This window comes from Vibrio sonorensis, from assembly GCF_001854765.1.
In the GTDB taxonomy this organism is placed as follows: Bacteria; Pseudomonadota; Gammaproteobacteria; order Enterobacterales; family Vibrionaceae; genus Vibrio; species Vibrio sonorensis.
Map to the genome: position 1 here is coordinate 57,672 of NZ_LJJE01000035.1, position 85,909 is coordinate 143,580.

The 85,909-nt window shown below is 44.6% G+C and carries 75 protein-coding genes, 1 other RNA gene and 11 pseudogenes (1 of these 87 running past the window's edge); 44 read left to right on the forward strand and 43 right to left on the reverse strand.

Translation table 11 applies throughout. The features are described 5' to 3' along the window. From BLO31_RS06260 to BLO31_RS06290, 7 genes are all read right to left on the reverse strand, one after another. Positions 1-741, reverse strand: the 5' portion of a protein-coding gene (locus BLO31_RS06260; protein WP_070963607.1) for a S41 family peptidase. Its footprint begins 564 nt before the window's first position; only the first 741 of its 1,305 coding nucleotides appear in the window; the start codon lies at positions 739-741; its stop codon lies off the left edge, out of view. 88 nt (positions 742-829) lie between these two features. Beyond that, a complete protein-coding gene (locus tag BLO31_RS06265; RefSeq protein ID WP_070963609.1) occupies positions 830-1,822 on the reverse strand; it encodes a DUF2860 domain-containing protein in 993 nt (330 codons plus the stop codon). 111 nt (positions 1,823-1,933) lie between these two features. Further along, positions 1,934-3,553, reverse strand: coding sequence for an ATP-binding protein (locus BLO31_RS06270; RefSeq protein WP_070963612.1), 1,620 nt, complete (start codon positions 3,551-3,553; stop codon positions 1,934-1,936). Positions 3,554-3,562: 9 nt separating this feature from the next. Further along, on the reverse strand, positions 3,563-4,282 hold the full coding sequence (locus tag BLO31_RS06275; RefSeq protein ID WP_070963614.1) for a winged helix-turn-helix domain-containing protein: 720 nt from the start codon (positions 4,280-4,282) through the stop codon (positions 3,563-3,565). Between the two features lie 256 nt (positions 4,283-4,538). Beyond that, positions 4,539-6,497, reverse strand: coding sequence for a TonB-dependent receptor domain-containing protein (locus tag BLO31_RS06280; RefSeq protein WP_070963616.1), 1,959 nt, complete (start codon positions 6,495-6,497; stop codon positions 4,539-4,541). Between the two features lie 20 nt (positions 6,498-6,517). Beyond that, the gene (locus tag BLO31_RS06285) at positions 6,518-7,111 is read right to left on the reverse strand and encodes an alpha/beta hydrolase (protein WP_070963619.1); all 594 of its coding nucleotides are present in this window, start codon (positions 7,109-7,111) and stop codon (positions 6,518-6,520) included. Beyond that, positions 7,081-8,109, reverse strand: coding sequence for an enterochelin esterase domain-containing protein (locus tag BLO31_RS06290; RefSeq protein WP_070963621.1), 1,029 nt, complete (start codon positions 8,107-8,109; stop codon positions 7,081-7,083). Before BLO31_RS06290 ends, BLO31_RS06285 begins: the two co-directional genes overlap by 31 nt. A gap of 119 nt (positions 8,110-8,228) precedes the next feature. Here BLO31_RS06290 and BLO31_RS24270 point away from each other — a divergent pair, with 119 nt between their 5' ends. Then, positions 8,229-8,690, forward strand: a complete 462-nt coding sequence (locus tag BLO31_RS24270; protein WP_245688400.1) for a hypothetical protein — start codon at positions 8,229-8,231, stop codon at positions 8,688-8,690. Then, positions 8,690-9,217: a helix-turn-helix transcriptional regulator gene (locus BLO31_RS24275; RefSeq protein WP_245688401.1), complete on the forward strand. Its 528-nt coding sequence runs from the start codon at positions 8,690-8,692 to the stop codon at positions 9,215-9,217. Before BLO31_RS24270 ends, BLO31_RS24275 begins: the two co-directional genes overlap by 1 nt. Positions 9,218-9,239: 22 nt before the next feature. Here the strand turns inward: BLO31_RS24275 and BLO31_RS23005 are convergent, their stop codons facing one another. Then, complete coding sequence (locus tag BLO31_RS23005) at positions 9,240-9,488, reverse strand: YkgJ family cysteine cluster protein (RefSeq protein WP_084659621.1); 249 nt, start codon at positions 9,486-9,488, stop codon at positions 9,240-9,242. A 130-nt stretch (positions 9,489-9,618) separates the two neighbouring features. On the opposite strand from BLO31_RS23005, the gene BLO31_RS06305 reads away from it, so the two are divergent. Beyond that, positions 9,619-10,059: a YcgN family cysteine cluster protein gene (locus BLO31_RS06305; RefSeq protein WP_070963626.1), complete on the forward strand. Its 441-nt coding sequence runs from the start codon at positions 9,619-9,621 to the stop codon at positions 10,057-10,059. A 119-nt stretch (positions 10,060-10,178) separates the two neighbouring features. Here BLO31_RS06305 and BLO31_RS06310 read toward each other — a convergent pair whose 3' ends face one another. After that, on the reverse strand, positions 10,179-10,928 hold the full coding sequence (locus BLO31_RS06310; RefSeq protein WP_425425272.1) for a phage integrase: 750 nt from the start codon (positions 10,926-10,928) through the stop codon (positions 10,179-10,181). A 111-nt stretch (positions 10,929-11,039) separates the two neighbouring features. Here BLO31_RS06310 and BLO31_RS25135 point away from each other — a divergent pair, with 111 nt between their 5' ends. Next, a complete protein-coding gene (locus BLO31_RS25135) occupies positions 11,040-12,167 on the forward strand; it encodes an acyltransferase family protein (protein ID WP_425425273.1) in 1,128 nt (375 codons plus the stop codon). A gap of 285 nt (positions 12,168-12,452) precedes the next feature. On the opposite strand, the gene BLO31_RS06320 is transcribed toward BLO31_RS25135, so the two are convergent. The 3 genes and pseudogenes from BLO31_RS06320 to rlmA all read right to left on the reverse strand — a co-directional run bounded on the left by BLO31_RS06320 (position 12,453) and on the right by rlmA (position 14,772). Further along, positions 12,453-12,809: a hypothetical protein gene (locus BLO31_RS06320; protein WP_070963630.1), complete on the reverse strand. Its 357-nt coding sequence runs from the start codon at positions 12,807-12,809 to the stop codon at positions 12,453-12,455. Between the two features lie 126 nt (positions 12,810-12,935). After that, positions 12,936-13,867: pseudogene (locus BLO31_RS06325) on the reverse strand (ChaN family lipoprotein). Between the two features lie 83 nt (positions 13,868-13,950). Beyond that, entirely contained in the window at positions 13,951-14,772 is an 822-nt protein-coding gene (gene rlmA / locus BLO31_RS06330; protein WP_070963633.1) for a 23S rRNA (guanine(745)-N(1))-methyltransferase, read from the reverse strand. 192 nt (positions 14,773-14,964) lie between these two features. Between rlmA and BLO31_RS06335 the strand changes: the two genes are divergently transcribed. Then, positions 14,965-16,425 carry a sensor domain-containing diguanylate cyclase gene (locus BLO31_RS06335; protein ID WP_070963635.1) on the forward strand — a complete coding sequence of 487 codons (1,461 nt, stop codon included), beginning with the start codon at positions 14,965-14,967 and terminating at the stop codon, positions 16,423-16,425. Positions 16,426-16,449: 24 nt separating this feature from the next. Here BLO31_RS06335 and dusC read toward each other — a convergent pair whose 3' ends face one another. Further along, positions 16,450-17,415: a tRNA dihydrouridine(16) synthase DusC gene (gene dusC / locus BLO31_RS06340; protein WP_070963638.1), complete on the reverse strand. Its 966-nt coding sequence runs from the start codon at positions 17,413-17,415 to the stop codon at positions 16,450-16,452. Between the two features lie 153 nt (positions 17,416-17,568). On the opposite strand from dusC, the gene BLO31_RS06345 reads away from it, so the two are divergent. From BLO31_RS06345 to serS, 4 genes and pseudogenes are all read left to right on the forward strand, one after another. Continuing rightward, the gene (locus BLO31_RS06345) at positions 17,569-18,183 is read left to right on the forward strand and encodes a YecA family protein (protein WP_070963640.1); all 615 of its coding nucleotides are present in this window, start codon (positions 17,569-17,571) and stop codon (positions 18,181-18,183) included. 92 nt (positions 18,184-18,275) lie between these two features. Next, positions 18,276-18,872, forward strand: coding sequence for an outer membrane lipoprotein periplasmic chaperone LolA (lolA, locus tag BLO31_RS06350; RefSeq protein WP_070963642.1), 597 nt, complete (start codon positions 18,276-18,278; stop codon positions 18,870-18,872). A 3-nt stretch (positions 18,873-18,875) separates the two neighbouring features. Then, a pseudogene (locus BLO31_RS06355) lies at positions 18,876-20,224 on the forward strand (replication-associated recombination protein A). 136 nt (positions 20,225-20,360) lie between these two features. Then, entirely contained in the window at positions 20,361-21,668 is a 1,308-nt protein-coding gene (gene serS, locus BLO31_RS06360) for a serine--tRNA ligase (protein WP_070963645.1), read from the forward strand. A 43-nt stretch (positions 21,669-21,711) separates the two neighbouring features. Here the strand turns inward: serS and BLO31_RS06365 are convergent, their stop codons facing one another. The 4 genes from BLO31_RS06365 to BLO31_RS06380 all read right to left on the reverse strand — a co-directional run bounded on the left by BLO31_RS06365 (position 21,712) and on the right by BLO31_RS06380 (position 24,847). Beyond that, positions 21,712-22,224 carry a YchJ family protein gene (locus BLO31_RS06365; RefSeq protein WP_070963647.1) on the reverse strand — a complete coding sequence of 171 codons (513 nt, stop codon included), beginning with the start codon at positions 22,222-22,224 and terminating at the stop codon, positions 21,712-21,714. Between the two features lie 64 nt (positions 22,225-22,288). Then, positions 22,289-23,503, reverse strand: coding sequence for an EAL and HDOD domain-containing protein (locus BLO31_RS06370; RefSeq protein ID WP_070963649.1), 1,215 nt, complete (start codon positions 23,501-23,503; stop codon positions 22,289-22,291). A gap of 83 nt (positions 23,504-23,586) precedes the next feature. Continuing rightward, the gene (lpxH, locus tag BLO31_RS06375; protein WP_070963651.1) at positions 23,587-24,315 is read right to left on the reverse strand and encodes a UDP-2,3-diacylglucosamine diphosphatase; all 729 of its coding nucleotides are present in this window, start codon (positions 24,313-24,315) and stop codon (positions 23,587-23,589) included. A gap of 37 nt (positions 24,316-24,352) precedes the next feature. Then, positions 24,353-24,847, reverse strand: a complete 495-nt coding sequence (locus BLO31_RS06380) for a peptidylprolyl isomerase (RefSeq protein WP_070963653.1) — start codon at positions 24,845-24,847, stop codon at positions 24,353-24,355. Positions 24,848-25,095: 248 nt separating this feature from the next. Here BLO31_RS06380 and cysS point away from each other — a divergent pair, with 248 nt between their 5' ends. Together cysS and BLO31_RS06390 are read left to right on the forward strand one after the other, a co-directional pair. Next, positions 25,096-26,478 carry a cysteine--tRNA ligase gene (cysS, locus tag BLO31_RS06385; protein WP_070963656.1) on the forward strand — a complete coding sequence of 461 codons (1,383 nt, stop codon included), beginning with the start codon at positions 25,096-25,098 and terminating at the stop codon, positions 26,476-26,478. A 59-nt stretch (positions 26,479-26,537) separates the two neighbouring features. Continuing rightward, complete coding sequence (locus BLO31_RS06390) at positions 26,538-27,116, forward strand: thymidine kinase (RefSeq protein WP_070963658.1); 579 nt, start codon at positions 26,538-26,540, stop codon at positions 27,114-27,116. 75 nt (positions 27,117-27,191) lie between these two features. On the opposite strand, the gene infA is transcribed toward BLO31_RS06390, so the two are convergent. The 3 genes and pseudogenes from infA to aat form a co-directional block, all read right to left on the reverse strand. Beyond that, complete coding sequence (gene infA, locus BLO31_RS06395; RefSeq protein ID WP_001040192.1) at positions 27,192-27,410, reverse strand: translation initiation factor IF-1; 219 nt, start codon at positions 27,408-27,410, stop codon at positions 27,192-27,194. 79 nt (positions 27,411-27,489) lie between these two features. After that, positions 27,490-28,187, reverse strand: a pseudogene (locus tag BLO31_RS06400) (arginyltransferase). Continuing rightward, the gene (gene aat, locus BLO31_RS06405; RefSeq protein WP_070963661.1) at positions 28,187-28,906 is read right to left on the reverse strand and encodes a leucyl/phenylalanyl-tRNA--protein transferase; all 720 of its coding nucleotides are present in this window, start codon (positions 28,904-28,906) and stop codon (positions 28,187-28,189) included. The pseudogene BLO31_RS06400 and the gene aat overlap by 1 nt, the downstream one beginning before the upstream one ends. A gap of 17 nt (positions 28,907-28,923) precedes the next feature. Here aat and BLO31_RS06410 point away from each other — a divergent pair, with 17 nt between their 5' ends. Next, the gene (locus tag BLO31_RS06410) at positions 28,924-29,385 is read left to right on the forward strand and encodes an outer membrane lipoprotein (protein ID WP_070963663.1); all 462 of its coding nucleotides are present in this window, start codon (positions 28,924-28,926) and stop codon (positions 29,383-29,385) included. Positions 29,386-29,496: 111 nt separating this feature from the next. After that, on the forward strand, positions 29,497-30,777 hold the full coding sequence (aroA, locus tag BLO31_RS06415) for a 3-phosphoshikimate 1-carboxyvinyltransferase (RefSeq protein WP_070963666.1): 1,281 nt from the start codon (positions 29,497-29,499) through the stop codon (positions 30,775-30,777). A gap of 117 nt (positions 30,778-30,894) precedes the next feature. Here aroA and BLO31_RS06420 read toward each other — a convergent pair whose 3' ends face one another. Then, positions 30,895-31,146 carry a YciN family protein gene (locus tag BLO31_RS06420; RefSeq protein WP_070963668.1) on the reverse strand — a complete coding sequence of 84 codons (252 nt, stop codon included), beginning with the start codon at positions 31,144-31,146 and terminating at the stop codon, positions 30,895-30,897. Positions 31,147-31,519: 373 nt separating this feature from the next. On the opposite strand from BLO31_RS06420, the gene topA reads away from it, so the two are divergent. Then, positions 31,520-34,150, forward strand: a complete 2,631-nt coding sequence (topA, locus tag BLO31_RS06425) for a type I DNA topoisomerase (protein ID WP_070963671.1) — start codon at positions 31,520-31,522, stop codon at positions 34,148-34,150. A 47-nt stretch (positions 34,151-34,197) separates the two neighbouring features. On the opposite strand, the gene pyk is transcribed toward topA, so the two are convergent. After that, positions 34,198-35,640 carry a pyruvate kinase gene (gene pyk, locus BLO31_RS06430; RefSeq protein ID WP_070963674.1) on the reverse strand — a complete coding sequence of 481 codons (1,443 nt, stop codon included), beginning with the start codon at positions 35,638-35,640 and terminating at the stop codon, positions 34,198-34,200. A gap of 277 nt (positions 35,641-35,917) precedes the next feature. Between pyk and mlc the strand changes: the two are divergent. The 4 genes and pseudogenes from mlc to BLO31_RS06450 all read left to right on the forward strand — a co-directional run bounded on the left by mlc (position 35,918) and on the right by BLO31_RS06450 (position 40,026). Beyond that, positions 35,918-37,134: pseudogene (mlc, locus tag BLO31_RS06435) on the forward strand (sugar metabolism global transcriptional regulator Mlc). A 359-nt stretch (positions 37,135-37,493) separates the two neighbouring features. Next, entirely contained in the window at positions 37,494-38,441 is a 948-nt protein-coding gene (locus BLO31_RS06440; RefSeq protein ID WP_070963676.1) for a chemotaxis protein CheV, read from the forward strand. 554 nt (positions 38,442-38,995) lie between these two features. Next, positions 38,996-39,652 (forward strand): GGDEF domain-containing protein, encoded by a 657-nt coding sequence (locus tag BLO31_RS06445; protein WP_070963679.1) that lies wholly within the window; start codon positions 38,996-38,998, stop codon positions 39,650-39,652. Then, complete coding sequence (locus BLO31_RS06450; protein WP_070963682.1) at positions 39,646-40,026, forward strand: BLUF domain-containing protein; 381 nt, start codon at positions 39,646-39,648, stop codon at positions 40,024-40,026. Before BLO31_RS06445 ends, BLO31_RS06450 begins: the two co-directional genes overlap by 7 nt. Before the next feature lie 240 nt (positions 40,027-40,266). Here BLO31_RS06450 and BLO31_RS06455 read toward each other — a convergent pair whose 3' ends face one another. The 5 genes and pseudogenes from BLO31_RS06455 to BLO31_RS06475 all read right to left on the reverse strand — a co-directional run bounded on the left by BLO31_RS06455 (position 40,267) and on the right by BLO31_RS06475 (position 47,500). After that, the gene (locus tag BLO31_RS06455) at positions 40,267-41,418 is read right to left on the reverse strand and encodes a winged helix-turn-helix domain-containing protein (RefSeq protein ID WP_070963684.1); all 1,152 of its coding nucleotides are present in this window, start codon (positions 41,416-41,418) and stop codon (positions 40,267-40,269) included. Between the two features lie 17 nt (positions 41,419-41,435). After that, positions 41,436-44,506: pseudogene (locus BLO31_RS06460) on the reverse strand (error-prone DNA polymerase). 11 nt (positions 44,507-44,517) lie between these two features. Continuing rightward, positions 44,518-45,918, reverse strand: coding sequence for a Y-family DNA polymerase (locus BLO31_RS06465; RefSeq protein WP_070963687.1), 1,401 nt, complete (start codon positions 45,916-45,918; stop codon positions 44,518-44,520). 3 nt (positions 45,919-45,921) lie between these two features. Further along, positions 45,922-46,599, reverse strand: a complete 678-nt coding sequence (imuA, locus tag BLO31_RS06470; protein WP_070963689.1) for a translesion DNA synthesis-associated protein ImuA — start codon at positions 46,597-46,599, stop codon at positions 45,922-45,924. A 157-nt stretch (positions 46,600-46,756) separates the two neighbouring features. Then, positions 46,757-47,500: a YciK family oxidoreductase gene (locus BLO31_RS06475; protein ID WP_070963692.1), complete on the reverse strand. Its 744-nt coding sequence runs from the start codon at positions 47,498-47,500 to the stop codon at positions 46,757-46,759. An 88-nt stretch (positions 47,501-47,588) separates the two neighbouring features. Here BLO31_RS06475 and sohB point away from each other — a divergent pair, with 88 nt between their 5' ends. Continuing rightward, the gene (sohB, locus tag BLO31_RS06480; RefSeq protein WP_070963694.1) at positions 47,589-48,650 is read left to right on the forward strand and encodes a protease SohB; all 1,062 of its coding nucleotides are present in this window, start codon (positions 47,589-47,591) and stop codon (positions 48,648-48,650) included. 71 nt (positions 48,651-48,721) lie between these two features. On the opposite strand, the gene BLO31_RS06485 is transcribed toward sohB, so the two are convergent. Then, positions 48,722-49,189, reverse strand: coding sequence for an SAM-dependent methyltransferase (locus BLO31_RS06485; protein ID WP_070963696.1), 468 nt, complete (start codon positions 49,187-49,189; stop codon positions 48,722-48,724). A 74-nt stretch (positions 49,190-49,263) separates the two neighbouring features. Continuing rightward, positions 49,264-50,130 carry an AraC family transcriptional regulator gene (locus tag BLO31_RS06490; protein ID WP_070963698.1) on the reverse strand — a complete coding sequence of 289 codons (867 nt, stop codon included), beginning with the start codon at positions 50,128-50,130 and terminating at the stop codon, positions 49,264-49,266. Between the two features lie 139 nt (positions 50,131-50,269). Here BLO31_RS06490 and BLO31_RS23010 point away from each other — a divergent pair, with 139 nt between their 5' ends. Next, positions 50,270-50,509, forward strand: a complete 240-nt coding sequence (locus BLO31_RS23010; protein ID WP_084659623.1) for a LysR substrate-binding domain-containing protein — start codon at positions 50,270-50,272, stop codon at positions 50,507-50,509. A 29-nt stretch (positions 50,510-50,538) separates the two neighbouring features. On the opposite strand, the gene BLO31_RS06495 is transcribed toward BLO31_RS23010, so the two are convergent. Both BLO31_RS06495 and rrtA read right to left on the reverse strand, forming a co-directional pair. After that, positions 50,539-50,898 carry a GNAT family N-acetyltransferase gene (locus tag BLO31_RS06495; protein ID WP_070963767.1) on the reverse strand — a complete coding sequence of 120 codons (360 nt, stop codon included), beginning with the start codon at positions 50,896-50,898 and terminating at the stop codon, positions 50,539-50,541. A 54-nt stretch (positions 50,899-50,952) separates the two neighbouring features. After that, complete coding sequence (gene rrtA / locus BLO31_RS06500; protein WP_070963700.1) at positions 50,953-51,498, reverse strand: rhombosortase; 546 nt, start codon at positions 51,496-51,498, stop codon at positions 50,953-50,955. On the opposite strand from rrtA, the gene BLO31_RS06505 reads away from it, so the two are divergent. Then, positions 51,499-52,119 (forward strand): tRNA-uridine aminocarboxypropyltransferase, encoded by a 621-nt coding sequence (locus BLO31_RS06505; RefSeq protein WP_070963702.1) that lies wholly within the window; start codon positions 51,499-51,501, stop codon positions 52,117-52,119. Here the strand turns inward: BLO31_RS06505 and BLO31_RS06510 are convergent. The 3 genes from BLO31_RS06510 to BLO31_RS06520 all read right to left on the reverse strand — a co-directional run bounded on the left by BLO31_RS06510 (position 52,116) and on the right by BLO31_RS06520 (position 55,413). Beyond that, on the reverse strand, positions 52,116-53,435 hold the full coding sequence (locus BLO31_RS06510; RefSeq protein WP_070963704.1) for an anti-phage deoxyguanosine triphosphatase: 1,320 nt from the start codon (positions 53,433-53,435) through the stop codon (positions 52,116-52,118). The two genes, BLO31_RS06505 and BLO31_RS06510, sit on opposite strands and share 4 nt — an antisense overlap. Positions 53,436-53,493: 58 nt before the next feature. Continuing rightward, positions 53,494-54,078, reverse strand: a complete 585-nt coding sequence (yfbR, locus tag BLO31_RS06515) for a 5'-deoxynucleotidase (RefSeq protein ID WP_070963707.1) — start codon at positions 54,076-54,078, stop codon at positions 53,494-53,496. A 120-nt stretch (positions 54,079-54,198) separates the two neighbouring features. Continuing rightward, the gene (locus tag BLO31_RS06520) at positions 54,199-55,413 is read right to left on the reverse strand and encodes a pyridoxal phosphate-dependent aminotransferase (protein ID WP_070963710.1); all 1,215 of its coding nucleotides are present in this window, start codon (positions 55,411-55,413) and stop codon (positions 54,199-54,201) included. Positions 55,414-55,661: 248 nt separating this feature from the next. Between BLO31_RS06520 and BLO31_RS06525 the strand changes: the two are divergent. The 7 genes and pseudogenes from BLO31_RS06525 (at position 55,662) to BLO31_RS24280 (ending at position 63,031) form a co-directional block, all read left to right on the forward strand. Then, positions 55,662-56,968 (forward strand): annotated as a pseudogene (locus tag BLO31_RS06525) (isochorismate synthase). Then, a complete protein-coding gene (menD, locus tag BLO31_RS06530) occupies positions 56,965-58,671 on the forward strand; it encodes a 2-succinyl-5-enolpyruvyl-6-hydroxy-3-cyclohexene-1-carboxylic-acid synthase (RefSeq protein WP_070963712.1) in 1,707 nt (568 codons plus the stop codon). Before BLO31_RS06525 ends, menD begins: the two are co-directional and overlap by 4 nt. Then, positions 58,658-59,452, forward strand: coding sequence for a 2-succinyl-6-hydroxy-2,4-cyclohexadiene-1-carboxylate synthase (menH, locus tag BLO31_RS06535; RefSeq protein ID WP_281182209.1), 795 nt, complete (start codon positions 58,658-58,660; stop codon positions 59,450-59,452). Before menD ends, menH begins: the two co-directional genes overlap by 14 nt. Before the next feature lie 20 nt (positions 59,453-59,472). Next, entirely contained in the window at positions 59,473-60,339 is an 867-nt protein-coding gene (menB, locus tag BLO31_RS06540; protein WP_070963770.1) for a 1,4-dihydroxy-2-naphthoyl-CoA synthase, read from the forward strand. Positions 60,340-60,408: 69 nt separating this feature from the next. Then, positions 60,409-61,398: an o-succinylbenzoate synthase gene (menC, locus tag BLO31_RS06545; RefSeq protein WP_070963716.1), complete on the forward strand. Its 990-nt coding sequence runs from the start codon at positions 60,409-60,411 to the stop codon at positions 61,396-61,398. After that, complete coding sequence (menE, locus tag BLO31_RS06550; RefSeq protein WP_070963719.1) at positions 61,398-62,753, forward strand: o-succinylbenzoate--CoA ligase; 1,356 nt, start codon at positions 61,398-61,400, stop codon at positions 62,751-62,753. The genes menC and menE overlap by 1 nt, the downstream gene beginning before the upstream one ends. 95 nt (positions 62,754-62,848) lie before the next feature. Beyond that, on the forward strand, positions 62,849-63,031 hold the full coding sequence (locus BLO31_RS24280) for a hypothetical protein (protein ID WP_070963721.1): 183 nt from the start codon (positions 62,849-62,851) through the stop codon (positions 63,029-63,031). Here BLO31_RS24280 and BLO31_RS06560 read toward each other — a convergent pair. The 3 genes and pseudogenes from BLO31_RS06560 to BLO31_RS06570 form a co-directional block, all read right to left on the reverse strand. Further along, positions 62,990-63,918, reverse strand: a pseudogene (locus BLO31_RS06560) (YeiH family protein). The gene BLO31_RS24280 and the pseudogene BLO31_RS06560 sit on opposite strands and share 42 nt — an antisense overlap. Positions 63,919-64,025: 107 nt before the next feature. Further along, entirely contained in the window at positions 64,026-65,900 is a 1,875-nt protein-coding gene (locus BLO31_RS06565; RefSeq protein ID WP_070963723.1) for an MFS transporter, read from the reverse strand. Positions 65,901-65,915: 15 nt separating this feature from the next. Then, positions 65,916-66,506: a TetR/AcrR family transcriptional regulator gene (locus BLO31_RS06570; protein ID WP_070963725.1), complete on the reverse strand. Its 591-nt coding sequence runs from the start codon at positions 66,504-66,506 to the stop codon at positions 65,916-65,918. Between the two features lie 241 nt (positions 66,507-66,747). Here BLO31_RS06570 and BLO31_RS06575 point away from each other — a divergent pair, with 241 nt between their 5' ends. Both BLO31_RS06575 and BLO31_RS06580 read left to right on the forward strand, forming a co-directional pair. Continuing rightward, positions 66,748-67,620 (forward strand): Tim44 domain-containing protein, encoded by an 873-nt coding sequence (locus BLO31_RS06575; RefSeq protein WP_070963727.1) that lies wholly within the window; start codon positions 66,748-66,750, stop codon positions 67,618-67,620. Positions 67,621-67,730: 110 nt separating this feature from the next. Then, entirely contained in the window at positions 67,731-68,051 is a 321-nt protein-coding gene (locus BLO31_RS06580) for a DUF1244 domain-containing protein (RefSeq protein WP_070963729.1), read from the forward strand. A gap of 50 nt (positions 68,052-68,101) precedes the next feature. Here BLO31_RS06580 and BLO31_RS06585 read toward each other — a convergent pair whose 3' ends face one another. Both BLO31_RS06585 and BLO31_RS06590 read right to left on the reverse strand, forming a co-directional pair. Further along, the gene (locus tag BLO31_RS06585; protein ID WP_070963731.1) at positions 68,102-68,554 is read right to left on the reverse strand and encodes a copper resistance protein NlpE; all 453 of its coding nucleotides are present in this window, start codon (positions 68,552-68,554) and stop codon (positions 68,102-68,104) included. 146 nt (positions 68,555-68,700) lie between these two features. Next, positions 68,701-69,183 carry a DUF2938 domain-containing protein gene (locus BLO31_RS06590; protein ID WP_070963733.1) on the reverse strand — a complete coding sequence of 161 codons (483 nt, stop codon included), beginning with the start codon at positions 69,181-69,183 and terminating at the stop codon, positions 68,701-68,703. Between the two features lie 76 nt (positions 69,184-69,259). Between BLO31_RS06590 and BLO31_RS06595 the strand changes: the two genes are divergently transcribed. Continuing rightward, complete coding sequence (locus BLO31_RS06595) at positions 69,260-69,664, forward strand: helix-turn-helix domain-containing protein (protein WP_070963736.1); 405 nt, start codon at positions 69,260-69,262, stop codon at positions 69,662-69,664. Positions 69,665-69,696: 32 nt separating this feature from the next. On the opposite strand, the gene BLO31_RS06600 is transcribed toward BLO31_RS06595, so the two are convergent. Next, positions 69,697-70,761, reverse strand: coding sequence for a PLP-dependent cysteine synthase family protein (locus BLO31_RS06600; RefSeq protein ID WP_070963738.1), 1,065 nt, complete (start codon positions 70,759-70,761; stop codon positions 69,697-69,699). Between the two features lie 124 nt (positions 70,762-70,885). Between BLO31_RS06600 and BLO31_RS06605 the strand changes: the two genes are divergently transcribed. Together BLO31_RS06605 and BLO31_RS06610 are read left to right on the forward strand one after the other, a co-directional pair. Continuing rightward, on the forward strand, positions 70,886-71,353 hold the full coding sequence (locus BLO31_RS06605; RefSeq protein ID WP_070963740.1) for an Lrp/AsnC family transcriptional regulator: 468 nt from the start codon (positions 70,886-70,888) through the stop codon (positions 71,351-71,353). A 111-nt stretch (positions 71,354-71,464) separates the two neighbouring features. Beyond that, positions 71,465-72,523, forward strand: a complete 1,059-nt coding sequence (locus BLO31_RS06610) for a YHYH protein (protein ID WP_070963742.1) — start codon at positions 71,465-71,467, stop codon at positions 72,521-72,523. 18 nt (positions 72,524-72,541) lie between these two features. Here BLO31_RS06610 and tesB read toward each other — a convergent pair. Next, positions 72,542-73,401 (reverse strand): annotated as a pseudogene (tesB, locus tag BLO31_RS06615) (acyl-CoA thioesterase II). A 196-nt stretch (positions 73,402-73,597) separates the two neighbouring features. Here tesB and BLO31_RS06620 point away from each other — a divergent pair. Then, entirely contained in the window at positions 73,598-74,026 is a 429-nt protein-coding gene (locus BLO31_RS06620; protein ID WP_070963745.1) for a YbaY family lipoprotein, read from the forward strand. 32 nt (positions 74,027-74,058) lie between these two features. Here BLO31_RS06620 and BLO31_RS06625 read toward each other — a convergent pair. Further along, positions 74,059-74,360: pseudogene (locus BLO31_RS06625) on the reverse strand (DNA base-flipping protein). An 80-nt stretch (positions 74,361-74,440) separates the two neighbouring features. Between BLO31_RS06625 and BLO31_RS06630 the strand changes: the two are divergent. From BLO31_RS06630 to BLO31_RS06655, 6 genes and pseudogenes are all read left to right on the forward strand, one after another. Further along, a pseudogene (locus tag BLO31_RS06630) lies at positions 74,441-75,180 on the forward strand (VP0952 family biofilm-associated protein). 271 nt (positions 75,181-75,451) lie between these two features. Continuing rightward, positions 75,452-77,476: a GGDEF domain-containing protein gene (locus BLO31_RS06635; RefSeq protein WP_084659627.1), complete on the forward strand. Its 2,025-nt coding sequence runs from the start codon at positions 75,452-75,454 to the stop codon at positions 77,474-77,476. 143 nt (positions 77,477-77,619) lie between these two features. Further along, positions 77,620-77,716: signal recognition particle sRNA small type (ffs, locus tag BLO31_RS06640), an RNA gene on the forward strand. A gap of 120 nt (positions 77,717-77,836) precedes the next feature. Then, positions 77,837-78,459, forward strand: a pseudogene (locus BLO31_RS06645) (TnsA endonuclease N-terminal domain-containing protein). A gap of 2 nt (positions 78,460-78,461) precedes the next feature. Beyond that, entirely contained in the window at positions 78,462-80,339 is a 1,878-nt protein-coding gene (locus BLO31_RS06650) for a Mu transposase C-terminal domain-containing protein (RefSeq protein ID WP_070963747.1), read from the forward strand. Between the two features lie 2 nt (positions 80,340-80,341). Continuing rightward, positions 80,342-81,406 carry a TniB family NTP-binding protein gene (locus BLO31_RS06655; RefSeq protein WP_070963749.1) on the forward strand — a complete coding sequence of 355 codons (1,065 nt, stop codon included), beginning with the start codon at positions 80,342-80,344 and terminating at the stop codon, positions 81,404-81,406. A gap of 22 nt (positions 81,407-81,428) precedes the next feature. Here the strand turns inward: BLO31_RS06655 and BLO31_RS06660 are convergent, their stop codons facing one another. After that, entirely contained in the window at positions 81,429-81,731 is a 303-nt protein-coding gene (locus BLO31_RS06660) for a helix-turn-helix domain-containing protein (protein ID WP_070963751.1), read from the reverse strand. 101 nt (positions 81,732-81,832) lie between these two features. Between BLO31_RS06660 and BLO31_RS06665 the strand changes: the two genes are divergently transcribed. The 4 genes from BLO31_RS06665 to BLO31_RS24020 all read left to right on the forward strand — a co-directional run. Then, positions 81,833-82,378, forward strand: coding sequence for a hypothetical protein (locus BLO31_RS06665; RefSeq protein WP_070963753.1), 546 nt, complete (start codon positions 81,833-81,835; stop codon positions 82,376-82,378). Beyond that, entirely contained in the window at positions 82,372-83,754 is a 1,383-nt protein-coding gene (locus BLO31_RS06670) for a DEAD/DEAH box helicase (RefSeq protein WP_070963756.1), read from the forward strand. The genes BLO31_RS06665 and BLO31_RS06670 overlap by 7 nt, the downstream gene beginning before the upstream one ends. 305 nt (positions 83,755-84,059) lie before the next feature. Then, on the forward strand, positions 84,060-85,730 hold the full coding sequence (locus BLO31_RS06675; RefSeq protein WP_070963758.1) for an ATP-dependent nuclease: 1,671 nt from the start codon (positions 84,060-84,062) through the stop codon (positions 85,728-85,730). Beyond that, on the forward strand, positions 85,730-85,909 hold a 180-nt coding region (locus BLO31_RS24020; protein ID WP_217495103.1), incomplete at its 3' end, for a hypothetical protein. The genes BLO31_RS06675 and BLO31_RS24020, both read left to right, overlap by 1 nt.

The following is an 85,909-nucleotide window of genomic DNA, read 5'->3' on the forward strand; positions in this document are numbered from 1 at the left end:
TTTATTGATACACCAAGTCAGAAACTGTTCAGGCTTATCTTGGTTTTGCGGTGAGAGCACATCGCAGTGCGAAGCGAGCTTTTCAAGTGATTGTTGGTGCGTTAGTGCGATTTCAGCGGGTTCTGCGAGCACTTGCGCAGTAGGGATCACTTGTAAACTTTGGTCTTCTATCGAATGGAGCATTTTGGAAACTTGCGCTGACCATGCAGGATTAAATTCGGCATTGTTAGTACGAGCTTGGTAGGAGAGATAAAGATCTTCCCAGCGTTGATGATCTTGATCGACAAAAGCGTGGTTGGCGTGCACCAACTGCCAAAAGCGCTCAAAGAGTTGTTGATCGTTGAGCTTAGGTGAAGTTGCTGGTTTTTGTCGCGCTTTAAAAACATAAGTGACGTTGTCGAAATAGGTGTTGCCAACAGCATCGGTCACTGAAAGCTTAAATCGATAGTTTCCAGCCATAGCTGGTGCGGTAAACTGAGTGGCGAGACGGGTGGGGTCTTTAATCTTTACAGCCTGTTTGCCTTCGACTTGACTCCATTGAAACTCAAGATCACCTAAGGAGTTTAACGACGAAAGTAGAGTTCCTTTAAGCGTGATAAGGCCCTGAGAAGAAGTAAATACTTTATCCCCTCCTGCGTGGATCTTTATCGCTTTGAAACTGGGTTTATCTGCTGAAGTTATCTCGTAGTTACACGCGGACAAAAGGAATAAAACAGCGACAACAAAACCTTTTTTAATCATCCTCGTCTCTTTGATAAATTGGTGATGCTTTGGCGATATCTCATTGATTTACTATGATAACTGAGTTATCGCCAATTAGCATGCTTTGTTAGAAATTGAAGCTCATACCAGTGGAGAAGAAAATACTTTCGGTATCGTAGAAATTAATATCCGAGTCGACCTCTTCGTACCCAGCCATGATATGGAAAGCACTTGAACTCAATCTGAACGGTTCTTCATAGCTATAGACCGAGAAGAAGCCCACATTGTTAGAATCCTGCTTCTTATCAAACACCGGGTTAACGGCATCATAGGAGCTTGCCCCAGCGCGCAAGGTTGTCATAAGGCTATGTCTGCCACTTGCGTAAGCCACACCTAGCTGAAAGGATAGATTGTCGTTGCTATGTGCGTTGCCATCGGCATCACGGGTAGTGTACTGAACTCCAGGGGCGACAAACAGAGAGTTACTCAGCGGCAGAGTAGTTTCTAATGTGTATCTATGGAATGTACTGTCGCGTTTTAACGAAGCTCTCTCGGCAGTGGTGAGTGTTCTACTTAAACCAATATCTTCACGGTCTACTTCGCTCTCGGCGTAGGCATACCTTAGAGTAAGTGGAAGCGGAGCCAAGAAATCTACGGCTAGACGACCACCACCAGTATCAAGATCAGTCACTTCACGCTTTTGTCCTGTTAAGTATGGGTCGCGCCATGTTTCGTCAACTCCTGGAATAGAAGAGAATAGTGCACCCGTGATAACAATGTCTTTAGTAAGCAAGTGCATGATGCCAAGCTCGGCTTGAAATTGCGCTTCGGCAATCTGATCTTCACTGTTACCTAGAAAAATAGCGGTGTCATTGAACGTGTATTGAAGACGCCCCAACGGAAAAACACCTGCGCTAGATTCTTTTTTGCCATTGTTGTTTAAATCATTGGTGACGGCATTGTCGTCACTTGTGTTCATTTGAGAAGTGCCAGATGAAACGGAAGCATTGATAGCAATGGTGCCGCTTAATCCGGGTTTAAACATGGGTTCTTCACCCATGGCGGCAGCGCCTGTCGATATCAGGGCTAAAGTGAATAGTCCTAGGCGGCAATGATTCATTTTTTACTCCTTTAATTCCTTTGAATTATCATTCTCACTGTAGATATTAACAATGCTAATTAAATGAATCTGTTGCCTTTTATGGACAGAAGTTGTCACATACTGTCACACTTACGAAATCACTTTTTCCGCTTCGCCTTCGTCAGGGTTCGCGTGGCGATACACTGGCCAGCGGATCTCAAAAGCGGCACCTTGGTAAGCGGACTCGGTGACTTGAGCGTAACCTTTGTGCCAGATTGCGATTTGCTTAACAATCGCTAGCCCCAAACCATGCCCTTTGTTAGTTTGCCTTTCTTGATTGTCAATTTGGGCAAAGGGCTCAAATATGCGCTCTTTTAACTCATCTGGAATGCCCGGACCGTCGTCTTCAACGCGAAGTACATACTGACTTCCTTGCCGATCAAAACTCACCACGACTTGTGACTGAGTAAATCGAGCAGCGTTGGAAAGTAAGTTCTTTAAAGCTCGAAGCATACTTTTTCCATCGATAAACAGCTCTTGTTCTTGAAGTTGAGGGTGGCAAATGAATCTCGCTTCAAGGTCGGGGTGCTCCAATTGATAATGTTCTATTTCGGTATGGATTTGCGCCGCTAGATTCTCTTTTGAAAACTGGTTGATGTCTGCCACACGGCTGTAGCGAGATAGCTGAAGAGTTTGATTGATAAGGTTGTCTAAGTCATCGATACTGGTATCGATAATATTGCTGTACTTCTCTTTCTGTTCGTTAGATATCTCATTGCTGTTTAACATCTCAAATGCGAATCTCAGCCGATAAAGTGGTGTGCGCAGATCGTGAGCAATAGCATTGGTAAGTTCACGGTGGCCAGCGATCAACTTTTCAATGTTGTCGGCCATTTGGTTGAACGAGTTGGCGAGTTGGGCGACGATGGAGCGTTTTGACACCTTCGCACGTTCAGTCAACAACCCGTGACCAAACTGATTTGCAGTTTTAGTTAACTGTTTAAGACCTCGCCACAAGGGGTAGAACCAGAACAAGTGAGTAAAGGCAATGAGTAGGATAAACAGGCCCATTACGTAAGACAACAAGGTGATGTTGGCTCGGTAGGAACTCGTGTCAGTAACGACCATCCAGTGGTTATCATCTAATTTGGCAAAGACTTGGATTTCACCCTCTTCGGTTTCAAGCGAGTAAATATCGTCACCCGCGGTTATGGCTTCCTCTAAGTTTGGAAGCTCATCGCTTGTTACCATTGCAAGTGTAAAGGTTCCTTTCTCAGAAATAGCGGCAACTTGATCCGCCCACTGCTCTTGAGGGAGTTTACGGATCTCCCTCACGCCTAAATAAACCGGGCCTTTTATTTGTCGTAGCTCGTCCGCTCTTACCGACGAATACAAGGCAAAGTAAAGGGCATCATCACTATTACCAATTCGTTGCATAAGGGCTATAGGGTCGCCAAAATCGAGTGCTATTTCGCCGGAGAGTAAAGTTTCATGAATACTTGCATCGTCTTTGTAGCTATCGATTGGAATGATTTTTAAAGGGTGTTCAAAATGGGGAGCGAGATCGGCGAGGTATTCTAGGCGTTCTTCGTGAGTAATGGGAGCCAGATCGTTTTGAAACTGCTCCATTGTCGGTTGGTAAACGCCTTTAAAAAATTGGTGCGATACCCTCTCATTCATATATTGCAAAGGGCTAAAGTCGTAAGGTGCAAAGATAGCGATAAAGGGCACCAAAACAGCAAACAGCAAAATAAAGATAGTGCGGATCATTGATTAACCTCAGGCCTTAATTGCGCAAAGTTGATAGCCTTGACCACGTATGGTTTTGATAAGCTTAGGTTCATGGGGGTCGTCTAACAATGAACGTCTAAGGCGAGAGATTCGACGGTCTATAGACCGATCAAGCCCATCGTATTCATAGCCGCGTATCTGTTGAGCAATATCGTCTCTTGATACAACGGTACCCACGTGCTGAGCGAGTAAATGCAACAGCTCAAACTCAGCGGTAGTGAGTTTAATCGGCAGGTTGTCCAAAAAGACTTGTCGGTGCTGTAAATCCACCTTGATAGGGCCAATAATGAGCTGTTGTTCACTGACGTTCATCTCTTGTGTTGGGAGTCTGGATTGACGTCTGAGAAGTGCTCGCAATCGCGAAAGCAGTAGTCTGGGCTGGACTTGTTTTACTACGTAATCATCCGCGCCAAGTTCGAGTCCCATAACTTGGTCTATGTCATCATCAAGCGCTGTTTGCATCAGTATCATGCCTGAATAGTCAGCCCGAATTTGACGGCACACATCCATACCACTTTGACCGGGAAGCATAACATCGAGGATCACGAGGTCGGGTTGCTTAGTTAAGATAACCTCTACCGCTTTGATACCGTCGCCGACGACTTCTACTTCAAACTCGTAGTTTTGCAGAAAATCTCTAATCAACTCCGCTAAATTGGTGTCATCTTCAACAAGAACAATCTGCTTTGGTAACGATTCACTATTCAATGTTCCATACTCCCTGAACAAATTTACAGCTATGGTATGTGACAATATACCGGAGTAATAAGCAAGTTATTGTGACCAATTGTGACTGGTTGATATGGCATTAATATCGTGAATGAGACAGTCGGTAATACGATAAACCGTTTGAACGGTAGACGGTGATTTTAGGGTCGCAGATCTTAGTCTTAGTGGCGCTTTAAAATGTTTAGATTGAGCGCTGCAATTTCAGTGGAGGCTGAAATTGCAGCGAGTTAGAGGGTTAGAACTCAAAGTCGAATTTAAGGTAGAAAGATCGTCCTATTTCCGTTGCTTGGTAATCGAAAGTGGATTGGTCTAGCCTTTTATCGGTTAGGTTAGTCACACCGGTTCTAACGATAAAGTTGTCGTTGAACTGATAAGAGCCACCCAATGACACAATAGAGTATGGGTCTAGGTTATTGTCTTTACCGTCTTCTTGTTTTCCGGTGTAGTTTACGCTGGCAAATAAAGATAACTCCTCACTAGCCAACCAGTTCAGGTTGGCATTGGCTAACCACTCTGGAGTTAACGGAATCGCTTTGTTGGTTTCTTTATTGTTAGAGTTGGTGTAAGTGGCATTCATAGAAAGCAGCCATGATTTGGTAATATCCAGCTCGCTTTCTAGTTCAATACCTTTGGTTTCCACTCTATCAACATTTTCGTATTGAATGATTTTGCCACCATTGAAGAAGGGGTCCAAATCTCTATCGATTAAGTCTTTCACATCGTTAAAGAACCAAGTTGCCTGAACGTAGCCTCGTGAAGCGTAGTACATAGCTGAAAGCTCATAGGTTTTAGACGATTGCGCTTTGAGATCTGGGTTACCTATAAGCGTGCAGCGACCTCCGCAACTTGGCAGAGAGAAATCTTTGGAAGATTGGAAAATGGTTGGCGCCTTAAATCCTTCACCGTAACCCCCTTTAAAAGTGAAGTTATCCAAGCCGTTGTAGACCATGTACACCCTTGGGCTAAAGTCGTTGCCAAATTGGTTGTTATGAGTCAATCGACCACTGAGTGATGCCGTTAAGTCATCGCTTAAACCGATTTCATCTTGCAGATACAAAGCACTTTGTGTGACTGAGCGAGTATCTGAATAGTCGCGATCGTTTTCAATATTGGTGTAGGAGATTTGCCCACCCAATGAGATAACTTGGCTTTCGAGTTGGCTGAGAACAAACTTGCCATCCAAAGTGTGGTTGTTTTGCTTGGCGTCATTGATGCCAGTGCGGAAGTTATCTTCGTCAATATTTGTGGTTTCATAGAAATAGCTAACATCAGATTCACCCCAATCCCAGTCTCTAAGATAACCTAAAGTGCTGGTGAACTTTTGACTTTGGTACTCGCTGACAAATGTTTTGCCAGAGAAAGTCGGGTACTCGGTTCTATCGTCGTTGGCAAACGAAAGGTCGAGATAAAACTCATCTTGATCGCTGGCTAGCCAGTTGAACCCCGCTCGAAATGCTTGCCTTTGTTGTTTGGTTAGAGGCGAAAAATGCGTACCTGCGTTATCGGGATACCATGCACTACGGTCACTGATATCTGCGGTAAAGTTGTAGAGCAAAACGTCTGGAATTATCGAACCGCTGATATAGATGTTACCCGTCTTTAGGTCGCCGTCGGCATCGCTGATAACACTACTTGGACTGTTGTCTTGCGGAATTGTGTAAGAAACGCTACCCGCGACGTGAGTGTCATTGGTTGGCTCTTTTAAGATTACATTGACCACACCGCCAATAGCTTCACTGCCATATAGAGAAGACATAGGGCCGCGAACGACTTCAATTTGCTTAACCGCACTCATTGGAATACTTGATAAGTCAAAGGTCGCACCTCGAACAACGGCTTCGCTAGAGCTAACACGACGTCCATTAATCAGAAACAGGGTATAGTTGCCGTTTGAAGAATTTTGGTTTTGTAGGCCGCGAATAATGATTCTCGGCTCTGATCCTGAACTCTTCGCGATATGAACACCGGGCACGCTTTCCAGCGCAGTAGTAACATCAGTCGCGGGCAGTTTTTCGATCTCTTCACTGGTCACTACCGAAATAGAAGCGGGCGCTTCTTTAATCGAGGTTTCGTACTGGTTAGCCGTAACGACAGTGGTTTTCATGTAGCTGTAATCTTCCTCTGCATAGGCAGTCAATGAGAGACTGGCAGAGCAGGCTGTAACCACGGCAAGGCTTAATAGATTTAATTTCATTTTCTTTACTTTTCCATTTTTTATCTTTGGGTATTACTGCTAAAAAGTGTGACTAAGCCTTCAGCCAGCATCACGCGCCAGCTAAAGTAATCATGACCGCTGGAAACCTCTTGAAACGAGACCGTGTATCCTTTGCTATTCAATGCGTTATAGAGCTGTCGGTTGGTGTTGAGAATGCTGTTGGATTGAGGCTCAGTTTCGAATCGCCCTGCATTGAGGTAGATATCAATCGGTTTTTTCTCTTGGGCTAACACCAAGTCTGTTACCCAGTTTGTCGTACTCTTAGTTTGGCGAGGTGCCCACCAAAAAGAGCCGGATTGACTTAGGACTTTTCCAAACTGTTGTGGGTGCTGAAATGCGATATACATGGAAGCCAAACCACCAAAACTCGAACCGGAAAGAATGGTATCTCGTGGGTTGGGACAGATTGACCAAGTATCGCAAAGCCAAGGTTTAAACTCGTAAGCTAAAAAATCGGCATAGTCTTTATTTGGCGTTAACTCCTTGCTTCGCATACTGGGAAGTGGCGGGTTGATAAAGACAGCTCTCATTGGTGGGATGCGCTTGGCAGCAATGAGGTTGTCTAAAATTGTCGGGGTAGGAACTTTGTCCAAGTAGCATCGCCATCAAACAGGAACAGCAGTGGGGCGTCACTATCAAGGACGTAAACCCCGTTAGGCTGGTAGAGGCTGTAACGTCTTGCCAACTCACTATTGGGACTCTGGTAAACATGGTGAGAAACTTGCCCTTTTGGACTGCCACTGTCGGTCGTAACTGAATCCGATGGCGCATCGGCTAAAGTTAATGTTGATGCAGCACTAAATAGATTATCCCCTTGACCAAACAAAGGGTTTGGATTCAAAGGATCTGGCTGAGCAGTTGCTAGCACCGCTTTTCTCTGCTCGCGATTTTTATCCTGTTCAAGCTGAGGGACATTTGGCGCAATTCGATAGGAAAGGCGAGAGTCACTCGGAATTTGAAAAGAACGAAACCAGATAGAACTTTCGTTTAGCTGGCTTAGGTGAGAATGACCACCGTAGGGGGAACCTAATACGCGAACATTATTGGCTTTGCCATTAAACAAAAAAGTGACGATAGCTTTGTTGTCTTTTTCGTATTCCACCAAAGGCGTACCAGCCAACGCTATCTTACTCCAAAACTCAGACTCTGCGTTTAAATTACCACGGCTCAGTTGAGAGGCCGTTTCTTTGATCAGTGGGCTAATAATGGCAGCTTCGGGTGAGAGGTATTGATTTTTCTTAAGCGCGAGAGGTTTTAGGAAAAACTCGATAGCAAGTTTTGGGTGCTGAACACCGTCGAACTTAACAACATAAGTGTCGGCACTTTCCACTAGCCAAAAGATCTCTGTTTCTTTGGTTGTCGAGCGTATTAAATGCTTAACTTGCACGCCTTGGGAGTTGTATATCGCAACGTTATCTAAATCGGTTTTGCTGCGAAGATAGCCCCGATAATAGCCCGGTTTAGATATAGGTAAGGCAACGTCTTGTGAGGGGTTGACCTCTAGGCTTATCGGCTTGTTAGTGTGCAATGTAGCAGCACTTACATTCACTGTTTTCACAAGCAATAGAAGAGTGAGAATCGTCCATTTCATTAATAACTTCTCTGGTTAATGATATTAATTCTCATTTATGCTAGGTTTATTTTGCAATCCAATACAGCAAAAACAGTTATTCAAAATGACTATATTGTTATTTAATTTGGCAACCTAACATGAAAAATCGACACGCCTCTTCCTTTAAAACAAGTACCCGTGTTCGCTGGGTGGAAGACGAGAAGCAGCAAAAAATGGTGACGGAAAGTGCGACGACTTCAGAGACTTTACTCGAAGGGGAGTTAGCCCATTACCGAGTCAAAGATAGCTACTCCCTGCACTGGGGAACGTCTACTGAGCTCATGGATTTCCAAGTGATATCAGCGGCCAAAAAAGCGATGATTTTTATTGTACTTCTAGAAGGAAAGCTGGATTTTAGTTACGACGATTTAAGGTTTGAAATTAACGCTTGTGACGAACCAGTTGGGGTGGCAGTAAACCTGACTAAGCCGGCAACGTTTAGGAGAGTGGTGAAAAAAGATAACCGAGTTACTAAGCTGAAAATTGTACTGCCGATTGATTGGGTAACAGAAAGGATGGGGCGGAACGTCATGTCGAAGCGTTTATCAGCCAGCATTTGATGAATTTTAAGTTAGAGCCCAATAAAGAGATGTTGAGCTTGGTGGAAGAGGTACTTAAGTACGATAGCGAACTCGACTTGATGCAAAAGATGCAGCTAGAACTACTAACGCAGAAGGTATTGGTAGAAATATTTCAGCAGTTGCCGCCGTTCGAAGCCCTAGATGTGATGAATGGTAAAGTAGAACGAGCTAATCTCACTACCAATATCGAGAAATCGTTAAATGGTTTAGTGAACTATATCGAAGCCAATTTAGATAAAGATTTGTCGAATAAAGAGTTGGCCGAATACGTGACGACCAGCGAGTCGAACTTAAGGCGAGTGTTTAGAAATGCATTGGGTTGCAGCATCAAAACTTACATCAGACATCGAAGATTGGAAGTCGCCCGCCAACACCTTGAAAGAGGCGTCGCCTCGGTGACAGAGGTGGCTTATAACGCGGGTTACAAACACCCGTCGAATTTTACCAATGCATTTAAAAAAGCATTTGGCTATCCGCCCGCAATTTCAGTGAACAAGAAGGGATAAAGATAACCCATGTAAAAGGCGACTAGGTGAGAAGTTCAAGCTCGGTTATGTTGTCTATCGCTTGTTGGTTGGTACTGCCGCATACGACAGGGCAAGGCTTAAACTCGTGGCACACCTTTGGTCTTTCCGGTTTGCCAAATAACTTGCAAAGGTTATCTTTATTGAGCTGTATACAACGCGTCCCCGCTGGTTTGCCGTTTGGCATACCGGGTATTGGCGAAGAAATGCTAGGCGCGATACAGCAAGCCCCACACCCTAAACGACAGTCCATAGATACCTCCAAAAAATGAGGCGCGATGGTATCAGAAAAAAAGCCTTGTAGCAGCTTAAAGTTTGCACTTGAACTTTTTGAGCGAGACAGGTATAAAACGCAACCTCCCTAGCAGTAAAGTACAGAGCAGATGACGATTCCTTTTTGGCAAGCGAAAACCCTAGAACAAATGACCGAGCAAGAGTGGGAGTCTCTGTGCGACGGTTGCGGTAAATGCTGCTTGCACAAGTTAATGGACGAAGATACTGATGAAATTTATTACACCAATGTGGCGTGTAGTTGGTTGAACAGCAAAACTTGCTCGTGTAAAGATTACCCCAATCGATTTACTTCTGGTGAAGAGTGCACCAAGTTAACACGAGACGACGTGGACGACTTCGACTGGTTACCTCATACCTGTTCTTACCGATTGCTGGCCAGCGGCGATACCCTACCAGAATGGCACCCACTGATCACCGGATCAAAATCTGCCATGCACACCGCAGGTGAAAGCGTTCGCAATAAAGTGGTTTACGAAATTGACGTAGTGGACTGGGAAGACCACATTTTAAACCATCCTAGCAGGGGCTAGGCGTAGCAAGGTGTATCAAGGCTTTGCTTGTGGTCACTTCATCAATAATCATCAATATCTATCTATATTCTGAAAATTTGTGGACATAATGTGGACGTTTTATTGTCCACATTAGCCACTTATTTGAGGTTCGCTAACGGGTTTTTCGTGACCACATCTTCTAGGTGATCGGGGGCTAGGTGAGCGTATCGCATGGTTTGTTTTATGTCACTGTGACCAAGGATTCGCTGCAGGGCGATAATGTTACCGCCGTTCATCATGTAGTAAGACGCAAAAGTATGGCGCCGAACGTGGGCAGCTTGTTGCTTTAATCTTGGAATGTTCTTGGTAATAAAGCGATAGATTGTAGTGTAACCGATGTTAAATAGTGGCCCTGAACCCTCTTTGTAAATCACATCATAAAGTTCTGGGCTGATCGGTACCGAGCGATTCTTTTTGCCTTTCGTTTGAGTAAACGTCACTTTGTACTTGGTTAGTTGTGCGCCAGTGAGTCGAGACGCTTCACGGAAACGGACGCCAGTCGCCAAGCAAAGTTTGATGATCTTGTGTATGTCGTCGTGAAATTCGTGCGCTTCGGCTTTGACTATCAAGTTCTGCATTTCCTCTACGGTCAAAAACTCCATTTCCGTTTCATGCAGCTTGAACTGACGAACAGACTGCAGAGGGTTTTCACCTTTCCATTCGCCCATTCGTTGCAGTTCAACAATCACTGTATTTAGCAAGTCTTGTTCGTTGTTGCAGGTGCGAAACGTTACCGCCACTTTTCGCCCGTTCAGGTCTGCAACTTCTCCGGCAATGCGTCGAGTTCGATAATCGGTGAACATAGCTGGCGTGACTTTTTGATAAAGCGGGTTTTGGTTTCTTCTTATTTTCGTCTCATAATCTCTGAGTTAAACTCTAGTGGTAAAGCCGTATTTAGTGTCGACAAACCTCTTTGAGATCTATAGTATCTTGAAGATTTTAATCAATTTATAATGGCTATGACACACAATTCACTTACTTCCTCGGAACATATAAAACAGCTTGATGGCCTTCGTGGAATCAGTGCATTGATGATCATTGTGTTCCACTTCTCAATTCAGTTCGCATCAGTTCACATATTCAAATCTTTTTACCTTTTCGTGGATGTGTTTTTTATATTAAGTGGGTTCCTCATTGAGCATTGTTACGGTAGAAAAAATAGGGAAGCTCTCGAACCAAGGGAATTTATAGTACGGCGATTCGCGCGCCTTTGGCCTCTGCACGTTTTCATGCTTAGTGTTTTCACAATTGCATTTTTCTTTTCACTACAAGGGATAGTAGATAATAATAGCAACACAGTATTGTCATTTATTACGACCGTCTTTCTTGTCCAAAACTGGGGCGTTATAGAACTAAAAGGTTTGCCTTGGAACGGAGTTTCTTGGTCAGTTTCCTGTGAGTTATTCGTATATATTCTGTGGCTTGCAGTCAATAAATTTTTTTCGCAATATCGTGTTTTAGTATACGGCTGCTTAGTCATTGTTAGTTTGCTTGCATTACTTTCTACAAGTCCATATACCGTTGATGGTCATATCGCTACACACTATATTTTAAGCCACGGTGTGTTCCGAGCAGCAACAAGTTTCTTCTTAGGCTCAATAATATGTGTCCTAATAACACATAACCCAAACATTCTAGGCCAACTTGGCAATAAGTTATTAATAGTAACTATGCTTGTAATGGGATTAATACATTATAAGATGTCAGCCTCTGACTATTTGCTATTAGACAAGTACTCATTGGGTTATGTGCTATTGTTAGTCGTACATCCATTATTAATGATATCTTTAGTTTCAAGTAAAAACGGGGGTAGTCGACTACTTTCATCAAAGTTACTTAGAGAAACTGGCCGCTTATCATATGGCATCTACTTAGTACACCCTATTTTAATGTATGGATTAACCTATTACATTACATCTCACTCCCTAGCATGGATGAGCTGGTTCCTGCTCTTACTTACATTTCTTCTGATAGTCTGTTTTGTCAGTGAACTGACATACCGTTTGGTTGAACTACCGGGCAAAAAATGTTTAATTCGATGGTTAAATTATCCAAGACGATCAGTAACGAGGCAAACGCACTACTAGTGATTTATATATTGTTCACTTTCAGTGATACAAAATCAGTGGTCAAATTTAGGAGTGGTCATCTTTTGGACGCGAATCAACACGATTAACTCTAATTTATTGTTTCATAGCGATTCTTTTTCAACTCACTGAGAAGACCACATTTTAAACCATCCTAGCAGGGGCTAACCAAAAAAGGTCACTGGTTGGGTGAATGAGTTACTGCCGTCTAAGTGCTAAATACGCGAAAGGGGTGGTTGCTCAGTCCGTCTGGACTGAGTTAAAAAATGACAAGCGTTAGCTTACTTAAAGTATGGCGAGTAGGATTCCGCCAACAGTTGCTGCCGCAGAAAGGAATTGTCCTGCTGAGTATGAACTGTCGTCTTCTTCCTTAATCTTTTCTGGGTGATCCATGCCCAACGCTCCGTGAGCGAAAGAGCTGACTTTGTCACCTACGGTTTTATCCGCATTCTCCACTTCTTTGCTGTCTTTTTCGATTTCTTTAAGTGCAGCTAGCAAGGCTTTGCCTTCTTCAGACAAAGTGACCTTGTTATGCTCTATCTTTAAAGGTGCACCTGCATCATCAGCCGTCTGATTAGGGGATTGAGGCTTGACTTGTTGGGCCGGTGTCAGCTTTGCTGGCTCCATTCCTACTGGGGTCATGGTTTTCTCCTTACTACATCCTCACACTCTGTATCGACAGGGGTGTGAAAAACTTGTGCAAATTATTCCTAATTTGAATAAAAATCTACAAAGCAAAAATCGCGCCGACTTTTAAGAATGAAAAAACTAGTTACATTCTAAGCCGTTATTGCGCTTACCCATGCCGTGGTAGCCTTTTATGCGGTTTTCAGCCTTCACGTATCGAGCTGGTGTCGGCAAGACCCACAGCAGATAGTCGCTTCCTTTGTTTTCTGCATCTATTGTGCCAATAGGAGTGATAATGACCACCGACAGTTGTGGATTTCTTTTTAGATGGATGCCTTAATTCCAAGTCCTTCTTGCGTATGAAACTTTCCGGCAATATGAATCACTTGCTTGTTGGGATTTACGTCGAGGTAATTGACGATTGATTCTGCCATGGTCTCGTCCCAAGTGGCTTGGGCAGCGTATTGCCGCTCTGTTTGCGCGAGGTTGCCGTGGTGCATGGATGCCATAAATCTTTGTTTGTACGCCGAATCTGTCGTGTCGATATGGGCGGCAACGAATTTCCGCTCTTTTTTGTCTAGGGTGTCGAGGTACTCCAATCCTAGCTTTCCAATGCAGCGCACGATGGGCTTTGGTGCATTGGCGGCAATAACTTCTACATTCTGTTTTTTGGCATACTCGATAAGTGGGCGATAATCACTGGCGTAATTGGGCCAAGCGTTGCCATCTAAAATCAAGGTCTGCTCTCCAATTTCACCCGCTAAATAGGCGTCGATAGTAGGCTGGCTGTCTCGTGTAAATTGCTCCATGGACAAGGCGAAAGAGGGCTTTTGTTTGGTTAGCGCTTTTAACAAGTCAGTTTGAAATCGGTGTATGCCGGAATGGGTATGCCATTCACCGATCAGTAGTACGTCCGCTTGAATCAAATCTTTGGGAAGAGCATGGATGGAAAGGGCATGGTGATTGGGAGAGAGCAGTTGGTAGTCGTAAAACGATTCCGGCTTTTCCCGAGATGTGGCTAGGCAGCCTGTTAAGGCAATAACGGCAACCATAACCGCAATTGTCGTACGCATAAATTGCCTCCCTTTAACCTCATGTAAGGACAAATAGGTAAGGCACTGTTATCAACGCGAACTGCTCTTTTGTTTAAAGTGCGTTAACTGTTTTTTTGGAAAACCCGAATAACAAAATCTGCCTCACATTCAAATAGCGTAGCAGATTGAAGCTCTGTTCTTAGTTCATCATTTGCTTTCCATGCGAATGGGGTCATTTGCAATAGTTGAAGTGCGCCGCCATCCGAGAGTGACATGGTGTAATTAAGAGACTCTTCCTTTACTAGCTCAAAACCGTCCAGTTGTTCTACTTGTTCATTGTGTAAGCGAACATCTTGATAGATCTTCTCTCTTAATTGATAGAGATGTCGTGCGCCAGGAGTCACCGTAATCACATACCCTTTTGATTTGATAACTCGCGATAACTCATCGGCTTTGCAGGGGGCGTAAATTCTCAATACTGCATCTAGGGAGTGATCGATAAAGGGTAAACGGTGGCTGGATGCCACACTAAAATGACACGACTTGTATCGCTTTGCCGCATATCGAATGGCAACTTTGGAGATATCCAGTCCGTATACTTGAGCTAAAGGGTGCTCTTGCGTGACACGGCGGTTTACTTCTTCGGTGTAATAGCCTTCGCCACAACCGATATCCAGTAGGTGGGCGGTGTCAGAGGAAAGTAACTCAGAGCATAAAGTAGCGACTCTATCACGCATCGGCTGATAGTGATTTTGCGACAAAAACTCACGGCGTGCTTGCATCATTTCTTTATTGTCACCGGGATCTTTTGAACGTTTGTGGTGCGCAGGCATCAAGTTGACATAGCCTTCTTTTGCCATATCAAATTGGTGATTGCTTTCACATTGCAAAGAGCGCTCTCGCAGTGAAAGGGGTTGTTGACACAATGGGCATTGGTACGCCATAAAAAAACTCTCGATATCAGCCGGGCGGCAAGTCTAACAGGAAGTGATTTGCGATACTAGAACGGGCAATAAGTTGCTCTTTATAGACAAAGTGGGAGTCAGTTAATCTATTCTCGCTATTGTGTTTTCAACGTTTGAACATTAGTTTAATCTTCAATCTGATGCTTATTGTAAAGGGACTGACATTAGCTCATGAAGACCGAACGCCATTTTAGCTTGGCTGCTGTATTTTTTATTCCTGGAGTGGTCACGGTTATTTTACTCGGGCTTATAGTTAAAAATTACTTTGATTCTGTCGCCAGAGATGTGAGCGAAGAGTATCAAAGGATCGAAACATCCATAGAGCGAGCGACTAAAATACTGACTGCTTTGGATTATAGTTTTAGCAATTACTACAAATCCGGTACGGCACTACTGCTCGAACACAACCGAACGGCGGAAGATGGCCTCTGCCGAATGTGGCCCATTGACGCTCTGTTGCTATCTGAAGGAAAAAACCAAGCTATTCCCGCCGTGGATATTAGCTATATGTTAGTGGGAGACAAAAGCCTGTGCGACCCTAACTCTCCATTGTATAAAAGGGTGTCTTCTAAGGTTTCTTTAGCGCCTATTTTGTCATTTCTTCACGACCTCGATGATTACGTTTTGGGTATGCATTACATCGATAAATCGGGGTATGTAATGTCTTCCCCTGAAACCTTGGCAAAGAATATCAATAAAAGCCTTTTGGAAACCGTTAAAGCGCGGCCGGTGTGGCACATAACGATAAACAATCGAGAAACCATTACTATTGCAGGGCCTGCCAATGTTTACTCACTCAGTGACCGAGTAGTGACCATGACAGTGCCTATTTACTTTCAGGACGAACTGCAAGGTATTGTATCCTTGGATCTTGATATCGATGCGTTGCTTTCTACTAATGGTAAGTTGGCCAGCCCCATTCATTTTTCGAGTGATGAACCTCAACTGACGCCAGCTACCGCTCGATGGATTTATCCGTTAAAAATGGAGGGGGTGAAATTTCATCACCACCTCTATTATCAGTTTGAGTGGCAGCCGCAAGTTCAACACTTTTTCGCATTGGAATCGGATAGCTTAGCAGTCATTGCTTCGCTCTATGTGATGTCTGTATTTGTGCTTTTTTATATTAATACCCATGTGGAAAAATCCTACTTTAGAGAACTGTCGGCCAAGGACCCTATGACAGGCCTGCTTAACCGCAGAGGACTCGAAGCTTTTCTCGGTAACGCGCAACACGGCAATTACCTTGCTATCGCTATCTTTGATATCGATAACTTTAAATCCATCAATGACACATGGGGGCATGATGTCGGGGACGACGTTATCCGCCATATCGGCAAAGAACTAGAGAAAAACCTTCGCAGCAACGACAGCGTGGCTAGATTTGGTGGAGAAGAGTTCGTCATCTATATGACAGGAGATGCAAAGGACGGGTTAGTTGCCAGTATGCAACGGGTGAGAAGTGCGATAGGAGAAAGCTCGTTTAAGGTATTGGAAAAAGGTTTTACTCTTTCCGGTGGCATTGAAGTGGCGAAAAGCGAAGCAGGTTGGGACTTTGAAACTATGTTTAAAGCGGCAGACGAAAAACTCTACCTAGCGAAAAATCAAGGCAAAGACCAATTAGTGAGCTAATGATGCTTTGCCTATCTCGCGGGGTTACACCTGTTCGGCGTGCTTAATCAACTGGTCGCGGTAGCGAGTGATATGCTCGACAATTGGTGTGGCTTTATTATAAGTGCGAATTTCTCGAAAAAGCTCCGCGGCTTCTGGGTACTGCTGGCGCAAGTAGCTAAACCACTGCTTGACGCGGTTAGGATAATAAAGCCCTTTGTCGCCCTTAATTTCATAAGTGGAATAGGTTAGCAGCAGTTCGACCACCTGTGACCACGGCATTGGTTGATGGTTGTATTTGACCACATTGCCAAGGTTGGGCACGTTGAATGCACCCCGACAAACCATTAGAGAGTCGATACCCGTGGTTTCAATGCACGCTTGTCCATCTTGATAATTCCAGATTTCACCATTAGCAATCAAAGGTACCGATGTGCGCTGGCGAATCATGTCGATGTATGGCCACTTTATCTCGCTGGCTTTGTAACCGCCTTGTTTGGTTCTCGCATGGACGGTAATTTGGTTAGCTCCGGCACTTTCAATCGCGTCGACAATCTCAAAGCAGTCATTGGGGTTTTCCCATCCCAAGCGGATTTTGGCCGTCACTGGAATATCATCGCTAACTGCTTCGCGACAAGACTTCACTACCTGATAGATGATTTCAGGGTGTTGCAGTAAGGCGGCTCCACCTTTGCTTTTGTTAACCAATTTTGCAGGGCAACCAAAGTTGATATCGATCCCCTTGGCACCAAGCTCTGCGGCTCGCAGTGCGTTTTCAGCCATCCATTGCGGGTGTTGCCCCAACAGTTGGATGTAAACTGGAACTCCAGAGCGAGTCTGCGAACCTTGGTCTAGTTCTGGACAGAGTTTTTTAAACACGTGTTCTGGCAACAACTGATCAACGACGCGAACGAATTCGGTGACACACAAATCGTAATCGTTGATATCAGTGAGAATTTCTCTCATCAGGTGGTCTAATACGCCCTCCATAGGGCCCAGAATAACTCGCATTGCTTACTGCCTAACTGTTTTGGAGGGCGAATTTTAGAGTGAATTGGGTTGATTGTCACCTTTTGTAATCGGTGACAAGAGTGTACAGAGAGTTCTCCATCTATCGGCGCTTGGGGTATACTAAGGCCTGTTTTATTCTATGTGTGTATAACTATGACTTATCAACTGGTTTCTTCTGAACATTTACCAGAAACCATATCGCCTTATTTTGTCGAAGGCGCAGTGCTTGCGGCCAACTTTACGACTAAGCCCCTCGAACCACTGACTTGGCTCATTCCGCTGTTTCAAGAAGTGAGTGCAGAACTAGAGTCTGTCATTCGCATGCAGGTTAATGAGCAATATCATTGGCTTAAAAGGAACGAATACTCATTACTTGCGGTCATAGAAAAAGAGGGCAAAGATGAGAATCTTGCAGACTTAGCCGAAGGATTTATGTCGGTATGGCCATTGATTGAAAGCAATTGGCAAGACGTTCCCGTGTCTGACGGTACTAGCCGCATGTTACAAGCCTTGCTAACCACGTTTATGTTGGCGATCGATAGTGAGCAGACACATCAACAGATGCAGGCGGCTGGCATCGATGACCTGCCGACGCTTGATGATTTTTTACCGCAGCTAGATTTAATGATCAACGAAGTCGCACTCGCTGCTGACGAAGCCTTGGCCGGGGCCAAAGCCCAAAGTGTGAACCCTTTTAAAGGAACAGGGCGAAATGACATTTGCCCATGTGGCAGTGGCAATAAGTTTAAGCAGTGCTGCGGCCGCTGAGAAAATACTGACGACAAGTTGACCAGACCGCGGGCAACCCATTGTATCTTTGCATCGAATCTAAGGTGTGAAGGCAGGAAAGGATACGATAGATGAAAAAAATATTCGCTTTACTGATGCTCAGTGGTTCAGCGTTTGCTGGTTCACAAGAAGTGCTCAATGAACGCCTACAATTGACAGAAGGGTTTAGCGCTGAGTTTACACAGAAGGTAATCAGCCCTGAAGGTGAGCTAGTGATGGAAGGGGAAGGGACAGTGGAAATCGCTCGCCCTAGCTTGTTTCGCTGGACGACAACCTTCCCCGATGAAAATGTACTGGTCTCAGATGGCGAAACTCTATGGTTTTACAATCCTTTCATAGAGCAAGTGAGCATCTACTGGCAAGAACAAGCGACGGAGCAAACCCCATTTGTCCTGCTCACCAGAAATCGCGCTAGCGACTGGGATAATTACCACGTTACCCAGAATGAGGATACTTTTACGCTAGTGCCAATAGCACAAGACTCGAATCAAGGTCAGTTTGAAGTGCAAATTGATGCCAAAGGGCAGGTGCAAGGCTTTAAAGTGATTGAACAAGACGGTCAGCAGAGCGATTTTGATTTCTCTAATTTTCAATCAGTCAAGCCCGCTTCAACGCGCTTTACCTTTGCTATTCCAGAAGGTGTGATTGTCGACGACCAAAGGAACTAAATTGTGAGTAATTACTCGCTCGATTTTTCGTCAGATGAAGATTTTCGCCCTCTCGCGGCGAGGATGCGTCCGCAAAACTTAGAACAGTATATCGGTCAGCAACACGTCGTTGGAGAAGGAAAGCCGTTAAGAAAAGCCTTAATGGAAGGACATCTGCACTCGATGATCCTTTGGGGGCCACCGGGTACGGGGAAAACGACCTTGGCGGAAGTGGCGGCCAATTACGCCAATGCTGAGGTTGAACGAGTATCTGCCGTGACTTCTGGGGTGAAAGAGATCCGAGCCGCCATTGAAAGAGCCAAAGAGAATCAGATGGCGGGTCATCGGACGATTTTGTTTGTGGATGAAGTCCATCGATTTAACAAATCGCAGCAAGACGCGTTTTTGCCCCATATCGAAGATGGTACGGTGACGTTTATTGGTGCGACTACGGAAAACCCTTCGTTCGAGCTGAACAACGCATTGTTGTCTAGAGCCAGAGTATACAAGCTCACGTCATTGACGAGTGACGATATCTTACTGACTTTAAAGCAAGCGTCAGACGACAAAGAGCGGGGACTTGGCAATCAAGCGGTGTGCCTCGATGGCCCGGTATTAGAGCGCTTAGCTGAGTTAGTAAACGGTGATGCGAGAATGTCGCTAAACTATCTTGAACTGCTCTACGATATGGCGAGTGAAAATGAGCAGGGTGAGAAGGTTCTCACTCTTCCTCTACTGGCGGAAGTGGCGGGAGAAAAAGTATCGCGTTTTGATAACAAAGGTGATATTTGGTACGACCTTATTTCCGCGGTGCACAAATCTATCCGAGGTTCTGACCCTGACGGAGCTCTGTATTGGACAGCGCGAATGATATCTGCGGGTTGTGACCCTCTTTATGTCGCTCGTCGACTGCTAGCGATTGCCTCTGAAGACATTGGCAATGCAGATCCAAGAGCGATGCAGGTAGCATTATCCGCGTGGGATTGCTTTCATCGTGTCGGCCCAGCGAGGGTGAAAGGGCCATTGCTCAAGCTGTGGTCTACTTGGCTTGTGCTCCAAAGAGCAATGCGGTTTACACCGCGTGGAAACAAGCGCTTCGCGATGCCCATAATTTGCCTGAGTACGAAGTGCCTCCCCACCTTCGAAACGCGCCTACTAATCTGATGAAAGATCTCGGCTACGGGGCCGAATATCGCTATGCCCACGACGAACCCGGAGCTTATGCCGCGGGGGAGTGCTATTTACCACCAGAAATGTCAGATACCCGTTACTATTTTCCAACAAATCGGGGCTTAGAAGGGAAAATTGGCGAAAAGTTAGATTACTTGGCGGAATTAGATACAAAAAGCCCACAAAAGCGCTATGAAAAGTAGGCGTTTTTGGATACATTTGTCGTTGTAGATCCAAGTCGTCGATTAAACGCGATTTAACTTGGGTTCAATCTATTTTTGGCGTCTGCTCAAACTCAGGGCAGACGCCTTTTCATCACTAAAAAGCATAGGGTTAACAATGCTGGATTCTAAATTACTTCGTACAGAGCTGGATGAAACAGCTGAAAAACTGGCGCGTCGCGGCTTTAAGCTAGACGTAGAGACTATCCGTACACTTGAAGAGCAACGCAAGTCCATTCAGGTCGAAGTTGAAAATTTACAATCCTCCCGCAACTCCATCTCTAAGCAAATTGGCCAGAAAATGGCTGCTGGTGATAAAGAGGGTGCCGAAGCAATTAAGAAGCAAATCGGTACACTTGGTAGCGACCTTGAAGCAAAGAAAGTTGAGCTAGCAGAAATTCAAGCTAAGTTGGAAGACGTAACGCTATCGGTTCCTAACTTGCCAGACGACTCTGTTCCTCAAGGTAAAGATGAGAGCGAAAACGTTGAAATCTCTCGTTGGGGTGAGCCTAAGACTTACGATTTCGAGCTTAAAGATCACGTTGACTTAGGCGAGATGGGTGACGGTCTAGATTTCGGTAGTGCAGTTAAGCTATCTGGTGCGCGCTTTATCGTGATGAAAGGCCAGTTTGCTCGTCTGCACCGCGCTATCGCTCAGTTTATGTTGGATCTTCACACTGAGGAACACGGTTACACTGAAATGTACGTGCCTTACCTAGTTAATCAAGACAGTTTGTTTGGTACAGGTCAGTTACCTAAGTTTGGCGAAGACTTGTTCCACACTGAGCCGCTAACAGAAAAAGTGAACGATGAAGAACCTCGTAAGCTATCTCTGATCCCAACGGCGGAAGTGCCATTGACTAACATGGTTCGCGATACCATTTCGGAAGAAGCGGATCTACCGCTGAAAATGACGGCTCACACACCGTGTTTTCGTTCAGAAGCGGGTTCATATGGTCGAGATACGCGCGGCTTGATCCGTATGCACCAGTTCGACAAAGTTGAGCTAGTGCAGATCACTAAGCCAGAAGACTCAATGCAAGCACTAGAAGATCTAACCGGCCATGCTGAGAAAGTTCTTCAGCTTTTAGAGCTCCCTTACCGCAAAGTAGTGTTGTGTACCGGTGATATGGGATTCGGTGCTCGTAAAACTTACGATTTAGAAGTGTGGGTTCCTGCGCAAGAGACTTACCGCGAGATCTCTTCTTGCTCAAACATGTGGGATTTCCAAGCTCGTCGCATGCAAGCGCGTTTCCGTCGCAAAGGCGAGAAGAAACCTGAGTTAGTACACACGTTGAACGGTTCTGGTCTTGCGGTTGGTCGTACTATGGTCGCTATTCTTGAAAACAACCAAGAAGCAGATGGCCGTATTGCTATTCCAACTGCGCTGCAAAAGTACATGAATGGCGCCACGCACATCGGTTAATTACCGACTGAATAGATAAGCCCCGACTTGATCGGGGCTTTTTTTATCCGCAGCATTTTTTGTATTTCTTGCCACTTCCACAAAGGCATGGGTCATTTCGACCAATTTTTAACGATGAAACCGGTTCAGATAAACGCGGGTCGATTTCAAGCTTTTCAGGTTCCTGCTCAGGAAACGTACCGTCTATGTAGTACCAAAGCCCTGATTCTCGTACAAACCTCGACTTTTCAGTCATGCAATACTCGGTGCTATCTTCCTCAAAATAGGCACTGAATGTGACGAAACCTTCGTCTGCGTGACTACCACTTTCTGCTTTTAGGACATCGAGCTTTATCCAATGACTATCAATGGACTGAGCGATCCCTTCGCGCTGGCTTTCTGCATCGCAACTCGGGTGGTAAGTGTCTACGACAAAGTCCACTAAACCTAATACATGAGCGGCATATCTGGCACGCATAAGCTGCTCTGGCTTGGTTGCTTTTGCGTGGTTAAGGTGAATAGGTTCACAGCAAACTTGATAGGGTTGCGGCAGTCCGCATGGGCAAACAGACATAATGGCTCTCGAAATTAAAAAACGCGCTCAGTGTAAGCGCGTTTTCTTTAAAGCTCAACTCGATGACTCAAGCAGTTGCACCAAGTAAGTCTGCCGTCCACTTTATCGCTTCGTCGTAGCTGTTGCGCGATAGTTCGCTGTCGATGCTCAGTGTTCGCTCGAAGGTGTTGACGGCATCCCAATCGGCTTGTTCGTAAGCTTTGGCCAGAGCAAGAATTTGGCCTAGCGTCCCTTTTTCTTCCATCAGTGCTAGTTTGACTTCTTCGTCGACGGGCATCGCCTCGACTAAAGCATCTAAAGGTTGATCTAATAAGCAGTCTAACAAAGAAAACATGCCAGTGAGAAAAGCAGCACTTGGGTCGGCCTTTTTATCGATCTCGCTGAGGATTAACTCGCAGTAACGCGCTCTTTGAATCGACAGGCTATACAAATAATCTGGTTTGGAATCTTGGGTCGATGCCAAAGCGACTAAAGAGACAAATTTGCGTAGCTTCTCATCGCCAAGGTAAACCAACGCCTGTTTAAAGGAACGAATCTTGGTCGAGACCATAGCTGAAGAGTTGACGAAGTTGAGAAGCTTGTATGAAAGAGTGACATCCGTGCTGATCAGGTGCTCAATTTCTTCGTAATTGATTTCAGAACGCGAGATCTCTTTGCAGAGCTGAACTAAGGTCAGAAATGAAGGTTCTAGTTCTTTTCTCTCAATGATTTCTGGTTTTGAGAAAAAGTAACCTTGGAAGTATTTAAAACCGACCGACTTAGCATGTTCAAACTCTTCAATGGTTTCTACTTTTTCTGCTAGGAAATGAATTTTTGTGCCGCGAAGCTTGCGGATCAGGATCGCCGCTTTTGCAATAGGGACGATGCGAATATCAAACTTAATGATCGCAATGTAGGGTAAAAAAGGTTTCCATTCGGCATTGGGAACAAAATCGTCTAGGGCGACCGTGTACCCAGCGGCAGTCATCTCTTTAACCGCTTCAAGTAGCTCGGGAGTTGGTGCACAATCTTCGAGTATCTCTACCACTAGATTGTCTTTCGGGAACATCATAGGCACCCGATTAATCAAGCTTTGGTAAGGGAAATTAACAAAGCCAGACAAGTTGCCTAGGGTCGAATAGTAAGTCGACAGGAAATGGTCATATAGCAGACGGCTGGTGGCCAGCTCCGGATCAATATCTGGAAACGTGTTGTTTGGACCATCGCGGAACAGCAGTTCGTAGCCGATGGTCTTTTTATTCGCATCTAGAATGGGTTGTCGCGCTATATAGGAATATTTCAAGGCTTTACTTCTGTTCCGTTATTATTGACAAAAATGATAATAACAAATTACAGATTTTAAAAGGAAATTATCATTTCGTCTGACTATTTAAGCAGGGGTTTATTCTGTAATTGAAACCCTGTTTTATCATAGACTAAAACTGAACCTTGAGTGTACCAATCCCCTAAAACTATACGGGTATAATGTTTGTTTTTGTGATTAGTGCGATGAATATCAGGTCGGTGGGTATGACCGTGTATCATATGTGCAACATCATTCTTATCCATTACATCGTGAACTTCTTGTTGTGTCACGTCCATAATGTCCAACGACTTGGTTCGCTTTTCTTGACGGATGTCGCCTTGAACCTTACTGACAATGCGGCGTTTAACAAACATAGGCAGTCGGTTAAACAACCATTGCAGCCAAGGTTGGTTAACTTTTTCTCTATAAGCCAGATACTTAGTATCTTGGGTGCACAAAGTGTCACCATGGAGGATGACGGTTTTTGTACCGTAGAGGTCAATAACGGTTTCATCGCCGAGAAGTGTCATGCCCGTTTCTCTAGCGAAGCGTTTTCCGACCAAAAAGTCTCTGTTGCCTTTGACAAAGTAGCAAGGGATACCGAGATCGGTGAGCGTTTTAAATTCTGCTCTCACTTGTTTTGCAAAGGTACTTTTGTCGTCGTCGCCAATCCAAAAGTCAAACAAGTCACCGAGAACGTATAAAGCATCGGCGTGAATGGCTTCTTCGCGCATAAAACGAATAAAACAGTCGTTTATATCGGGTGTGAAAGGGCTTAGGTGAAGATCAGATATAAATAGTGTGCTCATATAAAAATAGAGCGCGCTTTCGCACGCTCTTCATATCTTACTCTTCGATGGTAGTGCCAGTGATGACGACTTCATCAAGAGGTACGTCTTGGTGCATGCCGTAAGAACCAGTACTTACCCCTTTGATTTGGTTTACAACGTCCATGCCTTCAACAACTTCAGCAAAAACGCAGTAACCCCAACCGTCTAGACTTTCAGAACGGAAATCTAGGAATGTGTTGTCATTGACGTTGATAAAGAACTGAGAGCTTGCAGAGTGCGGCTCCATTGTACGAGCCATTGCTAGCGTACCAGTTTTGTTGCTAAGGCCATTGTTAGCTTCATTTTTGATAGATGCACGAGTAGCTTTTTCACGTAGACCTGACTCCATGCCACCACCTTGAATCATGAAACCATCGATAACACGGTGGAAGAGTGTGTTGTCGTAGAAACCGTCGCGGCAGTATTGTAGGAAGTTTGCGCTAGTTTCTGGTGCTTTCTCTTCATTCAGTTGAATCTTGATGTCACCAAAGTTTGTGTGAAGGGTGATCATGATTGTTTCCTTTACAGTATTTGTGGTTTTGGATTTGTCATTGTCGCGTTTAACGAACTTTGTCTTTCAAACGCAACACTCACTAGATTCTAACGTAACTTTTTATACTTTTATATCCGAAAAGTTGATTAAGCTGGTATGCAAACGGGTTTGTTGAACATTTAATGCCCACTTCGGGGATTACTTAGCTCTTGCATCTTGATATACTCAATCCCCATTTCGTTTCACCTGATATTTAGATAGAGATCATGTTAAAAATATACAACTCGCTCACCAAACAGAAAGAGGAATTCAAACCAATCGAAGCCAACAAAGTTGGTATGTATGTTTGTGGGGTGACCATTTACGATCTCTGTCATATCGGTCATGGCAGAACGTTTGTTTCTTTTGATGTAGTTTCGCGCTACTTGCGCTACTTGGGTTATGACTTGACCTTTGTTCGCAACATTACTGATATTGATGACAAGATCATCAAGCGCGCAGCGGAAAATAACGAGTCTTGTGACGCGTTGACAGAGCGATTGATTGGCGAAATGCACGCCGATTTCGACGCGCTAAATATGAAGCGCCCAGATGTTGAGCCAAGAGCGACAGAATACATCACCGAGATTATTGAACTGGTTGAACGCCTAATTAAAAAGGGCTATGCATATGTTGCCGACAATGGTGACGTAATGTTTGAAGTGTCAGAGTTTGACGATTACGGAAAGCTGTCTAAGCAAGACCTCGACCAACTTCAAGCGGGTGCGAGAGTCGACATTGAAACGGCAAAACGCAGTCCTTTGGATTTTGTGCTTTGGAAAATGTCTAAACCAGGAGAGCCGACGTGGGAATCGCCTTGGGGACCAGGTCGTCCGGGTTGGCACATCGAATGTTCAGCGATGAACTCGTCAATTCTTGGCAATCACTTTGACATTCACGGTGGCGGTTCAGATCTTCAGTTCCCTCACCACGAAAATGAAATTGCTCAGTCTTGCTGTGCTCATGACACCCAGTACGTCAATACTTGGATGCACAGTGGCATGGTGATGGTGGACAGAGAGAAGATGTCTAAATCCTTGGGCAACTTCTTTACTATTCGCGACGTGTTAGGACACTATGACGCAGAGACGGTACGTTACTTCCTTATGTCTGGTCACTACCGCAGCCAGCTAAACTACAGCGAAGAAAACTTGAATCAAGCACGCGCTTCGCTAGAGCGTCTATACACCTCACTGCGAGGTCTTGACTTAACGATTCCCGCTGCTGGTGGAGAAGAGTATATTTCTCGCTTTACGGCTGCAATGAACGACGACTTCAATACACCTGAAGCCTACTCAGTGCTGTTTGACCTTGCCCGTGAAGTAAACCGAATCAAAGGCGAAGACCTTGAAAAGGCGAGTGCACTAGGTTCGGTAATGCGCGAGCTAGCAGACGTTATCGGTATTCTCTACCAAGAACCAGAAGCTTTCCTAAAAGGCGACAGTGGAAACGATGACGAAGTTGCGGAAATCGAAGCTTTGATTAAATTGCGCAATGACAGCCGTGCGGCAAAAGATTGGGCTAACGCTGATATGGCGCGCGATAAGCTTAATGAAATGGGTATAGTGTTAGAAGATGGTCCAGAAGGGACCACTTGGCGTCGTAAGTAATATTTGTTTAAAGGGCTGCTTGCAGCCCTTTCTCTTTTTCTCTTTTTAAGGCAATTTCAGTGGCACAGATGTACTTCTATTACTCTGCGATGAACGCGGGTAAATCCACCACACTTTTACAATCATCCTTTAATTACCAAGAACGAGGTATGAACCCACTTATCTTTACCGCAGCGCTAGATAATCGCTATGGAGTGGGTAAGGTAAGTTCGCGAATTGGCCTTCAATCTGAGGCTCAATTGTTTGGGTCTGATACTGATTTGTTCAAAGAGATAACGGCCCTAAACGACGTTGAGAAGCGTCACTGCATCTTAGTGGATGAGTGCCAGTTTCTCTCTAAGCAACAGGTTTATCAACTGACTGAGGTCGTAGATAAGTTAAACATCCCAGTGCTTTGCTACGGCTTGCGCTCCGACTTTCAAGGTGAACTGTTTGAAGGAAGTCAGTACTTATTGGCGTGGGCAGACAAGCTGATTGAGCTAAAGACGATTTGCCATTGCGGTCGTAAGGCGAACATGGTGATTCGAACCGATGAGCACGGCAACGCAATCAAGGAAGGGGATCAGGTTGCTATTGGTGGTAACGAGCGTTACGTTTCGGTTTGCCGACAGCACTATAAAGAGGCTCTGGGTAAATAGAGGTTTACCTGCGCTTCAATAGACGCAAAAAACGGAGCATGTGCTCCGTTTTTTGTTGTATTCGAAAATCAGAGATTAACGAGCACGGAAGACGATGCGGCCTTTTGATAGGTCGTATGGAGTCATCTCTACAGTTACTTTGTCACCAGTAAGAATACGGATGTAGTTCTTACGCATTTTGCCTGAGATGTGAGCTGTTACTACGTGACCGTTTTCTAGCTCAACACGAAACATGGTGTTTGGTAGAGTATCAAGGACCGTTCCTTGCATCTCAATTACGTCTTCTTTAGCCATTTAATCCTCTTTCTAAAATGGATGTTTCAACGGTCGAACAGTGCCGTCAAAACCGAATTGTGTAAAGTTGGGGCGTATTCTACCCTTGCCAAGTTTGATTTACTAGCCTTTGATAACGCTGAAAGCGCACTTTGTAGTTCATGGCTGGGCATTCATCAATTTGATAACCAAGGTAAAGCCATTGTTTTCCTTGGGTTTTGCACAATTCTATTTGGTATAAAATCCCCAGCGTACCCAGTGAAATTGGTACATGGGGTCAAAAAAAGTGTAGAAGGCGCTCGCACTATTGGACATGATGTCTGTCACGGCAATGGCGATGAGTTTGTCGCCATCGTAAACGTGTAAATATTGGGTATTTAACCAGCCACATTGAGAAAATTGGTAAAATTCTTTTTTTCTGGGAGGGTACATAGTCCCCGTTGAATGCCTTTCTTCAATGTATCTCGAATAGAGATCAAACCATGTCGAGTCCAATTGTTCTCTTAATTCCCATCTCAGACCTTGAGACTTACCCAGCAGCCTTTTCTGACTTTTGCTGGGAAGAAAGTCGGGGATAGATATGCGAATGGCTTGGCAAGCACTACAAGAGTCGCAGTGGGGCTTATAGATGGTGTCTCCGCTTCGACGAAACCCATTGGCGAGTAATACTTCATAGCTGGAACCGCAGTGCATGGTTGCATCAAGCGCAACGGCAACGCGTTCCTTTCGCTCTGGCAAATAGCTACAGCTATGGCTGTCAGTAAGGCCAATTCTAATCTGTTGTAAATCGGAGCTCATCATATTTCTTTAACTGGGCTGCTTAACCATTGAGATATAAAGCACTTTTCATTTATCGTTTTGTTCTTTAAGGATAGCAGGGATTTGAGAAAGTCTTCTCTTTCCATAGAAAAAGCCCCGAGAGAGGCAAGGTGATCATTCATGATCTGGCAGTCAATTAACTGACCGCCACATTGGGAGAAGTGATGGCTGAAATACCATAGAGCAATTTTAGAGGCGTTGGTTTTTAGGCTGAACATGGATTCACCGCAAAACAAGCCTCCAACGTTTATGCCGTACAATCCCCCAACAAGCTCATTCTCTTGCCATACTTCCACTGAGTGACAATGTCCCATACGAGCAAGCTTCTGATAAGCGTCAATCATGCTGGGAAGGATCCACGTCTCTTCAGCGCTTCGCGTTGAAGCACAAAGTTCTATCACTTGGTTTGTCGCGCGATTGATTGAGACTCGGTACTGGGCTTTTCGCTGAAATTTTTTCACACTTTTAGCGGGTTTGAATGTCTTAGGATCAAAGACAGCGCGGGGAGCAGGGCTCCACCAAAGAATAGGTTCATTGGCGCTAAACCACGGAAAGATGCCTCGATGATAGGCGGCGAGAACTCTTTCTGGGCTTAAATCACCGCCAAAGGCGAGAAGACCGTTTGGATCGTCCAGTGCTTCGAAAGGTGAGGGGAACCAGTCTTTATCTTGAGTTAACTCGGTCAAATAAATAGCCATATACAGGAGAGCACAGTATGCAAAAGAAATTATGGGTAGTGATCTTATTGATTTTTCCTCTCTTTGCCAATGCCGCGTATCAACGCAATCAGGCACGTCCAGTGAACCAGGTCGTATTTGGCCAAGTAGAAGCGGTGCGCTACATCACCCAGGAAGAAGTGATCCGTTCAGAACACAATGGTTGGCACACTTTTCTAGGGGCCGTGGTTGGCGGATTAATAGGCCATCAGTTTGGCGGAGGAAGTGGTAAGCAAGTAGCAACGGCTTCGGGAGCGATCATAGGAGCGGGGATAGCAAAGTCGAGTTCAGAAAGGGATTACCGCGTTGAATATCAGTTAGTTGAGCTGCTAATTCGAACAGAAAAAGACGAACTGATCAATGTCATACAAGATATGGATAACACTATGCTATTTAAAAGACAAGATTCGGTGCGAATCCTCTATTTTGATGATGGGGTGCGCGTGGACAAAACTTTGTGATAAAGCTCAATTTAGGGTGGTGTTGAAGAGCGAATTTCGATAGTCTGCTGGTACGAAGAATTATTGACGCTGCCCGTAGTGACGGCAGTGGATCAAGGACTATCAACTTTAATGGAAAGCCTTACGTTACAACCTATTTCTAAAGTCTCTGGTCAGGTAAATTTACCTGGCTCAAAAAGTGTATCTAACCGTGCATTGCTCCTAGCGGCACTGGCAAAGGGCACGACTCGTCTAACTAATCTTCTCGACAGTGATGACATTCGTCATATGTTGAATGCATTGACCAAACTCGGCGTAAACTATCGCCTTTCCGACGATAAAACTGTTTGCGAAGTGGAAGGTTTAGGCCGTCCATTCTCTGTGCAAGAATCGGCAGAGTTATTTTTGGGCAATGCGGGTACTGCAATGCGACCTTTGGCTGCGGCTCTGTGCCTTGGTGAAGGTCAGTACGTACTGACTGGCGAACCCCGAATGAAGGAACGCCCAATTGGTCATTTGGTTGAAGCTCTGCGCCAAGCGGGAGCTGAAGTGAGTTATTTAGAAAATGAAAACTACCCGCCACTTAAAATTCAGGGCACTGGCCTTAAAGGCGGTGAGGTTTCCATTGATGGTTCAATTTCCAGTCAGTTTTTAACTGCATTTTTGATGTCTGCGCCTTTGGCCGAAAGTGACGTCACGATTAATATCGTTGGTGATTTGGTTTCTAAACCTTATATCGATATTACGTTGCACATCATGCAGCAGTTTGGTGTGGAAGTAGAGAACCAAAACTATCAACGCTTTGTTATTCAAGCGGGACAATCTTACCAGTCTCCGGGTGACTTTTTGGTTGAAGGTGATGCTTCATCGGCATCGTACTTTTTAGCCGCCGCAGCGATCAAAGGCGGAGAAATTAAAGTGACGGGAATTGGTAAAAAGAGCATCCAAGGCGATGTTCAGTTTGCGGATGCACTGGAAAAAATGGGTGCGGAAATCGAGTGGGGTGATGACTATGTAACGGCAAGAGCGGGTGAGCTTACCGCTGTTGATATGGACTTCAACCACATTCCTGATGCTGCGATGACAATTGCGACCACCGCACTTTTTGCCAAGGGTACTACTGCGATCAGAAACGTGTACAACTGGCGAGTAAAAGAGACCGACAGGCTGTCAGCGATGGCGACTGAGCTACGCAAAGTTGGGGCTGAGGTAGAAGAGGGTGAAGACTATATTATTGTTACCCCACCAGAGACGTTAACCCATGCTGCAATCGACACTTACGACGATCACCGTATGGCTATGTGTTTCTCTTTGGTTGCACTGAGCGATACGCCGGTTACTATCAATGATCCAGGCTGTACTTCAAAGACCTTCCCTGACTATTTTGACAAGCTTAAGTCACTGAGTCAGTAGGTATTCGCTCAAAAATAAAAGCTTGCCATCGGCAAGCTTTTTTAATGGGAAAACGTAAGATAGATAAACCCCTAAACTAGAGTGGGGTTTGTCGTGACGGATGCGAAGGCGCCAGGGTTACTCACCTTGCAGGGTAAATTCTTTTGATAGGTGATGGGCCAGATACTTAAACATGTTAAAAACCGCGGTTGTGTTGGTAGTAGGCAATCCATTGTCGTCTAGAAAGTAGTTGCCTTTAAAAACTAATACGCCTTCTTTTTCCTCGACTGAATCAGCGCGCATGCCTTCAATGTAGTCATCGTGCTCTTGGATAATCTGATTGGCAATTAGCAGCAGATCGAAAGTTGAGATGGTTTTTTTGTCGCTCATAACGGTTCTCTTTTCTTTAAACTGCATCGATTGTATTTGTGAAATGAGAAATTTCAATCACATATTCTGCTCGTGTTTTGTGATCCGCGGCTTAAATTTGTTCTATGCTCTTTTGGTCGAAGAAAGGTCACATATAGTATGTGGCCTCTTTGGCAGTCCCAAGTTTTCACGAGAGCAAAAAACGAAAAAATCCTATTCCTTGAGAATGTTTGGGCAATCACTGGCAGGCGATGATTTGTCGACCAGTCAGATTTTATTTTAAAAAAAGATATTGATCTTCTTCGATTCTCGCTCAATAGTAAAAAAAGAAGCAATATTTGAAGTATGTTGTTCGATAAAATCGCAACAATGATAAAGGGCATTTGAGTCAACTATGGGTAAGTCACTCGTTATTGTCGAGTCTCCAGCGAAAGCGAAGACCATCAATAAATATCTGGGCAAAGACTTTATTGTTAAGTCCAGCGTAGGCCATGTGCGTGATCTGCCTACTGCAGGTCAAAGTACAGGGCAAAAAGCCGCCGCCGTATCCACTAAGGGATTAAGTGCAGAAGAAAAAGCGCGAATTAAAAAAGAGAAAGACCGCAAAGCACTGATCAAAAAGATGGGCATTGACCCTTACGACGGTTGGGAAGCAAATTATCAAGTTCTGCCCGGCAAAGAAAAAGTCGTGGCGGAGCTACAAAAGCTCGCAAAAGACGCGGATAGCGTCTACCTAGCAACCGATTTGGATCGCGAGGGAGAGGCTATCGCTTGGCACCTTCGTGAGATCATCGGTGGCGATGAGGAGCGATATAAACGCGTTGTATTTAACGAGATCACCAAAAATGCGATTCAGCAGGCTTTCGAAAAACCGGGCGAGCTGAGCATGGATGGCGTAAACGCCCAGCAAGCACGTCGCTTTATGGACCGTGTTGTTGGCTTTATGGTGTCCCCACTGCTTTGGAAAAAGGTGGCTCGTGGGCTTTCAGCAGGTCGTGTTCAATCGGTTGCGGTCAAACTACTGGTAGAGCGCGAGCGTCAAATCAAGGCGTTTATTCCTGAAGAGTTTTGGGATATCCATGCGGATACAAAAACTCAGGACAAAAATGATTTTCGCCTGCTAGTTGCGCAGAAAGATGGCGTAGCGTTTAAGCCTACTAATCAGACAGAAGCAGAAGCGGCGGTATCTGTGCTCAATGCGGCGCGCTATGAAGTGTGTAAGCGCGAAGACCGCCCAACGAGCAGTAAGCCTTCGGCACCATTTATAACTTCGACGCTTCAGCAAGCGGCGAGTACGCGACTGGGCTACGGCGTTAAGAAAACCATGATGCTAGCTCAACGCCTATACGAGGCGGGCTATATCACTTATATGCGTACTGACTCAACGAACTTGAGTGCGGAGGCCGTTGACGCTGTTCGCGACATGATCGTTAGTGATTTTGGCGATGCGTATCTCCCAGCAAAACCAAACAAATACGGCAGCAAAGAGGGAGCTCAAGAGGCGCACGAAGCGATTCGCCCTTCTGACGTGAGTGTCAAAGCAGACGACCTACAAGGTATGGAAGCTGATGCTCATAAGCTGTATGCACTTATTTGGAATCAGTTTGTTGCTTGTCAAATGACACCAGCAAAATACGATTCGACCACCGTCAGTGTTAAAGCCGATGAATATACGCTAAAAGCGAAAGGTCGCATCCTTAAGTTTGATGGTTGGACTCGTGTTCAACGTCCACTGGGTAAAAACGAAGATCAAATTCTCCCAGCCGTGCAGGTAGGAGATACGGTCGAGCTTGTAGCCCTAGACCCTAAGCAGCACTTTACTAAGCCACCTGCGCGCTTTACCGAAGCCGCGTTGGTTAAAGAACTGGAAAAACGTGGTATTGGTCGTCCTTCAACCTACGCTTCTATCATTTCAACGATTCAAGATCGCGGTTATGTAAAAGTCGATCAGCGTCGATTCTATGCAGAAAAAATGGGTGAAATCGTTACCGACCGATTGGATGAAAGTTTTATCGATCTGATGAACTTTGATTTCACCGCGCGTATGGAAGAGAAGCTTGACCAGATCGCTGATGGCGAAGCGAATTGGAAGAAAGTACTCGATAACTTCTTCTCTGACTTTACTGGTGATCTAGAAAAAGCGGAGCAAGATGAAGAGCACGGCGGTATGAAGCCAAATCATATCGTAGTGACTGATATCGAGTGTCCAACTTGTGGTCGTCCGATGGGGATTAGAACCGCTTCTACCGGTGTTTTCTTAGGTTGTACGGGTTACGCTTTACCACCAAAAGAGCGTTGTAAAACCACTATTAACCTCGGCGATGAAGAGGGCATCATCAACGTTCTTGAAGAAGATGTTGAAACTGCTGCTCTTCGTGCTAAAAAGCGTTGTCCGATTTGTGAAACGGCAATGGACGCTTATCTAATTGACGAAAAGCGCAAACTTCACGTATGTGGTAACAACCCTAATTGTGAAGGCTATATCGTTGAAAAAGGCGAGTTTAAGTTAAAAGGCTATGATGGCCCTGTTGTTGAGTGTGACAAGTGCGGCTCTGACATGGTGTTGAAAAACGGTCGTTTTGGTAAATACATGGCATGTACAGATGAGAGCTGTACCAATACTCGCAAGATCCTCAAAAATGGCGAGGTTGCGCCACCAAAAGAAGATCCGGTTCACCTTCCAGAGCTTGCTTGTGAAAACTCAGAAGCCTACTTCGTATTGCGCGATGGTGCATCAGGACTGTTCTTGGCGGCTAGCACGTTCCCGAAATCTCGTGAAACGCGCGCTCCACTTGTAGAAGAGTTAGCTCGATTCAAAGATCGCATATCGCCTAAGTTCCATTATTTGGCAGATGCGCCAACCCACGACCCAGATGGAAGACCAACGGTTGTTCGCTTTAGTCGCAAATCGAAAGAGAACTACGTACGTTCAGAAATTGATGGCAAGCCTTCTGGTTGGACTGGTCTGTACATTGACGGTAAATGGGAAATTACCGACAAACGCAAAAAGCCAAAAGCAAAATAGCAAAAAGCCAGTCGCGAGACTGGCTTTTCTCTTTTCTATAGACTGATCTACGCAGATAGAATACGCATGCAGTTGGTTGAACCAACGACATCCATTACGTCGCCTTGGGTCGTTATGACCAGATCGCCACTGTCGAGCAAACCTTTCTGTTTTAGCGCTTCAACTGCAGCTTTGGCAGTGGATAACCCCGCATCGCCATTAGAATCGAAGTAGACGGGAAATACGCCGCGATACAGAGCGATTCGATTCAAGGTTGATTCATTTCTCGATAACGCAAAGATGGGAAGACCAGAACTCAAGCGAGACATCATAAGAGCGGTGCGGCCCGATTCTGTTAAAGTGATGATACCTTTCACTCCGCGCATGTGGTTAGCCGCAAACATGGTCGACATGGCTATGGTCTCTTCTGCGGTTTCAAACACGTGGTCCATTCGATAGCTTGAACGGTTGATCGATGCCATCTTTTCCGCGCCCACACACACATCGGCCATTGAACGAACGGTCTCCAGAGGGTATTTCCCAGCCGCCGTTTCACCAGATAGCATAACGGCATCAGTGCCGTCTAATACCGCATTGGCAACGTCCATGACTTCTGCCCGTGTCGGCATCGGGTTTTCCATCATTGACTCCATCATTTGTGTTGCGGTGATAACGGTTCGGTTTAAGCTTCTAGCGCGGCGAATAAGCTGCTTTTGTACACCGACGAGTTCGGGGTCTCCAATTTCGACTCCTAGGTCACCACGAGCGACCATAACCGCGTCAGAGGCATAGATGATATCGTCGATGTTCTCTTCTGTCGCAACGGTCTCTGCGCGCTCTACCTTGGCGACTAGCTTAGCCTCTAGCCCAGCATCGCGAGCTAAACGTCTCGCGTACTTCATATCTTCGCCATTGCGCGGGAAAGAAACCGCGAGATAGTCAACCTTAAGTTCTGCGGCCAATAAAATATCGCGCTTGTCTTTTTCAGTAAGTGCGTCTGCCGACAAGCCGCCACCCTTTTTGTTTATCCCTTTGTTGTTTGACAGGGCACCGCCAATCGTAACAGTCGTGTGAACTTGGCTACCACTCACGCCTGTTACTCTTAGTTGAACGCGTCCATCGTCGAGAAGAAGAGTATCACCGGCTGAGACATCTTGAGGGAGTTCTTTGTAGTCCAAACCCACGGCTTTGTTGTCCCCTTGGCCTGCGGGAAGTTCGCTATCTAAAGTAAAAGCATCCCCTTCGTTAAGGGTGACTTTACCTTCTTTGAAGGTGGAAACTCGAATTTTGGGGCCCTGTAAATCCCCAAGTATCGCAATATGTGTTCCTAGGGTCGCTGCAATGTTGCGAACTCGATTGGCTCTTTGCTTGTGATCTTCAGGTGTGCCGTGAGAAAAGTTCATACGAACGACATTCGCGCCGGCCTTAATGATCGATTCTAATATTCCCTCTGGGTCGGTCGAAGGCCCGAGTGTAGTAACAATTTTTGTTCTTCTCTGAATAGAGGTCATGCTGCTCTCCTTGGTATCGCATTGAGTAAAGTATACGCGAGTTAAACGAGAATGCAGTGGTTGGAACGTTTTAATAACGAAAGAAAAAACCGAGTAGCAGAAGATATTTGATTGCGCAAAAAAACAACGTTATAGATGGAGGAAATCCTTCGTAATATGACTACAAACACAAACATCTATGTTTAACCGTGATTCTTGTCACGGCGATTTATCAAAGGCCTTCACAATTACTTCGCAAAGTAAAAAAATTAGTCGTCGTTGAATTTCGGAGCACTCTATGTACATGGCGCAACCAGGTCATATTGATCATATTAAGCAGGTCAATGCTGGCCGTGTATATAAATTGATAGACCAAAAAGGCCCTATTTCACGTATCGATCTCTCTAAACAAAGTGAGCTGCGCCCGCCAGTATTACTAAAATCACCCGAGAGTTAATCGAGGCCCACCTCATTCACGAAACGACAGTACAAGAAGCGACAAGTCGTGGTAGACCGGCAGTTGGCCTACAAGTAAATAACGAAGGTTGGCAGTTTTTGTCTATGCGTTTAGGCCGTGGGTACTTGACCATCGCCCTACATGAGTTGGGTGGCGATGTGCTTATCGATACCAAAATCGATATTCACGAAATCGACCAAGATGATGTGTTGGCAAGGCTACTGCACGAAATCGACGAGTTCTTTCAAACTTATTCCGACCAACTCGACAGGGTTACTAGTATTGCGATTACCTTGCCGGGTTTAGTCAACTCAGAGCAAGGTGTGGTGCTACAAATGCCCCATTACAACGTTGAGAATCTTGCTCTTGGCCCAGAAATTTACAAAGCGACTGGCTTGCCTGTATTTATCGCTAATGACACTCGTGCTTGGGCTTTGGCCGAAAAATTGTTTGGTCACTCTCAAGAAAACGAAAACTCAGTACTGATCTCGATCCACCACGGTTTGGGGGCTGGTATTGTTGTGGATGGTCGTGTTCTGCAAGGTCGTCACGGCAACATTGGTGAACTTGGCCATATTCAGATTGATACAACAGGTGACCCTTGCCACTGTGGGAATAGGGGATGTTTAGAAACCGTTGCTAGTTCCCAAGCCATTCGCGAGCAAGTTAGAAAGCGTATTCAATCGGGAGAAGCATCAAGCCTGTCCGAGAAAGAAGAGATTTCAATCGAAGACATCTGTGAAGCGGCGGCCAATGGCGATCCGTTGGCGGTAGATGTGATTGAGAGATTAGGAAAATATTTAGGTTCCGCAATTGCGATTGTGATCAACTTGTTTAACCCAGAAAAGGTGTTGATTGGCGGCGTGATTAACCAAGCTAAGAATGTGCTTTATCCAGCGGTACAAAAATGTATCGAAGAGCAGAGCTTACCCGTCTACCACAAAGATTTAGAGTTGGTTGAATCGCGGTTTTATAAGCAAGCAACAATGCCGGGTGCTGCCCTTGTTAAACAAGCCTTATACGATGGGTTATTATTAATGAAAGTGATTGAAGGTTAACATTTATTCAATTCGCTTAACTGTTTGTTTTTACAAGTGGCCCGTATAACCTTATGGTTGTACGGGTTTTTCATTTTTTGTGCTGTGAATTTGAAATAGGTTGGATAGATCCTATTTACTGAATGACGTTTGCATAACCTGCTGGTATGTTAGGTTATTGATCATGTGAGCAATCTGTTGTTTTTTTTGTGGTGAATGGTAGGTCAATTAATATCTTGATGCTGTTAGGCTAACTAACTGAATTCTTGATGATGTATTGATACGGTTGAGATTCACTAAGACGAAGTCAATGGTTGCCGCTTGTCGCCAATCGTTAAAATAGACTATTTTTGTATAAACATATGTGATCGGGAAATCTTATGTCCGGAGTTTTGAATACGGTAGACCAGCGTACAAATCTGGTAGGTGAAAACCGTCTGGAGCTGTTACTGTTTAGCCTAAACAGTCGTCAGGTGTTTGCCATAAACGTATTTAAAGTGCGCGAAGTGATCAAAGTGCCGCCGCTGACCAAAATGCCGGGAGCTCACCATCATATTACTGGTGTTGCATCTTTGCGTGGTGCTTCGGTTCCAGTTATTGATTTGAGAGCGGCAATCGGCTTTCCTCCCTCTCGCCAAGAAGACATTGAAGAAAACCTAATCATCACCGAATACAATCGCACGGTTCAAGGTTTTCTCGTCGGTCAAGTGAGAAACATCGTCAATACGGCTTGGACCGAAATTCAGCCACCGCCAAAGACAGCGGGTAGAGCCAATTTCCTTACTGCTATCACTCAGATTAAAGAAGGCGACCAAACTGAAATTGTTGAGATCATCGATGTCGAAAAAGTGCTGGCAGGTATCATCGACTACGACGTGTCTATCTCTGATGGCGTATTGGACGAAGAGCTTATGGCTCAGATGGTCGGCCGCAATGTGTTAATCGTCGATGACTCTTCAACGGCGCGCGCTCAGGTTCGCGGTACGCTGTCTCAGCTCGGTTTGAATATCATAGAGTGCCGCGATGGCTTAGAAGCCTATACGCTCCTCAAGAAGTGGTGTGACGAGGGTAAAGTCGTGACAGAAGAACTACTGATGATGATCACCGACGCAGAAATGCCAGAAATGGATGGCTACAAGCTCACTTATGAGGTGCGCAATGACGATAGAATGAAAGATCTCTATGTCACGTTAAACACTTCTCTTAGCGGAAGCTTTAACGATGCGATGGTGAAAAAAGTCGGCTGTGACCGCTTTATTTCTAAGTTCCAGCCAGATTTATTGGTCGAAGTGGCACAAGACCGTTTGAGGCAGGTGCTAAGTCAATAATATCGCCTAATAATTAAGGGACAGCTCGCTGGTTGGCTGATAGTATGTTCACCTTCAACAAAGGTCACCATTTAATGATATGGCTTAGCTCGAAAGTCGTGATGACTCTGGGGTTGATCGTTTATAAGAAATGGAAAGCGAAATAAGCGCAGGACGAGCAAGACATTCGTTAACTCACGCATAAAAGGAGCTTAGGCTCCTTTTCTAGTTTTTAAATCCGCCTTTAATTAATGTTAAGTTATTAATTAACTTAGTATTGTCGGTGGTTTTTACTTCAGTTTCCTTTCTAATTTTTCTGCCTTAATTGCAAAATTAACAGTGTTTAATATTTACAATAACGCAGATATCCTTTCTGTTTGCTATGTTGATAAGACCGCGTTAACCATTTTTAATGGGTAAGTTGTTTTTTCCAAACAAAAAAACAGTCAAATTAAAGCTAAATAAACATATATTACAAAGAGAAATATACACAAATCTATTATTAATAGCGGTTGGTTTTTTTATTAATATCTTAAACCTATAATGTATAGATGGCGCAGCTAGAGTGTTGAAATATGGAAGTCATTAAAGAAGCTTTTTTATTGGAACTTGAGTCTTATATTAAAGTGGGTGACTCGTCCAATTTAAATAGGCTTGTAGAAGTCTCATGCATCGAATCTGAAGAAGATGCAGAAAGGGTACTTGGAATCATATCGCCGAGTAGCACAAAAGAACAATTATCCCGTGGCTCAATGTTTTTGTATCTTCTGTCAAGAGATCAGTATGCACAGAAGTATATTGACACGCTGACTGGTTTCCATACTTTCAATTATCTTAAGTATATTGCAGATAAAATAAGACTGACTCAGTTTCAGCTGTTTTTCTTTGATTTGGATAATATGAAAAGTATTAATGATAATTTAGGTCATGATCAAGGAAATAGGCTGATCCAGTACTTTTCTATTGCACTTAAAAATAGCTTTAGGAACACAGATTCGCTTATACGCTATGGAGGAGATGAGTTTGTGGTTATTGCCCATCGCGGCAATCTTAAAGACTCCGAAGTAGAACGTCGCATTCATCAAGCAATCAGTGAGTTAAAGTGTCCTTTCCCTATCTCTTTCTCGTTCGGTTCTGCTCACAACACCGACAAGTGTTTGATGAAAGCCTTAAAAAAAGCAGACGAATCTATGTATCAAATGAAAAATTTAAAAAGGTTATCTTTATGTTGAAAGTCATACTTTATACAAGTGATGCCAAATTGGAAAATGTTGAAATTGACATACTTATCGATAAGGCTAGGGTGAAAAATAAAAGGCTGGGCATCACTGGGTTTCTTGTTTGCCACCTCAATGGATTTATACAGTTAATTGAAGGTGAAGAAGAAGCGATAGATGGCTTAATGAACGAAATCAGTGCCGATGACAGACACTCTAATGTGCGCATAAAAGAATCGTCGTTTGCTGAACAAAGAAAATTCCCTGATTGGGAGATGGGGTTGATGACAATCTCCGATACCGAGCCTTATTACAATCAAAGTGAAGGTGAATCTTTAGTCGAAATCTTTTGCAAAAATGTCAATGGAACTTTGGCTGAAATCGCCTAAATACATTGACTAAGTAACTCATATTTATGATTTTTATTAGGCCTATTATCTCCCGGCTTGCTCTGTTAAGTTTCACTTGGCTAATTGAGAAAGCAAAGGTGGAGTCATAGGCCTGATTGTATTTAATCTGACCTTTTTCCCTAAATTAACACGGTTTTTATCTAACAAGATTATGGTGACAAGTTTGGTCATTATAGTGGTAAGTACTTTTGTTTTGCTGAATGGTTAGTTCGGCGATGATCATTTCCAGCTTACACTTTCAATCGCGTAACTTAGGCATTGATTGAAATTGGCAAAGTTCTCTAACTCCTTGCCCAAAGCTTCCATAAAGGCATCTCTGTCTTTCACACTGGTTTCAACAAATAAACGCATCACGTTAAGGCACGACGCCTTGTTGTCCACTTTGCAGTCTGCTCTGGCTACAAGAGTGCCCTCCCATAATATCGGCAGGCAAAAATAACCGTACTGTCTTTTGGCTTCGGGCACGTAACACTCCAGCAAATATTCGAAGTTAAAGATGTTCTGAGCGCGTTTTCGCTGGATTAATAAGTTATCAAATGGCGACAGTACTTTGGCTTGTTTGCGGTTTAAGCGCTTATCTAGTAATTCTAAGGACTGGGTACAGGCAAAAAACTCACTTCCAGCCACGTTTATCCGCTCAACTTTGTTATCTTCAATCAGCGTGTTTAAAGCATTAGAGGCGAGTAGTTTGACGTGTTTTAGTAAATAGGTCATTTCCGCTAGGTTGCCAAAACCGTGGGAGCGAAGATAACGCATGACCAAAAATTGCCCATACTCTTCTGCTGTGGGCTGCGATGTATCAAGTTGATCAGGCAGTACTTTCTCTGTTAACTGATACACTTTGTGAAAATTTTTGCGCTCAGAGATCATCAGTTCTCCTTGCATAAAGAGGCACTCCAACGCTTGCTTGGTCGGTTTACTCCCCCAGCCTTGTTTGTGAGTACGCTTCGAATCGAAGTCTTTAGCCATTAAAGGCCCTTCGTTATCAATCCTACGCAGTATCTCGTCCATCAAAGTCTGATCTTTGTTGTACCAGTGCTTTTGTTGACCAGTCTTAAGTGCTTGTTTTCTTGGTAAAGTGTAGCGATATTCGCTCATAGGCAGGTATGCTGCTGCGTGTGACCAATACTCGAACACCTCTTTATTGGCGACAAGTGCGTCGAGGTGTGCAGGCTGGTACCTTGGGTTTCGACTCCACAGTGTATGGTGATGAGCCCGTTGTACTACCGAGATGGTATCGATTTGCACATATCCTAACTGTTTAAAGACGTTAAGGGTTTGGCAATAGGCGGTACCTTGTTTTTTTGTGGTTGGCAATCCCTGACAGTGTAACGCCAGCTTTCTCGCTTGTGGTATCGATAGTGTGGTCATAACATTCCGTTGATGAATTAGTGAAAATCTCGAGACTTGCTTTGCAGTCCTTCAAGTTGATGAGTGAGGTCAATTAAGCGACCTGCAATCACATGGATGACTTCGCCTTCTCTCTCTAACACCCCTTTTATCATGAGTACTTTAGCCGTCAGGTAGGCGTTCTTCTGGGCGCGTGATGTTGCTCGCCAGACCACGACGTTTATGTTGCCTGTATCATCTTCTAAAGTAAAAAAAGTCACACCAGCGGCGGTTCCGGGGGACTGCTTACCAGTGACGATACCAACTACCGTGACTAAACTCCGGTGGGAGTGGTTTATTAAATCTTTCATTCGAGTAAATCGGCCCAATTTACCCGCTTGCTCTAACAGAGTGATGGGGTGGGTATGCAAAGAAAGCCCTGTAGAAGCGTAATCCTCAATCAGCGTTTGCACATCCGTGGGAGCTTGAGGGGCAAAATCAGAATCGGCTTGTTGATTTTGAAACAAGGGCAAGTCGGTGACCGAATCCATCATTGCCCAACGAGTTTGAAAGCGGTTATTAGCAATTTTGTGCATGGCATTGGCCGAGGCTAAGCTTTCCAGCTCTTTTTGGTTTAGGCCTATATGCTTAAGCTGAGCAGGGTGCCGATAGCCTTCTTTAGGGCGCGCTTGTAATAGCTGGTTGACGCCATCTTGCGATAACCCTTTTACCTGTCGAAAGCCAAGCTGGATCGCTAATTTGTGCTGATAATGGATGACTTGATGGTCATAGACAGAAGCATTGATGCACACGGGTAAAACGACAACTTGATGTCTACGCGCATCCTGTATCAGTTGTGAAGGACTGTAAAAGCCCATGGGAAGACTGTTGAGGAGTGCGGTGTAAAAAGCTTCAGGGTAATAATGTTTGAGCCAAGCGGAACAATAGGCCAGTACGGCAAAAGAGGCAGAGTGGCTTTCGGGGAACCCGTACTCACCAAAGCCACATATTTGGTCGAAGAGCCTTTGGGCGAACTCTTGTTCATAGCCACGCTCTTTCATACCGTTGATCAGCTTGTCTTTGAATTTTGCTAAATCGCCACTCTTTTTCCATGCCGCCATCGCGCGTCGAAGCTGGTCGGCTTCCCCTCCGCTAAAGCCCGCCGCTACCATTGCCAGTTTGATCACTTGTTCCTGAAAAATGGGAACACCCATAGTGCGGCTTAGCACTTGTTTTACCTCTTCTGATGGATAGGTAACGGGCTCGTCGCCATTGCGCCTTTTTAAAAACGGGTGGACCATGTCACCTTGAATAGGGCCGGGGCGAACAATCGCAATTTGGATAACCAGATCGTAATAGCAAACAGGGCGAAGACGAGGCAACATGCTCATTTGTGCGCGTGACTCAATTTGGAATACTCCCACGGTATCGGCTTTTTGTATCATGCCGTAAACATTAGGGTCATCTTGCCTGCGTGTGATCTCGGCAATGGAGAGCTTTGGACCGTGAAACCGTTCTACTAATGCAAAGCATTTTCGTATTGCCGTCAGCATTCCTAGCGCCAGTACATCGACTTTTAACAATCCCAGACTTTCTAAATCGTCTTTATCCCATTGGATCACGGTACGGTCAGCCATTGCGGCATTTTCAACGGGCACGAGTTCGTAGAGTGGGCCTGAAGAGATAATAAAGCCTCCAACGTGCTGGGATAGGTGGCGAGGAAAGCCTAAAATTTCGTTAACCAGTTGGATAAACTGCTGACCTTTTAAAGAGTCGGGGGCAAGGCCGAGTTCGACAATCTGAGCTTGCCAGCCTAACCCTCGATCTCGGCGATTGACGTTTTTAATAAAGAAATCGAGCTGACTCTCTTCGATGCCCAAGGCTTTACCCACATCTCGTACAGCGCTCTTAAAGCGGTAAGAGATAACAGTGGCAGCAAGAGCAGCCCTTTCACGGCCGTATTTCTGATAGATATACTGAATGACCTCTTCACGCCGCTCGTGTTCAAAGTCCACATCGATATCGGGCGGCTCATCCCTCTCTTTACTGATAAAACGTTCAAACAAAACCGAGATTTGTCTCGGATCAACGGAAGTGATTTCCAGACAGTAACAGACCACTGAGTTAGCCGCAGAGCCACGACCTTGATAAAGAATGTTCTGCCTTTTGGCAAACATGACAATATCGTGGATGGTCAGAAAATAGAAAGGGTAGTTAAGCTCTTCTATCAGAGTGAGCTCTTTTTCTATGGTGGCGTGAATCTCAGCAGGGACACCTTCGGGAAACCGAATTCGCTTTCCCTTTTCAACTAAGTCCCTCAGATAAGACATAGGCGTGTAGCGTCGGGGATAAGTTCACTGGGGTATTCATATTGCAGCATACCTAAGTCAAACTCGCAGCGTTTGGCAATGCTGACGCTTTCAGCCAGCCACTCAGGTTTAAACAGATGACTGAGTTTTTGTATGTTGCGCAGGGCCCGCTCAGTATTCGACAGACGCTCCAAACCGAGTTTAGTGATAGCAGTACCAAAGCGAATTGCGGTTAATGTGTGTTGCAAGGGAAGGCGAGTCGCATTGTGCATGAGCACACCACCACAAGCGGTAATCGGGATAGAAAGCTCTCTGGCGAGGTACTGGCAATGCTCTAGGTACTCTTGGTCCTTGTCGCCAAGGTGCCTTTGTACTCCTAGCCAGAGTCGGTGCTTGTGGTGTTGGCCCAGCCAACTTCCCCACTGATGGTCACTCTCTTTGTGACAGGGTAGCCAGAGAACAAAGCAGTGACGCAGTGACATCAAGTCCCATTCTGATAATTGATATTGCCCTTTTTCACAGCGGCGTCTCGCGTTAGTGATGATTCGACATAGTTCGGCATAAGCTTCGCGATTGGGACAGAGCAGTACCACCTGACATTCATTGTTGAGCCAAAACATACTGCCGACCACCAGTTTTGTCGCTAGCTGGTGGTCTTTAATGGCGGTGTAGGCACGAACCACTCCGGCAACAGAGCATTCATCGGTGATTGCGAGCGCACTGTAACGAAGAAAATCCGCCTGTAAAATCAGTTCTTCCGCGTGGGAAGCGCCAGTAAGGAAAGAGAAATTACTCTGACAAAAGAGTTCAGCATATTTCATTACTTCACACCCTAGCTAAATTGCCCATGGATAAACCAATGTTTCTGTTGATTGCGGAATACCCATAACCAGCGTCCCTGCGAACTGCGAGCGATAAAGTAATCACGGGTGACATCATGGCCGTCCCACCATCCAGTAACAATACGTTCAGGCCCAGAGGTGAGAGAGACCTTCTCCTCTAAGGGAATGGGAGTTGGGAGTAATAGGCTTGGGCGCAGACGAGAATGCTCTTTTGAACAAGAGACGGGTTTAGTTGGATCTTGGAGTAAGCTTGCTAACTCAGGCCTTGGATCGTGATTGTACTGTATCTTTGCCACCTGAGTTTCTCCAAGCTTAGCTTGTAGCATGGCGACGAGCTCCAGTTCGCTCTGCTGGCCTTGATGCCCAGAAAACATATCTTTGCCAGTGGCTTCTAACTCCCCACAACGCAGAACATTGAGTGTTATACCTTGAACGGCTTCATCTAACTGTACGGACTCCATAGTAAGCTGAGTCAATGTGGACCACCTCTGTTGACGATATTCTCCAGCGGCAGACGTGACACGAATTTTGGTTGGATCTGCCTCTCTATGATGCAGGCTAATCTCCAGTTCATAGCCGACAAAATTACGCATGATCAGGTAGTTTTCTAACTTGTTAAGTAAGGTTTGAATGGGTTTTTCTAGCCATTGTAAGTTATCTATCTCATAAAGCAGTTCTAGATAAGAAGAGAAGGCTTGAGGCGGGTGATAAAACTGCACGGGATGTTTGAATTGTCCCAACAGTCGGCCAGTGTAGTTAACTAACTCAATATCAAAGCGTCTGGCAATATCTTGTAGCGGTAAGTCGAGCAATTCAGCAAAAGTTTGGATACCGATACGACTGAGAGCATCGACCTGTTTGTCAGTGAGCTCACTGGCGGTGATAGGATGACGTCGTAAATCGGTAAGCATCTTTTCTTTGTTGTCGGTAATGGTGTTATACGACGATTTGGCCAACAAAATAGCGGATAGCGGAGAAAAGCCAGTGGCAAATTGATAGCGCACGGGTAGGGCAGAGAGCTGCTGTTTTATCTGCTGCCAGTATGAGGGTAAATCACCGTATAGCGTTAGCATATTACTGGCTTTTAGCAACAAACCTTGCGGAGGAGAGAGCACAATATCGGATGTCACCAGATAGAGCCATTGCGCAAGTTCCAGCAGGGTGTTGTGCTCAGCCTTGGGTTCATAGACGTGCACTTGAAGATCAGGGCACAGCGCCGCGGCGCTGCCCAGCCCGATACTATTTTTGATGCCCTGAGCACTGGCGGCTTGATTGTGCTGCACAATGCGATGGGTATACTCGGCGACTAGAACTAATGGACTCTCTTTCGCTTCAGCATACAGGGAGTCCAGTTGCAGCATAGGAAAATGTAAATAGAGCCACAAAGTCATCGCTTAACCTTGCTGAGCAACCGGAAAAGGCACAACGACAGAAGATTGAGGTGCAATCGCCAATTTTGGCCAGTACGGCTTCATATTGAGTACAAATTTACCGTGAGGCCAACCACCTCGACGCTTGGTAATGGTGATTTCCAGCCCTTGTTCATGGGGAAGTAGAGTCATGCTCAGACTCACAGGTAGAGAAAATAGATGTGCTTGCTGTGATTTAAATAAAAACTGTAAGCAGTTGCCTTGCTCGCCAGCAACCTGAAGACGGCGGACCTGATGCACTTCCAGCGCCTGATGCCAAAGCAACACATTACTGCAAGCACCACTCTTCAAGCATTGCTCCGCAACCCAAAGAGCCTGTTGTTCATCTTTAGGGTTAACAAGCAATACGCGATCGGGGTTTAACCCTTCAGCCATAAGGTATTCTGCACATAAATGTCCCGGCGGCTGCACAAATACGGTTAACCGATCGGTATGATTATGTCGCAAATGAGGCATCAGTAACCTGAGTTCGCCAATGCCCATTGGACTTTGAATTTCAACCACACCATGTAAGGGAAATCCCCCACTGAGTTTTTGATCGAGAAGATCAAAACCAGTAGATTGATATTCACCAGAGCTTTGAGTGTGGTTAGCCTGCCAAAGCCATTGTTTTTGTTTCAGATTTTCGATTAATTCATGCATAACTAAATACCTGTATGTATATACAGTATATTTAATTATCGAGAAGCTGCAAGAGGGAGCGAGGTAAAATGATCCAGAGTGAAGAGAAATTAAACACAAATAAAAACGCTTGCTCTAAAGTTGTTTTTAGAAGCAAGGCGTTACGTCTTAGACAGAATTATCGTTTAGGCTGGGCGTCGATGCACTGGCCGTTTACTTCTTTGCTTTCTGGTGCCATTAGGTACAGATAAAGCGGGATGATCTCTTCAGGAGTCTTTAACAAGTTAGTGTCTTCTGCTGGGTACGCTTTGGCACGCATACCCGTGCGAGTAGCGCCAGGATTGATGGCATTAACACGGATGGTCGTGTCACTTAACTCATCGGCTAGGATTTGCATCATACCTTCAGTCGCAAATTTAGACATAGCATAGGCACCCCAGTAAGCGCGGCCACTATGACCAACAGTGGAAGAGGTGAATACAATACGTGCGTCATCCGATTTGTTTAGCAGTGGTAAAATTGCCTGAGTCATTAAAAACTGCGCTTTGACGTTTACCTGCATCACATCATCAAAGGTGTCTTCACCAATTTGATCAAAAGGGCTGATCACACCAAGGATACTGGCATTGTGCAGCACGCCATCAAGACGACCAAACTGCTCGCCTATGGTCTCTGCCATATCAATATAGTTCTGCTTGCTCGCCCCTTTCATATCTAAAGGGATGATCGCTGGCTGAGGGTAGCCGGCTGCTTCGATTTCATCGTACGTTTGTTCAAGTTTTTTCACCGTACGACCCAATAGAATCACGGTAGCACCATGTTGTGCGTAGCTAAGTGCCGCTTGTTTACCAATGCCGTCACCCGCGCCCGTAACCAGAATAACTTTACCTTCTAGGGCCTTTGCAGAAACTGAATATTCCACGGTTTTTGTCCTTATAGCTATGTTCTACTTTAAGAATCCATGACAAGGCGGTTACAATACACTAATTCGCACATGAGGAGTGATAACATTGGAATTTTTGTTGGACTACGGCCTGTTTTTGGCCAAGATTGTGACCCTAGTGGCGGCCCTAATTGCTATTCTGGTTGTCGCCAAAGCAGTAGGCGGAAAAAGTGGCAGCGCAAAGGGTGAACTGGAAGTTACTAACCTCACCGAACAACACAAAGATCGCGTAGAGCAGATGGAACACCACCTTCACGATGAGTCGTTTTTAAAAGCGCGTGACAAGGCAGAGAAGAAAAGCGAGAAAGAGAAAAACAAAGCTCGCGAAAAAGCCGTAAAACAGGCAGCAAAAGATGGCGACTTAGACAGTAAGCGAGAGCCCCATCTGTTTGTTCTGGATTTTAAAGGCAGTATCGATGCTAAAGAAGTTAGCGCATTACGTGAAGAAGTGACTGCGATTTTAGCGGTTGCCCGCGAGGGTGATGAGGTACTGCTGCGCTTAGAAACTGGCGGTGGTATGGTCCATGGGTATGGATTGGCTTCTTCTCAGCTTGATCGTCTAAAAGCGGCGGGTTTACCTCTTACTATCTCGGTAGATAAGGTTGCGGCAAGTGGTGGTTATATGATGGCGTGTATTGCGGACAAAATTGTCTCGGCACCCTTTGCGATCGTCGGTTCTATCGGTGTGATTGCTCAACTGCCAAACTTTAATAAGTTGCTTAAGAAAAACGACATTGAGTTTGAACAGCTCACCGCAGGCGAGTACAAGCGCACGCTTACCATGTTTGGTGAGAATACCGATAAAGCGCGAGAGAAGTTCAAACAGGAATTGGAAGAGACCCATGACCTATTTAAAGACTTTATTCGCGAGCACCGTCCAGAGCTTGACCTAGACAAAGTCGCAACAGGTGAACACTGGTTTGGCACTCAAGCTAAAGCACTTGGACTGGTGGATGAAATCTCTACCTCTGACGATTTAGTTGTGAAAGCGTGCAAAGATAAAACCGTACTTGCCATTCACTACGTAGAGAAGAAAAAGTTGGCTAGTAAACTTGCAGGTGTAGCAGGTGAAGCCGCAGATAATGTATTAATGAAGCTTATTGACCGCGGTCAGCGACCAATCGTATAAGTCGATTTATTGGATTGAAAAGACCCGCCAACTGAACTGGCGGGTCTTTTTTGATCAAGAGGTAAGATATTCTAAAAGTTAAAGACCTTACTCCAGTCAAACGAGCCGGATTTTTCATAAGAGTTTGGCCAATCACTGCACCAGTCGGGCACCTGACATTGCGATACGCGATCCGTACAAGGGTGATAAGGCTTGATATCCAGCAATGGTGTATCAGGCTCCATATCAAGCCAGTATAAGTCTATGATGCCTTGTTCAATATCTAGGTTTTGAACTTGAGCAATAGAGAGAAGAATAGGATTGGGGCGCACCGGAGCACGACTAGCAAAAACGCCGACTTTTTCAGGGCCATTCTTATAGGGCTTGTCTAAGCTAACAATACTGCGATATTCGTGGGTATCGGCTAAGTGACCCCAAAAGATAAGTTGTAAGTGACTAAATCCGGTCAGCGATTCCAAGCCTTCGCGGTATGCTTGGTTTAGCTCTAGCTGGAATTTTCCATCGGTGTTTCTCACGTATCCGATAGGTTCAATGTTCATAGCAATATCCTCTGTGTTTTGCGATATGGCTATTGTGACCAGTTACTTTTTAAATCACTTGTCCATTCGTGCGCTTATTTAGCAACCTTAACGGGGACACATATCTCTACTTGGTAAAACTGATGGCCTTGGTGACAGGTTTCCCCTAAACAGCGTTCCATGCTTTCCCGTTCTGCATCCATAACAAAACCAGACTGAGGTAACCAGACACCAATCATCCAGTCCCATGCCTCGGAAAATTCATCATCTCGTAAGTAATACTGCCTTACGGCATATTTACCGCCGCTTAGCTTAAATGTACCAATGCCACCTTGCGGTTGAATATGGTCGGGAACTTCTAATCCAACCATCACCCTGAGGTTCTGCTCATCGGTGATAAAGCGGTTATCGTGATAAAGGTTGTAACCGGGTGAAAGAGCAATGCCATTGGGTTCTGCCCACTCGATTAACTGATTGTATAGGTTGGTAAAGAGCTGGCTGTCGGCAACGTAATTGCCTATGTTGCGCACATAAGCGATGTTAATTGGCGGACAGTTTTCAATATCAACAGGAGAGTCAAGGGGCTCTGGGCTTAGTTTTGCCAACAGTTTGCTGAGTTTTTCTTGTTGTTGTGAATAGTTTTCCACCCACTGAGAGGCGCTACAGCCAAAATATTGCTTAAAACCTTTCGCAAAAGAGGCCGAGTTAGAAAAACCACAGTCGAGTGCCACATCGGTAATACTGGTATTGTCACTAGAGAGCAAAAACGCGGCTTTTTCTAATCTCAAGCGACGAATAAAGTGATAGAGGCTTTCACCAGTGCGCTCTCTGAACACTCGGTTAAAGTGGAACTCTGAGAAATACGCGAGGCTGGCAATTTGCGATACATTTAAAGGCTCCGAGATATGAGACTGTATATAGTCAATTACGCGATCGACACGGGCTTGATAAAATCTTTCCATAATAAATAGGCAGTGGTTACTTTGCTTATTGATTCGGTAATAACCAGTAAGCCCGTTATTAAGATTAAGAAAAGTGAGTTAAATCCCGATTTAGAATTAATACAAAAACACTTCCGTCAATAGAGAAAAAGAGTGCGCTATTTCAGCTAAAGACAGAAGTGTGCAAGGTAGGTTTCGCTCTTCAAGTGTGGAAGGTGTGCGAACAATGTGTGTTGAAGGGCTTGGTATAGCACAACTCAGCTACTGGGATATAAGAGAAGAGATAGCCGCGGGTCACTTGGTCGAGCTGCATCTCGATGATGTAACAGCGGTGAACGTAGATGTATGGGCACTGTTGCTTCAAGGCAGCAAACACCAAAGAGAGTCGATGTATTTGTAGAAGCGCTTAAGCGTTCTCTTCGCTGGTGATTACATTTCCATTGTGGTGCAGTAGTCTTTAAAGCCAACGGACTGCCAAAAAAGTTTGGCTCGGTGATTGGTAACTAAAACGTCAAGCCGGAGCCTTTTATTATTCCAGTATGTGGACTTAACGGTGTTAAAAGCCGTTTTGCCAATGCCAGTTTGACGATATGAACGACAAATAAAAAACTGGCGAATATAGATATGCTGAACTTCTTCTTTCCACAAGCAATAACCCGCAATGTTCTTTTTGTCATAAAACACCGCTGCTTGATAGTCAGTGGCTAACCAGCCGGACATTCTATGCTCAAGTTCTGTCGAGGACATAGTATTGCGATGGCCTTCATCGATGATAAGTTGCTGGTTCATGTGCGCTATAACCTTGATATGAGAATCAGTGGCGCTTGTGACGTCGACCAAGTGTTATCTCCTCTTAAGGACTCTCTCTATCAGTGCCATCAGCAAACCTCCCACTGCGCCATATAGATGGGCCTCAACGGCAACTCTAGCACCTATCATTGCTGCGGTAGATTCTGATGCACCAACAAAATGTTCCCAAGCCAATTTTCCTATCAGGCCGAACACAAGGAGTAGGCTGCTCTTACGACCGTGAAAAACTTCCTTTAGGGCGCAATAACCAAAAATACCGTGCAAAATCCCTGATAAACCAGCATAGCTGGTGGCGGGCGTAAATAGGTTGCCCATGCCGACAAAAAGGGCCGCCAGCAGTATGACTTTAATTAGATCGTTGCGGTGAGGCTTAAACAACCAAGTAATAACCCAAAGCCCCGCCATATTCATGCCTAGATGGGCAAAGTTGGTATGCGTTAAGTTTCCTGTTAGTATCCGCCACCATTGACCTTGTTCTATTTCCGGTCGATACCAAATGGAAAAAGATGCTAATGGCTCGAACTGGAGTCCAAGGCAAACTAAGCTGATAAAGATAAGTAACGGAGATAAACGTCCCATATGTCTCGATATTGCTCTCAATGTGGTAAAGCGATAAAGGCTTGTATTTGTCAATGGATACAAAGCCTAACATCGAATGTAGAGTTAATCATCCTCCAACATCCCACCGAGCAAAAGCGGCCTTTGGGAACCGCTCGTATTTTGAACCTGAGTCTCGCCAATAGTTACTGCTTTATCGGAGAAAACTTTACCGATGACTCAGCGCTGAACGAGCTACTGCAAGAGGAAGATACGCGCCATTATGTACTTTTCCCTAGTGAAGAATCGCTCAATGCTCAAATGATTGCGCAGAACTTGGATGTGCGCAAAAGCAAAGTCAGAGTGATACTGATTGATGGGACGTGGAAAAAAGCGTACAAAATATGGCAGCTTTCTAACAATCTACACTCTTTGCCACGCCTAGCGCTCCCAGAAGAGCTTCAAGGTAACTACAAAATACGCCAAGCGCCTTCCGATAATAGCCTTTCGACGGTTGAGGCGGGCTTTCACATCTTGTCTTTGCTAGAGCCGAACAAAGATTTTTCACCACTTACGACCGCGTTTGAGAAAATGATTGAGTTTCAAATCGCGCAAATGCCACCGGGTGTATACGAAAAAAACTACCTCAAACCAAAAGGCTAATGGGCAGAGAAGAGCTGCTGGTGCAGACGTTTTGCATGGCCATCGGTCATAGAAGAGATATAGTCTGCTATCACTCGGTGCCCTTCACCTTTTTGCTCACTCTTTTGCCATTGATTTCTCGTCTGCACTGGTAGTAAGCGTTCAGGATCGGCACTAAAGGCTTCAAAGATATCCATTATGATCTGTTGGCCTTTGTACTCGACGACTTGCACCTCAGGTACTTGAATGACGTACTGGCTGACAAAGCGCTTGAGAATATCTAAACCTTTCGCCATGCTCGGTTCTAAATAAGCGTTAAAGGCAAGCAGTTCGGAATCAAAAGCCACGTCGACCGGTTTTACTGAAATACTAGTAAGCAGAGCATTCACAATACCGCCAATGGCGTCTTTGCGTCGGTGGTGTTGTCCGGAGAACAGCATATCACTGACATCGAGGATATGTTTTTCAAACCAAGGGTCACCACACTCTGCTAATTGGCTAGCGGCGGCTTCATGCCATTGGTTTCGAGTCACCATGCCCAGTTCGATGGCGTCTTCTAAATCGTGCACGCCATAAGCGATATCATCAGCGAGTTCCATAATGGAGCAGTCTAACGATTTAAAACGAGTTTTTCGGTGTACGTTGGCTGGCGGCAGGGGTTCACGCATAGCGGCAAACTGCGTTTTATCTGCATCGCTCAAGGGTTTTAGTACCCATGTGAACAGTGCTTGGTCGCAGTCGTAAATACCTTTGGCAGGTGACCAATCGCTGGCTTTGATCTGTCTAGGCTGGTGGTGACCAGTTTCCCCTCTTTGCGGGGCATGAGTCTGGCTGAGCAAAGCAGGGTACTTGATTAATCCAAGTAGGGTTCGCCGGGCTAAGTTCATGCCAAATTGCTCGGTGTAGGGTTCGAGCTGAGTGACAATTCGAAAGGTTTGCGCGTTGCCTTCAAATCCACCGTGTTCACGCATCATATAATTAAGTGCAATTTCACCACCGTGACCATAAGGAGGATGACCGATATCGTGAGCCAGACAGAGAGAGTCTATTAAACTGTCGGTCGGCAGTAGGTCTCGAAACTCAGGCTGCTTTTTTTTGAGTTGAGCGACGATACCCGTGCCCAACTGAGCGGCTTCAAGAGAGTGGGTCAATCTGGTGCGGTGGAAGTCGTCAGTGCTGGTTCCATGGACTTGAGTTTTGGCCTGAAGTCTGCGAAATGCAGCAGAGTGAAGTATGCGAGCTCTATCGCGTTGATAGGGGCTGCGGTGATCATCTCGACGAATTTTGTGTTCGTCGTCATGCCGTTGTTGCCACAAAGGGCTAAGCTCAAATGTCACGTTAGGTACACCCCTATAGTTGGTCTTTTTCTAAGCGATGGTTATACAGTACAGCGACTTAACTGATTTCGTCCAGTGATAACTCAAAACTCGGCGCAAAGGTATTTAAAAAGTACTCCATCTCTTCTGTCCAGCGTTCTTTTAGCGTGACATCGAGACGTTTTTTCGCCAGCGCGTACTCGTGATTGCCGGCACTGAGTTCCTCAAGGCATTTGAGATAAGCACAGATAGTGTCCGCTTGCTTTACGATCAAGGCGTCTTCTGGATGTGCGGCTTCAGAAAGTAGGTAAGGAGCAAAGTCGTCTTTAAACTCTTCCGGCAACATGCCAAGCAGTTTTTTCTCTGCGGCTGCTTCAATCTTTTTATACTCTTTTGCGATTTCGGGGCTGTAGTACTTCACCGGAGTGGGAAGATCACCCGTTAACACTTCGCTGGTGTCGTGATACATGCCCAATAAAGCTATGCGTTCTGGGTTGAGCTGTCCGCCAAACTTACGATTTTTAATTAAGGCTAAGGCGTGAGCCACAAAGGCGACTTGTAAGCTGTGTTCAGACACGTTTTCAACGGACACTGATCGCATTAAAGGCCAACGCTGGATCAGTTTCATTCGAGCAAGGTGGGCAAAAAAGTGACTTTCTTTCATTCTGTTTACTATCCCTGAAAAACAAAGGACACACTTTCAGTTTAGGAAAGCATGTCCTTAAAGCCTAACACGATTTTATCAGTGACATTCAAGTCGCTAGATTAAAACGTTGCCTGTGTCTTATTGACGGTAAGTGGATAAGAAGCGTTCAAATCGACCAATAGCCATTTCCAGATCTTCGACGTGTGGCAGAGTAACAATGCGGAAGTGATCCGGTTTCGGCCAGTTAAAGCCCGTTCCTTGAACCAGAAGGACTTTTTCTTGGATTAGGAAATCCAGCACCATCTTTTGATCGTCTTTGATGTTGTACATCTTAGTGTCTATTTTCGGGAACAGGTACATTGCACCTTTGGGCTTGACGCAAGAGATACCGGGGATAGAGGTGATCAAATCGTAGGCTTTGTCGCGCTGCTCAAGCAAACGACCACCGGGTAGGAGTAGCTCGTTAATACTTTGATAGCCGCCGAGTGCAGTTTGAATCGCGTGTTGCATGGGAACATTGGCACACAAACGCATAGAAGCCAGCATTTCCAATCCTGCCACATAGCCTTGAGCTTGATGTTTAGGCCCAGTTAGGAACATCCAACCGCCGCGAAAACCGCATACGCGGTAAGCTTTTGACAAACCGTTAAAGGTAACGACCAATACGTCCTCGGTCAGAGTGGCGACAGAAGTATGTGTTGCTCCGTCATACAGTACTTTATCGTAGATTTCGTCAGCAAAAATGATGAGCTTGTGTTGGCGAGCCAGCTCAATGACCTCTAACAAGAAGTCTCTACTGTAGACCGCTCCGGTTGGGTTGTTAGGGTTAATCAGAACAATACCGCGAGTTTTCTTGGTGATCTTGCTCTTAATATCGTCCAAATCAGGATACCAATCGGCTTGCTCATCACACATATAATGAACGGCCTTACCACCTGATAGGGCGACAGATGCGGTCCATAGCGGGTAGTCTGGTGCAGGAACTAGCATTTCGTCCCCGTTGTCTAGCAAGGCTTGCATCGCCATAACAATCAACTCAGAGGCGCCGTTACCAATATAGACATCTTCTACGTCTAAAGAGTGAATGCCTTTTTTCTGATAATACTGAACCACAGCTTTGCGGGCAGAATAAATGCCCTTTGAATCACAGTAACCTTGAGAAGTAGGCAGGTTGCGAATTACATCAACCAGAATTTCATCTGGGGCGTCGAAACCAAACGGGGCAGGGTTGCCGATGTTCAGTTTCAGTATTTTATGCCCCTCTTCCTCCATGCGCTTAGCATGTTTTAGTACAGGACCTCTAATGTCATAGCATACATTGTCGAGTTTTGACGACATCCCGATATTTTGCATTGATAAAATCCTATGAATTGTGTGATGTAAGTTATTAAATTACATCATATAAGCTTTTGGTAGAATAAAAAACTGAAAATCGCGTTTTTTTTGTTTTTGGATTGTTCGCTTGTTATCACAGGATTCTGTAAAACATGCAAGACAACCTTGATCTCTACATGGTCTAACCATAGAGTAGCCTTCTAAAGAATCCAAATACTGTATGTTAAGATTATTTGGGTAAGGTTCACTCAGCTAACGAGGTTGATTTGTCACACTTTCATCAAGCCGTTAAAGCTTTGATCGAACGCGTTAAACAAGCAGAGGATGGCGTTACGCGCATTGAAGAAGTTCTGGATCTCTCACCAGAGTTCTCTGCGATCGATTGGCTAGATGCCCAGCCTATTTATCCTAAATTTTATTGGCAGTCCCGCGACACACGAGAAGAAGTGGTCGCTTTGGGGCAGTTGTTTACATTTTCCGACCCCGCTCCTGCGTACACCGTTCTCAACGAAGGCCAAAGAGTGTGGGGGGGCAAAGCCTTTGATGGTGAGAGCGATAAAAGCCGTCGTTGCATGCCGTCATTTTTCTTTTTACCCCAAATAGAATTGATTCGATCCGAGCGTCAATGGTCGCTTGCCGTGAATCTCAATACAGATATCAGCCGTACACTTAGCAACTTGCGTAAGCTTTCGTTAGATGTGCGTCCGCTTGCGCCAATTAGCACTCATATTACGGCTATGACGCATACCCCAGCACTTCCCCAATGGGAAAAGAAAGTGGAACAAGCCTTGTGTGGTATCGACCAAAACCAATTTAAAAAAGTGGTTTTAGCGAGAAAAACCGAACTGGATCTATCGAGTGAAGTCAAGCCGACTCAGTTACTCAAGGCGAGTTACCAGCAAAATCATCACAGCTTCCACTTTATGTTGGCATTAGATAGCAAGCACGGTTTTATTGGTTCGACGCCAGAAAGGCTCTACTATCGACATGAACGGGAACTGCACACCGAAGCACTAGCGGGCACAATAGGGCGCGGCAACAATGCGACCCACGATATGGAGTTAGCCAACTGGTTAAGTCGAGATAGCAAAAACCTCAATGAAAATCAGTATGTCGTTGATGACATTATTGAGCGTTTAGAGCCTCACTCGCAAAGTATTGAAGTGGAAGATGAAGCTCGTCTTGTTAGGCTTAGAAAGGTGCAACACCTCAAGCGCACCATTCAAGTTAAACTCAATGAAGGGATCAATGGCATTCAGTTGCTAGGCGCGCTGCAGCCTACGGCAGCAGTTGCGGGCTTACCGCGTAAAGAAGCTTGATATTTATTCGTGAAAATGAAGACTTTGCCAGAGGTTGGTATGCGGGATCTATCGGATATATCAGCCATCAGCAAGCAGAGTTTTGCGTGGCAATTCGAAGTGCTCTGATTGTGGATAAGCAAATTCAGTTATTTGCCGGAGCGGGTATTGTGCCGGGTTCGATAGCGGAAAGTGAGTGGCAGGAACTCGACAAAAAAATGTCTACGCTTTTGTCACTGATCAGTGATCACCCACCACTCGGTGTTGCTTCATGAATCAAGAACAAGCGGTCGTTAACCGCATTTGGAGCGAAACTCTACTAGAAGAGATCCACCGATTTGGCGCGGAGCATGTGTGCATCGCACCGGGCTCGCGCTCTACGCCATTAACTTTGCAAGCGGCCGAACACCCCCAGTTGAAAATACACACCCACTATGACGAAAGAGGGATAGGCTTTTATGCGTTAGGCCTTGCCAAGGCCACCCAAAAGCCAGTCGTTGTCGTGGTGACATCAGGCACGGCGGTTGCCAATCTTCTGCCTGCTATCGCAGAAGCGAACCTCACTGGCGAAAAGCTGGTTGTACTGACCGCCGATAGGCCAATTGAGCTTATTGATTGCGGAGCAAATCAGGCGATCGAACAGACGGGAATTTTTTCTCATCATGTAACAGGTGCGATAAATTTGCCTTCACCAAGTACATCTACACCACTGGCTTGGTTATTGACCTCTGTCGATCAATTATTAGATAAGCAAGCTAAACAAGGCGGTGCAATTCATATTAATTGTGCGTATCCAGAGCCCTTGTATACCGACTTACCATTAGAGCATCACGCTCAATATAGAGATGCGGTGATAGATTGGCGCGAGAATGGAAAAACTTACATTGAGCAAGTTCACCCCCAGCTTTCGCCTTGTGTCCCTTTGCAATCTATCGAAAGAGCTAAGGGCGTCATCGTTCTAGGCTCGGTTGACAGAGAAGAGGCTAAGGCAGTAAAAGCGTTAGCGGAGAGACTTCAATGGCCTTTGTTAGCCGATCCTCAGTCGGGAGTAAGCAGTGCTTGGGCTCATTTCGATATCTGGCTACAAAACGAGGTGTGGGCTGATAAACTCGCCAGTTGCGATCTGATTGTTCAGTTTGGTGCGCGTCTGGTCTCCAAACGACTTAATCAGTGGATAGAGCAGCAAGTTGCGCTAAAGAAAAGTCAGTACTGGTTAGTTACTCCACAAGACAAAAGGTTGAACCCCGCTCATGTGCCACAAACGCAGTATATTGCGCCAGTGTCTAATTGGGTAAGTTGGGTTAATGACAACCTGTTAGTAGACAAACTTGAACACGGCGGATGGGAAAGAGAACTGTCACCAATGGTTGTGCAGTTAAAACAACTTATCGCATCTGAAAGCCCTGTTAAAGCGAGTGAACTGGGTTTGGCCTTAGCGCTTTCGAACTTTGACAATGTTGACCTGTTTATAGGAAACAGTCTTTTTGTTCGTCTCGTCGATATGTTTTCTGATTTAGACGGCAACAGAGTCTATACCAATCGAGGCGCGTCTGGTATCGATGGCCTAATCGCTACCGCTTCGGGTGTTTTTCAAGGGAATCAACGGGCAGGAGTGGCCGTTCTTGGCGATACGTCATTGCTCTACGATTTGAACTCTCTTGCGCTATTAAAACACGCGATAGAGCCAGTTGTCGTGTTTGTGACCAACAATGACGGTGGGTCGATTTTCGAACTTTTACCTGTTCCCGATAAGCAAAAAATAGCACTCTACCAAATGCCTCACGGCATGGATTTTAAGTACGCGGCTAAACAGTTTGGTCTGACTTATCTCTTGGCGAGTGAAATGAAACAAACCGTACAAGCGGCGAAAGATCATCTGAAGTCAGGGCAGGGGACCTTGTTAGTCGAAATTCAAACGCCGCCAGATGAGGCCAGTAAAACGATTAAAAAAGTGGTGAGTGATAGTGCCCGTTTGTAGTCGCAGCACCGTTAAAACTCAGCATGGGGAAATGCCAGTCTTGGTATTTGTTCACGGCTTACTCGGCGATGTTTCAGATTGGCAGTCCACCCTTAAATATTTACCGCACTTCCCTTCACTATGCCTTGACCTCCCCGGTCATGGACAGTTATCGCATTACAATATTGATGATTTCACCGATAGCGATAGTTGGCTCAAACGCGCTTTAAAAGAGGCCTTACCGCCTAAGCAGCCTTATGTGCTGATTGGCTATTCACTTGGAGCAAGGATCATCATGCACGCATTAATGAGTGATTGTCTAAGCAAAGAGACAATGGTGGCTGCGATAATAGAGGGCGGTAATTTTGGTTTGCAGTCTAATGAGGAAAAACACCTTAGATGGCAATCAGACCAACAATGGTCCATGCGATTTTGCAATGAACCCATTGAACAGGTGTTGAACGATTGGTACCAACAAGCGGTGTTTTCCGACTTAAACCATGAGCAAAGACAAGAATTAATAGACCTTCGCAGTGATAATCTAGGCGCGGCGATTGGTCATATGTTGCTGGCAACTTCACTCTCTAAACAACCCTACTTGTTAGAGCAGTTAAAGCAGGTTGAAATACCAGTACATTATATCGTTGGCGAAAAAGACAAAAAATTTCGTTCTATTGCAGAACAAAGTGGCCTGTCTTTTAGTCAAATAACAAAAGCGGGACACAATACACATAAGATGAACCCAAAAGCTTTTGCGGCAGTAATAGAAAAAACCGTTTTAACTCATATGGGTAACGGATAGAAGAATAGATGGGATACAGCATGGCTAAAACAGTAGGCATTACCGAAGAAGAACTTTACGCACCCGTAAACTGGCAGGATGTGACCGGCGAATATGAGGACATTTATTATCACAAGTCCGATGATGGCATCGCTAAGATTACTATTGCACGCCCACAAGTGCGTAATGCCTTTCGACCTCAGACCGTCAAAGAGATGATTGATGCGTTAGCAAAAGCGCGTTATGACGAAGAAGTAGGCGTCATCATACTCACTGGCCTAGGCGAAAAAGCCTTCTGTTCAGGCGGCGACCAAAAGATCCGCGGTGACTACGGCGGCTACAAAGACGATTCTGGTGTGCACCACCTCAACGTTCTTGATTTTCAACGTCAGATCCGTACTTGTCCAAAACCCGTGATTGCATCGGTGGCTGGATGGGCAGTGGGTGGCGGACACGTTCTTCACATGATGTGTGACTTAACTATCGCAGCCGAAAACGCTCAGTTTGGTCAAACTGGCCCGAAAGTTGGATCCTTTGATGGCGGCTGGGGCGCATCGTATATGGCTCGTATCGTGGGTCAAAAGAAAGCGCGTGAAATATGGTTCTTATGTCGCTTTTACGATGCACAGGAAGCGCTGGATATGGGACTGGTTAACACGGTTGTTCCTTTGGAAGAACTTGAGCGCGAAACGGTGCGTTGGTGTCGTGAAACACTGCAACACAGCCCAATGGCACTGCGTTGCTTGAAAGCGGCACTCAATGCAGACTGTGATGGACAAGCGGGACTGCAAGAGTTAGCCGGTAATGCGACTATGATGTTCTACATGACTGATGAAGGGCAAGAGGGGCGCAACGCATTTAATGAAAAGCGTCGTCCAGACTTTAATAAATTTCCACGTAATCCTTAATGCGCGACTTTTTCTAGAACGTACAAGTAGAAAAGCGGCACTTAATGAAATGGATGTGAAGGGTTAACGATGAGAACGGCGAAAATTTACCGTTACGCACTGCCTATGGATAGTGGTGTGATACTGCGAGAGCAGCGCCTAACTGAGCGAGTTGGATTTATTGTTGAACTCAGTGAAGGCGACAAATTCGGCCGAGGGGAGATCGCTCCTTTGCCGGGTTTCAGTAGTGAAACCGAAGAAGAAGCTTATGCTCAGTTAGTTGAACAGGCTTCTCTATGGGTGAAAGGTGAACAGGTGGATGATACTTCTTGGTATCCTTCCGTCGCCTTTGGCTTATCAATGGCGAAGCTAGAACTAGAAAATGGTCTACCACAAGCGGGTAATTACCAAGCTGCTCCGCTTTGCTCTGGGGATCCCGATGAGTTGCTACCTAAGCTTGCCAATATGAGTGGCGAGAAAGTCGCTAAGGTTAAAGTTGGACTGTACGAAGCGATTCGCGACGGTTTGACGGTGAGCTTGTTTTTGGAATCCATTCCAGATCTAACACTGAGATTGGATGCCAATCGAGTGTGGTCAGCGGAAAAAGCACAAGAGTTTGCCAAGCATGTTGCTCCTTCTCTAAGACAGAGAATTTCGTTTATTGAAGAGCCTTGTCAGGTTCCCGGAGATAGCTTTTCATTTGCGATAGATACAGGCATTGCGATTGCTTGGGATGAAACGCTGCAACACGCGGTGCGAAATCCAGACTTTAGATTAGAAGATTTAACTGGCGCAAAGGCCATCATTATTAAACCTACCCTGATAGGTTCGGTTCAACGCTGTCAGGAACTAGTGAAAAGTGCCGCAAATCTAGGTATCAAAGTGGTGATTAGCTCTGCGATAGAAAGTTCTCTCGGCTTAACGCAGTTGGCGAGAATGGCTCAGTGGTTAACACCTGAAACCGTGCCCGGATTAGATACTATTTCACTGTTTGCGGAGCAGCTAGAAGTACCTTGGCCGACAAGTGATCTTCCTATTCGCTCTTTAAGTGAGCAGTCACTTATCTGGCAGGAGCTGTAATGCAATGGGATAGTCATCCCGTCAGGGTGTGGGCACAATCACACCCTGATAAACTTGCCTTAATCACTCCGCAAAAAAACTACACATGGCAAACCTTAGATAACGCCATTGATCAACTCGCCCAGTCACTTGAACAAAAGGGAATTGGTAACGGCAGCCTGATCACTGCGATAGGGAAAAATAGTGTTGATCTTCTGCTTTTGATTTTGGCTTGTCATAGGATATCGGCGATGACGGCGGTGACAATGCCACGTCCCGACAGCGAGTTAGAGACCTGTTTAAATACCCTTTATTCTCCCCAACAGCCTAGGTGGATATGGTCTTCTCAAGCCGATGTTTGTCGTTGGCGTCAACGGGTGAAGAGTTCTAACCCTCAATCGAGTTACAAAGTATCGTCTCCTGCCACGATTACATTTACTTCGGGAAGCAGCGGCACGCCTAAAGCCGTATTACACACTCATCAACAGCACTTTGCTTCTGCGTCAGGTTTACTTGAGCCGTTCTCCTTTAATAAAGGTGATACGTGGTTGCTAAGTCTGCCACTCTACCACGTATCTGGCTTGGCAATTGTGTATCGATGGCTTCTCGCTGGCGCTTGTTTGAAAATAGGCGAAGGGGATCTAAGCATTGATATTCAAGGGGTTAGCCATGCTTCACTTGTTCCCACTCAGCTTTCAAGGCTGATGACAACCAATGCCACTGACAGGCTAAAGCGGGTACTTCTCGGTGGTGCCAATATTCCTCTTGAACTGTGTGAGCAAGCCAGTGCGAGAAACATTGATACTTGGCTTGGATATGGGATGACAGAGATGGCATCAACCATCACTGCAAAACGCTACGATGGCCTAAAAGGTGTTGGCGGTTGCTTACCTAAGCGCGAACTCACTATCAAAGACTCTCAAATATACGTGCGTGGAGATACGCTGGCAGAGGGGTATTATCACCAAGGTAAAATCAACCCGTTGATTGATAAGGAGGGGTGGTTTTGCACTGGAGATTTAGGGGAATGGCTCAATGACCAACTTGTCATCAAAGGCCGCACTGATAATCAATTTATCTCTGGTGGAGAAAACATTCACTGCGAGGAAATTGAGGGGGCATTGATGTCGATACCAGAGATCGGCAATGCTTTGGTACTCCCTCAACCAGATGCTGATTATGGTTATCGCCCCGTTGCTTATGTTGATTGGGTCGAACAGCCCCTATCTAAGTCGAAAATAGAGTCTATTTTGGCCAAGTATTTGGTGAAGTTTAAGTGGCCAGTAGAATACTATTTGATACCAGAAACTCTGCTGGCTTCAGGTATTAAAGTCTCGCGTAAAGCACTTATTGAGCACCATGAATCTCAAGGTTAGTTGAAATAGAAATTTCATAGTCCAAAACTGAATTTCCACTCTTATATCTATGTTTCATAATAACTGTGGATTTGATAGTTATCGGATATATGGAAATGCGTGCCGTCTTGATCTTTCTTGTTTTACTACAAATAGTGATTGCGATGCAAAGCAGTGGATTACACCGTGCCCTTGCGGAGCTTACTGCTTTTTTACTGGTGGTTGTTATAGTCGTTCAACACAAAAAGAGCCGCCGACTAATGGTTGGTCAAAAGAAGCCAAGCCAAGGAAGTCATTGAAATAATTGCCCACAGAGCGACACCAAACACCAGAGGCTGATGACCAGCCGCTTTGAGTTTGTCTACCGATACACTGCAACCAATTAAGAACAGGCACAACACCAAAGTCTGTTTTGCCAGCCCAAAAATCACGTCGTAAATCGCCTCAAATTGCACAAAACTATCGCTGATGCCAATTGCTGCGCAATAGAAAAAGATAAAGTAGGGCAGTGCAATTTACGCGAGTCACTGCGAAAGATAACAGCGCTTAATAACGCGAGAGGAATGATCCATAGCGCTCTAGCCAATTTTAAGGTTGTGGCAGTTGTCAGTGCTTCTTCACCATAAGCAGAAGCGGCCCCAACAACCGAGGAGGTATCGTGGATGGCAATGGCCGCCCATGTTCCAAAAGTGTGCTGATCTAGCGAAAGGGCATGACCGATAACGGGAAAGATAAACAGGGCAAAAGCGTTGAGTACAAATACGGTCGCTAAAGAAAGGGCTATGGTGTCGTCTTTTGCTTTGATCGCCGGCGCAACGGCAGCGATAGCACTACCACCACATATAGCCGTACCACAAGAGATCAAATAGCCAGTGCTTTTATCTAAGCCCATCTTTCTAGCGATGACCCAGCCAAAACCTAAGGTGCCAATGATTGTCGCTAAGATCAGACCAATACCATCGCCTGTTACCTCTAGTGCCTGATCAAACTGAATACCAAACCCAAGTCCGACGATCGATAGTGCTAGCAGTTGCTTAGTCATTTTAGACAAAGGAAGTTGCTTAGGAACCCAGCCCAAGGAGGCGAGGAGAAAACCCACAACTAAAGCGGTCGGTGAGTTTACCCAAGGAGTAAAGCAAGCAGCGGCAGCAATAAAGAACAGGATCGTTTGGTGTTTATCGTTCATTGACATCAGAATCAGCGGCAAAAATACATTTTAGCGGAACGCTTGATTCAAGTAAGTATGTATGTTTTGAACATGCGTTCAGAAAAACTGAACGCACATAAAAGTCGCTATTGCCAATCTCCGCGCAGAGTGGAGACTTTTTCGAACATGACGCTGGTAGTGGCATCTTTAGGGGGAACGGGTTCGCCCGCCTCGATTTCGATTCGCGACCAAAAGCGAGAAGGTAACCCCTTACATGCTGAACCTTTAAAGCGACTGAAATAACTGCCCCACATGCCTTTTAGCGCAAGTGGGATAACAGGGACAGGACTGCGCTTAAGAATTAAATCCATACCGCGCATAAAGGGACCCATTTCACCATCTGAAGTTAAGTGGCCTTCTGGGAAAATGCACACAATATGTCCATCTTTTAACGCTTGTTCGACTTGGTTGAACGCTCTTCTAATCGAGCTGCGGTTACTCGCCGAAATGGGGATTACCCCAGCTCGATTGAGGAAACGTCTCAACGGGGGCAAGTTGGCGTACTCTTCTTCCATGACAAATCGAATAAGTCGAGGACAAACGGCACTAAGAAGCAGCGCATCCATATAACTGACGTGGTTACACACAATAAGCGCGCCGCCATTTTCAGGAAGGTGATGCAGGTTTTTATGATTAACACGATACATGGTATGAGTCAGGATCCAAACCAAGAATCGAGTAACAAAAATAGGGACTTGCAAGAAGAGATATAAAGTGACTAACAAGTTCAGTATGGCTAGCAAAGTGAACAACTGAACAATGCTCATCTCCAATATGCTAAGGCAGACAATACCAAGAATCGCGCTACCGACCATAAGGAGAGAGTTGTATATATTTAGCGCAGCGATGGTTTGAGCGCGTTCGGTTGGTTTTGCTCTTTGTTGCAGTAATGCGTAAAGCGGGACGATAAACACACCGCCCGATGCGCCTAACATCAATAGGTAAAAGAACAGCGGCCAAAGCGCTTGGTAACCAACAAAGCCTGTAAACGAATCAAAGCTAGGTAGACTTTCGGGGATTGAAGTCGCCATCAGATACCCAAAAATTGTAATACCAAAACTGCCGATAGGGACAATCCCCACTTCAATACGGTGGTTAGAAAGTTTGTCACAAGCCAGTGAACCAACCGCAATACCAACTGAGAAAAGCGCTAAAAGGAAAGAGACAGCACTCTCATTGCCGTTTAAATGGATCTTAGTGAAGTTAGGGAACTGAGTAAGGTAAGCAGCCCCAAGGAACCAAAACCAGCTAATGGCCATGATTGAGAGAAAGATAACTCGATCTGACTTGGCAACCCTTAACGTCTGTTTAGTGTGTTTTATCGGTTGCCAGCGAAAAGATAAATCGGGAGCACTAGCCGAAGCTTTTGGAATAAAACGGCTAGAAAAGTAACCACACAAGGCAAATAGAACGACGCAAAAGGCCGCAACATATTTGGCACTTTCAGCGGAAGCGATCATACCCGCGCCAAGGGTTCCTATTAAAATGGCGAGAAACGTGCCCGTTTCAACCAATGCGTTTCCCGGTACGAGCTCTTGTGGCTTTAGTTGCTGGGGTAAAAGGGCGTACTTTACTGGTCCAAAAAACGCTGACTGAGTACCCATCAAAAAGAGTAGCAGTAATAGAATGAGGTAACTTTCAGTGATAAAACCGATAGCCCCTAAAGTCATAATGCCAATTTCTGCCAGTTTAACTTTGCGAATAAACCATGATTTTTCGTACTTGTCGGCCAATACACCCGCTGAGGCAGAAAAAAGGAAAAAAGGCAGTATAAATAGGCCTGCGGCTAAGTTAATAAATAAGTTGCTCGATACTGGTAGGACACCTGCACCGGCGAAAGCGACGAATAACAGCAAGACGTTTTTAAAGATATTGTCGTTAAAAGCGCCGAAAAACTGAGTGACGAAATAAGGTAGGAAGCGTCGCTGTCTTAACAGAGAGGCTTGGCTGTTATGTGGCATTGCATTTCCTTATGCTTACCAATTGCGTAGGTAATTAGAAAGTAGATTCTCAATTAAAACCTTACCGTCAACAGGCTCGGCTGCAAAGAACTTATCATCAACACTTAACAAGGTGATTCCGTGAACACCCGACCACAATACTCGGCTGGCTTGCAAAACTTCAGCTTCGCTTCGGCTTGGCGCAAGCACTTTAAGAAGACCTTCCAGCATGCCCGTCATACTATCGATGCGGTTTTTTTGCCATTCGGGAAGCACTTCACCGTTCATTTTATGTTCGAAAATCAGTTGCCAGCGGTATCTATTTACTGTAGCAAAGTCGTGATAGCAATAGGCGAGTTGATAAAGCGCTTCGTTGGGATCTTGGCTTTGGCTGACAACTTCTTGGGCTTGTTCACTAAGCTCGTCCAGCGTTTCAGCGACGGCGTGAAGAAGCAAGAGATTGTAGTTGCCAAATACATTGACAAGTGTGCTTGGTACATAACCAATCATAGTAGCCACTTTCCTAAGGCTTAACTCGTGATACGAGTGATCGTTTAGGAATTCTTTGACAGTTTTAAGGGTGAGGGCAATCAACTCTTCCCGCGTGTGATCGTTTCTTCGTGCCATAACTAACTAATTAAAATGAACAACGTTCAATATTCTAATTAGGCATACCGAGTATCGTCAACTAAAGAGAGTTAAGTTTGCAATATTCTGATACATGAAAAACATTAATCGCTACTTTATTAATTTTAGAAGAGGGTTATGATAAAAATGACAGGGTATTTTATCGGGCTACAGTCGCAGATTGATAGATTGGTTCAATATCTTATTGAAATAGCATCAAATTTAACCTTGAAGGATATTCATGAAACGTCTTTTTTCACTGGTCGCTCTGCTGATGGTTTCTGTCGCAGTCGCACCCATTGCAGAAGCGAAAAAATTTGGCGGTGGTAAAAAGTCATTTGGCAAAAGCCATAAGACGGCACCGGCACCTAAGCAAGAGCAGAAAAACACCAACACAATAAGCAAAGATCAAACAGGTAAAACTCAGTCATCGAGCAAAAAAGGTTTGATGGGCGGATTGCTTGGCGGTCTACTCGCTGGTGGCCTTTTAGCGGCATTTTTTGGTGGAGCATTTGACGGTATTCAGTTTATGGATATCTTGATCCTTGGCCTGATTGCTTTTGTTATCTTCAAACTGCTGAAAAACGTACTTGGTGCTAAGCAGGGTAGTATTAACCAGCATCGCCAGCAGGCGGCGTACGGGGGCAATGCTCCTAGGTTTGAACAACCTAACGTGCACAACTTTGAGCAGCCTCAATCTGGTCTAAATGGCGGTTTTGGTTCGCGTACAGATGTGCCTCACAACTACCCACCGGGCTTTGACAAAGTTGCTTTTGTAGAAGGTGCCCGTGAACACTATCGCATCCTTCAAGGCGCGTGGAACCACAATCAGCTAGACAAAATCGAAGAGTACGTATCTGCAAGCTTGTTTGAAGATTTAAAGTCAGAGCGTGCCAAGCTAGATGGTGATCAACATACCGATGTGATGTATGTGGACGCAGAGATTGTCAGAGCAGACTATGACGCTCAAACGGCGCAGTTAAGCATACAATTCTCAGGACGCTATCGCGATCCGGTAGAAGGTATCGAAGAAGATATCAGCGATATCTGGCATTTAGAAAGAGATCTTTCAACACAAAATTCGCCTTGGCTAATTGTCGGTATTCAAGGCTAATCTCTGATATTTGACTGATTTTAAAAACAAGCCCAGACAGATGTCTGGGCTTTTTCTTTATGGATGGAGTACTCTATTAAAATCAGTCTAATAATTAAAGAGGAAGCAAAGTGGCCGATTTCAAATATAAACAGTTACCACAAGCGGAGCAGGATGCACTTGATGCGGCTGTATTTCGTCGACTACTCGCCCATTTGGATAGCAACAAAGACGTGCAAAATATTGACCTAATGATATTGGCTGGGTTTTGTCGAAACTGCTTTAGCAAGTGGTATACCGCAGAGGCTAAAGAAAGGAATTTAGAGCTTGATATCGATGATGCGAGAGAGCGCGTTTACGGAATGACTTATCAAGAGTGGAAAGAAAACCATCAGCTTCCAGCGACGCCAGAACAGCTTGCGGCTTTCGAAGCCAAACAAGCGAAAAAGTAAACAATGAAGGGAAGCGAGTGCTTCCCTTTTTAGTGCAACAAAGGTGTAGCTTACTGTTTTATCAAGCGATACTTATCGGCAAGTGGGCCCTGAACTTTCTGTCCGTGAATGTCGAGCTTCCATAGCTGGTTTTCAGCCACAAAGTAGTGATTGATTGCTCCAACGCTGTTGTCGAGAATTATCACGTTGCCGTCTCTGTTCCATTCAAAACGCCCGCTCGATGAAAACACCGCTTCGTCTTGACCTAGGTAACTCTCTTCCAGCGTGTAAGTTTGGTCGGAGTGTAGAGTGAGGCTGGTATCAATTCCAGTGCAATCGGCGCAGGGGAGTTGTCCGGTGTATACGCCATTCCAATCTAAGCTGTTGCGAGCAGAATGTGCCGGAAAATTCTGAGCTTGGGAAGGCTGCGCCTGTTGCTCAAATGGTGTCGCATCTTTGTTTGCTCCTCCACATCCCACAAGGAAGATACTCAACACAATCGCGATTACATAGGATGGTTTCATCTATTTTCCTTCTTATCTCTGACGGTGGCGTAGCTAGAAGCCACGTTTTATAAACAGTGGTTATTTATGGGTGATAGCTATTGAAACAACATACGTGTCTAGCACGCCGCTTATGTCAGAGTTTGTCAAAGAGAGCGTTAGTTTCTTTAAAACCCCCATGCCGTTGCAGTGAGATACAAGCCCCAGCCATAAATGCCATGGGTGATCAATGTATGAATCCTGTTCATGGTTGGGTTAGGCGTCTTTGCCGCAGCGAAGCCAAGGCCAAAGGCGGGTTGCATAATGAAAAACGGTACAACGCAGGTGAAAAGTCCGAACAGAGTAGGGGAAAGTGCGGTGGGTGACGTTAGCCAACTTGCTTCTACAGCAAGCAAGAATACAAACGCGAACAGGATACCAGTGAAGTAGTGTAGTACCCAGCCAAATGCCATTTCGCCTTTAACTTTCTGCGCATTAACTATAGAAGGGTGAACAAACTGTCCTTTGGCAAACAAAGCTACCCAACGTCCGACAAGAGCATAGTTGAGCGCGGGGAGAGAAAGCAGTTTAAAACGCAGTATTCCCCAAATATCCATCACAATTGTCGCGCCTGCCCCTACGATGACGCTTTCAATAAGCAAATTAAACATGGCTCTTCTCCTATTTGATTAGTGACTGCCTTTTGTTAAGGTGAGGTTACTACTTAAAGTTAACTTGAGGTCAAGTGTGGAAGAACTCGATATAGGAGAAGTGGCGAAAGTCAGTGGCCTTACTCCTGCCACGTTGAGATATTACGAGTCGATAAATCTGATACGTTCTATAGGCAGAAAGGGACTGAGACGGCAATATTCAAAAAATGTCATCGAAAAGCTAACACTGATAGCGCTCGGTCAAAGTGGCGGTCTCTCTTTGACAGAAATTGCCAGTATGTTTGGGGCAAAAGGAGAGTTGAATATTGATCGTCCTAGCTTGATAGAAAAAGCGGACAGCTTAGATATAGAAATTGAACGTTTGACACTGGTGCGTGACAGTCTTCGCCACGTCGCTGATTGCCCGCACAAGAACCACTTAGAGTGTGCCTCTTTTCAAAAACTATTGAAAACAATGAGGCTGCTGGCTAACAAGAAATAGCAGCGCCCGTTGGGCACTGCTCAACACTTATTTTAAAGACTACCAGTCACTTCGAAGGTCTCAAGTTGATGCAGATAAGATGACAAGTCGCCAATGTTGGCTTTTATCCATTCTCGGTTGTAATAGGTGTCTAGGTAGCGTTCGCCGCTATCACAAAGAAGAGTCACAATAGAGCCTGTTTCTCCGCGTGCTTTCATTTCACTTGCCAACTGAAGAACGCCGTACAAGTTCGTCCCGGTGGAAGCGCCCGCTTTTCTTCCTAGAATCTTTTCTAACCAATGAATGGTAGCGATGCTCGCTGCATCATCGATTGTCCGCATCTCGTCAATCACACCGGGAATAAAACTCGGCTCGACACGAGGTCGACCAATACCTTCAATTTTACTACCGCAATCACCGGTAATTTCGGCATTTCCTGTTCGAAAGTATTCGTGGAATACTGAGTTTTCAGGGTCGACGACACAGAGCTTGGTCGAGTGTTGTTGATAGCGTATAAAGCGACCTATAGTCGCCGACGTCCCCCCTGTACCTGGACTCATCACTACCCAGCTAGGAATTGGGTAACGTTCCTTTTGCATCTGGCCGAAGATTGAGTTTGCGATATTGTTGTTGCCTCGCCAGTCTGTAGCTCTTTCTGCGTAGGTAAACTGATCCATATAGTGACCGTTTAACTCTTTCGCCAAGCGTCGTGATTGCGCATAGATTTCATCAGAACGTTCCACCAAGTGTGCTTGGCCGCCATAGAACTCAATCTGCTCTATCTTCTTTTTCGCGGTGCATTTAGGCATAACGGCGATAAAAGGCAGACCCAATAACCTTGCAAAATAGGCTTCTGAAACCGCAGTACTACCGGAAGACGATTCGATGATTGTAGTTTCGGGACCAACCCAACCGTTGCATATCGCGTATAGGAATAGAGAACGAGCAAGGCGGTGCTTTAGCGAGCCAGTAGGGTGCGTACTTTCATCTTTTAAATAGATATCAATACCCTGAAAACTCGGTAATTCTAGCTTAATTAAATGAGTATCTGCAGATCGTTGGAAATCGGCTTCAATCTTAGCGATCGCTTGATTAATCCAGTTATGGTCAGTACACATAGAGCTTCTCCTCAACTTCTTATAAGGTAACTTTACCCACTGTTCAGGAGAAAAACTTTGCAAGTTTTTCCTTGTGTTGGCTATATTGTAGAAAAATTTTCTAATTTGATTGTGGATTGTACAAATGAATTTGGATGCAACGGATAAAAAACTACTTATCTTGTTACAAGAAGACGCGACACTGTCACTTAATGAACTAGCCGATGCGGTAAATTTGACAACAACTCCGTGTTGGAAGCGTTTAAAAAGGCTAGAGGAGTCTGGGGTTATAGGCAAAAAAGTAGCACTATTGGATCCTGAGCAATTGGACCTGTCGTTTACCGCCTTTGTGTTAGTAAAAACCAGTGACCACTCCCATGAGTGGTATAAAGAGTTTGTGTCTACAGTGACAGATTACAAAGAGGTGATGGAGTTCTACCGTATGGCTGGTGAATACGACTACATGATGAAGGTTCAGGTGAAAGATATGAAAAGCTTTGATCTGTTTTACAAGAAGATGGTCAACTCAGTAAAAGGTATTTCTAACGTCACTTCCACGTTTGCCATGGAACCGCTTAAATACACTACATCTTTGCCGTTATCTTCTGCGTAATTCACCAAGTGTAAAGATACGTAAGGGGGTGCAAAGCAGGGTAAACCTACTTTCGCCTTTTACATGCATCTTCTAGCCTTAGCTTTATCAAAGATTGATAAGGTGAATAGAATGAACAAGGACAAGCAGCTAGTCGCAAACCATCAAATTTTGTTGGGCTTGATAGCAGTGGTTCTTCTAGTAGGCTGCAATGCCTCTGGTGGAGATGGAGAAAGCACGGGGAATGCTAGTTCGACCAATAGCACTAATTTGACCAATGTTCTTTTGTCGAACACCAATGCGGATTGCAGGCAGTATGTCGGGGATTTTTTCTCTTCGGTTACCGATGTTAAGCGAAGCCTCCCCTTTACAGGACAAGTAAATTTTTCTTCCAGCGGGACAAAATGCATTATTCAGTCGAATGCCATCCCCAACCACGACTTTAACGATGGCAGCGCTAATTTTGCCACTGACGTTTCAGAGCAGTCTCTTGATTATCAAATGACAGCTACCCCGGTATTATCGGGTTTCACGGATTTAAGCCTAGGGACATCAGAAGCAATACTGTTAAACGGAGTTAAAGTCGACCTCTTGGCTGCGGCTTGTTATGGAGTTGGCAGCGAGCCATTAGGACAAGAGAAAATTGGCTGTGGGCAAAATCAGATCGGAAATCCTTGGCGGTATGATCCAATGTCGCCACTAAACAACTTTGGAACGGACACACATAATGCCCATGTTCAACCGACGGGAGAGTACCACTATCACGGCAATCCCGTGGCGTTGTTTGAACAAGAGTGTGTGGGTAAATCGGCATCGCCAGTGATTGGTTTTGCTGCGGATGGTTATCCAGTATATGGCAGTTGTTTTTTTGATTCATCAACAGGTAATGTGAGAAAGGCTGTCTCTAGCTACCGTTTAAAATCTGGAACTAGACAAGCAGAAGCGGGATATACGACACCGGTCGCGGGCAATGGCGTGGTTGCTAGCAATAGTTACGATGGCCAGTTTCGAGGGGATTGGGAATACGTAGTGGCACTTGGTGACTTAGATCAGTGCAATGGTATGACGGTAAACGGGCAATACGGTTACTACGTGACGGATAGTTTTCCTTGGATGATCAACTGTTTTAGAGGATCCGCAGATGCGAGCTTTAGTGGGGCAATATCAGTGAGGTCGCACAGCCATGACTAACATGACTGTGCCCGTTGACTACTTGATGTGACGCATGACCCCTTCTTGAACAGCGGTTGCCACCAAGTCACCTTGACGGTTGTAAATTTCACCGCGAACTAGGCCACGAGTGTTGCTTGCGGTTGGACTTTCAATGGCAAACAGCAGCCATTCGTCCATTTTAAATGGGCGGTGGAACCAGATGGAGTGGTCAATAGTGGCGACTTGAAAATTGGGTGTCATCAACGACACTTCATGAGGGTGAAGGGCGGTGACTAAGAAGCCCCAGTCAGACGCATAACCAAGTAAGTATTGATGTATTAACTGGTCGTTGGGCACTTCGCCATTCGCCCTAATCCACAGGTACTGTTTGGGCTCGGTTTTTTTAGGTTTAAGTGGATTAACTACGGTAACGGGCCGCATTTCAATCGGTTTTTCACCGCAGAAGGTTTGCTTGAGCTTTTCTGGCAAAAAGTCTGCAATTCGGGCGGCTAGTCTGATTCAGAGGCAAAGTTTTCCGGCCCATCGATCTGAGGCATAGTGTTTTGATGCTCGTAACCGGGAGCATCTCCGTGATAGGACGCAGTAAGGTAAAAAATAGGGCGGCCGTTTTGAATGGCTTTTACCCGACGAGTACTAAAGCTTTTGCCGTCTCTGAGGTTTTCTACATCATAAATAATAGGCTTTTCAGGATCGCCAGGGTAAAGGAAGTAACTGTGGAATGAGTGCACAGTCCTTGACTCGTCTACGGTGTATCTTGCTGCGGACAACGCTTGGCCAATAACCTGACCACCATAGACTTGAGGAAGCCCTAGGTTTTCGCTTTGACCGCGAAATAGTCCTTCTTCCAAACGCTCAAGTTTTAACAGCTCAAGCAACTCAGTAAGAGGTTTACTCATGATTCGCCTTTAATAATCTTGTGATGTTAGAAACAGTGAGCATAACAAAAATTCACTGAGCTTGCCGACTAACGCCTTCTAACGGTTAGAAAAACTGACATGGTAAAGTGTTTGTCAATTCATCGCATATGCCAATGACAGGGGTGTTTGCGGCTCTTATAATTCCGATGAATTTTAAAACTAATTGTGAGGCGTTATGAAAAAATTTGGAATATTGGTGGTTTCACTGCTTATGACGACAGGCTTGATAGGCTGCCAGCATGCTGAAGAAACCTCTAATGACACTCACATGCAGTCGGTGAGCGGCGTTGTCACATATCGAGAGCGAGTTGCTTTGCCAGCCAACGCATTGATAACTGTTTCGCTGCAAGATATCTCCTTGGCTGACGCGCCAGCTATCGTTTTGGCCAAGCAAAGTATTGAAGCCGATGGCAAGCAAGTCCCTTTTGCATTCGATTTGCCCTATGACAGCAACAATCTAAAGCAAGGTCACACCTACAGTGTCAGCGCGAGAATAGAGCTGGAAGGGAAGCTTCTGTTTATTACTGACACCGTCTATCCGGTGATAAGCGATGCCAATCAGACCCACCTTGTAGAACTGACCTTAATAAAAGCCGGTGGATAAACAGAAAACCGTACTTTAGCCAATAGCAATCCTTAGGGTTGCCATTGGTATTTCTTCAGCGAAATCTTGCCAAACTCCGTCACTTCTATCCCTTCGGCAAGCAACTTATTTCGTTGCCTATCGAGATCCGCACCTTTGAGTGAAATCATCCCTTTGCTGTTGATCACTCTATACCATGCAATTTACTACCTTCCGGTAGATTGCCCAAAGCTTTGCCTACATGTCGGGCATAACCCGGATAACCTGACAGTTTTGCGATCTGTCCGTAAGTACACACATTTCCTTTGGGAATTTGGTGAATGACCGCAAAGATTTGCATCAAAAACTGATCCATACTGAGTTTGTCCTGATTCGTAGTTACCACGGATATTACCCCAATTCAATCGTTGGAGAGGAAGGTAGAAGGAGAGGACTATGGTATTTTCTACATTACAATTCTTCATCACCATCGTATTAGCCATTATATGCGCTAAGACGTTTAGCCTAAGCTCTGGTGATATTCACGTACTGGCCATGATTATTCCTGCGCTGTGGATTTTGCCACAAGCGAAATTTTCTGGAGTAGTAATGGTCGCCGCCCTTGCCTGTTACGGTCTTACCTTACCACATCAACCGGTCACTTTGTCGGTGAGTGTTTGGACTTTAACCCCTCTTTTGATGGTGATTTTTTCCAAACGCAGTAGCACAGGTGTCGTGGTTATGGCTGCTTTGATAGTGACCACGCTGCAAGTGGGAATAATGGTGACACAAGCGGGTGGAAAGCTGGCAGGCAGTGCTTGGATTACCGCCGTTCAAACCCTTTCCGTAGTTATGGTTTGGTGGTCTGCGTATCGCTGGAGGCCGAGCAACAAACACAGTTGGTGGGCCCTAATGCTCATTGCACCGCTATGGCTCGCTGGGCTTTCTTACGCCGCCCTTATAACGCTTTGTATCACTGGCATTATCGCCTCAATGGAGAGTTTATCCAACTTCGCACTTTTAGATGGAATAAGCTGCTCTGTTGGACGCTACCTACGGTTGGCTTTGCCGCACTGGTTGTCACCCCAGGTATTGAAGTACCCAATCCTGTATTTGTTGTGTGGTTGTGCCTACTCGCCACTGCTTGGATGACAGATTACATTCTGCGCGCGGTAGAAGAAAACCAAGAGCTGTAAGCTCATATCTCAACTAACCAGAGTAATGAGAAGACCATTTTACTCTGGTTTTTCACCATCCTAGATAAGTTATCAACTACTAAATACAAGCCTCTGAACCTACTATTGATTTAGTAAAAGTGTGAGCGTGCATATATTGATGGGCTTTGGTCGTTGTTTGTAATGTAGCCAATTTGTTAAAGTTAATTTCCAGAGCATAGAAAGCTCATACGGTTTAGAAATGCCTATTTGTATCAAGGGCTAAAGTTTTCACTACGAAGAAGAAGTGAATATGGCTAGGTTAATGCAAGGTTTAATACGGATATATTGTCTAATAGGACTATTGGCGTTATCACCGATAACGTCATATGCCAAAGACAAGTACGTCGTGGCGCTTGAAGCCGATGACGTCGTATCTCGCGTGTTATTTGATGCCATAGAATCTCACTTTGGCGTTTCGATTGAATACGCTAATTATCAAAGTTTTAGTGCCATTTTAACCGCTGTTGAAATGGGACAAGCAGACTTTGCTGCGAACGTAACCTATACCGACGATAGAGCGACGCGCTTTGATTTTTCTGGCCCAACAAATATTGAATACACTTACCTGTACAGCCGAGAAAACCTGACACTTGAGCAAGTTGAAAACATAGGTGTACCCGAGGGAACCATCTATGGAGATTTGGTTGCACTCAACTTTCCCGATATTGAACAGATTACCTATAACGGACACGAAGAAGCGCGGATTATATTGGAGTCTGGCCGGGTTGAAGGGGTTATTGATGCCATTAACCAACTAAAACCAATGCTACTTGCAGGTTTTGACGCCCAGCTTCTTAATCATCAAATATCGATCAAACCCGTCTCCTTAGTGGTTCCGAAAGGACGCCATAGCGAACGCTTAGCTGAGTTTGAGGATTATCTTCACAGTGGTGAGGTGCAAAAGCTTCTCAGAGAATCAATACGACAGTACCAGTTCGATATTCGCCAACAGGCGTTGCGACAATTGGTATTTGACAGTGGAATTAATTACAACCGTCCCCTTAGAGTCAAACTTGAGTATGTGGGCCAGTATGCCCAAATCGATGACAACGGCGGCGTTAGTGGTATATCTGCCGATATAGTCATGCAGTCGTGTGATCTATTGATGCTCAACTGCCAAATCATGAACCATAAAGATGAAACATGGGAAGAGATGTACCATGACCTAATCAATCAAGAGATTGATATCTTGTCACCGATGGTGATCTCAGAATCGCGTAAGAACATCGCTTACTTTAGCTCACCTTACTATTTGCCAAAAGGGATCATGGTCAAAAGAGAAGGGTACAAAAACGGCGTTTACAGCAATGTATCCGAGCTTATTGCTGAGCGAATCGGTGTTGTGCAAGACGACTTCTTTCAAGAACTGCTTTCTGGCATGTTGCCACAGAAAACGTTAAACGCGTACACCAATGTTGATGAGCAAGTTAAAGCCTTGCTAGACGGAGAAGTTGATTACATTGCTCTTAGCAAATCAAGTTACAACAAAGTGCTAAGAGAATCCGATACTTTACTGCCGATAGTGGACGACACCCTTATCGGTGATTATTACACGACACAAGTGGCGATAGGGTTCCCAAAAAACCGAACAGGAGAAGCGCTCGCGCCGCTGTTTACCCGTGCTATCAAAATGTTAGACACCGAGAAAATCATAAAAAACTATGACTTTCAGCCGGACTGGAAAGCCACACTGCAAACTGAGAAAAAGTTTTTACGCCAAACACAGATTCTGTTTGTTCTGGTATTGGGGTTGTTAGCCATTGTGGCCATGTATCTTCACGTTCAATCTAATACCGATAACCTGACAAGAATGAAAAACCGGCGAGCGCTACATCGCAAGTATCGCAATGGTGTTGCAGCGAATCTTACCTTGATCTATCTAGATGTGAATGACTTTAAAGAGATAAATGATAGCTATGGGCATGAAGTTGGCGATCAAGTATTGATACTGATCGCGAGTAAAATCAGCCATTGCTGGAAAGGGCACAGCTATCGGATTGGAGGTGACGAGTTTATTTTGGTGGGCGACGTGACCGAACAAGACTTAGTTCATACCACCAATACCCTATCATCGATTGAGTATGTGGCACCTGAGGGAGATTTGAGCTTTGACGTGTCGATCGCAATAGGTATTTCTTACCCTAGGTCCATGAATGAAAGCTTACAGCAAGTTCTGAACGAAGCGGACTTGGCGATGTATCGCAACAAATCTAACAAGAAACGTTCAAATACGTTAGACATAGACAACCCAGATAATGTCATTCGACTAGCCTAAAAACCAAGGTAAAGGTTGAGATTGCTTAATTGCTAAGCATTTGAATTCAATTGTTCGCTTTTATTGATGTGAAGACTTGCAAAGCCCATTCTTATGCCGGATAATCCTCGCACTCTTCGAGATATCGAAGTGAACTATGGAGGCTCTGGTCCTCTCGCAACAATAGCTCGTGAACTCGGTCAGGTCCGGAAGGAAGCAGCCGCAGCGTGTGACTTGTGTGCCGGGATGTGGCTGGAGTCTCCACCCAATTGATGTTTGCAAAATAACTTAGCATAAATTGCAAAGAAGTTAGCAAATTTGCACTATAAGTCAGCATAGTCTATTTTTTGTTGTAGGTTTACAACAAATGTGATGCGCACTATGTTCGACCAAACCAAGAAGTCATCTCACGTACACAACATCTGCAAGTTTATGAGCTTGAAAAATGATGCTGTAGTTCGCACCCTATCTATTTTAGAGTTCGACTTTTGTTTTCATCTCGAATATAACCCTGATGTTAAAGGTACATATCTCAACCACACGGTTTCTTTTACTACTTTAATGGTCGCAAGTGTCGTTATACGCCTGACTTCTTAGCCGATGATCATAAAAACCAATCTACCCTTGTTGAAATTAAGCACTCAAGCCAAATCTTAAAACCTGATTTTAGACAGCGATTCGCTGAAAAACAGCGGGTAGCACTGGAAGAGCAAGGAAAGCGTCTTGTTTTGGTGACAGAAAAGCAAATTCGCATTGATCCTATTTTTAGTAATCTCAAACTATTACATCGTTATTCTGGTTTACATACCGTCACAAAAGTTCAAAAGTCTGTTCTTGGGTTTATACAACGTAAGCAAAAAGTTCAGTTACGCGAAGTATGTGAATACCTAGGTTTATCTGAACATGAAACGCTTGTATCGACGCTCTGCTGGCTATCGTCAGGGAGAGTTAAAACTGATATTAGAAGTTCTGATTTTGGTTTGAATAGCTATGTTTGGTGTTAGATATGACGTCAGATTTCGAAGACGTTTTTGGTTTCATCGACGAAATGGAAGCTTCTGCCAAAGAAGCGGAATTAGCAACAAAAATACCGAGTGATTTATTTCAAGAAAATGAATCGTATCCTTCTTCCTTTGATACATACCCTGAAAAAACTCGAGAGGAAGCGTTACGACGCCTTAAAGTCATTCAGTTTACTGAAAGGCGTCTAATAGGTGGCTGGACAGAAAAAAATCTTGTACCAATTTTAGATGACGTTAAACAGCAGTTAGGGTTAGCTCCGCCTAGTTGGCGAGTCCTTGCTAGCTGGAAAAAAATGTATTTTGAGTCAGGAAGGTCCGTTCTTTCGCTTATTCCTAAACATGCAAAAAAAGGGAATAGAACTGGTCATATTGATTCACGGTCGCTTATTGATGAAGCGATTGAAGTGAAATATCTGACTAAAGAGCGTTTAAGCGTCGCAGAGACTTACCGCTACTATAAAAGCCGAGTAATTAAAGCCAATCAAGAAATTGTCGAAGGTAAAATCAAGCAAATTAGCCAAAGAGCATTTTATGACAGAGTGAATAGCTTACCACCCTATGATGTTGCCGTGGCTAGGTATGGAAAGCGATATGCAGATAGAGAGTTTCGTTCTGTAGGTCAGCAAATAGAGGCGACAAAGCCGATGGAGTATGTCGAAATTGACCATACTCCAGTTCCAGTGATTTTGATTGATGATGAGTTAGATGTCCCATTGGGTCGCCCATACCTAACCATGCTTTATGATAGGTTTAGCAAATGCATTGTTGGCTTTAGTGTTAACTTTAGGGAGCCTAGTTTTGATTCTGTTAGAAAAGCGTTATTGAGTACTTTATTAGAAAAACATTGGATAAAAGATAAGTTTCCTTCAATAACGAATGATTGGCCATGTCATGGAAAAATAGACTATTTGGTCGTCGATAATGGTGCAGAGTTTTGGAGTGACAGCCTAGAAGACTCTTTACGGCCTTTGGTGTCTGACATTCTATACAGTCAAGCTGCGAAGCCGTGGAGAAAGACAGGCATAGAAAAGTTATTTGACCAACTAAATAAGGGGTTGGTTAACGCTCTGCCTGGAAAAACATTCACAAATCCCACTCAGCTTAAAGATTATGACCCTAAAAAAGAGTCTGCTGTTAGAGTTTCCGTATTTATGGAATTAATACATAAATGGGTTATCGATCGATATCATATGGACTCTGATAGTAGAGAAAGGAATGTTCCCTATCATAAGTGGCATGAATCAAAATGGCTTCCAAACTTCTACCAAGGACAAGCTGCCGCAGAGTTACGCATTGAGTTGGGGTTGCTGCGGCATCGGACGATAGGGATCGCTGGGATCAGGTTGCACAATTTACGCTACCAATCTGACGAACTTATACAGTATCGAAAATATAATTCGCTCAATTCACAAGGGAAACTCTTTGTAAGGACAAAAACTGACCCTTCGGATATAAGCGCTATTTACGTTTTTCTTGAATCAGAAAGGAGATACATAAAAGTGCCTGCGGTTGATAACAGTGGCTATACCAAAGGACTCTCGTTGTTCGAACACGAGCGAATTCAAAGAGTGCGAAGATTAAATACCCGAAGCCTCGTCAATGAGGAGTCTTTAGCAGATACATATCTCTATATGGAAGCTCTTATCGAAGGAGAAGCGGAACGAATACGTGACTCTAAAAACAGAAAGCTGGCTCATCCCAAAACAGGGAATACTTCGAAAATTGCAAAATATAGGGATGTTGGCACTGAAGGGCCAGGTTCAATTGTTAAAGAAAATGAAAACAGTAATTTAGCTTTGAGCGTTGTTACTACTCAAATATCATTGGACGATGATGACTTGGAAGACATTGAGGGTTACTAGTGATGAATCTTACTTCCATGCAGTACGAACAATTGAAGGCTTACGATAATTGTTTTATAGAGTATCCAGAAATTACAGAGATCTATTCGATATTTGACCAACTTCGCTTTAATCAATCACTAGGAGGTGAACCCGAGTCATTCCTATTAACGGGTGAGTCTGGAAGTGGAAAAACGGCATTAATCAATAATTACCTTTCACGCTTTGAGGCTGGATCTAGCTGGTCGAAGCAAACTATTCTCAGTACCCGAATTCCTAACCGAGTAAGCGAACAAAACACTCTGATCCAATTTCTCGTTGATTTGGACTCAAAATCTGGCGGGCGCTCAACACGAAAAAGAAACGAAATTGCGCTTGTAGAAGGACTTGTGAAGCAATTAAAGCGTAAATCTGTCGAGCTAATTATTGTCAATGAGATTCAAGAGCTTGTCGAGTTTTCTACAGCGGATGAACGACAAACCATTGCGAACACATTCAAATATATTAGTGAGGAAGCAGGAGTATCATTTGTATTGGTGGGAATGCCCTATGCTAATGTTATCGCTAAGGAATCACAGTGGAACTCTCGGTTGAGTTGGCGCAGAGAAATCAATTACTTTAAACTGCTTCGGGTTGATAACTCCTCGAAAGATACCAACACTCAATACAGTATTGATGTTAAGCAGAAGAAACATTTTGCTAAATTTGTGGCTGGACTAGCTTCTAGAATGGGTTACGAGAACAAGCCAGTACTGACTAACAACGAGATTCTATACCCCTTGTTCGCAATGTGTCATGGAGAGTGCCGAAGGCTCAAACACTTTTTGAAAGATGCCATGATTAAGAGTTTTAAAGAGAATAAAAGTACCGTAGATCAGGAGGTACTCTCGAGTACATTTGCTCTTAAGTTTCCTTATCTAGACAATCCATTTGAATGTTCACTAGAGAAACTGAAGTTAGACCAAATTGTTACAAGCTCAACATATAATACAAGAGCGATTACAGCAGAAGATAAGATTCTCGCCCCGCGTTTTACGGATGCTATCCCATTGGGCTTACTGCTGAGCAAAAGCGCCCTAAAGGTTTGATAGGTTTATTGATGCACAACGTTTAAGACTCTAATTTAGCCAACAACGCCGCCTTCTCTTCATCACTCATTTTCTCAACGGCACAAGCCAATTCAGCACTCAATTCGTCCCTACAGAAAAAGTAGTTCAAAGGAACATCTAACTCTTCAGCCATTCGCTCGAGCGTTCCAATATCAGGTACGTGTCTACCTTTCTCATAATGGTTCATTCGCCCACTAGCAGAGCTTGGTTCCATGCCGATTTTCACCCCTAAATCTTTTTGGGTGATTTTGGCTTTTTTACGCGCAGCTTTGAGCCTCGCTGGGATTGGGTTGTCTTTCTGCACTTACACATTTCTTTTCAACCTTTAGATAACTTAGATTGTCTAAGTTTTACTGATTTTTGTATACTTAGCAATCCTAAGTTTTTGTTGTATGCAAGAGTCACATGAAGAAAGTAACCAGAATTAACCCTGATATGTTTAACCTATTGATTGCAAAAGGGATGGACAATTTCTCTGTTGTAGAAGCGAGGGATGCTTTGTTAAACGGTACTTCAACCTTTTCGAGCAGGGACGACGCTCGAAAGTATATTTACAAACAACTTTTATCATTTGAGGAGAAAGGCTGGCTTTCTGTCATTGGGACTCGCAGAGACAAGCGTTACCATAAAACTAATGAATTCAAAGCGCTCACAATTGAGCCTAGAGCAGCTAGAAATAAGAAAGCTAAAGTTGATTCAATAACTGTTCAAACTCCGGAGTGCTCTCTAAATGCACTAGAACAAGAGAAAAAACAACATGAAGGTGAGTTAGCGATTACTTTGGGCGAGATTGAGGAATACCAATCTTTGTTAACGCGTTTTCCAAACAACAAGCATGATATGGAGCCGTTATTCAATGCAGCGAGAGAGCGATCAGCCAAGCTATTGGGCAAAATCAATGCACTAACCAACTGGATGCAAGTAGCCCAAAGCAAGGCTTCCCAATGTTAAGAACATGGCAAGCTGAATGTGCAGCTCAAGTTATCGATAAATTCACTTCAAACAAACGTTCACACTTCTTCTGTCAAGCAACTCCAGGAGCAGGTAAAACTGTTATGGCTGCAGAGGTTGCTAAGCGTCTTTTTCAAGAAGGTATGATTGATTTAGTTCTCTGTTTTTCACCATCTATTTCGGTCGCTGAAGGGATGAAAAAGACCTTTTCATGGAAACTGGAATGTTGCTTTAATGGAGGTTTGGGCTCGTTAGGTGGCTCTTATACCTATCAATCCATCCGTTTTTTAGATGAAAACTTTTGGAACACCGTCTGTAAATATCGAGTCTTAGTCGTATTTGATGAGATCCACCATTGTTCATTTGATGATGAGGGGCGGTCAAATTCATGGGGGTTAGAAATTGTCAGTAAGATCCAAGGTTTTGCCCGTTACACATTAGCGCTGTCGGGCACACCTTGGCGCTCAGATCGACTACCCATTGTCATGGCTGAGTATTCCGACCCTGATGGTAAGGTTGTTTGCGATTATCATTACGGCTTGCAACAGGCTGTTGAAGATAAGGTGTGTCGCCGTCCTAAAATCGTTTTAATAGATAATGAACATCTGAGTGTTAAGGCCGGAAATGACAATCAATATTTCGCTTCTATTCTCGATTGCCTTAAACAATCCGATATCTCATATCACAGCGTCATTCACAATGAAGACGCTATGAACTACATATTGAATAGTGGTTGCCAAAAGCTAGCCCAAATAAGGCAAGAGTCCCCAAATGCAGGAGGTTTAGTCGTCGCTGCTTCTATAAAGCACGCTAAACATATTCAAAAGCGATTGATTGAGCACTTTCATCAATCAGCATGCATTGTGACTTATCATCATGATAATCCGTTAAATGAAATTGAGTCTTTTCGTCACTCGAATGTTCAATGGATAGTCAGTGTTGGAATGATAAGTGAAGGAACAGATATCCCTCGGCTGCAAGTTTGTTGTCATATGAGTTCGGTCAAAACAGAGCTTTACTTTCGACAAGTCCTTGGAAGGATATTGAGAGTTAATGATTCACCTAACCAAGAAGCATGGTTGTATACCTTTGCCGAAGAAAGTTTGATTGGGTTTGCAGAAAGAATTGAGCAAGATATTCCAGAGTCGTGTCAATTTATCAAATCACACGAACAGCTAGAAGCATTAGGTAAGACACAGAGCTTTATTCAAGCAGCTATGTCGAACGATAAGACTATAGTATCTAGAGACTTTTCAATTCAACTAAATTGGTCAAAATTAGATGCAGTTCAAAACGATGTTCACTCTTATTTCGAAGATCATGACGAGTTGCGCTTAGGTGATTTTAAACAAAGGGTTATCGCGACATTCATCTAATCACACTGTTAACAATACGCACTCGGATTTATATTGGCTTTAAGATATACTCACGCTCAATAAGCTCTTTATGTATAAAGAGAAAAGTTCCTTTTGGTGCTCAGAATTAAGCCAGTAGAGTGTATATGAAACAGAAAATCAAGCTGACCGAAACCGAAGTGCGTAATGTCCATATTCGACCTGCAATTGTTGAGCAGGCGTTGTAGCAATAACTATCCAAGAACATCTTTACCCTCTTCGAAATAGCAGCCGAAAGGCTGCTACGAGAGCATCATTTTAAAATGCCTATTTAACACTGAACGACAATGAAAAACGAAGTAAGCAAAAAAAGATTTGAAGTCCGATTTACAGAAGGTGAATCAGATCCCATTCCCGGGGAGGTTCAGCTTATTGCGCCTTTTGGTAGCTGGAATGATTTTGGGTACAATATAGGTTGTAAAGCCAAACTTTGGAATCCGAGACTAGAACGGCCCTTTTGCTTTGAGTGCTTTATCGGTTTTCTACCTCCCGATAAGAATGTCAAAAAAGGCCTATATGAAGAGTATTCGAACTACTATAGTCGTGAAGGTCGTTCTCTTACAGATATGGTGGGCTACATAGAGCATTTGATGGTAAATAATGCTCTTGATGAACTTCGATTTTTTACAATGTTACCTACCATGAACGATTATCGAGCTGCAGTTGAAGAGTTGGGACCGCAACTACTACAGGGTATGTTGGAAGCTATTCATGATTTGGTTTACTTCAAAAATCGAAGTAGTTCGTGGCTTAGTGATGCTCTAGATTCTGAAGTGTTCAATCTTGGTTTTATGCGAAACTCTGAGCCATTTTATGCATTTAACAACGCAGATAGCATTTTGCATGGTGTTGATGAGGAGCGATTTGAAGGTATTTCCGAGAGTTTGAAGCTTAAATATAAATTGGATGGTTTTGCAAACACTCATGAAGTCAACCTCAAGTATGATCAAAGCTCCATAGTGCCCAAGCGAATAAATATCCTTATCGGTAAAAATGGTATAGGTAAGAGTCAAGCATTGAATGCATTTTGTCGCGCTGCCTTACGATATAGGGATAGAAATATATTTCTTGGCGTGGGAAAGGGTAATGATCGGCCTATGATTAACCGGCTCCTAGCTATTGGGACGCCAGGTGAAACTCAGAATACCTTTCCGGCAGAAAGACGAATTTCTCAAAAACTCTACTATCGACGTCTCTCACTGACCAGAAACGCAAGAGCAAAAGCGAGTAAATCAATCAGTGACATGCTTATCCAACTTGCTCGCTCAAGTGAAAGGTTAGGGAAAAAAAATCGCTGGAATCTATTTTTAGATGCAATCGGAAATGTTTTACCGTTAGAGGACTTAGTTCTAAGAACTAAAAACAATAACTATGTAAAGTTGAAATACTTAGCATCGGGCGATGGCGAGAAGGCTACGTTAGAAAAATGGGCGAAAATTAATAAGAAGTCTGATCCAATGCTTCTCATATCTAAAGAACCTCACTCTATGAGTAGCGGTCAGCTTACTTTTTTCAAATTTGCACTTCTTTGTTGTTTGTACATTGAAAATGGGTCATTTGTTTTACTTGATGAGCCTGAAACCCACATGCATCCAAACATGATCACTGACTTTGTGGAGTTGTTGGATGAAATTTTAGAAAACACTGGGTCCTTGGCTCTTATTGCAACGCATTCGGCTTACTTTGTGAGAGAAATTCCACAAGATCAGGTTCATGTGTTTAAGAAAGAAGCGAACAATGTTTGTATTTCTAATCCTAGATTGACCACATTTGGTGCGCCTGTTGACTCGATATCACGGTTTGTCTTTGATGATGATGCTGAGAGTAAACTCGCAGAGAAACTGTATCTACGAATCAAAAGGCAAAATACAACTTTTGAAAATATTGTTAATAAATTAGGTGACGAAATATCGGTAGCTGCAATGATGAAGTTGCGGCTGAAGATGGAAGATGCATAATGAAAAAGCTTTCTATTCCTACCTACGACGATATAGAGCGGACTACACAAGCATCTAAAAACACCAGAATGAGTAGTTTCCCCCAACTTCGAAACCGATTAGAAGATGTAACTAGCGCATATGATAACTACTTGCGGCAGTCAGGAAGCGCACTGAAAATTGGACCTATAAATATTAGG

Coding starts and splice junctions, on each gene's coding strand:
- BLO31_RS06265 (WP_070963609.1), bottom strand. CDS start 1,822: ATGAATCATTGCCGCCTAGGACTATTCACTTTAGCCCTGATATCGACA.
- BLO31_RS06270 (WP_070963612.1), bottom strand. CDS start 3,553: ATGATCCGCACTATCTTTATTTTGCTGTTTGCTGTTTTGGTGCCCTTT.
- BLO31_RS06280 (WP_070963616.1), bottom strand. CDS start 6,497: ATGAAATTAAATCTATTAAGCCTTGCCGTGGTTACAGCCTGCTCTGCC.
- BLO31_RS06290 (WP_070963621.1), bottom strand. CDS start 8,109: ATGAAATGGACGATTCTCACTCTTCTATTGCTTGTGAAAACAGTGAAT.
- BLO31_RS24270 (WP_245688400.1), top strand. CDS start 8,229: ATGAAAAATCGACACGCCTCTTCCTTTAAAACAAGTACCCGTGTTCGC.
- BLO31_RS24275 (WP_245688401.1), top strand. CDS start 8,690: ATGAATTTTAAGTTAGAGCCCAATAAAGAGATGTTGAGCTTGGTGGAA.
- BLO31_RS23005 (WP_084659621.1), bottom strand. CDS start 9,488: ATGGACTGTCGTTTAGGGTGTGGGGCTTGCTGTATCGCGCCTAGCATT.
- BLO31_RS06305 (WP_070963626.1), top strand. CDS start 9,619: ATGACGATTCCTTTTTGGCAAGCGAAAACCCTAGAACAAATGACCGAG.
- BLO31_RS25135 (WP_425425273.1), top strand. CDS start 11,040: ATGACACACAATTCACTTACTTCCTCGGAACATATAAAACAGCTTGAT.
- BLO31_RS06320 (WP_070963630.1), bottom strand. CDS start 12,809: ATGACCCCAGTAGGAATGGAGCCAGCAAAGCTGACACCGGCCCAACAA.
- rlmA (WP_070963633.1), bottom strand. CDS start 14,772: ATGGCGTACCAATGCCCATTGTGTCAACAACCCCTTTCACTGCGAGAG.
- BLO31_RS06335 (WP_070963635.1), top strand. CDS start 14,965: ATGAAGACCGAACGCCATTTTAGCTTGGCTGCTGTATTTTTTATTCCT.
- dusC (WP_070963638.1), bottom strand. CDS start 17,415: ATGCGAGTTATTCTGGGCCCTATGGAGGGCGTATTAGACCACCTGATG.
- BLO31_RS06345 (WP_070963640.1), top strand. CDS start 17,569: ATGACTTATCAACTGGTTTCTTCTGAACATTTACCAGAAACCATATCG.
- lolA (WP_070963642.1), top strand. CDS start 18,276: ATGAAAAAAATATTCGCTTTACTGATGCTCAGTGGTTCAGCGTTTGCT.
- serS (WP_070963645.1), top strand. CDS start 20,361: ATGCTGGATTCTAAATTACTTCGTACAGAGCTGGATGAAACAGCTGAA.
- lpxH (WP_070963651.1), bottom strand. CDS start 24,315: ATGAGCACACTATTTATATCTGATCTTCACCTAAGCCCTTTCACACCC.
- BLO31_RS06380 (WP_070963653.1), bottom strand. CDS start 24,847: ATGATCACCCTTCACACAAACTTTGGTGACATCAAGATTCAACTGAAT.
- cysS (WP_070963656.1), top strand. CDS start 25,096: ATGTTAAAAATATACAACTCGCTCACCAAACAGAAAGAGGAATTCAAA.
- infA (WP_001040192.1), bottom strand. CDS start 27,410: ATGGCTAAAGAAGACGTAATTGAGATGCAAGGAACGGTCCTTGATACT.
- aat (WP_070963661.1), bottom strand. CDS start 28,906: ATGGCTATTTATTTGACCGAGTTAACTCAAGATAAAGACTGGTTCCCC.
- BLO31_RS06410 (WP_070963663.1), top strand. CDS start 28,924: ATGCAAAAGAAATTATGGGTAGTGATCTTATTGATTTTTCCTCTCTTT.
- aroA (WP_070963666.1), top strand. CDS start 29,497: ATGGAAAGCCTTACGTTACAACCTATTTCTAAAGTCTCTGGTCAGGTA.
- BLO31_RS06420 (WP_070963668.1), bottom strand. CDS start 31,146: ATGAGCGACAAAAAAACCATCTCAACTTTCGATCTGCTGCTAATTGCC.
- topA (WP_070963671.1), top strand. CDS start 31,520: ATGGGTAAGTCACTCGTTATTGTCGAGTCTCCAGCGAAAGCGAAGACC.
- pyk (WP_070963674.1), bottom strand. CDS start 35,640: ATGACCTCTATTCAGAGAAGAACAAAAATTGTTACTACACTCGGGCCT.
- BLO31_RS06440 (WP_070963676.1), top strand. CDS start 37,494: ATGTCCGGAGTTTTGAATACGGTAGACCAGCGTACAAATCTGGTAGGT.
- BLO31_RS06445 (WP_070963679.1), top strand. CDS start 38,996: ATGGAAGTCATTAAAGAAGCTTTTTTATTGGAACTTGAGTCTTATATT.
- BLO31_RS06450 (WP_070963682.1), top strand. CDS start 39,646: ATGTTGAAAGTCATACTTTATACAAGTGATGCCAAATTGGAAAATGTT.
- BLO31_RS06455 (WP_070963684.1), bottom strand. CDS start 41,418: ATGACCACACTATCGATACCACAAGCGAGAAAGCTGGCGTTACACTGT.
- BLO31_RS06465 (WP_070963687.1), bottom strand. CDS start 45,918: ATGACTTTGTGGCTCTATTTACATTTTCCTATGCTGCAACTGGACTCC.
- imuA (WP_070963689.1), bottom strand. CDS start 46,599: ATGCATGAATTAATCGAAAATCTGAAACAAAAACAATGGCTTTGGCAG.
- BLO31_RS06485 (WP_070963696.1), bottom strand. CDS start 49,189: ATGAACATTGAACCTATCGGATACGTGAGAAACACCGATGGAAAATTC.
- BLO31_RS06490 (WP_070963698.1), bottom strand. CDS start 50,130: ATGGAAAGATTTTATCAAGCCCGTGTCGATCGCGTAATTGACTATATA.
- BLO31_RS06495 (WP_070963767.1), bottom strand. CDS start 50,898: ATGAACCAGCAACTTATCATCGATGAAGGCCATCGCAATACTATGTCC.
- rrtA (WP_070963700.1), bottom strand. CDS start 51,498: ATGGGACGTTTATCTCCGTTACTTATCTTTATCAGCTTAGTTTGCCTT.
- BLO31_RS06505 (WP_070963702.1), top strand. CDS start 51,499: ATGTCTCGATATTGCTCTCAATGTGGTAAAGCGATAAAGGCTTGTATT.
- yfbR (WP_070963707.1), bottom strand. CDS start 54,078: ATGAAAGAAAGTCACTTTTTTGCCCACCTTGCTCGAATGAAACTGATC.
- BLO31_RS06520 (WP_070963710.1), bottom strand. CDS start 55,413: ATGCAAAATATCGGGATGTCGTCAAAACTCGACAATGTATGCTATGAC.
- menD (WP_070963712.1), top strand. CDS start 56,965: ATGAATCAAGAACAAGCGGTCGTTAACCGCATTTGGAGCGAAACTCTA.
- menB (WP_070963770.1), top strand. CDS start 59,473: ATGGCTAAAACAGTAGGCATTACCGAAGAAGAACTTTACGCACCCGTA.
- menC (WP_070963716.1), top strand. CDS start 60,409: ATGAGAACGGCGAAAATTTACCGTTACGCACTGCCTATGGATAGTGGT.
- menE (WP_070963719.1), top strand. CDS start 61,398: ATGCAATGGGATAGTCATCCCGTCAGGGTGTGGGCACAATCACACCCT.
- BLO31_RS24280 (WP_070963721.1), top strand. CDS start 62,849: ATGCGTGCCGTCTTGATCTTTCTTGTTTTACTACAAATAGTGATTGCG.
- BLO31_RS06565 (WP_070963723.1), bottom strand. CDS start 65,900: ATGCCACATAACAGCCAAGCCTCTCTGTTAAGACAGCGACGCTTCCTA.
- BLO31_RS06570 (WP_070963725.1), bottom strand. CDS start 66,506: ATGGCACGAAGAAACGATCACACGCGGGAAGAGTTGATTGCCCTCACC.
- BLO31_RS06575 (WP_070963727.1), top strand. CDS start 66,748: ATGAAACGTCTTTTTTCACTGGTCGCTCTGCTGATGGTTTCTGTCGCA.
- BLO31_RS06585 (WP_070963731.1), bottom strand. CDS start 68,554: ATGAAACCATCCTATGTAATCGCGATTGTGTTGAGTATCTTCCTTGTG.
- BLO31_RS06590 (WP_070963733.1), bottom strand. CDS start 69,183: ATGTTTAATTTGCTTATTGAAAGCGTCATCGTAGGGGCAGGCGCGACA.
- BLO31_RS06600 (WP_070963738.1), bottom strand. CDS start 70,761: ATGTGTACTGACCATAACTGGATTAATCAAGCGATCGCTAAGATTGAA.
- BLO31_RS06605 (WP_070963740.1), top strand. CDS start 70,886: ATGAATTTGGATGCAACGGATAAAAAACTACTTATCTTGTTACAAGAA.
- BLO31_RS06610 (WP_070963742.1), top strand. CDS start 71,465: ATGAACAAGGACAAGCAGCTAGTCGCAAACCATCAAATTTTGTTGGGC.
- BLO31_RS06620 (WP_070963745.1), top strand. CDS start 73,598: ATGAAAAAATTTGGAATATTGGTGGTTTCACTGCTTATGACGACAGGC.
- BLO31_RS06635 (WP_084659627.1), top strand. CDS start 75,452: ATGGCTAGGTTAATGCAAGGTTTAATACGGATATATTGTCTAATAGGA.
- BLO31_RS06650 (WP_070963747.1), top strand. CDS start 78,462: ATGACGTCAGATTTCGAAGACGTTTTTGGTTTCATCGACGAAATGGAA.
- BLO31_RS06655 (WP_070963749.1), top strand. CDS start 80,342: ATGAATCTTACTTCCATGCAGTACGAACAATTGAAGGCTTACGATAAT.
- BLO31_RS06665 (WP_070963753.1), top strand. CDS start 81,833: ATGAAGAAAGTAACCAGAATTAACCCTGATATGTTTAACCTATTGATT.
- BLO31_RS06670 (WP_070963756.1), top strand. CDS start 82,372: ATGTTAAGAACATGGCAAGCTGAATGTGCAGCTCAAGTTATCGATAAA.
- BLO31_RS06675 (WP_070963758.1), top strand. CDS start 84,060: ATGAAAAACGAAGTAAGCAAAAAAAGATTTGAAGTCCGATTTACAGAA.